The organism is Brevibacterium litoralis, assembly GCF_040212315.1.
Lineage (GTDB): Bacteria > Actinomycetota > Actinomycetes > Actinomycetales > Brevibacteriaceae > Brevibacterium > Brevibacterium litoralis.
Genome location: NZ_JBDIUY010000015.1, coordinates 1 through 95,978 on the forward strand (window position 1 = coordinate 1; position 95,978 = coordinate 95,978).

At 70.5% G+C, this 95,978-nt stretch carries 89 protein-coding genes; 72 read left to right on the plus strand and 17 right to left on the minus strand.

Annotated features, from left to right (window positions below):
* Nucleotides 1-170 precede the first annotated feature (170 nt).
* The 13 genes from rpsP (at nucleotide 171) to AAD496_RS05265 (ending at nucleotide 10,315) form a co-directional block, all read left to right on the plus strand.
* A complete protein-coding gene (gene rpsP, locus AAD496_RS05205) occupies nucleotides 171-590 on the plus strand; it encodes a 30S ribosomal protein S16 (RefSeq protein WP_349827596.1) in 420 nt (139 codons plus the stop codon).
* Nucleotides 591-592: 2 nt separating this feature from the next.
* A complete protein-coding gene (locus AAD496_RS05210; protein ID WP_349827597.1) occupies nucleotides 593-823 on the plus strand; it encodes an RNA-binding protein in 231 nt (76 codons plus the stop codon).
* Between the two features lie 451 nt (nucleotides 824-1,274).
* A complete protein-coding gene (gene rimM / locus AAD496_RS05215; protein ID WP_349827598.1) occupies nucleotides 1,275-1,784 on the plus strand; it encodes a ribosome maturation factor RimM in 510 nt (169 codons plus the stop codon).
* Complete coding sequence (gene trmD / locus AAD496_RS05220) at nucleotides 1,784-2,602, plus strand: tRNA (guanosine(37)-N1)-methyltransferase TrmD (RefSeq protein ID WP_349827599.1); 819 nt, start codon at nucleotides 1,784-1,786, stop codon at nucleotides 2,600-2,602. The genes rimM and trmD overlap by 1 nt, the downstream gene beginning before the upstream one ends.
* A gap of 285 nt (nucleotides 2,603-2,887) precedes the next feature.
* A complete protein-coding gene (rplS, locus tag AAD496_RS05225; protein ID WP_349827600.1) occupies nucleotides 2,888-3,229 on the plus strand; it encodes a 50S ribosomal protein L19 in 342 nt (113 codons plus the stop codon).
* Nucleotides 3,230-3,258: 29 nt separating this feature from the next.
* Nucleotides 3,259-3,873: a signal peptidase I gene (lepB, locus tag AAD496_RS05230; protein ID WP_349827601.1), complete on the plus strand. Its 615-nt coding sequence runs from the start codon at nucleotides 3,259-3,261 to the stop codon at nucleotides 3,871-3,873.
* 11 nt (nucleotides 3,874-3,884) lie between these two features.
* The gene (gene lepB, locus AAD496_RS05235; protein ID WP_349827602.1) at nucleotides 3,885-4,613 is read left to right on the plus strand and encodes a signal peptidase I; all 729 of its coding nucleotides are present in this window, start codon (nucleotides 3,885-3,887) and stop codon (nucleotides 4,611-4,613) included.
* Nucleotides 4,610-5,359, plus strand: a complete 750-nt coding sequence (gene rnhB, locus AAD496_RS05240; protein ID WP_349827603.1) for a ribonuclease HII — start codon at nucleotides 4,610-4,612, stop codon at nucleotides 5,357-5,359. Before lepB (AAD496_RS05235) ends, rnhB begins: the two co-directional genes overlap by 4 nt.
* A gap of 79 nt (nucleotides 5,360-5,438) precedes the next feature.
* Nucleotides 5,439-5,756, plus strand: a complete 318-nt coding sequence (locus AAD496_RS05245; RefSeq protein ID WP_349827604.1) for a DUF2469 domain-containing protein — start codon at nucleotides 5,439-5,441, stop codon at nucleotides 5,754-5,756.
* 213 nt (nucleotides 5,757-5,969) lie between these two features.
* Nucleotides 5,970-6,341 carry a YraN family protein gene (locus AAD496_RS05250; RefSeq protein ID WP_349827605.1) on the plus strand — a complete coding sequence of 124 codons (372 nt, stop codon included), beginning with the start codon at nucleotides 5,970-5,972 and terminating at the stop codon, nucleotides 6,339-6,341.
* A 23-nt stretch (nucleotides 6,342-6,364) separates the two neighbouring features.
* Nucleotides 6,365-7,927: a YifB family Mg chelatase-like AAA ATPase gene (locus AAD496_RS05255; protein ID WP_349827606.1), complete on the plus strand. Its 1,563-nt coding sequence runs from the start codon at nucleotides 6,365-6,367 to the stop codon at nucleotides 7,925-7,927.
* Nucleotides 7,924-9,159, plus strand: a complete 1,236-nt coding sequence (locus AAD496_RS05260) for a DNA-processing protein DprA (protein ID WP_349827607.1) — start codon at nucleotides 7,924-7,926, stop codon at nucleotides 9,157-9,159. The genes AAD496_RS05255 and AAD496_RS05260 overlap by 4 nt, the downstream gene beginning before the upstream one ends.
* Before the next feature lie 13 nt (nucleotides 9,160-9,172).
* A complete protein-coding gene (locus AAD496_RS05265) occupies nucleotides 9,173-10,315 on the plus strand; it encodes a tyrosine recombinase XerC (protein ID WP_349827608.1) in 1,143 nt (380 codons plus the stop codon).
* 86 nt (nucleotides 10,316-10,401) lie between these two features.
* Here the strand turns inward: AAD496_RS05265 and AAD496_RS05270 are convergent, their stop codons facing one another.
* The 3 genes from AAD496_RS05270 to AAD496_RS05280 form a co-directional block, all read right to left on the minus strand.
* A complete protein-coding gene (locus AAD496_RS05270) occupies nucleotides 10,402-10,674 on the minus strand; it encodes a hypothetical protein (protein ID WP_349827609.1) in 273 nt (90 codons plus the stop codon).
* Nucleotides 10,658-11,053, minus strand: a complete 396-nt coding sequence (locus AAD496_RS05275; protein ID WP_349827610.1) for a hypothetical protein — start codon at nucleotides 11,051-11,053, stop codon at nucleotides 10,658-10,660. The genes AAD496_RS05270 and AAD496_RS05275 overlap by 17 nt, the downstream gene beginning before the upstream one ends.
* Before the next feature lie 218 nt (nucleotides 11,054-11,271).
* On the minus strand, nucleotides 11,272-12,201 hold the full coding sequence (locus tag AAD496_RS05280; RefSeq protein ID WP_349827678.1) for a D-alanyl-D-alanine carboxypeptidase family protein: 930 nt from the start codon (nucleotides 12,199-12,201) through the stop codon (nucleotides 11,272-11,274).
* Between the two features lie 577 nt (nucleotides 12,202-12,778).
* Between AAD496_RS05280 and rpsB the strand changes: the two genes are divergently transcribed.
* The 9 genes from rpsB (at nucleotide 12,779) to AAD496_RS05325 (ending at nucleotide 21,833) form a co-directional block, all read left to right on the plus strand.
* The gene (rpsB, locus tag AAD496_RS05285) at nucleotides 12,779-13,648 is read left to right on the plus strand and encodes a 30S ribosomal protein S2 (protein ID WP_349827611.1); all 870 of its coding nucleotides are present in this window, start codon (nucleotides 12,779-12,781) and stop codon (nucleotides 13,646-13,648) included.
* 42 nt (nucleotides 13,649-13,690) lie between these two features.
* Entirely contained in the window at nucleotides 13,691-14,518 is an 828-nt protein-coding gene (tsf, locus tag AAD496_RS05290) for a translation elongation factor Ts (protein WP_349827612.1), read from the plus strand.
* A 211-nt stretch (nucleotides 14,519-14,729) separates the two neighbouring features.
* Nucleotides 14,730-15,485, plus strand: coding sequence for a UMP kinase (gene pyrH / locus AAD496_RS05295; RefSeq protein WP_349827613.1), 756 nt, complete (start codon nucleotides 14,730-14,732; stop codon nucleotides 15,483-15,485).
* A 153-nt stretch (nucleotides 15,486-15,638) separates the two neighbouring features.
* Nucleotides 15,639-16,196, plus strand: coding sequence for a ribosome recycling factor (gene frr / locus AAD496_RS05300; RefSeq protein WP_349827614.1), 558 nt, complete (start codon nucleotides 15,639-15,641; stop codon nucleotides 16,194-16,196).
* A gap of 4 nt (nucleotides 16,197-16,200) precedes the next feature.
* Nucleotides 16,201-17,475 carry a phosphatidate cytidylyltransferase gene (locus tag AAD496_RS05305; RefSeq protein WP_349827615.1) on the plus strand — a complete coding sequence of 425 codons (1,275 nt, stop codon included), beginning with the start codon at nucleotides 16,201-16,203 and terminating at the stop codon, nucleotides 17,473-17,475.
* Between the two features lie 113 nt (nucleotides 17,476-17,588).
* Nucleotides 17,589-19,037 carry an FAD-binding oxidoreductase gene (locus AAD496_RS05310; protein WP_349827616.1) on the plus strand — a complete coding sequence of 483 codons (1,449 nt, stop codon included), beginning with the start codon at nucleotides 17,589-17,591 and terminating at the stop codon, nucleotides 19,035-19,037.
* Between the two features lie 40 nt (nucleotides 19,038-19,077).
* On the plus strand, nucleotides 19,078-20,430 hold the full coding sequence (gene rlmN, locus AAD496_RS05315) for a 23S rRNA (adenine(2503)-C(2))-methyltransferase RlmN (protein ID WP_349827617.1): 1,353 nt from the start codon (nucleotides 19,078-19,080) through the stop codon (nucleotides 20,428-20,430).
* Between the two features lie 142 nt (nucleotides 20,431-20,572).
* Entirely contained in the window at nucleotides 20,573-21,130 is a 558-nt protein-coding gene (locus tag AAD496_RS05320) for a DivIVA domain-containing protein (RefSeq protein ID WP_349827618.1), read from the plus strand.
* Nucleotides 21,131-21,143: 13 nt separating this feature from the next.
* Nucleotides 21,144-21,833 (plus strand): hypothetical protein, encoded by a 690-nt coding sequence (locus AAD496_RS05325; protein ID WP_349827619.1) that lies wholly within the window; start codon nucleotides 21,144-21,146, stop codon nucleotides 21,831-21,833.
* Between the two features lie 85 nt (nucleotides 21,834-21,918).
* Here AAD496_RS05325 and AAD496_RS05330 read toward each other — a convergent pair whose 3' ends face one another.
* Nucleotides 21,919-23,115, minus strand: a complete 1,197-nt coding sequence (locus AAD496_RS05330; RefSeq protein ID WP_349827620.1) for an acyl-CoA dehydrogenase family protein — start codon at nucleotides 23,113-23,115, stop codon at nucleotides 21,919-21,921.
* A gap of 175 nt (nucleotides 23,116-23,290) precedes the next feature.
* On the opposite strand from AAD496_RS05330, the gene dxr reads away from it, so the two are divergent.
* From dxr to AAD496_RS05360, 6 genes are all read left to right on the plus strand, one after another.
* The gene (gene dxr / locus AAD496_RS05335; protein WP_349827621.1) at nucleotides 23,291-24,520 is read left to right on the plus strand and encodes a 1-deoxy-D-xylulose-5-phosphate reductoisomerase; all 1,230 of its coding nucleotides are present in this window, start codon (nucleotides 23,291-23,293) and stop codon (nucleotides 24,518-24,520) included.
* A complete protein-coding gene (locus AAD496_RS05340; protein ID WP_349827622.1) occupies nucleotides 24,517-25,851 on the plus strand; it encodes a M50 family metallopeptidase in 1,335 nt (444 codons plus the stop codon). The genes dxr and AAD496_RS05340 overlap by 4 nt, the downstream gene beginning before the upstream one ends.
* A gap of 233 nt (nucleotides 25,852-26,084) precedes the next feature.
* The gene (locus AAD496_RS05345; protein WP_349827623.1) at nucleotides 26,085-27,068 is read left to right on the plus strand and encodes a TAXI family TRAP transporter solute-binding subunit; all 984 of its coding nucleotides are present in this window, start codon (nucleotides 26,085-26,087) and stop codon (nucleotides 27,066-27,068) included.
* Between the two features lie 159 nt (nucleotides 27,069-27,227).
* Nucleotides 27,228-29,354, plus strand: coding sequence for a TRAP transporter permease (locus AAD496_RS05350; RefSeq protein WP_349827624.1), 2,127 nt, complete (start codon nucleotides 27,228-27,230; stop codon nucleotides 29,352-29,354).
* 222 nt (nucleotides 29,355-29,576) lie between these two features.
* Nucleotides 29,577-30,725: a flavodoxin-dependent (E)-4-hydroxy-3-methylbut-2-enyl-diphosphate synthase gene (gene ispG / locus AAD496_RS05355; protein WP_349827679.1), complete on the plus strand. Its 1,149-nt coding sequence runs from the start codon at nucleotides 29,577-29,579 to the stop codon at nucleotides 30,723-30,725.
* A 43-nt stretch (nucleotides 30,726-30,768) separates the two neighbouring features.
* On the plus strand, nucleotides 30,769-31,644 hold the full coding sequence (locus tag AAD496_RS05360) for a GNAT family N-acetyltransferase (protein ID WP_349827625.1): 876 nt from the start codon (nucleotides 30,769-30,771) through the stop codon (nucleotides 31,642-31,644).
* Here the strand turns inward: AAD496_RS05360 and AAD496_RS05365 are convergent.
* The gene (locus AAD496_RS05365; RefSeq protein WP_349827626.1) at nucleotides 31,641-32,036 is read right to left on the minus strand and encodes an RNA-binding S4 domain-containing protein; all 396 of its coding nucleotides are present in this window, start codon (nucleotides 32,034-32,036) and stop codon (nucleotides 31,641-31,643) included. The genes AAD496_RS05360 and AAD496_RS05365 overlap by 4 nt on opposite strands.
* 207 nt (nucleotides 32,037-32,243) lie before the next feature.
* Here AAD496_RS05365 and AAD496_RS05370 point away from each other — a divergent pair, with 207 nt between their 5' ends.
* On the plus strand, nucleotides 32,244-34,061 hold the full coding sequence (locus tag AAD496_RS05370) for a proline--tRNA ligase (protein ID WP_349827627.1): 1,818 nt from the start codon (nucleotides 32,244-32,246) through the stop codon (nucleotides 34,059-34,061).
* A gap of 93 nt (nucleotides 34,062-34,154) precedes the next feature.
* Here the strand turns inward: AAD496_RS05370 and AAD496_RS05375 are convergent, their stop codons facing one another.
* Both AAD496_RS05375 and AAD496_RS05380 read right to left on the minus strand, forming a co-directional pair.
* On the minus strand, nucleotides 34,155-35,198 hold the full coding sequence (locus AAD496_RS05375) for an aminoglycoside phosphotransferase family protein (protein ID WP_349827628.1): 1,044 nt from the start codon (nucleotides 35,196-35,198) through the stop codon (nucleotides 34,155-34,157).
* Nucleotides 35,198-36,292, minus strand: coding sequence for a hypothetical protein (locus tag AAD496_RS05380; protein ID WP_349827629.1), 1,095 nt, complete (start codon nucleotides 36,290-36,292; stop codon nucleotides 35,198-35,200). The genes AAD496_RS05375 and AAD496_RS05380 overlap by 1 nt, the downstream gene beginning before the upstream one ends.
* Nucleotides 36,293-36,503: 211 nt before the next feature.
* Here AAD496_RS05380 and rimP point away from each other — a divergent pair, with 211 nt between their 5' ends.
* The 14 genes from rimP to AAD496_RS05450 all read left to right on the plus strand — a co-directional run bounded on the left by rimP (nucleotide 36,504) and on the right by AAD496_RS05450 (nucleotide 52,218).
* The gene (gene rimP / locus AAD496_RS05385) at nucleotides 36,504-36,986 is read left to right on the plus strand and encodes a ribosome maturation factor RimP (protein WP_349827630.1); all 483 of its coding nucleotides are present in this window, start codon (nucleotides 36,504-36,506) and stop codon (nucleotides 36,984-36,986) included.
* A 121-nt stretch (nucleotides 36,987-37,107) separates the two neighbouring features.
* Complete coding sequence (gene nusA / locus AAD496_RS05390; protein ID WP_349827631.1) at nucleotides 37,108-38,067, plus strand: transcription termination factor NusA; 960 nt, start codon at nucleotides 37,108-37,110, stop codon at nucleotides 38,065-38,067.
* Nucleotides 38,068-38,248: 181 nt separating this feature from the next.
* A complete protein-coding gene (locus tag AAD496_RS05395; protein ID WP_349827680.1) occupies nucleotides 38,249-38,527 on the plus strand; it encodes a YlxR family protein in 279 nt (92 codons plus the stop codon).
* 130 nt (nucleotides 38,528-38,657) lie between these two features.
* Nucleotides 38,658-41,633 (plus strand): translation initiation factor IF-2, encoded by a 2,976-nt coding sequence (gene infB, locus AAD496_RS05400; RefSeq protein ID WP_349827632.1) that lies wholly within the window; start codon nucleotides 38,658-38,660, stop codon nucleotides 41,631-41,633.
* A 155-nt stretch (nucleotides 41,634-41,788) separates the two neighbouring features.
* Nucleotides 41,789-42,235: a 30S ribosome-binding factor RbfA gene (gene rbfA, locus AAD496_RS05405; protein ID WP_349827633.1), complete on the plus strand. Its 447-nt coding sequence runs from the start codon at nucleotides 41,789-41,791 to the stop codon at nucleotides 42,233-42,235.
* Nucleotides 42,236-42,476: 241 nt separating this feature from the next.
* Nucleotides 42,477-43,538, plus strand: a complete 1,062-nt coding sequence (locus AAD496_RS05410; RefSeq protein ID WP_349827634.1) for a VldE C-terminal domain-containing protein — start codon at nucleotides 42,477-42,479, stop codon at nucleotides 43,536-43,538.
* Nucleotides 43,539-43,737: 199 nt separating this feature from the next.
* The gene (truB, locus tag AAD496_RS05415) at nucleotides 43,738-44,763 is read left to right on the plus strand and encodes a tRNA pseudouridine(55) synthase TruB (RefSeq protein ID WP_349827635.1); all 1,026 of its coding nucleotides are present in this window, start codon (nucleotides 43,738-43,740) and stop codon (nucleotides 44,761-44,763) included.
* 113 nt (nucleotides 44,764-44,876) lie between these two features.
* A complete protein-coding gene (locus AAD496_RS05420; RefSeq protein ID WP_349827636.1) occupies nucleotides 44,877-45,815 on the plus strand; it encodes a bifunctional riboflavin kinase/FAD synthetase in 939 nt (312 codons plus the stop codon).
* Nucleotides 45,816-45,938: 123 nt separating this feature from the next.
* Nucleotides 45,939-46,208, plus strand: a complete 270-nt coding sequence (gene rpsO / locus AAD496_RS05425) for a 30S ribosomal protein S15 (RefSeq protein WP_349827637.1) — start codon at nucleotides 45,939-45,941, stop codon at nucleotides 46,206-46,208.
* A 248-nt stretch (nucleotides 46,209-46,456) separates the two neighbouring features.
* Entirely contained in the window at nucleotides 46,457-48,667 is a 2,211-nt protein-coding gene (locus tag AAD496_RS05430) for a polyribonucleotide nucleotidyltransferase (RefSeq protein WP_349827638.1), read from the plus strand.
* 85 nt (nucleotides 48,668-48,752) lie between these two features.
* The gene (locus tag AAD496_RS05435) at nucleotides 48,753-50,045 is read left to right on the plus strand and encodes a M16 family metallopeptidase (RefSeq protein ID WP_349827639.1); all 1,293 of its coding nucleotides are present in this window, start codon (nucleotides 48,753-48,755) and stop codon (nucleotides 50,043-50,045) included.
* Between the two features lie 135 nt (nucleotides 50,046-50,180).
* On the plus strand, nucleotides 50,181-50,801 hold the full coding sequence (locus AAD496_RS05440) for a superoxide dismutase (protein WP_349827640.1): 621 nt from the start codon (nucleotides 50,181-50,183) through the stop codon (nucleotides 50,799-50,801).
* 227 nt (nucleotides 50,802-51,028) lie between these two features.
* A complete protein-coding gene (gene dapB / locus AAD496_RS05445; protein ID WP_349827641.1) occupies nucleotides 51,029-51,775 on the plus strand; it encodes a 4-hydroxy-tetrahydrodipicolinate reductase in 747 nt (248 codons plus the stop codon).
* Entirely contained in the window at nucleotides 51,772-52,218 is a 447-nt protein-coding gene (locus AAD496_RS05450; protein WP_349827642.1) for a tetratricopeptide repeat protein, read from the plus strand. The genes dapB and AAD496_RS05450 overlap by 4 nt, the downstream gene beginning before the upstream one ends.
* 84 nt (nucleotides 52,219-52,302) lie before the next feature.
* Here the strand turns inward: AAD496_RS05450 and AAD496_RS05455 are convergent, their stop codons facing one another.
* The 3 genes from AAD496_RS05455 to AAD496_RS05465 form a co-directional block, all read right to left on the minus strand.
* Nucleotides 52,303-53,622, minus strand: coding sequence for a type 2 periplasmic-binding domain-containing protein (locus tag AAD496_RS05455; RefSeq protein WP_349827643.1), 1,320 nt, complete (start codon nucleotides 53,620-53,622; stop codon nucleotides 52,303-52,305).
* Between the two features lie 79 nt (nucleotides 53,623-53,701).
* On the minus strand, nucleotides 53,702-55,324 hold the full coding sequence (locus AAD496_RS05460; protein ID WP_349827644.1) for an AMP-binding protein: 1,623 nt from the start codon (nucleotides 55,322-55,324) through the stop codon (nucleotides 53,702-53,704).
* A complete protein-coding gene (locus AAD496_RS05465; RefSeq protein WP_349827645.1) occupies nucleotides 55,321-56,901 on the minus strand; it encodes an AMP-binding protein in 1,581 nt (526 codons plus the stop codon). Before AAD496_RS05465 ends, AAD496_RS05460 begins: the two co-directional genes overlap by 4 nt.
* A gap of 145 nt (nucleotides 56,902-57,046) precedes the next feature.
* Between AAD496_RS05465 and AAD496_RS05470 the strand changes: the two genes are divergently transcribed.
* A complete protein-coding gene (locus AAD496_RS05470; protein WP_349827646.1) occupies nucleotides 57,047-57,739 on the plus strand; it encodes an SRPBCC domain-containing protein in 693 nt (230 codons plus the stop codon).
* 71 nt (nucleotides 57,740-57,810) lie between these two features.
* On the opposite strand, the gene AAD496_RS05475 is transcribed toward AAD496_RS05470, so the two are convergent.
* Together AAD496_RS05475 and AAD496_RS05480 are read right to left on the minus strand one after the other, a co-directional pair.
* On the minus strand, nucleotides 57,811-58,485 hold the full coding sequence (locus tag AAD496_RS05475) for an ATP-binding protein (protein WP_349827647.1): 675 nt from the start codon (nucleotides 58,483-58,485) through the stop codon (nucleotides 57,811-57,813).
* Entirely contained in the window at nucleotides 58,482-59,768 is a 1,287-nt protein-coding gene (locus AAD496_RS05480; protein WP_349827648.1) for a heparan-alpha-glucosaminide N-acetyltransferase domain-containing protein, read from the minus strand. Before AAD496_RS05480 ends, AAD496_RS05475 begins: the two co-directional genes overlap by 4 nt.
* Nucleotides 59,769-59,808: 40 nt before the next feature.
* Between AAD496_RS05480 and dapA the strand changes: the two genes are divergently transcribed.
* The gene (gene dapA / locus AAD496_RS05485) at nucleotides 59,809-60,780 is read left to right on the plus strand and encodes a 4-hydroxy-tetrahydrodipicolinate synthase (protein ID WP_349827649.1); all 972 of its coding nucleotides are present in this window, start codon (nucleotides 59,809-59,811) and stop codon (nucleotides 60,778-60,780) included.
* On the plus strand, nucleotides 60,777-62,465 hold the full coding sequence (locus AAD496_RS05490) for a ribonuclease J (protein WP_349827650.1): 1,689 nt from the start codon (nucleotides 60,777-60,779) through the stop codon (nucleotides 62,463-62,465). The genes dapA and AAD496_RS05490 overlap by 4 nt, the downstream gene beginning before the upstream one ends.
* A 144-nt stretch (nucleotides 62,466-62,609) precedes the next feature.
* On the opposite strand, the gene AAD496_RS05495 is transcribed toward AAD496_RS05490, so the two are convergent.
* From AAD496_RS05495 to AAD496_RS05505, 3 genes are all read right to left on the minus strand, one after another.
* A complete protein-coding gene (locus AAD496_RS05495; protein WP_349827651.1) occupies nucleotides 62,610-63,401 on the minus strand; it encodes a DsbA family protein in 792 nt (263 codons plus the stop codon).
* A gap of 104 nt (nucleotides 63,402-63,505) precedes the next feature.
* Entirely contained in the window at nucleotides 63,506-64,423 is a 918-nt protein-coding gene (locus AAD496_RS05500; protein WP_349827652.1) for a hypothetical protein, read from the minus strand.
* The gene (locus AAD496_RS05505; RefSeq protein WP_349827653.1) at nucleotides 64,420-65,364 is read right to left on the minus strand and encodes a hypothetical protein; all 945 of its coding nucleotides are present in this window, start codon (nucleotides 65,362-65,364) and stop codon (nucleotides 64,420-64,422) included. Before AAD496_RS05505 ends, AAD496_RS05500 begins: the two co-directional genes overlap by 4 nt.
* A 277-nt stretch (nucleotides 65,365-65,641) precedes the next feature.
* On the opposite strand from AAD496_RS05505, the gene AAD496_RS05510 reads away from it, so the two are divergent.
* The 16 genes from AAD496_RS05510 (at nucleotide 65,642) to dapF (ending at nucleotide 83,405) form a co-directional block, all read left to right on the plus strand.
* Entirely contained in the window at nucleotides 65,642-66,439 is a 798-nt protein-coding gene (locus AAD496_RS05510) for a DeoR/GlpR family DNA-binding transcription regulator (protein ID WP_349827654.1), read from the plus strand.
* On the plus strand, nucleotides 66,436-67,494 hold the full coding sequence (locus AAD496_RS05515; protein ID WP_349827655.1) for a 1-phosphofructokinase family hexose kinase: 1,059 nt from the start codon (nucleotides 66,436-66,438) through the stop codon (nucleotides 67,492-67,494). The genes AAD496_RS05510 and AAD496_RS05515 overlap by 4 nt, the downstream gene beginning before the upstream one ends.
* Nucleotides 67,494-69,587, plus strand: a complete 2,094-nt coding sequence (locus AAD496_RS05520; protein ID WP_349827656.1) for a PTS fructose transporter subunit IIABC — start codon at nucleotides 67,494-67,496, stop codon at nucleotides 69,585-69,587. Before AAD496_RS05515 ends, AAD496_RS05520 begins: the two co-directional genes overlap by 1 nt.
* A gap of 136 nt (nucleotides 69,588-69,723) precedes the next feature.
* Nucleotides 69,724-71,412, plus strand: coding sequence for a phosphoenolpyruvate--protein phosphotransferase (gene ptsP, locus AAD496_RS05525; protein WP_349827657.1), 1,689 nt, complete (start codon nucleotides 69,724-69,726; stop codon nucleotides 71,410-71,412).
* A gap of 68 nt (nucleotides 71,413-71,480) precedes the next feature.
* On the plus strand, nucleotides 71,481-71,756 hold the full coding sequence (locus AAD496_RS05530; protein ID WP_349827658.1) for an HPr family phosphocarrier protein: 276 nt from the start codon (nucleotides 71,481-71,483) through the stop codon (nucleotides 71,754-71,756).
* A 393-nt stretch (nucleotides 71,757-72,149) separates the two neighbouring features.
* The gene (locus tag AAD496_RS05535; protein WP_349827681.1) at nucleotides 72,150-75,080 is read left to right on the plus strand and encodes an FtsK/SpoIIIE family DNA translocase; all 2,931 of its coding nucleotides are present in this window, start codon (nucleotides 72,150-72,152) and stop codon (nucleotides 75,078-75,080) included.
* 58 nt (nucleotides 75,081-75,138) lie between these two features.
* Nucleotides 75,139-75,822: a CDP-diacylglycerol--glycerol-3-phosphate 3-phosphatidyltransferase gene (gene pgsA / locus AAD496_RS05540; protein WP_433913725.1), complete on the plus strand. Its 684-nt coding sequence runs from the start codon at nucleotides 75,139-75,141 to the stop codon at nucleotides 75,820-75,822.
* 2 nt (nucleotides 75,823-75,824) lie between these two features.
* The gene (locus tag AAD496_RS05545) at nucleotides 75,825-76,340 is read left to right on the plus strand and encodes a CinA family protein (protein WP_349827659.1); all 516 of its coding nucleotides are present in this window, start codon (nucleotides 75,825-75,827) and stop codon (nucleotides 76,338-76,340) included.
* 172 nt (nucleotides 76,341-76,512) lie between these two features.
* Nucleotides 76,513-76,827: a helix-turn-helix domain-containing protein gene (locus AAD496_RS05550; RefSeq protein WP_349827660.1), complete on the plus strand. Its 315-nt coding sequence runs from the start codon at nucleotides 76,513-76,515 to the stop codon at nucleotides 76,825-76,827.
* Between the two features lie 22 nt (nucleotides 76,828-76,849).
* Nucleotides 76,850-77,077, plus strand: coding sequence for a DUF3046 domain-containing protein (locus AAD496_RS05555; RefSeq protein ID WP_349827661.1), 228 nt, complete (start codon nucleotides 76,850-76,852; stop codon nucleotides 77,075-77,077).
* 306 nt (nucleotides 77,078-77,383) lie between these two features.
* Nucleotides 77,384-78,487: a recombinase RecA gene (recA, locus tag AAD496_RS05560; RefSeq protein ID WP_349827662.1), complete on the plus strand. Its 1,104-nt coding sequence runs from the start codon at nucleotides 77,384-77,386 to the stop codon at nucleotides 78,485-78,487.
* A gap of 4 nt (nucleotides 78,488-78,491) precedes the next feature.
* Nucleotides 78,492-79,106, plus strand: coding sequence for a regulatory protein RecX (locus AAD496_RS05565; RefSeq protein WP_349827663.1), 615 nt, complete (start codon nucleotides 78,492-78,494; stop codon nucleotides 79,104-79,106).
* A 30-nt stretch (nucleotides 79,107-79,136) separates the two neighbouring features.
* Nucleotides 79,137-80,645 (plus strand): tRNA (N6-isopentenyl adenosine(37)-C2)-methylthiotransferase MiaB, encoded by a 1,509-nt coding sequence (gene miaB / locus AAD496_RS05570; RefSeq protein WP_349827683.1) that lies wholly within the window; start codon nucleotides 79,137-79,139, stop codon nucleotides 80,643-80,645.
* The gene (locus AAD496_RS05575) at nucleotides 80,642-81,409 is read left to right on the plus strand and encodes a hypothetical protein (RefSeq protein ID WP_349827664.1); all 768 of its coding nucleotides are present in this window, start codon (nucleotides 80,642-80,644) and stop codon (nucleotides 81,407-81,409) included. The genes miaB and AAD496_RS05575 overlap by 4 nt, the downstream gene beginning before the upstream one ends.
* On the plus strand, nucleotides 81,406-82,398 hold the full coding sequence (gene miaA / locus AAD496_RS05580) for a tRNA (adenosine(37)-N6)-dimethylallyltransferase MiaA (RefSeq protein ID WP_349827665.1): 993 nt from the start codon (nucleotides 81,406-81,408) through the stop codon (nucleotides 82,396-82,398). The genes AAD496_RS05575 and miaA overlap by 4 nt, the downstream gene beginning before the upstream one ends.
* Before the next feature lie 41 nt (nucleotides 82,399-82,439).
* Complete coding sequence (gene dapF, locus AAD496_RS05585; protein WP_349827666.1) at nucleotides 82,440-83,405, plus strand: diaminopimelate epimerase; 966 nt, start codon at nucleotides 82,440-82,442, stop codon at nucleotides 83,403-83,405.
* A gap of 6 nt (nucleotides 83,406-83,411) precedes the next feature.
* Here the strand turns inward: dapF and AAD496_RS05590 are convergent, their stop codons facing one another.
* The gene (locus tag AAD496_RS05590) at nucleotides 83,412-84,041 is read right to left on the minus strand and encodes a class I SAM-dependent methyltransferase (protein WP_433913726.1); all 630 of its coding nucleotides are present in this window, start codon (nucleotides 84,039-84,041) and stop codon (nucleotides 83,412-83,414) included.
* A 29-nt stretch (nucleotides 84,042-84,070) separates the two neighbouring features.
* Here AAD496_RS05590 and hflX point away from each other — a divergent pair, with 29 nt between their 5' ends.
* Nucleotides 84,071-85,666, plus strand: a complete 1,596-nt coding sequence (gene hflX, locus AAD496_RS05595; protein WP_433913727.1) for a GTPase HflX — start codon at nucleotides 84,071-84,073, stop codon at nucleotides 85,664-85,666.
* Entirely contained in the window at nucleotides 85,663-87,663 is a 2,001-nt protein-coding gene (locus tag AAD496_RS05600; protein WP_349827668.1) for an ATP-dependent DNA helicase, read from the plus strand. The genes hflX and AAD496_RS05600 overlap by 4 nt, the downstream gene beginning before the upstream one ends.
* Before the next feature lie 130 nt (nucleotides 87,664-87,793).
* Here AAD496_RS05600 and lexA read toward each other — a convergent pair whose 3' ends face one another.
* Nucleotides 87,794-88,606, minus strand: a complete 813-nt coding sequence (gene lexA / locus AAD496_RS05605) for a transcriptional repressor LexA (protein WP_349827669.1) — start codon at nucleotides 88,604-88,606, stop codon at nucleotides 87,794-87,796.
* Between the two features lie 275 nt (nucleotides 88,607-88,881).
* On the opposite strand from lexA, the gene AAD496_RS05610 reads away from it, so the two are divergent.
* The 8 genes from AAD496_RS05610 to AAD496_RS05645 all read left to right on the plus strand — a co-directional run bounded on the left by AAD496_RS05610 (nucleotide 88,882) and on the right by AAD496_RS05645 (nucleotide 95,574).
* A complete protein-coding gene (locus AAD496_RS05610) occupies nucleotides 88,882-89,274 on the plus strand; it encodes a LysM peptidoglycan-binding domain-containing protein (RefSeq protein WP_349827670.1) in 393 nt (130 codons plus the stop codon).
* 87 nt (nucleotides 89,275-89,361) lie between these two features.
* On the plus strand, nucleotides 89,362-90,543 hold the full coding sequence (locus AAD496_RS05615) for a histidinol-phosphate transaminase (RefSeq protein ID WP_349827671.1): 1,182 nt from the start codon (nucleotides 89,362-89,364) through the stop codon (nucleotides 90,541-90,543).
* Nucleotides 90,540-91,172: an imidazoleglycerol-phosphate dehydratase HisB gene (gene hisB, locus AAD496_RS05620; RefSeq protein WP_349827672.1), complete on the plus strand. Its 633-nt coding sequence runs from the start codon at nucleotides 90,540-90,542 to the stop codon at nucleotides 91,170-91,172. Before AAD496_RS05615 ends, hisB begins: the two co-directional genes overlap by 4 nt.
* Nucleotides 91,169-91,783: a hypothetical protein gene (locus AAD496_RS05625; protein WP_349827673.1), complete on the plus strand. Its 615-nt coding sequence runs from the start codon at nucleotides 91,169-91,171 to the stop codon at nucleotides 91,781-91,783. The genes hisB and AAD496_RS05625 overlap by 4 nt, the downstream gene beginning before the upstream one ends.
* Nucleotides 91,780-92,445 (plus strand): imidazole glycerol phosphate synthase subunit HisH, encoded by a 666-nt coding sequence (gene hisH / locus AAD496_RS05630; RefSeq protein ID WP_349827674.1) that lies wholly within the window; start codon nucleotides 91,780-91,782, stop codon nucleotides 92,443-92,445. Before AAD496_RS05625 ends, hisH begins: the two co-directional genes overlap by 4 nt.
* A 67-nt stretch (nucleotides 92,446-92,512) precedes the next feature.
* Nucleotides 92,513-93,268: a bifunctional 1-(5-phosphoribosyl)-5-((5-phosphoribosylamino)methylideneamino)imidazole-4-carboxamide isomerase/phosphoribosylanthranilate isomerase PriA gene (priA, locus tag AAD496_RS05635; protein ID WP_349827675.1), complete on the plus strand. Its 756-nt coding sequence runs from the start codon at nucleotides 92,513-92,515 to the stop codon at nucleotides 93,266-93,268.
* On the plus strand, nucleotides 93,268-94,107 hold the full coding sequence (locus tag AAD496_RS05640) for an SseB family protein (RefSeq protein ID WP_349827676.1): 840 nt from the start codon (nucleotides 93,268-93,270) through the stop codon (nucleotides 94,105-94,107). Before priA ends, AAD496_RS05640 begins: the two co-directional genes overlap by 1 nt.
* Nucleotides 94,108-94,194: 87 nt before the next feature.
* Nucleotides 94,195-95,574, plus strand: coding sequence for a M20 family metallopeptidase (locus tag AAD496_RS05645; RefSeq protein WP_349827677.1), 1,380 nt, complete (start codon nucleotides 94,195-94,197; stop codon nucleotides 95,572-95,574).
* The last annotated feature ends 404 nt before the right edge of the window (nucleotides 95,575-95,978 follow it).

A 95,978-nucleotide genomic window follows, 5' to 3' on the forward strand; every position in this document is an offset into this window, starting at 1 on the left:
GCGGTCCGGTTTCCGGACCGCGCGCGCTTCTGGCAGAATGAACGTTTGTACTCGACCGGCTCCGGGCCCCTCTCTCCCGGAATCGGCCCAGTCACGGGATCCCTGAGGGTCCAACCCCACGAACCCACCAGCGGTTCCCGGAACCATGAAACGAAGGAGACACCACTACCGTGGCAGTCAAGATCCGCCTCACCCGCATCGGCAAGATCCGCCAGCCCTTCTACCGCGTCGTCGTCGCGGATTCCCGCACCCGTCGGGACGGCAAGGCGATCGAGCAGATCGGCAAGTACCACCCCACCGAGGAGCCCTCGCTCATCGAGATCGACTCCGAGCGTGCGCAGTACTGGCTCGGCGTCGGCGCCCAGCCCTCCGAGCAGGTGAAGGCCCTCCTCAAGCTCACCGGTGACTGGCAGAAGTTCACCGGCGAGGGCGAGGCCGTCAACACGGTCAAGGGCCAGCAGCCCAAGCCCGAGTTCGAGGCCCCGGCCGCCGGCTCGGTCATCAAGGAGGCCATCACGCCCAAGGGTGGCGACGAGGCCCCGGCCGCCGAGGAAGCTCCCGCTGCCGAGGCCCCGGCCGAGGAAGCCTGACGATGCTCACGCAGGTCCTCGAACACCTGGTGCGGGGCATCGTCGACAATCCCGACGACGTCTCCGTCCGGTCCCGTGGTGGCAACCGCGGTACCACCCTGGAAGTCCGGGTCAACCCGGAAGACCTGGGGCGGGTCATCGGACGCTCGGGTCGGACGGCCAAGGCACTGCGCACCGTCATCGGTGCGATCGCCGGTCGTGACCGCGTCCGCGTGGACCTCGTGGAGGGCTGATGCGTGAGCCGCCCGAGCCCCGGCACGCCGCCGCTGCTCAGGGCTGATTCGTAAGCCGCCCGAGCCCCGGCACCCCGCCGCTGCTCAGGGCTGAGCTTCACGCCGCCCGAGCCGTACGACAGCATTCCGGTTCCACCACCGTGGGCCCCGACTCCGTCAAGGAGTCGGGGCCCACGGTGCATTCAGGGCAGCCCGGTGCGGCGAGCCCGGACGTGACGGTGTGACTGCGAGGAAGATGTCGTTCGACGGGACTTCTGTCTCGTAGTCCTGCACGACTGCGAGACTCATGCCCCGTCGAACGACGAGAAGCTCGTCATCGTGCGGCCGGACCGCCCGGCGCCGGCGGATGAGCACGAGGTCACGTGTGTGCGGGGGCTCCGGGGCGCCTCGGGGGCGTGGTGGGCCCGTAGAATCTAGAAGATCGACGACCTGAGGACGACGAGGAGAACACGTGGCGATTGTCGTGGCACGGCTGGGGAAGCCGCACGGGATCCGCGGTGAGGTCACCGTGGAGGTCCGCACGGACGAACCGGAGGAACGTTTCGTCCCGGGAGCCGTGTTCGCCACGGACCCCGACATCGGTGAGCTCACGCTCGCCCGCGCCCGCGTGCACAAGGACCGGTACCTGCTCACCTTCGAGGAGGTGCCCGACCGGAACCGGGCCGAGGAGATCCGCAACACCCTCCTCACCGTGGACGAGGTCGCCGAGGACGAGGACGACGCGTGGTACATCGAGGACCTGGTGGACGCCCGCGTCTTCGTCGGTGACGACGAGGTCGGCACCGTCACGGACGTCTCGATCGGCGCCGCCCAGGACCTGCTCACCGTGACTCTCACCGACGGCCGCGAGGTCCTCGTCCCCTTCGTCGAGGAGATCGTGCCGGAAGTCGACGTCGAAGCCGGCCGGATCGTGCTCGATCCGCCCCCGGGCCTCCTCGACCTCACGGAGGGCGAGGCCTGATGCGCATCGACGTCTTCTCGATCTTCCCGGAATACCTGGCCCCGCTGCGTCTGTCGCTCATCGGCAAGGCGATCGACGCGGGTCTGCTGTCCGTGGACGTCCACGACCTGCGGGACTGGACCCACGACCGCCACCGCACCGTCGACGACACCCCCTACGGTGGCGGCGCCGGCATGGTGATGAAACCCGAGCCGTGGGGAGAGGCGCTCGACGCGGTCTTCGCAGGCACCATCACGTCCGCTCCCGAGGCGCCCTCCACCCCGGAGACCCCCGCGGATCCCCGCCCGGTCCTCCTCGTCCCGAGTCCCGCCGGGGTGCCCTTCACCCAGGCCATGGCGCACGAACTGGCCGGTGCGGAGCACCTGGTCGTCGCCTGCGGTCGGTACGAGGGGATCGACCAGCGCGTCGTCGACTGGGCCGGTGACCACGCCGACGTGCGAATGGTGTCGATCGGTGACTACGTGCTCAACGGTGGTGAGGTCGCCGCGATGGTGATGATCGAGGCGATCGCGCGCCTCATCCCGGGCATGGTGGGCAACCCCGAGTCCCTGGAGGAGGAGAGCCACGAGAACGGCCTCCTCGAATACCCGGTCTACACGAAGCCGCAGACCTGGCGCGGGAACGAGGTCCCCGAGATCCTCCTGTCCGGCAACCACGGGGCGATCGCCCGGTGGCGCCGGGACCGGCGGCTGGAGCGCACGGCGAAGGTCCGCCCCGACCTGCTCAGCGCACTGCAGGTCGAGGACCTCGACAAGAAGGACCTCGCCTTCCTCGAAGGACTCGGCGCGATCGAACGCGGGCGCGCTCCCCGGCACTGAATTCGACGCCGCCCGCGCCCCGGTACCCCACGTGACATTGCCCACGCCGGGCCCGGGGAACCGGGGTGCGGGGCGCGCCCGACACCGGGGTGCGTGTAAGGTGGTGCCTTGCGTTCGTCGATCGGATCCTGCCCCGGGGGGAGGCCGGTCACGGTCGGGGCCCGGCCCCGACAGCGGACGATTTCCATCCGACCGGTGCCGGCGGGACACACCGTCCCGTGCCGGGTGACCGGCCTGAATGTGTGTCACGCACGACCCGGGTGCGTGGTGACACGGAGAATCACGATGCACAATCTTGATCAGCTCGACAAGAAGTCGCTGCGCGACGACGTCCCGGAGTTCCGCGCGGGTGACACCCTCGACGTCCACGTCAACGTGGTCGAGGGCAACCGTTCGCGTGTCCAGGTCTTCCGCGGTGTCGTCATCCGCCGCCAGGGCGAGAGCGTCCGCGAGACCTTCACGGTCCGCAAGGTGAGCTTCGGCGTGGGTGTGGAGCGTACCTTCCCGGTGCACTCCCCGGTCATCGACAAGATCGAGGTCCTGTCCCGCGGTGACGTCCGCCGTGCGAAGCTGTACTACCTGCGCGACCTGCGCGGCAAGGCGGCTCGCATCAAGGAGAAGCGCTGAGCGCCCACTCCCGCACCGACGACGAAGGCGTGGCCCCCCGCGGGCCGCGCCTTCGGCGCGTCCGGGGTCTGCTCCGACCCCTGGGCGTCGTCCTCGTGGCCGCCCTCGTCCTGGCCGCGGTGGTCCGCGGTCTCGGGATCCAGAACTACCGCATCCCGTCGGAGTCGATGCTGCCGACCCTGGAGGTCGACGACGTCGTGACCATCTGGCGGCCCGACGCCCTGTCCGGGTCGATCGACCGCGGTGACGTCGTCGTCATCGACGGCCGCGGCTCCTTCGTCGCGACCCTGCCACCGGACGACATGGCCGTCCTCCTCTCCTGGTTCGGGTTCGGCCCCAAGGACGTCTTCTACGTCAAACGGGTGATCGCTCTCGGCGGCGACCGCCTCACCTGCTGCGACGAGTCCGGGCGGTTGCTGCTCAACGGCGAACCCCTCGACGAGCCCTACCTGCCCGCGGGCGTCCCCGCGTCCGAGGCGCCCTTCGACATCGAGATCCCCGCCGACCGCCTGTGGTTGATGGGGGACAACCGGACGGCCTCCGCCGACTCGCGGTCACTCCTCGGGAAGCCCGGTGGCGGGATGATCCCGACCGCTCGGGTCCTCGGCACCGTCATCGGGCACGGTTCCTCGGTGGACGCGTAGACTGCCCTCTCGTGACGGATGGGACTGACGTGGCGGACGGCGGATCCGCAGGACGCGGACGGGGTGCTCGGGGCACCCGGCGGGCCGGTGGAGGATTCCTCGGGTTCATCAAGGAGATGGCGATCATCCTCGTCGTCGCACTGCTGCTCTCGGTGGTGCTGCGGACCTTCGTCATGCAGTCCTTCTACATCCCCTCCCCGTCGATGGCCTCGACCCTGGAGGTCGACGACCGGATCATGGTGAACAAGCTGCCCTTCGGCGAGGTCCAGCGCGGGGACGTCGTCGTCTTCGACGATCCGGGCGGCTGGCTGGCCGATTCGACGCTCGCGGAGTACGAACCGAACCCGGTCCTCGAATTCCTGGGTCTCGTGCCCTCGGACGCCGGGTCCCAGCTCATCAAACGTGTGATCGGTACCGGCGGTGACACCGTCGAGTGCTGCGACGACCAGGGGCGCCTGCTCGTCAACGGCGAGCCCCTGGACGAGACCTACCTCGACCCCGGCGTCGCACCCTCGCTCGTCGAGTTCCGGGTGACCGTCCCGGAGGGCCACTACTGGGTCATGGGCGACAACCGGGCGAACTCCGGGGACTCGCGGTACGCCGTGAACTCCGCGGGCGGTCCGTTCGTCCCGGCGGAGTCCGTCGTCGGCCGCGTGTTCCTGCTCAACTGGCCGCTCGACCGGTTCACCTGGGTGTCCGTCCCGAAGGACGTGTACGCCGCCGTCCCGGAGCCCGCATGAGCCCGGCGGCGACGGAGGCCCGGACCGCTCGTACCACCGGCGGTCGAACCGGTAGCGGCCGAAGTCGCAGCGGTCGCACGCGGGCGGGCCTCACCGACCTCACTCTCGAACGGTCCCTGTTCGAGGCCGGCCATCGGTCCGTCATCGGCATGGACGAGGTGGGCCGCGGGTGCATCGCCGGTCCCGTCGGCGTCGGTGCGGTGCGCTTCGACCTGGAACGGCTGCTCGCAGGCCCGATCCCGGCCGGGATCGACGACTCGAAGAAGATCGCCGCGTCCCGGCGGGGGGCGCTCGCGGACACGGTCCGGGACTGGCAGCCGGACTCGACGGTCGCCTACGCGGACCCCGCCGAGATCGACGCCCTCGGGATGACCATGGCCCTGTGCCTCGCCGGTCGCCGGGCCCTCGCGGCCCTTCCGACCGCGGACCTCGTCCTCCTCGACGGATCCTTCGACTGGCTGTCGGCCCCGCTCACCCTCGACGCCCACCCGGTCTTCGGACCCGCCGCCGAGGTGCCCGTCCCCACGGTCCGCACGGTCGTCAAGGGCGACGGGACCCACGTGACGATCGCGGCCGCGAGTCTCGTCTCGAAGGTGGACCGGGACGCGCTCATGTCGTCACTGGCTGTGGATGTCCCCGGCTACGGGTGGGACTCGAACGCGGGATATCCGTCCCCGGCGCACAAGCAGGCGGTCCGGGACCTCGGTGTGACCGTGCACCATCGCCGTTCCTTCCGCCTGTCGTGACACGACGTGCGCCCGGTGTGACACCCCTGACGTCGGCCGTGACACCGGACCAAGGACGCCACGGGGATACGATGACGCCATGAGTGCCGAGGACCTGGAGAACTACGAGGCGGACCTCGAGCTGCAGCTGTACCGGGAGTACCGGGACGTGGTCGGTCTCTTCACCTACGTGGTCGAGACCGAACGACGCTTCTACCTGGCGAACTCCGTGGATCTGAAGGCGCACACCGACGGCGGGGACGTGTACTTCGAGCTCACCCTCCGCGACGCCTGGGTGTGGGACACCTACCGCAGCGCACGGTTCGTCACGCACGTGCACGTCCTGACCTTCAAGGACGTGAACATCGAGGAGATCGCCAAGAGCGACCTCGAACCACCTTCGAGCATCCACCGCTGAGCCCCGGGACCCGCCACTGAGGACCCGTCGTCCGCAGTGGTGCCCGCCGGGGCCCCGGACGACCCGCGGTCACAGTCCCCGGCCCATCCGGGGTCACAGTGTCCTGATCGGCGGTCCGACCGCCGGCGTCACGCCCTGTGGACGCCCGGCCCGCCGTCCACAGGCGGGATCGACCCCTTCCCGGCAGAGTGTCCGGAGCGGTCGACTGGGTGCATGACCCAGACACGCATGGGCCTCGGCAGACGGGGCGAGCAGGACGTCCACGACTGGCTCGTGGAACGGGGGTGGCCCGTCCTCACCCGGAACTGGCGGTGTCGTGAGGGCGAGATCGACCTCGTGGCCGTCGACGGTGACACGCTCGTCGTCGTCGAGGTGAAGACGCGGTGGTCCACCCGGGCCGGACACCCCCTGGAGGCGGTGACGCAGCGGAAACTCGACCGTCTGTACCGGCTCGCCACCCTGTTCCTCGCCCGTGAGCGTGAACGGATGGGTCTGCCGTACTTCTCCCGGATCCGGGTCGATGTCATCGGGGTCCTCATGGGTTCCGGGCAGCCGGAGTTCTTCCCCGTCAGGGGTGCGCGATGACCATGCGGGTGAAACTCGGCCGGATGACGGCGATCGCACTGGAGGGGACCGTGGGGACCCCGGTGACGGTCCAGGCGAGCATCAACGACGGACTGCCCGGCATCGACCTCGTCGGACTGCCGGACACCGCGGTGAACGAGTCCCGGAAACGGATCCGGGCGGCGGTCCAGAACCACCGGATCTTCGAGACGGCCCAGAAGGTGACGGTCAACCTGTCCCCGGGCAACGTCCCGAAGACGGGGACGGCCTTCGACCTCGGGATCGCGCTGGCGATCCTGGAGGCCGACGGGCGGATCCCCGCGCACGCGGGCCACGGGATCGTGATGTGTGGCGAGGTGGGTCTCGACGGACGTCTCCACCCGGTCCGCGGCGTCCTGCCGATGGTGCAGGCGGGCGTCCACCACGGGTTCCACCGGTTCGTCGTCCCCCACGCCAACGGCGACGAGGCGCGCCTGGTGCCCGGGGTCGAGGTCGCCGCGGTCGTGAGCCTCAGCGAGGCGATGGACGTCCTCGGTGCGGACGTCCGCGTGCCCGAGGAGGACCCCGTCCCCGCCACCGCAGGCTCGGCGCCCGCGGGCGCTCCCGAGACCCACGACCTCGCGGAGATCAAGGGACAGGGCGAGGCGCGGTTGGGCCTGGAGGTCGCGGCAGCCGGTGGGCACCACATGCTCATGGTCGGGACCCCGGGCGCCGGCAAGACGTTGTTGGCCCAGTGCCTGCCCGGGATCCTCCCGCCGCTCGACGACGAGGCCGCCCTCGACGTCGCGACCCTGCGGTCGCTCGACGGGACGATGGACGCGCGGACCGGTCTCGACCGGTGCCCGCCCTTCCAGTCGCCGCACCACCGGGCGTCCTCCTCGGCGATGCTCGGTGGCCGCCGCCCGGGCACGATCGGCGTGTTCAGTCGGTCCCACCACGGGGTCCTCTTCATGGACGAGGCGCCTGAGTTCTCCCGGGACGTCCTGGAGGCCATGCGCCAGCCCCTGGAGAGCGGTGAGGTGCACGTCCACCGGGCATGGGGGAGCACGGTGCTCCCGGCACGCTTCCAACTCGTGCTGGCGGCCAATCCGTGCCCGTGCGGGGCCAACACGACCCGCAATGCCCTGTCCTGCACGTGTTCCCCGTTGGAGAAGAAGCGCTACCGGAACCGGCTCTCGGGTCCGGTGCTCGACCGGGTGGACATCCGGTTGGAGGTGGACCCGGTGACCGCGGCGGACCTGCACTCCACCGCACCCGTGGAGGACTCGCGGACCGTGGCGGCCCGGGTCGCCACGGCCCGGTCGGCACAACTCACGCGGTGGCGGGAGAGTGCCGTGGCCCGGGACGCCGCGCGCGAACGCGGACGCTCACGTCCGTGGCGGACGAACGCCGAGGTGCCCGGATCCGTGATCCGTGCGCACTTCCGCTTCACGCCGCGGGAGACCGATCTGCTCGAACGACAACTGGAGACCGGGGCCCTCACCATGCGCGGCTTCGACCGGGTCCTGCGCCTGGCGACGACGCTCGCGGACATGCGGGGTGCCGAGAGACCCGCGGCCGACGACCTGTACACGGCGGTGCTCATGCGGACCAGGGAGGCGCGATGACGGAGACGATGCAGACGAGGTCGGAGGACATACCCGACCGTACGCACGCGGTGGCGTACGCGGATCTCGTCCGGACGGCCGAACCCGGGGACCACGTCCTCATGGCGGCGATCGTCCACCACGGTGTCGAACGGACCCGCGCGCTCCTCGATGTCCCGGAGGGCCCGGCGGTCGTCGCCCTCCACGATGCCTGCGAGGCCGTGGGCCTGGAGAAGACCACGGCGGTGCTCTCGACGGCGCTCACCCGGTGGCGTGGTCGTGTCGCGGAACTCGACGGGGAGCGTGACCTGCGGGTGATGGACCGGATCGGCGCACACCTCGTCGTGCCCGGGAGTCCGGGTTGGCCCGGTGGACTCGACGAGCTCGGACTCGACCGGCCGGTGGCCCTGTGGAGTCGGGGCACACCCGATCCCGCGCGGTTGCTCGACGGGTCCGTAGCAGTGGTCGGGGCACGCGCCTCGACGCCCTACGGGGACCACGTCGCCGCGGACCTGTCGCACGGACTCGTCCGGGCGGGGAGGACGGTGGCTTCGGGAGGCGCCTACGGCATCGATGCCGCCGCCCACCGCGCGGCCGCATCGGCGGCTTCCGGGGTGGGTGCCGACGGAGCGGCCGGGCCCGGCACCGTGGCCTTCATGGCCGGGGGAGTGGACCGCTACTACCCGCGGGAGAACGCCGAGTTGCTCGACCACGTGGCCCGGAACTGGGCGGTCGTCTCCGAGGCTCCGCCCGGAGGGTCCGCACACCGTCACCGCTTCCTCATGCGCAACCGGCTCATCGCGGCGGTGGCGAGCGCGACCGTCGTCGTCCAGGCCGGGTGGCGTTCGGGTGCGCTCAACACCGCCAATCGCGCGGCGGAGCTCATGCGGCCGGTGGCCGCCGTCCCCGGCGCGGTGACCAGCGCGGAGTCGGCCGGGTGCCACCGGTTGATCCGGGAGGGCGTGGCGGTGCTCGTCACGGGGCCCGAGGACGTCCTCGAGCTCGTCGGTCCCCTCGACGCGGCTCGGGCCGAACCCGGTGAAACACAGGCGGAACTCCGGCTCACGGACGACATGTCGGCACAGGAACTGCGGGTGTACGAGTCCCTGCCGCGTCGGCGGGGGACCGATGTCGACGGGCTGGCCCGTCGGGCGGGCCTCGACGTCCCGGCGACCATGTCCGCCCTGGCCGGTCTCCACCTGCGCGGCCACGCCGAGAAGGTTCCCTCGGGCTGGGTGAAGACCATCGGCTGAGTAGGCTGGTGGCATGGCAGAGCACCCACCCCTTCCGCCGGATCGGCAGGAGGCACTCGACGCCTTCGCCGAGGACCTGCAGGTGGGGCGCAACGCCTCGGAACACACCGTGCGGGCCTACTGCGCGGACGTCCGGCACTTCTTCGGACACCTCGACGGGGAGGCCGTGAACCGGACCGCGCTCGCCGACATCACCCAGGCACATCTGCGCTCCTGGCTCGTCCGACAGGCGCGTGACGGTGCATCGTCACGCACGCGGGCTCGACGGGTCGCGGCTGCACGCGCCTTCTTCCGGTTCTGTCGTCGCGAGGGGCTCATCGAGGTCGATCCCGCCCTCCGCCTCAGGACCCCACGGCACTCCTCACGACTGCCCGCCGTCGTCCAACAGGGGCAGATGGACGCGGTCCTCCGTACCGCCGACAGGCAGGGACCCGCCGACAGGAAGGGATCCGCGAACGGGTCCCGCGACGGAACACTCGGCCCGAGTGACGGCGCGGGGCCGGACGACACGGCGGGTCCCGACGGACGGGAGGGCGCCTCGACGGCGATGTCCGAGGCCGGCGCCGGTGTGGGTTCCGGTCCGCGCGAGAACGGGCCGGGCGGCACCGGGAGTGGTGCGGCACCGGCGGACCCACGGGAGACGGCGGTACATCTGCGGGACCTCGCCATGGTCGAGGTGCTCTACGCCACCGGGATCCGGGTGTCCGAGCTCGTCGGCCTCGACCTCGGGGACGTCGACCGGTCGGTCGGGATGCTCACGGTGCTGGGCAAGGGTGGGAAGGAACGGCGGGTGCCCTACGGAAAGCCCGCGGGATCCGCGATAGAGGCCTGGCTCTCCCACGGACGGGTCGTGCTCGGGAGCGACACGGCGAAGGCGGGGCGGGCCCTGTTCCTCGGTGTCCGCGGCGGCCGGATCGACGCCCGCCAGGTGCGGACGGTCGTCAACCGTGCGACGGCCGCGATCCCCGGTTCCCCCGTCCTGTCGCCGCACGGCCTACGACACTCGGCGGCCACACACATGGTCGAGAACGGGGCCGACCTGCGCCAGGTGCAGGAGCTGCTCGGCCACGCGACACTCAGCTCGACGCAGATCTACACCCACGTGTCGATGAAGCGGCTCCAGGACACCTACGCCCGGGCCCACCCGCGCGCCTGACACCTGCTGGAGACCCGGAGGCCCGGGAGATCACCTGCCGGCAGACCGGCGAGAATCCGCGAACCCGCACGTTTCACAGCATCTGATCAGGCGATGCCGGCGGCGAACTCACGTTCCTCGACCTGGGCGATTGTGAGGACGAGAGTATCCAACTTCTCAGCGAGTGCGGATGCGAAAGCGTCGAGGTCGATGTCGATCCAGGTCTCGAACATGAGAATGAACCGGAAACCGGGGTGGACTGTCCTGCCGATGAACACCTCGTGTTCGTCTGCGAACTCCAGAGCGATCGCTCGGACCTCGCCGATGGTGGGACCCTCGGCGATCACGACGCCGTGGTACTCCTCAAGAACGCCACTCAATGTACTCACCTCCACCCTTCAGTACCAGAATAACGCGCGTCAGGCGGCGGCCGTTCGCGCTCAATGCCAATCCGAGCCCTCGCCGCAGAGTGATGGGGTCGTCGACACCGGTGAGCACGACGACGAACGACGACTGAGTGGATCCTTTGAGAATCTGCTCGGACAGTGTCACGACGTTCGAACTGTTGCACGTCTTGAGTTCCACGGTTTCGGTGCCGTGAGCGAAGACCCCGTCGGGGGTCCGTCTCTTCGCGTACTTCCGGACCGCTCGCACGGAGATTCCGATCCGCCGGAGCCACGTGGCGACCTCGGTCTCGGCGGCGTCGAAATACTCGTGCGGGTCGTCCTCAGAAGCGACACGTTCGGGTTCCTGGAGCACGGACTCGACACTCGGAGGCGGTGGCCGGTCGGGGTCTCGTCCGACCAGACCCGGGAATACGAAGACGTGACGGGCTGGCCGCCCCTCCCAGGGTGCCGAAGGATCACCGACCCGGGTCGAAGGCTCTCGTCCCCGGTGGTCGCTCCCTCCTCCGACTCCATCCGCGCCTCCGGCTCCCGCCTCGTCCTCGGTACCGGGGCCGGGGGTACCGGCACCGGTCACCCGACGAATTCCCAGTGCCAGGCCTCGGGGAGGGAGCCGCCCTGGCCGGCCCAGGACGGGTGCACCCAACCGAAGGACCCGGCGTGCGTGCGCATCCATTCGTGTTGCGCGGTGCCGAACCGGTTGATGCCGCTGCCGAGGTCGAGGGCCAGACCCCAGCCGTGGTTCGAGGTCCCCGGTGTCGCGGCGAAGCGACCCTTGCGTTGTTTGAGGATCACCTGGGTCGCGTAGTCGCGGTAGGCGTCCGTCACGGAGATCGAGTACCCGAACCTCTCCCGGAAGGCGGCGTCGAGCGACTCGAAGGCCCGTGCGGCGTCGCACCGCAGGTAGTGGCCCGGCGCCGAGGCGAGCCGACACAGGGCGTCCTGCGGGATCCGGCCGTTCTCGTGTCCGCCCCAGGCGCCGCTTCCCTGCACACCGTCGGAGTTCCCGGAGGTCGCGGAACGGTTCTCGCTCGGCGCGCGGTCGTCCGGCAGCAGGATACTCGTCTCGACCGCGAACAGGGGAGCGGGGTTTTCGTAGACCCGGCCGACCGTGACGGCGGACCGCACACCCACGTGCAGGCAGCCGACACAGTGGGTACCGGCACCTACGACGCCGATCGGGATCGCTGGCCAGACGAGATCACCGATCTCGACGGCGGGGACGACGGGTTCGTACGACACGATCCGGGCGCCCACCCGGATGCTCACGACCCCGCGCCCGGCGACGAACCCCGCATAGGTCACGGTGCCGAAGGCCGGAGCGCGGACGGGCTCCCCCGGGAGCGCCTCGACGTCGATGCCCCGATGCCCCGCGGCGTACTCGTGCTCCGGCTGTTCGTAGGCCTTGACGATCTCCAGGCCGGGGACGGGGGAGACCCAGGTCGGACCGTTCGCGCGGACGGGTCCGGCCGGGACGACCACCGTGACGACGGCGAGGAGCATGGCGAGCACACCCGCGATCCATGCATGTGTGCGCCGGCGCGGAGCACGGAGTGGAGAAGCACGGTGCGACGGGACACGGCGTACCGGAGCGGAGGACGCAGAAGAGGTACGCGAAGAGACGGCGGAAGTGGGCTGCGGGGCAGGGCTGTCGGTGTCCATGGATCCACGGTCGACCGCTGGCGTCCGGACGGACAGACCCGGATCGGACCTGTGGACGGCCGCCCCGTCGTCCACAGGTCGTGACACCACCGGTGTGAGGAGATCCACAGGCCGCAGGACGCAGGATGGGCCGTCCACCATTTGGCCGCGTGCACAGGGGGAACGTAGAATCGCACGCAGCAGGAGTGTGTCCACTCCTGACTACGCGTGTCCGATCGCCCCGGTCTCCCACCGGTGCGGATCCCACCATCCGAGCACACGACCGTCGCGTCCACAGGGCGCGACACGCAGGGTCGGTGACGGACGGGAACCCGTCGGGAGGTCGGACGGACACCAGGAATCAACCGAATCGCAGGGACCATCAGGGCCCCTGCACGACCGCGCCCCTTCGTGGGCGCACCGGAAGGAGGGCGTCGGCATGGCCGTCGTCACCATTCGCCAGCTGCTCGACAACGGTGTCCACTTCGGTCACCAGACCCGTCGGTGGAACCCGAAGATGAAGCGCTTCATCTTCACCGAGCGCAACGGCATCTACATCATCGACCTGCAGAAGACGCTGGGTTACATCGACTCGGCCTTCGAGTTCGTCAAGGAGACGGTCGCCCACGGTGGCTCCATCCTCTTCGTCGGCACGAAGAAGCAGGCCCAGGAGTCCATCGAGGAGCAGGCCAAGCGCGTGGGCCAGCCCTTCGTGAACCAGCGCTGGCTGGGCGGTATGCTCACGAACTTCCAGACGATCTCCGGTCGTCTGCGTCGTCTCAAGGAGCTCGAGGAGATCGACTTCGACGACGTCGCCGGTTCGGGCCGCACGAAGAAGGAACTCCTCATCCTCCGCCGTGAGAAGGACAAGCTGGAGCGCACCCTCGGTGGTATCCGCGACCTGCAGCGGACCCCGTCCGCCGTGTGGATCGTCGACACCAAGAAGGAGCACCTGGCCGTCGACGAGGCGAAGAAGCTGGGCATCCCGGTCATCGCCATCCTCGACACCAACTGCGACCCGGACGACGTCGACTTCCCGATCCCGGGCAACGACGACTCGATCCGCTCCGTCAACCTCCTGACCCGCGTCGTCGCCGACGCCGTCGCCGAGGGCCTCATCGCCCGCCACGGTGGCGACGAGTCCGGCGAGAAGAACGTCTCCGCCGTGGAGCCCATGCCGGAGTGGGAGCGCGAGCTCCTCGAGGGCAAGGACGAGGCTCCGGCCGCCGAGGCCACCGAGGCACCCGCAGAGGCCCCGGCCGCTGCCGAGGCGCCCGCAGCCGAGGCCACCGAGTCCACCGAAGCCTGATCGCCCCGCGCGATCGACATCTCATCCTCACAAGGAGAACGCATGGCAAACTTCACCGCCGCTGACATCAAGGCACTCCGGGAGAAGACCGGCGCCGGCATGATGGACGTCAAGAAGGCCCTCGACGAGGCCGACGGCGACCAGGCCAAGGCGATCGAGATCCTGCGCATCAAGGGTCTCAAGGGCGCCACCAAGCGTGAGGGCCGCTCGACCGAGGACGGCCTCGTCGCCGCCCACGTGGAGAATGGCGTCGGCACGCTCATCGAGTTCAACTCGGAGACGGACTTCGTCGCCAAGTCGGACAAGTTCGTGGAGCTCGCACAGCAGGTCCTCGACCTCGCAGTGCAGGAAGGCGCCGCCGACGCAGAGTCCTTCCTCGCCACCGAGGTCGACGGCAAGCCCGTGTCCCAGCTCGTGACCGAGGGTGGTGCCTCCCTCGGTGAGAAGGTGGCACTGCGCCGCGTCGGCCGCATCGAGGGCCAGCACGTCGAGTCCTACATGCACCGCACGAACAAGGACCTGCCCCCGCAGGTCGGCGTGCTGCTCGCCTACGAGGGCGACGACCAGGCCGTGGCGCACGACGTCGCGGTCCACATCGCCGCGATGGCACCGCAGTACTTCTCCCGCGAGGAGGTGCCGGCCGACATCGTCGAGAAGGAGCGCCAGATCGCTCTGGAGACCGCGCAGAACGAGGGCAAGCCCGAGCGTGCGATCCCGAACATCGTCGAGGGCCGCGTGAACGCGTACTTCAAGGACAACTGCCTGCTGGACCAGGGCTTCGCCAAGGAGCCCAAGACCCCGGTCTCGAAGGTCCTGGAGAACGCCGGCCTCACGGCCACCGGCTTCCTGCGCTTCCGCGTGGGCGCCTGATCCACCACCACCCGAGGTGACCCGTCCGCGGGTCCCCGTGGGGTGCGTGTCCCGCCCGGGCGGGCACGGTGTGACGACACCGCGTGTCGAAGCACACCGTGCCCGCCCGGGCGCATTCATGCCCGCGGGCGGGGACCTACGGATAGACTGGAGCGTGGTCCACCACCGGGACGACTGCGCCCGGAACCCGCGGAAACGAGGAATAGAATCGATGTCACTGACGCCCGTCCACGAGTCCAGCCGGTCCTCCAACCCCCTGCGGAACGAGCGGAGGCGCGTCCTCCTCAAGCTCTCCGGTGAGGTGTTCGGCGGCGGGAACGTGGGCGTCGACCCCGACGTCGTCGCCACGGTCGCCCGTGAGATCGCCCCGACCATCGGTGACGTCGAGGTGAGCATCGTCGTCGGCGGTGGCAACTTCTTCCGCGGCGCCGCCCTCTCCGAGCGCGGCATGGACCGCACCCGCGCCGACTACATGGGCATGCTCGGTACCGTCATGAACTGCCTGGCCCTCCAGGACTTCCTCGAGCAGGCGGGTGTCGACACCCGCGTGCAGTCGGCGATCCCGATGACTCAGGTCGCCGAGACCTACATCCCGCGCCGCGCCATCCGCCACATGGAGAAGGACCGCGTCGTCATCTTCGGCGCCGGTGCCGGCCTGCCCTACTTCTCGACGGACACGGTCGCCGCCCAGCGCGCCCTGGAGATCCAGGCCGACGAGGTCCTCATCGCCAAGAACGGCGTGGACGGCGTCTACACCGCGGACCCCAAGCAGGACCCCGCGGCGGAGAAGATCCACGACATCACCTACCTCGACGCCCTCCAGCGCGGCCTGCGCGTCGTCGACTCCACGGCCTTCTCCCTGTGCATGGACAACGCGCTGCCCATGCGCGTCTTCGGCATGCAGGGCGAGGGCAACCTGGGCAAGGCGATCCGCGGCGAGGACATCGGCACCTCCGTCACCGCCTGAGGCGCGCCACACCCTCCCACCACCGGTACCACCTGCGGGGTCGTTCCCTCGTAGAATGGCACCGGACCGCCGTGTGCGCCCACGCACCACGGGTACCCGCCCGCACGGAGCGCACACGCGAAGACCGACGAACCGACCGAACGGATGACGACAGTGATCAAGGAAACCCTCTCCGAGGCCACCACCAAGATGGACAAGGCGATCGAGGCGACGAAGGACCACTTCGCCGACGTCCGCACCGGTCGTGCGAACCCCAGCCTCTTCGCCAACATCCCGGTGGAGTACTACGGCACGCCCACCCCGCTGCAGCAGCTGGCCTCCTTCCAGGTGCCGGAGGCGCGCACGATCCTCATCACGCCCTTCGACCGCACCGCGCTGTCGGAGATCGAGAACGCCCTGCGCAACTCGGACATCGGCGCCAACCCGGCCAACGACGGCAACATCATCCGGATCGTCCTGCCGGAGCTCACCGAGGAGCGCCGCAAGGAGTACGTGAAGGTCGTGAAGACCGACGCCGAGGAGGGCAAGGTCTCCGTCCGCAACATCCGCCGCAAGGCCAAGGAGACCCTGGAGAAGATCCAGAAGGACGGCGAGGCCGGCGAGGACGAGGTCCACGCCGCTCTCACCGAGCTCGAGTCGATCACGAAGAAGAAGGTCGAGGAGATCGACACCCTCCTCGCCGCGAAGGAGAAGGAACTCCTCGAGGTCTGAGGCCGTGGGCAGTTCGAAGGAGGACTCCTCGTCCGTCCCCTCCCGGCGTGATCTGCGCCGGATCGAGGACGAGGCGCTCCGTACCGGTGACACCGCCGCACTCGCGGAGGTCTCGCCGCGTCGTGCCGCGCGCCTGGCCCGCGAACGCGCCGCCGAGGAGGAACGGATCTCCCGTCCCCTGCCGATCGTCACCGAGGACCTCGTCGAACCCGCCGCCGAGGCGCCCTCCACCGACCCCGTGCCCTCCGTCACGGGGTCCGGGGAGTCGGCGGGCGCCTCGGGAGCGGAGGAGTCCGCGGGTGCGGACGACCGGCCGGAGGTGTCCCCGGCCAAGGACGTGTCCGGTGCGGTGGCGACGAAGGCCCTCATGGCCACCGGCCCCGCGATGGCCCTCGGCCACGGGCTCGTCACGCCACTGCCCCCGGTGTCCGGGGACGGCAAGGACTACGGCAAGGCCGGGCGCAACCTGCCGGCGGCGATCGGGATCGGAGTCCTGCTGGGTGGGGCGGTGCTCGCCTCCCTGCTCGTGCGTCCGGACCTGCACCTGTTCCTCGTCGTCGTGGTGGGCGGTGTGCTCGCGGCCATGTGGGAACTGTCGAACGCGCTCTCGCGGTCCGGTTCCAAGGTCTCGCGCATCCCCGTGATGACGGCCGCCGCGTGCATGATCCTCGCCACCTTCTACGGGGGGAGGGAGGCACTGTGGGTCGCGTTCACCATCGGGACCGGGGCGGTGCTCGTCTTCAGCCTGCTGGAGCAACGGGCGAACGCGTTCAAGGACGTCTGTCTGAGCCTGTTCGCCCTCACCTACGTGGGCCTCATGGCCTCGTTCCTCGTCTACATGCTGCGCATGGACGGCGGGAACATGCTCATCATCATGTTCCTCGCCCTCGTCGTGGCCTCCGACGTCGGCGGGTACGTGTTCGGGGTCCTGTGGGGCAAGCACCCGATCGCCCCGCGGATCTCGCCCAAGAAGTCCTGGGAGGGCTTCGCGGGCTCCGCCACCTTCGCGGTCGTCGTCGCCGGTTGTCTGGCGTACTGGGGCTTCGACGCCCCACTGTGGACCGCGGCGGTGCTGGGTCTGCTCGTCCCGGCCTTCGCCACCCTCGGTGACTTCTCGGAGTCGATGATCAAGCGCGACCTCGGGCTCAAGGACATGGGCACGCTGCTGCCCGGGCACGGCGGCGTCATGGACCGGCTCGACTCGATCCTGCCGACCGCACCCGTCGTCCTCATCCTGTTCTCGTTCCTGCCGGGGTACATGGAACCGCTCGCTTTCTGAAGGCCCGGCCTCCGGAGAGCCCCCGATGTCCCGGGAGGTCCCGGTGAGCCGGGCCCGGTCGTCAGGGCCCCGATTCCGGACAGCCCGGGGAGTGGTCTGGTAGACAGTCCTACGTGACTTACTCCCCGCAGCAGACGAACCCGCAGCAGACATCCCCGCACCCGACCTCTTCTCGCGAGACGTCCCCTCTCGTGACATCCCTGTGCGCAGTCCTCCCCGCCGCACACGTCCTCACCGATGCGGACGTCATGGAGCGGTACCTCCACGACGACGCCGAGTGGGCGCCGGTGGGCGCGGCCCTGGCCGTGGTCCGTCCTCGCTCCACGGACGAGGTCGCCGCCGTCGTCCGGTGGTGTGTCGAACACCACGTCGCCGTCGTCCCCCGGGGCTCCGGGACCGGGTTGTCCGGCGGGGCCAACGCGTCGGACGGCTGCGTGGTCGTCTCCCTCGACGCGATGGACGCGGTCCTCGACGTCGACGTGCAGGAACGCACGGCCCGCGTCCAGCCCGGTGTCGTCAACGACCACCTGCGGGCCCGGGTGGCCGAGGACGGCCTGTGGTACCCGCCGGACCCCGCCTCGGCGCCGTGGTCGTCGATCGGTGGGAACGTCGCGACGAACGCCGGTGGCCTGTGCTGCGTGAAGTACGGCGTCACCGGTGAGTACGTGCTCGGCCTGGAGGTCGTCACCGGCACCGGCGCCGTCGTGCGGATCGGCAAACGCACCGCCAAGGACGTGGCCGGGTACGACCTGCGCGGCCTGTTCGTCGGCTCCGAGGGCACGCTCGGGATCATCACGGAGATCACCGTGAAACTGCTGCCGCTGCCCGGGGAGTCCCGCGCGGTCGTCGGGTACTTCGACTCCCTCGTCGCCGCGGGCGAGGGAGTGGCGAACGTGTCGCGGGCCGGGATCGTGCCCGCCGCGCTCGAACTCGTCGATTCCTACTGCCTGCGCGCCGTCGACGAGTGGAAGAACATGGGCCTGTCCGCCGACGCCGAGGTGCTCCTGCTCGCCTCCTCGGACGTGCCCGGCGCCGCGGGTGAGGCCGAGTGCGCCGCGATCGTCGCCGCCTTCGAGGCCGCGGGTGCGACCTTCGCCGCGGTGAGCGAGTCGGCCGAGGAAGCCGAGGCCTTCTTCGCCGCCCGCCGCCTGGCCTACCCCGCGCTCGAACGCCTGGGGCCCGTCCTCACCGAGGACGTCTGCGTGGCGCGCACGAAGGTGCCCGAGGTGCTCGCCCGGATCCAGCGGATCGGCGAGGAGAACGACATCGTGCTGGCCCAGATCGCCCATGCCGGCGACGGCAACCTGCACCCGCTCATCGTCACCCCCGTCGGCGACGAGGCGGCGAAGGAGCGGGCGCAGGCCGCCTTCGAACAGATCATCACCGCTGCGTTGGAGGCCGGTGGCACCGTGAGCGGCGAACACGGGATCGGTCTGCTGAAGAAGCCCGGCGTCCACCGGCAGCTCGACCCGGAGGTGCTCGCCATGCACACCGGGATCAAGCGCGCGCTGGATCCGCACGGGATCATGAACCCCGGGAAGGTGTTCGATCCCACGGACTGACCCGGTCGTGCGGCGGGCTCCTGTGGGACAATGGAGGGTCATGGCAGAGAAGGTTTCCCGGAGCGCCCCGCGCGTGCCCGTCGCCCGTAAGCAGGTCCGTCCCGTCGTCGAGCACGAGGACGGCACCACGTCGCGCACCCCCACGCGCGACGGGCGTCCTCTGCTCAACTTCAAGTCCCCGCGGGTGCAGCAGCCGGCACAGCACCTGGCGGACATGACGATGGACGAGCGCGTGGCCGCCGTGAAGGAGATGGGTCTGCCCGCCTTCCGCGCCAAGCAGCTCTCGACGCACTACTTCGTCCACAACGTCACCGACACGGACGCGATGACGGACATCCCCAAGGACAAGCGCGGGGAGATCGCCGAGCGGTTCTTCCCCGAACTGCTCACGGAGGTCCGCCGGATCCGGACCGAGAACGGTGACACGATCAAGTTCCTGTGGCGGCTGTTCGACGGGGCCCTCGTCGAGTCCGTCCTCATGCGATACCACAACCGCATCACGCTGTGCATCTCCAGCCAGTGCGGCTGCGGCATGAACTGCCCCTTCTGCGCCACCGGCCAGCAGGGACTCACCCGCAACATGTCGACGGCGGAGATCGTCGAACAGGTGGTCCGGGCCAACCAGGTGATCGCCTCCGGTGACCTCGCGGAGGACGCCGGTGAGGACCTCGACATGCTCGGCAACGTCGCCGCGGAGGTCGGCTCCGAGGCGGAGGACGAGGACGGCACGTCCGGCACCGGTGGGCGGGGCGCCTCGGGAGCGGGGGAGGACCAGGCGGTCCTCACCGGTCAGCGGGCCCGCGTGACGAACATCGTGTTCATGGGCATGGGTGAGCCACTGGCCAACTACAAGCGTGTGATGGGCGCCGTCCGCCGCTTCACCGACCCGGCCCCGGCGGGTCTGGGCATGGGCGCCCGGCGGATCACGATCTCGACGGTCGGTCTGGTGCCCGGCATCGACAAGCTCGCACAGGAGGACATCCCCGTCACCTTCGCGCTCAGCCTCCACGCGCCGGACGACGACCTGCGCAACGAGATGATCCCGGTGAACACCCGGTGGAACGCGGACCAGGCGATCGACGCGGCCTACAACTACTACAAGGTCACGGGGCGGCGCGTGTCCATCGAGTACGCGCTCATCAAGGACATGAACGACCACGCCTGGCGGGCGGACCTGCTGGCCAAGAAGCTCAACGGGCGGGGCCGCGGCTGGGTCCACGTGAACCCCATCCCGCTCAACCCGACGCCGGGGTCCGTGTGGACGGCCTCCGAGCCGGAGGTCGCGCAGGAGTTCGTGCGGCGGCTGGTCGACGCCGGCGTGCCGACGACGATCCGCGACACCCGCGGCAAGGAGATCGACGGCGCCTGCGGTCAGCTCGCCGCGGCGGAGTGACGCGCGGACCACGGGGAGTGTGCGTGAAACACACCGCTCACGTGGCGTAATCTCGTACAGGAACCGGTCTGCGCCCGCCCGCGTGGGGCCGGGAACAGGTCATGATCGGGCAGTAGCTCGCAGGACGAAGGAGAGGGCACCGGTGGAGACCAACTTCCCCACGATGTCGGGATGGAAGAACGGCTACGACCCCGCACAGGTCGACAGCTTCTTCAAGCGCGCACGTGAGTCCTTCGAGCGCGAGACCCCGCAGCCGGGTGACCTCGACGCCCGGGCCGTGCGCACCGTCGGTTTCGACCTCGTCCGCAAGGGCTACCACGTGGGTGTCGTCGACGCCGCGCTCGACCGTCTGGAGGACGCCTTCGCCAAGCGCGCCCGTGACCGCCTGGTCGAGACGAGCGGCCAGGAGGCCTGGGTCCAGGAGCTCACCCGCGCCGCCGGTTCCCTGCGCGGTCGCCTGGTCCGCGAGGCCGGGGAACGCTTCAAGCACCCCGAGGCCGGGATCATCGGCTACGACATCGCCGAGGTCGACGAACTGTGCGACCGCATCAACGCCTACTTCACCTCCGGCCACGCCATGAGCGTCGACGAGGTCCGCCGCGTCCTCTTCCGTACCCGCAAGGGTCAGAAGGCCTACGACGAGGACCAGGTCGATGCCTTCCTCGACCGGGTCGTCGAGGTCATGGCCTCCGTCGACTGAGGTCCCCGGACCGATGCCTGCCACCATGAACCCGGTCTTCGACCTCCTCGACATGGCGGTCGTCGCCGGCCGCGCCGAGGAGACCTTCCTCCACGTCCCGGACCCCGCCGACCCCGACACCGCGCTGTCCGTGAGCCACGAGGACGCCCTCGACCGTGTCGCCAAGATCGCCGGCGTCCTCCGCCTGCTGGAGATCGGCCGCGGTACGCCCGTCCTCCTCTCCGACTCCGTGTCGGCCCCCACCGCCCGGCTGCTGCGCCTGGCCGCCTTCCGCATCGGTGCGACGCTCATGGAGGCCCCCGACAGCTGCAAGGTGCCACTGCCCGCCGAGGGCGTGCGGTTCCGGCGGGCCACCGCCTCCGAGGCGCCCTCCACCCCGTTGCCCACGGCACCTTCCGGGGCGGCCGGTGGGGGAGCGGGGAACGCCCCCGGACAGGGCGCCTCGGGAGCGTCCGGCACCGCCGGGGAGGCCGCCGCCGCGGCCTTCCGGAAGGTCGCCCGCCGGATCCCCTCCTACGTCGAGGACGTGATCGTCGAGTACGTCGACATCGAGGGAGGGCTGTCGACGGCCGCGCTCGACGCACTGGTCCGGGACGCCCGGATCGAGCCGGGCGCGATCGTCGAGGTGGCACCGGAGACCCCGCTGTGGGACCGCGGCGACGGCTGTGTGCTGACGGCCGCGGAGGTCGCCGCGCAGGTCTGATACTCCACCCGAGACACGTCGAGGGCGGGTACCCGATCGGGTACCCGCCCTCGACGTGTGTGCGGACCCGCGGGCCCGCTCGGCCTCAGTTGGCGAAGGCGTTGATGCCGGTCATCGCACGGCCCAGCGTGAGCTGGTGGACCTCGTGGGTGCCCTCGTAGGTGAGGACGGTCTCGAGGTTGACGGCGTGACGCAGCGGCGAGTACTCGCTCGTGATGCCGGAGCCGCCGAACAGGGCGCGGAGGTCGCGGCAGATGTTCATGGCGGTGTCGACCGTCACCATCTTGCCCAGCGAGATCTGCTCGGGCATGACCCCCTTCTCGTCCTTCATCCTGCCGATGTGCGCGGCGGTGAGGGTGATCTGGGCGTACTGACCGAAGGCCTTGGCGAGCTTCTGCTGGGAGATCTGGAAGCTCGAGAGCGGACGGTCGAACTGGATGCGGGTGCCGGTGTACTCCAGCGCCGACTCCAGAGCGTCGCGGGCGGCACCCGTGACACCGAAGACGATGCCGAAACGGGCCTCCGAGAGGCAGGACAGCGGTCCGCGCAGGCCCTTGGCCTCCGGGAGCATGGCCGACTCGGGGAGTCGCACGTTGTCGAGCACGATCTCACCGGTGATCGAGGCACGCAGGGAGATCTTGCGCTGGATCTTCGGGGTCTCGACGCCGGGGGTGTCGGTGGGGACGACGAAGCCGCGGATCACGGGCTTGCCCTTGGCGTCGAGCTCCTCGGTCTTCGCCCACACGACGGCGACGTCGGCGACCGGCGAGTTGGTGATCCACATCTTCGAGCCGTTGAGGATCCAGTCGGAGCCGTCCTTGCGGGCGACGGTGCGCATGCCGGAGGGGTCGGAGCCGACATCGGGCTCGGTGAGGCCGAAGCAGCCGATGGCCTTGCCCTGTGCCATGCGGGGCAGCCATTCGTTCTTCTGGTCCTCGGAGCCCCAGCGGTGGATGGCGAACATGGCCAGCGAGCCCTGGACGGACACGAGGGAGCGCAGGCCGGAGTCGATCGCCTCCAGCTCGCGGCAGGCGAGGCCGTACTGGGTGGCGGTCGCGCCGCCGCAGCCGTAGCCCTCCAGGTGCATGCCGAGCACGCCCAGCTCGCCGAGGCCCTCGGCCAGCTCGCGTGCAGGGATGTCGCCCTCGATGTACCAGTCACCGATCTTCTCGCGGACGTTCTCGTCCAGCCACTTGCGGACGATGCCGGCCCATTCGAGGTCGTCGGACTCGAACACGGAGTCGATCCCGAGGATCTGGTCGGGAGTGAGCACAGAACTCATCGTAGAAACTGCTTTCGTCGTCGATTCGTCTTCGCCGGTGCACATCACCCGTGGCCTACGGACCGCGGCCGACGCGAGGTCGACCGAACGGGTTCCGGCACCGGTGCGCGGGGTCTCGAGGGGCTCCGCACGGTGTACACCGAACTGCCGGGGAACAGTGGCAGACTCGGACACCGTGAATGCACGCTCTGTCATTGTAATGGGGGCCACAGGCTCCGTCGGTACCCAGACGCTCGATCTGGTCCTCGCGAACCCCGGGATGTTCGACGTCCTGGGCCTCACCGCGGGCGCCAATGTGAGACTTCTCACCGAACAATCGATCAGGACGGGGGCCCGGGTCATCGGGCTGTCGACCCCACCGGACGGTGGCGAGGTTGAGGTGCGCCGACTGCTCGCCGACCACGCGCGGGAACTCGGCCTGCCCGACCGGGTCGAACGGATCGAGCTCGGCCCACGGGCGGGCGAGCGGGTGGCCGCGGCCGGTGCCGAGGTCGTCCTCAATGCGGTCACCGGGGCGGTGGGTCTCACCGACACACTCGCCGCTCTGGAGGCCGGTTCCGACGTGGCGCTGGCGAACAAGGAGTCCCTCATCGTCGGCGGACCGGTCGTGCTGGAGACCGCCGTGCGGAACGACGCCCGGCTCGTCCCGGTCGACAGTGAGCACTCGGCGATCGCCCAGGCCCTGCGGGCCGGGCACGAGCGGGAGGTCTCCCGCCTCGTCGTCACCGCCTCCGGTGGTCCCTTCCGCGGGATGGGCCGGGAAGAACTGGCGGCGGTGACCCCGGCGCAGGCCCTCGTCCACCCGACCTGGGACATGGGTCTCGTCATCACGACGAACTCGGCGACGCTCGTGAACAAGGGGCTCGAAGTCATCGAGGCGCACCTGCTCTTCGACGTCGACTACGACCGGATCGACGTCGTCGTCCACCCGCAGAGCCAGATCCACTCGATGGTCGAGTTCCACGACGGGTCGACGATCGCCCAGGTCTCTCCGCCGGACATGCGCCTGCCGATCGCCTACGCGCTGGGCACCGACCACGCCGGGGCCACGGAGCGGATCGCCGGTGCGGCGGCCGCGAACGACTGGACCGCGCGCTCGACGTGGACCTTCGAACCCGTCGACGGGCAGGCCTTCCCGGCCCTCGGCCTCGCCTATGCGGCGGGCCGGGCCGGCGGGACGGCACCGGCGGTCTACAACGCCGCGAACGAGGTGCTCGTCGAGGCCTTCCATGCCGGCCACATCCGTTTCACCGACATCGCGGAGGGCATCGACGCGGCCCTGCAGGAACACACGGTCGTCACCACCGGCCTGGACCTCGACGCGGTCCTCGCCGCCGACGCGGCCGCACGGTCCGCGACCCGCGCCCGGATCGCCGGCGATCGGACCGCGGGGGAGAGGGGATGACGACCGCGCTCTACCTGCTCGGGGTCCTCCTCTTCCTCGTCGGCATCGGGGTCTCGATCGCGCTCCACGAGCTCGGGCACCTGGTCCCGGCCAAGCGGTTCGGGGTGAAGGTCACCCAGTACATGGTGGGATTCGGGCCGACCCTGTTCTCGCGGCGCAAGGGGGACACCGAGTACGGTGTCAAACTCCTGCCCCTCGGTGGGTACATCGCGATGCCCGGTATGTACCCGCCCGAGGAGGTCACCGGTGCGCGCAGCCGTGGTCGGGGCTTCTTCTCCCGGGCGATGGCCGATGCCCGGGAGTACTCGAACGAACAGATCGCACCCGGTGAGGAGCACCGGACCTTCTACGCACTCAGCGTGCCCAAGCGCCTGGTCGTCATGTTCGGCGGCCCGCTCGTCAATCTCGTCCTCGGCATCGGGATCATGGCCGTCGTCCTCATGGGGATCGGGGTGCTCACCCCGACACCGACCGTCCAGACGGTCGTCGAGTGCGCGGTCCCCGCCTCCGAGGCGGACCGCGACTGCACCGCCGACGACCCCCGCACCCCGGCCTGGGAGGTCGGGATCGAACCGGGTGACCGGATCACCGCGATCGACGGAGTGCCGATCCCCGACTGGGACACCCTGGGGAGCACCGTCGAGGAGGCGGCCGGGACGACGGTGCCCGTCGTCGTCGACCGCGGCGGGGAGGAACTCACCTTCGACGTCCCCGTCATGGAGACCGAACGGGTGGTGACCGACGAGGACGGATTCGTCGTCTACACCGACGAGGAGCGGACCGAGCCCGCCACCGAGATCACCGGTTTCCTGGGGATCCAGGCGGCCCAGGAGTACCGGGGGATCCCGGCCCGGGAGTTCCCCGGCGAGATGTGGGGGATGATCACCCAGACCTTCCACGCCCTGCTCACCCTGCCCCAGAAACTCGTCGACGTCGGCCGGGTGGCCTTCACCGACGAGGAACGGGACCCGGAGGGCGCGATCGGTGTCGTGGGTGTCGGGCGGATCGCCGGTGAGGTGGTGAGCACCGACCAGCTCGACCTCGTCGAGAAGGCGAGCACGGGGCTGAGTCTCCTCGGGGGCCTCAACCTCTTCCTCTTCGCCTTCAACATGGTGCCGCTCCTGCCGCTCGACGGCGGGCACATCGCGGTCGGGCTCTACGAGGGCGCCCGGCGACGGATCAACCTGTGGCGGGGGTCCGGCACCACCGGGCCCTTCGACACCGCCCGCCTGCTGCCTCTCACCTACGTGATGGTCGGCCTCATGCTGTGCATGACGGCCCTGCTCGTGTGGGTCGACCTGTTCGAACCGGTCCGGCTCTTCGCCGAATGAGGTCACGAACCGGCGACGAACGGGCGCTTTCCGTGCGCAAAAGGCCTCATGAGGGTACTCTCGGACCCACGCAGGGGACTCGGATCACTCACACGTCCGTGTGATATGAGCCACTGGAAGTGACCATCCCCATCGAATCTGCCAGTATTGCCCGGTTGTTCCGCCCGGACCACCAGCGCGGCCGTCACGGTGCGCACGGTTGCGGGCACGGCCCCATCACAGGAGACCTCATCATGAAAATCGGTCGTATCGGACGCGTCGGCGCCCTCGTCGCCGCTGCTGCTCTCGCCCTCACCGCCTGCTCCGACGGCGGATCCGGCGACGCCGGTTCCGGCGGCGGCTCGGGTGACTTCACCTTCGCCTCGGGTGGCACCGGCGGTGTCTACTACCCGCTCGCCAACGAGTACGCGAACATCTTCAACGACAACATCGAGGGCGTGACGGTCAACGCCGTCGAATCCGACGGTTCCGTCGACAACCTGGGCCGCATCGCCCGCGGTGACGCCCAGATCGCGTTGACCCAGAACAATACGGCCGTCGAGGCCGTCACCGGCACCGGCCAGTTCGCCGACCTCGACGCCGACATGAGCGAGATCGGCTGGATCGGCAAGCTCTACCCGGAGGCCGCGCAGGTCATCACCATGGCCGACAGCGGTATCGAGTCCATCGAGGACCTCGCCGGCAAGCGTGTGGCGATCGGTGCCCCGGGCTCCGGTGCCCGCGCCGTCGCCGAGGCGATCCTGGACGAGTACGGCATCACCGACTTCGAGGCCTACGAGGAGGGCTTCGCCGACGCGCGCACCCTCATGCAGGACGGCAACCTCGACGCCTCCATCGAGATCCTCGGTGTCCCGGCCGCCGCCCTCTCGGAGCTCGCCGCCACCTCGGACGTCCAGGTGCTCCCGCTGTCCCAGGAGGCCGCGGACGCGATCGCCGAGACCACGGCATTCGAGCCCTACACGATCCCGGCCGGCACCTACGACTTCGTCGAGGAGGACACCCTCACGGTGTCCGTCTTCGCCTCGGTCGTCGCCTCGAACTCCGCCGTGTCGGAGGACCAGGGTTACGAGATCACGAAGGCCATCTTCGAGCGCTCCGGTGAGATCTCGCTGGCACAGGGCGATCTCATCAACCTCGAGGAAGCCCTCATGGGCCAGGGTGAGGTCCCGCTGCACCCGGGCGCCCAGAAGTACTTCGAGGAGCAGGGACTCCTCTGATCCGCACCGGTCGGGCCTGAACGGCCCGACCGGAATCCTCCCCTCGAGGACACGTTCTCCACGGGGAAACCCACCCGTGATCGTTCCCTGTGCCGACCGCCCCGCCGCATCTGCGCGCGGGCCGGTCGGCACAGTGGTGCACCAGGAGAAGGACACAGGATGAAACCCACGCACGACAGTGCCGCGGACAAGGCTCACGGCAGCGGCTCGGCACGCGACGGAGCCCGGGACGAGGGCACGCAGAAGGTCGACCACTCCCACGACGGTGACGTTCTCGGCGTCGACGTGCTCGACACCTCCGAGGCCGAACACGAGGCGGAGCAGGTCCTCCGCGAACACGATGCCGCGGCGCGCTTCCGGCTCGACTCGGAGCTCGGTCCCTGGCGGATCGCCGTCTTCGTGCTCGCCCTCGGACTCACCGCCTTCCAGATCTGGACGGCACTCGCGGGCTCCCGGCCGACGCTCATCCAGGGCGCCATCCACGTCGGTGGTGCCATGGGTCTCGTCTTCATGCTCTACCCGGTGAACAAGAAGTTCAGCCTGCGGAAGACGACGACGAAGACCATGTACTACGCGGGCCTCGGGATCGACACGATCCTGTCGTTCGCGGCCATGGGCTGCTCGGCGTACATCGTGCTCAACTACTCCTCGCTCCAGGGTCTCGACGTCCAGCTCTTCGGCTACAGCGACCTCGACACGGTCGTCGCCCTCGTCGCGATCCTCCTCCTGCTCGAGGGCACCCGACGGTGCGTCGGTCTGCCGATCGTCATCATCGCGATCATCGCGATGCTCTACTGGTGGCTCGGCGGATACTCGCCGTTCCTCCGGCACGCGGGCTCGACCTGGGAGAACGTCGTCCAGCAGTCCTTCTACACCTCGCGGGCGATCTTCGGCACCCCCATCCAGGTGTCCTCGACCTTCGTCTTCCTGTTCCTCGTCTTCGGTGTCATCCTCGTGAAGACGGACATCGGCGGGTACTTCAACTCCTTGGCCTTCCGTCTCACCGGTAAGTACACCGGTGGCCCGGCCAAGGCCGCGGTCGTCGCCTCGGCGCTGCAGGGCACCGTCACGGGCTCCTCGGTCGCGAACACCGTGGCGTCCGGTTCCTTCACCATCCCGATGATGAAGAAGGTGGGCTTCCGCCCGCACTTCGCCGCCGCCACGGAGGCGACCGCCTCGACCGGTGGACAGATCATGCCGCCCATCATGGGTGCGGCCGTCTTCATCATGGCCGAGTACACCGCGGTCCCGTACTCGACGATCATCCTCGTCGCGGTCGTCCCGGCCTTCCTCTACTTCGCCGGCGTCATGGTCGCGGTGCACTACGAGGCCAAGCGGTTCGGCATCAAGGGCATCCCGCTCGCGCAGCTTCCCACCTGGAAGTACCTGGCCCTGCGCTTCTACATGCTCGTCCCGCTCGCGACCATCATCTGGCTGCTCATGTCCGGCCGCACCCCGGCCAACGCCGCTCTCTGGGGCATCGTCGTCGCGGTGATCCTCAGCTTCTTCGCCAAGAACACCCGCCTGGGCCTGCGCGGCTGGATCGACGTCCTCGAGTCCGGTGCCCGCGTGGCCCTGCCCGTCATCGCCGCCTGTGCGACCGCGGGTATCGTCGCCGGTGTCGTCACCTCGACGGGCCTCGGCGGTCGCCTCTCCGGCGGCATCGTCGACATCGCGCAGGGCAACTTCTACCTCGTCCTGCTGTTCACGATGATCGCCTGCATCGTCCTCGGCATGGGTCTGCCGACGACGGCCAACTACGTCGTCACCGCCTCGGTCGCCGCACCCATCCTCATCACCGACTTCGGTGTGCCGGTCCTCGCGGCCCACATGTTCGTGTTCTACTTCGGCCTGCTCGCCGACATCACCCCGCCGGTCTGCCTGGCGGCCTACGCGGCCAGCGGCATCGCGAAGTCGAACCCCATGCGCTCCGGCGTCACCGCCGTCCGGATCGCCATCGCGGGCTTCCTCGTGCCGTTCGTCTTCGTCATCGACCCGGACCTGCTGTTCCAGGCCGACGGCGGCGTCCTCGGCTTCGCGCAGATCTTCGTCACGGTGCTCGTCGGCATGACCATCCTCGCCGCCGGAGCCGCCGGGTTCTTCGTCGCCCGCAACCGGAAGTGGGAGTCCGCGGTCCTCGTGATCGCCGGCGTCATGCTCGTCTTCCCGCACATCCTCGTCTCCATCGGCGGCCTCGTGCTCGCCGCTATCGTCATCGCCCTGCAGGTGGTGCGGCGGCGGGCCGGGGACACCGGGGTCGAACACGCGGAGCTCCCCGCGGACTGACACATCGAGTGTTCGAAACGCCATCGAGTGTTCGCGGATCACAGGTCCGGCGGGCCGGAATCGGGGATCTGCGAACACTCGATCCGGCTTCGAACACTCGAAGTCGCGGATCAGGGGAGAGGTGGGTCATAGGGGGCTCGCAGTGATCGTCCAGTCGGGCGGGACTAGGATTGGTCACGGTCAGTGGGCACGCGTGCCCGCCTGCTCGTCGAAGGGAAACTCGTGACCTCGGTCAACCTCGGAATGCCCGCCGCCCCGCCGCCCGTGCTCGCCCCGCGGCGCACGACCCGTCAGATCAAGGTCGGGTCCGTGGGCGTCGGCTCGGAGTCGCCCATCAGCGTCCAGTCGATGACGACGACGAAGACGACGGACATCAACGCCACGCTCCAGCAGATCGCGGAGCTCACAGCGGCCGGCTGTGACATCGTGCGGGTGGCCTGCCCGAGCGCCGACGACGCGGAGGCGCTGCCCGCCATCGCGCAGAAGAGCCAGATCCCGGTGATCGCCGACATCCACTTCCAGCCCAAGTACGTCTACAAGGCGATCGAGGCCGGCTGTGCCGCCGTCCGCGTGAACCCGGGCAACATCCGCAAGTTCGACGACCAGGTCGGACAGATCGCCAAGGAGGCCGAGGCCGCGGGTGTGTCCCTGCGGATCGGTGTGAACGCCGGGTCCCTCGACAAGCGGATCATGGAGAAGTACGGCAAGGCGACACCGGAGGCGCTCGTGGAGTCCGCCGTCTGGGAGGCCTCGCTGTTCGAGGAGCACGACTTCCACGACTTCAAGATCTCGGTGAAGCACAACGACCCGGTCGTCATGGTCCGGGCCTATGAACTGCTGGCCGAACGCGGCGACTGGCCGCTGCACCTGGGCGTCACCGAGGCGGGCCCCGCCTTCCAGGGCACCATCAAGTCCGCGACCGCCTTCGGGGCGCTGCTGTCCCAGGGCATCGGTGACACGATCCGGGTCTCCCTGTCCGCCCCACCGGTCGAGGAGATCAAGGTCGGCACCCAGATCCTGGAGTCGCTCAACCTCAAGCCGCGCCGCCTGGAGATCGTCTCCTGCCCGTCCTGCGGTCGTGCCCAGGTCGACGTGTACACGCTCGCCGACAAGGTGACCGCCGGCCTCGAGGGCCTGGAGGTCCCGCTGCGCGTGGCCGTCATGGGATGCGTCGTCAACGGTCCCGGCGAGGCCCGCGAGGCCGACCTCGGTGTCGCCTCGGGCAACGGCAAGGGCCAGATCTTCATCAAGGGTGAGGTCGTGCGGACCGTTCCCGAGAGCCAGATCGTCGAGACCCTCATCGACGAGGCCATGAAGCTCGCCGAGGAGATGGACGCGCCCTCCGGCCCCGCCGAGGTCGTCGTCTCCTGACGCCCCGGCGGTGCCCGCCACCGCCGGTCGCCCACCGACCCCGATGACTCTCCACCCCCTCCAGGCCGAGCACACCGACTGGCTGCGTTCCCGCATCGACCGGGACCCCGCGCGCCACGCCTTCCTGCACAGCCTGCTGCGGATCACGGGCACGGCCCGGGTGTCGTCCTCGGTGGGCACACTCTACGGGTACTTCGAGTCCGGGCGTCCCGTCGCCGCCTACTGGCTGGGGTCGTCGATCATGGCGGTCGACCCGACGCCGGCCTCGAACGAGGCGGCCGCCCGCTGGCTCAACACCCGTGGGCGGTTCTCCTGCTCCCTCATCGGTGACGCCCCGGCGATCCTCGACCTGCACGCCCGGCTGCGGTGGGGCGCCCCGCGCGGGGTCCGCGCCTCGCAGCCGCTGCTCGTCGCCGACCGCGCGCCCGCCGTCGCACCCGATCCGCGGGTGCGCCTCGGCACACCCGCGGACCTCCCGGCGGCCTTCGCGGCCTCCGTCGAGATGTTCACCGAGGAGGTCGGGTTCTCACCCGTCGAACGCGGCGCCTCCGGCTACCGCTCCCGCGTGCAGTCGCTCCTGCAGACCGACAGCACCCTGCTCTTCACCTCGACGACGGGTCCCTTCGGGGACACCATCCGTCCCTGGCCCGCTCCCGAGGCGCCCTCCCAGGTGGTCTTCAAGGCCGACCTCGGCATCCGCTCCGAGGCCGCCGTCCAGATCCAGGGCGTGTGGGTGCACCCGGACTTCCGGGGCCGGGGCATCAGTGCTCCGGCGATGGTCGCGGTCACGGACTGGGTGAAGGAGAACGTGAGTCCGGTCGTCTCGCTCTACGTCAACGACTACAACGACCGGGCCCGCCGCACCTACGACCGCGCCGGGTACTCCCAGATCGGCACCTTCGCCACAGTCATGTATTAGTGCGAGTCGCGTCCGCGGAGGCGGTCGAGCGCACGGCGGTCCTTCTTGGTCGGACGGCCCATCCCCTTCTCGCGCCGGGGGACCGGGGCCCGCAGGACGGGGTCCGGCTCCGGGGTGCGGTCCTCGTAGCACTGCACGGCGAGCGGGGCGCCTCCGCGGCTGGGCAGGAACCCACGGACGACGAGGATCCTCTCCAGGTGTCCCGGCCGGCGCACCCGCACCGTCTGCCCGATCGACACCTTCGTCGCCGCCTTGACGGGGGAGTCGTCGACCCGCACGTGGCCGCCCCGGACCGCGGCGGTCGCCGCCGAACGGGTGCGGAACAGGCGGACGCACCACAGCCAGGTGTCGATCCGTTGGGTCTGCGAGGTGTCGGTACTCACTTCCGGCATGCCCCGGATCTTACGTGGCACCCGACCCGGCGTGGAGAGGGCCCCGGCAGGCGCCTCGTGCCGCGGAATGACGGGGGAGAAGGCGGTCAGCGGAGGGGTCCGCCAGGTGATACAGTTCCCCGGTAATTCCACGCCAGGAAATCATCGGTGAATACGCGACGCCCGCCCACGGGCGCGCGGGAGATTCCCCCGTCAGGAGGCCAGTCCATGCCCATGCGGATGTCGACGCTGTTCGTGCGCACTCTCAAGGAGGACCCGGCCGACGCCGAGGTGGACAGCCACAAGCTGCTCCACCGTGCCGGGTACATCCGCCGGTCCGCCCCGGGCATCTACACGTGGCTGCCGTTGGGGCTCAAGGTCCTGCGCAACATCGAGGCGATCGTCCGTGAGGAGATGGAGGCCGCCGGCTCGCAGGAGGTCCACTTCCCCTCGCTGCTGCCCGCGGAGCCCTACCAGGAGACCCACCGCTGGCAGGACTACGGCGACGACATGTTCCGCCTCCTCGACCGCAAGGGCAACGACTACGTCCTGGCCCCCACGCACGAGGAGGTCTTCACCCTCCTCGTCAAGGACCTGTACAACTCGTACAAGGACCTGCCGCTCAACATCTTCCAGGTGCAGACCAAGTACCGGGACGAGGCCCGCCCCCGCGCCGGCATCCTGCGCGGCCGCGAGTTCGTCATGAAGGACGCCTACTCCTTCGACATCGACGAGGAGGGACTGGCCGCCTCCTACGAGAACATGCGGCAGGCCTACGTCACGATCTTCGATCGCCTGGGCATCGAGTACGTGACGGTGCAGGCGACCGCCGGCGCCATGGGCGGCTCCCACTCGGAGGAGTTCCTGCACCCCAGCGAGATCGGCGAGGACACCTTCGTCCGTTCGCCCGGCGGCTACACCGCGAACGTCGAGGCCGTCACCACCCCCGTCCCGGACCCCGTGCCCTTCGAGGGCCAGCCCGAGGCGCAGGTGCGCGTCACCCCCGACACGCCGACGATCGACACCCTCGTCGACGCCGCCAACGAGATGTACCCCCGCGAGGACCGTCCCTGGACGGCCGCGGACACGCTCAAGAACATCCTCGTCGCCGTCACCCACCCCGAGGGCGAGCGGGAGCTCGTGCTCATCGGCATCCCGGGTGACCGCGAGATCGCGCTCGGTCGCGCCGTCGGGTCCGGCTCCCTCGGTGTCGGTGAACTCGCCGTCGAACTCGCCACCGACGAGGACATCCGCCAGAACCCGCACCTCGTCAAGGGGTACATGGGTCCCGGTCTGTCCGTCGACGAGCAGATCTTCGGCCTCGACTCCGTCACCGGCATCCGGTACCTGGTCGACCCCCGCGTCGGTGAGGGCACCCGCTGGATCACCGGCGCGAACTCCGTCGGCCTCCACGTCTTCGACCTCGTCAAGGGCCGCGACTTCACGGCCGACGGCTACGTCGAGGCCTCCGCGATCCGCGAGGGCGACGCCGCTCCGGACGGCTCCGGCCCGCTCGAGCTCGCCCGCGGCGTCGAGATCGGCCAGATCTTCCAGCTCGGTCAGCGCTACGCCGAGGCGCTCGGCCTCCGCGTCCTCGACCCCAACGGCAAGCAGCGCGTCGTGACGATGGGCTCCTACGGCATCGGCGTGAGCCGGATCATGGGCTGCATCGCCGAGGCGAACCACGACGACCGTGGTCTCGTCTGGCCTCAGCACCTGGCTCCGGCCGACGTCCATCTCGTCGCCACCGGCAAGGGCGAGGAGATCCTCGCGAAGGCGGAGGAGTTCGCCACCGAGTTGGAGTCCCATGGCCTCACCGTCCTCCTCGACGACCGCAAGAAGGCGAGCCCCGGTGTGAAGTTCGGGGACGCTGAGCTGCTGGGCATCCCGACGGTCCTCGTCGTCGGGCGCGGCCTGGCCGAGGGAACCGTCGAGCTGCGCGACCGCGCCACCGGCGAGAGCACCGACCTGCCCGTCGACGAGGCGGTCGAGCGCACCCTGGCCGCCGTCGACGCGAAGTACGCGGAGGCGAAGGCTTCCCGCTGATCCTGTAATTCGAGTGTGCGCAGATCGGCGTTTCGGACCCCGTCCGGCGCCATTCTGCGCACACTCGTTTTCGTAGCCTGGGCGGCGTTCAGCTCAGCCCAGCGGTTTGAGGCGGTGGGCGTCGGTGCCGTGGGTGTCACTGCCGGTGAGCGCCCGGACGACCCAGAGGGACCGGGCGGCGTCCCCGGTGGACCGCTCGGCGCCGGTGGAGTCACCTGCGGCGCGTGCGGAGCCCGCCGCCCGCAGGTACCAGAACATGTTCTCGACCTCGCGGACGACCGCGGCGCCCATCCCGTACTGGGGGTCGATCTCGGCGTGGCGGCACAGGTCGGTCGCGAAGGCCCGCAGCCAGGCCGCCTGGGCCGCCGGACCCCGGACGGGGATCTCCGCGAGTCGGTTCCACAGGACCGGGGCGACTGTGTAGGCGGGAGGACCCGTGAGCGGCTGGGGGTCGATCGCCTTCCAGGTCGCCAGACCGTCCGGTCCCGGATTGCCGGCGAGGATGTTGTAGTAGTGCAGGTCCGCGTGCAGCAGCGTGCGCTCGGGGGAGGCGGCCAACTGCTCGCCCCAGGCGCGGGCGATGTCGAGGATCCGCGCGTCCGAGTGACGGAACTCGGTGAAGTCCCGGAGGAGGGCCGCCCGTTCCGGCAGGCGTTCTACGAACCGGGCCGCGATGTCCTGCACCCGGACGAACCCGTCACCCCCGGTCACCCGCAGCGAACGGGAGAGCTGTCCCCAGATGGCGGGCACCTCGGCGAGCGGACGGGTGGAGAGGTCGACCCCGCTGCGCAGCCTCTCCTGGAGGGTGGCGCGGAAGGAGGAGTCCTCCTCGACGACGCGGACGGCACCGTGCCCGTCCCAGGCCCGCAGTGCACGGAGCACCTGGTGGTGGACCTGCGGGTTGTCCCGGTTGGGTGAGGCGAACCGGAGGATCGCGCGGTAACCCTCCCGGGTGAGCACCGGGACGACGAGCGACTCCATCCCCGCCCAGGGGGAGCCGGGCACCGGGTCCGGTCGGAGGTCCCAGCGGTCGACGAGCTCGGCGTACATGAAGTCGAGCGCACCCTCCCAGGCGCGGGCTCGGTCCTCGCCGTTGACCTCGGCCACGGAGTTGAACAGGACGCGGGGGATCTCCATCAGCCCTCACCCCCGGGGCCGGTGGAAGAACTGCCGGAGGACGGGGTCGGGGCCCCCGACGACGGCGAGGCGCCGGCCGTGGGAGTCGTGGCCGTGTCGTGCACCTCGGAACGCAGCAGGCGGTCGCCGCCGAAGACCCGGTGAGTGAGGGTCGAGGTCCAGAGGAAACCGAGCGCGTGGGCACTGACCGGGCCGCCGAGCAGCGGGAGGGCACTCGCCCACAGGTCCGCCTCGACGCGGCGGGCCGCCTCGGCGGGTGCCGAGGCCGCGTCCTCCGGGACCTGCCAGACGGGTCGATCGGCCGGGACCGTCCCGCCGAGATCGGTGAGCAGAGCGGCGGCGTCCTCGGCGGCCCGTGAGAGTTCGGACACGCGCTCCCGGGCCCGGGTGCCCCGGGGAGTGTCGACCTCGGTACGGACGGCCAGGGCCTCGTAGGCGTAGGAGGCGCGGAAGCAGGCCTCGACGTGGGTGGACAGGGCCGTCAGCGGGTCGGGCGCCTCGGCCGCGGTGGGCGCCGGGGAGTCGGACGTGGTCGGCGCTCCTGAGGTGCCTGCCGGCACCGTCGACAGGCGCGCGACGAGCTCGCCGGTCCCCGCCGCCTCCGCCCGGGTGAGGACGAGGAGGGAGGCGAGCAGGACGTCGCCGAGGACGGGGCCCAGGAACGCGTCGGTGTCGTCCCAGGCGTCGAGGAGCACGGTCGCCAGTTCGGCGAGGCCGTCGAGGAGACCGAACGGTTCGACGGGGACGGCGTCGACGACGGGTTCCTCGGCACGGGGATCGACCGGGGGTTCCCAGACGGGGCCGATCGCGGCGCGCAGGGTGTCGAGCACGGCGTCCGGGTCGTCGAGGACGGACCCGTCCCTGCCCGTGGTGGCGGGAGCACCACCGGGGCCGTCGACCGTGGGATACGTCCGAGCGAGGACGACGGCCGCGGCATTGCGCAGGCGGTCGGCCGGGCGGAGTTCCGGCACAGTGGGCGGCGTGTCGATCCGCACGTCTCGGAGGGAACAACCCCCGAGCAGGACGAGCGCCAGGGACGCAGCGGTACCGAGCACCGTGCGCCGTGAGGCCTGGTGACGACGTCCGGAGAGCATGTCGTCATCCTACTGTTATGCTCCCGCGATGCAGGTTGCAGGGTTGGCACCGGGCCGGTCCCCTGGGAGGAGGGGATCTCTCCGCGATCGAGATGTCAGAGTTGGCACCGAGCCGGTCCCGGGGAACCTCTCACCGACCGAGATTCCAGAGCTGACACCGCCCTCTAGGCTGGGGGAGTACACGTGAACGAGCCGGGAGGACACCGACACCATGGCGCAGGAAGCCGCACCGATCCACGCACTGATCACCGGACCGCTGGAGGAGATCGGCCTGCTGGTCGAGGACGTGAAGCCGGTGGCCGCGGGGACGCGGCGGACCCTGACCATCACGGTCGACCTGGCCGACGACACCTCCACCGAGCCGGTCTCGCTCGACCTCATCGGCGAGGCCACCCGGGTCGTGTCCGAGGTCCTCGACCCGGAACCCCTGTTCGGCGACAAGCCCTACGACCTGGAGGTCACGAGTCCCGGAGCCGAACGTCCGCTCACGCAGCCGCGCCACTTCCGGCGGGTGGTCGGGCGGACCGTCGAGATCCGCCGGGCGGGCATGAAGGCCAAGGACGGCAAGGTCCGTGGCGAACTCACGGCGGTGTCGGACACCGGCATCACCGTCCGCTCCGCGAAGCCGGAGGCCACGGTGGACCTCGCCTTCGATGCGATCGATCACGCGGAGGTCGTCGTCTCCTTCCGTTGACCCCGCGCGCCGGTACAGTGGAACGGACCCCCGGGTGTACGGACCGTCCTCGTCCACCCACCCGGCGGGCCGACCACCGACAACTCAATCGCCACACCGGCCAGATGGGACGGCTCTTCCGATGGACATCGACCTCAAGGCACTGCGGATGATCGAGACCGAGCGGGACATCCCGTTCGACACCCTCGTGTCCCTCATCGAACAGGCACTGCTCTCCGCGTACCACCGGACCGACGGGGCCTGGCAGGACGCCCGGGCGGAGGTCGACACGAAGACCGGCAGGGTCCGGATCCTCGCCGTCGAGTTCGACAACGACGACAACCCCATCGGCGAGTTCGAGGACACCCCGGACGGGTTCGGTCGAATCGCGGCGATGACCGCGCGCAACGTCATCCACCAGCGCCTGCGCGACGTCGAGGATGACGCCGTGCTCGGCACCTTCAAGGACCGCGAGGGCGAGATCCTCTCCGGCACCGTCCAGCAGGGACGGGACGACCGCAACGTGCAGGTGGACGTCGGCGAGGTCGAGGCCAACCTTCCCGAGCACGAGCAGGTCCCCGGCGAGACCTACCCCCACGGACGCCGCATGCGCGTCTACGTCACGGAGGTGTCGCGGGGCATGAAGGGCCCGTCCGTGACGGTCTCCCGCTCCCACCCCAACCTCGTCCGCAGTCTTTTCGCCCTCGAGGCGCCCGAGGTGGCCGACGGCACCGTCGAGATCGTGTCGCTCGCCCGCGAGGCCGGCCACCGCACGAAGATGGCCGTCGCCGCGACCGTGTCCGGCGTCAACGCGAAGGGCGCCTGCATCGGCGAACTCGGGTCGCGCGTGCGCGCCGTGATGAACGAGCTCGGCGAGGAGAAGATCGACATCGTCGACCACCACGAGGACCCCGCCCGCTTCATCGCCAACGCGCTGTCGCCGGCGAAGGTCCTCAAGGTCGAGATCCTCGACGCCGCCGAGCAGTCGGCCCGGGCCACGGTGCCCGCCGACCAGCTCTCGCTGGCGATCGGCAAGGAGGGCCAGAACGCCCGCCTGGCCGCCAAGCTCACCGGGTGGAAGATCGACATCGTCGCCGGCTGATCCTTTCGCCGAGTTCACCGCCGCGACGGGCCTCACCTGCGGTCGAGGCGCCTGCGGACGTGTCCCTGGCCACGTCCGGGTGGTGCCCGGTGGGCAGGGGTGGTGCTGTAGACTGGAGGGCGTGTCTTCTGCGAACGGGGTGTCCGACGACAGGTCGGTGACACCCGGGTCGACCGGTCCCGTGCGGACCTGTGTCGGTTGTCGGAGGACCGGTGTGCGCTCGGAACTGATTCGCGTCGTCGTGACGCGACCGGGGCCGGACGCAGCGGACGGGGAGACCCGCCGCATCGTCGTGGACGGACGCCGTGCACTCCCCGGACGGGGAGCATGGGTCCATCCCACCGAGCGGTGTTGGAACATCGCTCGCAAGAAGAATGCCTTCACGAGGGCTCTGAGGGCACCGGGACTTCCGGTGCCCGAGGCACCCTCGAACATCCGTTCATCAGCGGAAAGCGGGTAGATCGACATGGAAACCGACCAGTGAGCGTCCTGAGATGACGCCCACCAGCATCGGTCGTGAGCAGTGAGATGAACGCTGTTCACCCATAGTGGGTCCCTTCCTGTCCGGAGGGGGCCCGGACAGGAGAGAAGTGGCAAAGCCCCGTGTCCATGAGCTCGCCAAGGAGCTCGGCACAACAAGCAAGGACGTCCTGGCGAAACTGCAGAGCATGGGCGAATTCGTCCGCTCGGCGTCGTCGACCGTCGAAGCACCCGTGGTGCGGAAGCTGAAGGAGTCCTACGGATCGACCGGATCCGGCGACTCCGCGGCCAAGTCCGCCCCCAAGCCCGGTGCGAAGCCGGGCCCCAAGCCCGGTGCACCGGGTCCGAAGCCCGGCCCCAAGGCCCCGGCCTCCCGGACCCCGAAGGCCGCTCCCGAGGCGCCCGCCCCGGCCGCCGAGAAGCGTCCGGCACCCGGTGCCAAGCCCTCCGGTGCCAAGCCCGGTGGCGCGCCGAAGCCCGGCGCCGCAAAGCCGGCCGCGGCTCCGACCCCGGGCCCGGCCGCCACGCCGGCACCCGCCGCACCCAAGCCCGGTGCCCCGGCCCCGAAGCCCGGTGCCGCGCCCAAGCCGGGTGCTCCCGGCAAGGGTCGTGGTGGCAGCGGTCGTCCCGGCAACAACCCCTTCGCGACCTCGCAGGGGATGCCCAAGCCCTCCGGTAAGTCCGGCAAGGGTCGTGGTGGCAGCGGTCGTCCCGGCAACAACCCCTTCGCGACCTCGCAGGGGATGCCCAAGCCCTCCGGTAAGTCCGGCAAGGGTCGTGGTGGCAGCGGTCGTCCCGGCAACAACCCCTTCGCGACCTCGCAGGGCATGCCGAAGCCGGGTCAGAAGCCCGGTGGCGGCCCCAAGCCCGGTGGTCCGAAGCCCGGTGGCGAGGCCGGCCCGCGTCCCGGTGGGCCCAAGCCCGGCGCACCGCGCCCGGGTGGCGCACCCAAGCCCGGTGCGGGTTCGGGCGGTCCGCGTCCCGGCGCACCGCGTCCCAACCCGGCGATGCTCAAGAACTCGGCGCTCAACAAGCCGGCACCCGGCCGCTCCGGCGGTCGTCCCGGTGGCGGTGGACGTCCCGGTGGCGGACCCGGTGGCCCTGCCGGTGCTGCCGGTCGTCCCGCCGGTGGCGGTCGCGGTTCCGGCCGCGGGCGCGGCGGTACGCAGGGTGCCTTCGGACGCGGCGGTCCCAAGAAGAAGGGACGCAAGTCGAAGAGGGCCAAGCGCCAGGAGCTCGAGCAGATGCAGGCGCCGTCGGTCGGCGGCGTCAAGGTCCCCCGTGGTGACGGGTCGACCCCGCTGCGTCTGCGCCGCGGTGCCTCCCTGGCCGACTTCGCCGAGAAGATCAACACGGATCCGACGAACCTCGTGACGGTGCTGTTCCACCTCGGTGAGATGGCCACGATCACGCAGTCCCTCGACGAGGACACCTTCGCGGTGCTCGGCGAGGAGCTCGGCTACAAGATCGAGATCGTCTCGCCGGAGGACGAGGACCGCGAGATCCTCGAGTCCTTCGACATCGACCTCGAGGCCGACGAGGACGCCGAGGACCTGGAGCCCCGCTCCCCGGTCGTCACCGTCATGGGTCACGTCGACCACGGCAAGACCAAGCTGCTCGACGCCATCCGATCGGAGAACGTCGTGGCCAAGGAGGCCGGCGGCATCACCCAGCACATCGGTGCCTACCAGGTGTCGGTGGCGCACGAGGGCGAGGAACGGAACATCACCTTCCTCGACACCCCGGGTCACGAGGCGTTCACCGCCATGCGTGCCCGCGGTGCCGACGCGACCGACGTGGCGATCCTCGTGGTCGCCGCCGACGACGGTGTCATGCCCCAGACGATCGAGGCCCTCAACCACGCGCAGGCCGCCGGTGTGCCCGTGGTCGTGGCGGTCAACAAGGTCGACAAGGAGGGTGCGAACCCCCAGAAGGTGATGCAGCAGCTCACCGAGTACAACCTCGTGGCCGAGGCGTACGGCGGCGAGACCATGTTCGTCGAGATCTCCGCGCTCAAGCGCATGGGTATCGAGGACCTGCTCGAGGCCGTCCTGCTCACCACGGACGCGGCCCTCGACCTCAAGGCCAACCCGAACAAGGCGGCCGTCGGTATCGCCATCGAGGCGAAGCTCGACAAGGGTCGCGGTGCCACCGCGACGGTCCTCGTCGAGTCCGGCACGCTGCGCAAGGGTGATGCGATCGTGTGCGGTTCCGCGCACGGCCGTGTCCGGGCGATGTTCGACGAGTACGGCAACACGCTGGACGAGGCGGGCCCGTCCCGTCCGGTCCTCGTGCTCGGCCTCTCGAGCGTGCCGCGGGCCGGTGACTCCTTCCTCGTGACCGACGACGAGCGCACCGCCCGTCAGATCGCGGAGAAGCGTGACGCCAACGAGCGTGCGGCCCTCCAGGCCCGGACCCGCAAGCGGATCAGCCTCGAGGACTTCACGAAGGCCCTCGAGGAGGGCAAGGTCGACATGCTCAACCTGGTCCTCAAGGGCGACGTGTCCGGTGCGGTCGAGGCCCTCGAGGACTCGCTGCTCAAGATCGACGTCGGCGACGAGGTCGACCTGCGCATCATCCACCGCGGCGTCGGTGCGATCACGCAGAACGACATCAACCTGGCGACGGTCGACAACGCGATCGTCATCGGCTTCAACGTCCGTCCGGAGGCCAACGCCCGCGACCTCGCCGACCGCGAGGGTGTGGACGTCCGGTACTACTCGGTCATCTACGACGCGATCGACGACATCGAGAACGCTCTCAAGGGCATGCTCAAGCCGGAGTTCGAGGAGGTCCACACGGGCTCTGCGGAGATCCGCGAGGTCTTCCGCTCCTCCAAGTTCGGCAACATCGCCGGTTCGATCGTCCGCGACGGCCTCATCAAGAGGAACTCCAAGGCGCGGATCACCCGCGAGGGCGTCGTCATCGGCGACAACCTCACGGTGGAATCGCTCAAGCGGTTCAAGGACGATGCGACCGAGGTCCGCGAGGGCTTCGAGTGCGGTATCGGCCTGGGCTCGTACAACGACATCCGCGAGGGCGACATGATCGAGACCTTCGAGATGCAGGAGAAGCCGCGCGACTGATGCGCGGACTCCACCGGCACGGGCCCGGGTCACGACGAGGCACGTCCTCGCTCGCGACCCGGGCCCGTGCCCGTTCCACCGACGAGAATCACATAAGCTGACCACACACCTCCCGCCCACCGGCGGGGCGTGCGTGGAGGAGACAGGAGAGGCACATGGCTGATCCCACACGCGCCCGCAAGATCGCGGACCGCATCCAGGTCATCGTCGCCCGCACCTTGGAGCGGCGCGTCAAGGACCCCCGACTGGGGTTCATCACCGTCACCGAGGTCCGGGTGACCGGCGACCTGCAGAACGCGACGGTGTTCTACACCGTCTTCGGCGACGAGGAGCAGCACGCGGCGACCGCCGCGGCCCTGCAGTCCTCGGCCGGGCTCATCCGCTCGGAGGTCGGCAAGGGTCTGCAGATCCGCCTGACACCCACGCTCGAGTTCGTCGCCGACTCCGTGCCGCAGGCGGCCGCGGAGCTCGACGCCAAGCTCGCCGAGGCGGCCCGTCGCGACGCCGAGGTGGCAGCCCTGGCCGAGGGCGCGGCCCCGGCCGGCGAGGCCGACCCGTACCGCAAGCCCCGAGACCACCAGGACGACACCTCCGGGTCCTGATATCGACCCCGCATGAGGAAGATCACCCCGGGTGACCCCCGGTGGGACGGCACGCCCGTCTCACCGGGGGTTTTCCGTGTGACGGCGCACCGACGCGGTGGCGGCGGCCATATGACGACACCGTGATCTTTCCGTGACCGTTTTGTCATATTGGGCTGGACCCGTATGCTCGTAGCGGTAACAGAACGATCACGGCGGGTGGATGCCGGTATCGGACGTCGACGACAAGGAACGAACGACTGTGGGAAAGCATTCGGATCACCGGGCTTCGTGGAAGGCCGGTGCCGCAGGTGTGCTGCGTGGCCTCGCGGGCTCCGCGGACCGCGCCGACCGGTCAGGCCGCACCGAGGCACACCGGGACACCACGTCCGCCTCTGCGCGCAGTGCCGTCGTCGACGGACTGACCCGGCGCGAGCGGATCGAGCAGGAGGAGCTGCGGGCCCGCGCCCGTGACGAGCTCGCCGCCCGCCGCGCCAGGCGCGCCGCGAAGGCCGCCGCGGTCGGCTACTCCGCCGCCGGCGACAGCGAGCAGGTGACCACCGCGACCGGTGTGCTCCGGACCGTCCGCCGTCGCCCCATGGTCGCCGCCATCGCCCTCCCGGCGGCCGCGACCGCCGCGATCGTCGCCGGTGCCGTCGGGCTGTCCCCGTCGACCGGGACCGTGACGGCCCAACCGGTGCCCGAGGGTCCGCAGGCCACGGCGACCGCCTCGGCCGTCGAGGAGACCGCCGCTCCCGAGATCGCCACGCTCGTCGCCGACTCCGCTCCCGTTACCGAGGACGAGAAGGACAGCGAGAAGGGCTCGGTCGAGACCTCCGTCGAGATCGACGAGGAGGCCCTCGCCGCTGCGGAGGAGGCCGCCGAGGCCGAGGAACGCGAGCAGATGACCGAGGACCGTGAGGCCATCGGCGCGACCTCCGACCGGTCCGCGGCCCGCGAGTCCGGCGGTGTCTCGAACGCCCCCTGCTCCGTCTCGTCCTCCATCGAGTCGAGCATCTCGACGAACGCACAGAAGGTCTACCGCGCGGTCTGCGCCGAGTTCCCCGAGGTCTCCTCCTACGGCGGCGTGCGCAACGACCCGGGGTCCGACCACCACACGGGTCACGCGGTCGACATCATGATCACCGGCTCCACCGGTGACGCGATCGCCGAGTTCGTGCTCGACAACGCCTCCGAGCTCGGCATCAAGTACGTGATCTGGGAGCAGGCCATCGCCTACCCGGGCGGCGGATGGTCCGGCATGTCCGACCGCGGTGGCGCCACGGCAAACCACTACGACCACGTCCACGTCTCGGTGCACTGACCGGCGGCACGGGAGCACCGCCACAGCTGCGTTGTCGTCGCTCGAAGTACCAAACCCACGTACGTCTTCGCTCCTCCGCCTTGCTGTGACGGCACTCCCGCACCGCCGGTGTCCTCGACTGCGGTACCGTTCTCCGGTGCCGCAGTCGGTGCGTTCAGGCACCGATCCACCCCGTGACGAGGACGGACGTATCGCCCGCATGACTCCCAGGACCGACACCACGACCGCGCGCCCCGACCCCCAGGGCCTTCTCCTCGTCGACAAGCCCGCGGGCATGAGCTCGCACGGCGTCGTCTCCCGGGTCCGCAAGTGGTGCGGGACGAAGAAGGTCGGCCACGCGGGCACCCTCGACCCGATGGCCACCGGCGTCCTCGTCCTCGGGATCGGACGTGGGACCAAGCTGCTGACCCACCTCGTCGGCCTCGACAAGACCTACACGGCGACCATCCGGTTGGGGTCCTCGACGCCGACGGACGACGCCGACTCCGCGCCGGACACCTTCGCGGACCCCGCGGCACTCGCCGCCGTCACGCGTGCCGACGTCGACCGGCAGGTCGCGGCACTCACCGGTGACATCGCGCAGGTGCCCAGCGCGGTCTCCGCGATCAAGGTCGACGGCAAGCGCTCCTACGCCCGGGTCCGGGCCGGCGAGGACGTCGAGCTGAAGGCGCGCCCCGTCACCGTCCGCGAGTTCCGCGTCGACGGCCTCCGCACCGACCTCGCGGCCGGTCACATCGACCTCGACGTCGAGGTGTCCTGCACGTCGGGCACGTACATCAGGGCACTCGCCCGTGACCTCGGCCGGGCGCTCGACGTCCACGGGCACCTCACCGCTCTGCGCCGCACCCGCGTCGGTCCCTACGCGGTCGCGGACACCCTCGCCCTTCCGCCCTGGCCGGAGAAGAACACCGACGGTGTCCCGGCCCGCGGCACCTCGGGAGCGGAAGCCCCCGCCGAGGCGCCCGCCCCGGACCTGCTGCCTCTTGCCGCCGCGGCCCGCGCCGTCATGCCCGCGGTGGCACTCGACGAGGGCGAGGCGCTGGCGATCGGGCAGGGGAAGACGGTGCGTCCGGCAGCCGAAGTGCCGGCCGGATACCGCGGGCCGAAGTCCGACCGGGACCTGTGGGCGGGCGTGCACACCCGTGCGGACGGCACCGAGGAGCTCGTCGCGGTGCTCGAACGCCGCGGTGGCGGATGCAAGTCCGCGACATGGATCGGCGCCTGATCCCCGGTGGGGGATCGATCGGCCCACGCCCAGCCCGGCATCGGTGAGGTGTACTCTTGACGATCGTGCGAGCAGCGGACGACAGGCCCCGGGACGGGGCGGGAAGGACGAGCGTGGACGTTTTCCGGGACGTCGGGGCCATCCCCGCTGACCTCGGCCCGACCGCGGTGACACTCGGCAACTTCGACGGCGTGCACCTGGGGCACCGGGCCGTGCTCGGCACGCTCGCCCGCGCCGCGCGCGCCCGGGGACTGCGCTCCCTGGCCATCACCTTCGACCCGCACCCCCTGCAGGTCCACCGTCCGGGTGACGCCCCGGCGACGATCTCCGGGCCGGTGGTGAAGACCTCGCGGATGGCGGCGACCGGGATCGACGCGGTGCTCGTCCAGCACTACACGCTCGACTTCGCGGCCCAGACGCCGCGGGAGTTCGTCGTCGACTTCCTCATCGGTCGGTTGGGCGCCCGCTACGTGGCGGTCGGGGCGGACGTCCGGTTCGGAACCGACAACTCCGGTGACCTGCACACGCTCCAGGAGCTCGCCGCCGAGCACGATCTCGAGGTCGACGTCATCGACGAGGTGGGGGAGGGGCACCGCTGGTCCTCCACCGAGATCCGGGGTCTCGTCGCCGCGGGTGAGGTGGCCCGGGCCGCGCAGCTGCTGGGTGAACCGCACACGCTCGTCGGTGAGGTCGTCCACGGTGACGCCCGCGGCCGCGAGATGGGTTTCCCCACCGCCAACCTGTCGCCGGCCGGCGAGGGCATGGTCCCCGCCGACGGGGTGTACGCCGGGTGGGTGTCCTTCACCGGGACCGCCGGGCGGTTCCCGGCGGCCGTGTCCGTGGGGACGAACCCCACCTTCGACGGGCACGAGCGCCGTGTCGAGGCGCACGCGATCGGTGTCGACTTCGCCGGGTTCGACGTCTACGGGTCGACGATGACGCTGCAGTTCGTCGCGCGGATCCGGGGGCAGGTGACCTTCACCGGGATGGAGGCCCTCGTCGAACGCATGCATCAGGACGTGACCGAGGTCATGGAGGTCCTCGAGGCCTGAGCCCACGGGGGTGCTCGACACCCGTGTTAGGCTGGACTCTGCCGTTTTTGCGATCGGCCGCGGTCCCACAGTGCTCCGACACGAGGTCGGGGCGCCGCGCAACGGAACCTCAAGGAGATGCACATGGCCCTCGATCCCAAGGTCAAGCAGGAAATCATCAAGGAATACGCCACGCACGAGGGCGACACCGGGTCTCCGGAGGTCCAGGTCGCCGTGCTGACCAAGCGTATCGCCGACCTCACCGAGCACTTCAAGGAGCACAAGCACGACCACCACTCGCGTCGTGGCCTGCTCCTCCTCGTCGGCCAGCGTCGCCGCATGCTCGGCTACCTCCAGAAGGTCGACATCGAGCGCTACCGCGCGCTCATCAAGCGCCTCGGCCTGCGCCGCTGAGCCCACTCGCCCGGGCCTCCGCCCGCGGCAGCGCACATCCGGACCCCGCACCGTACGGTGCGGGGTCCGTCGCGTTCTCCGCGCGGGTTTTCGCCCCGGTGGGGCCACGGGCGTAGAATCGGCACCGTCCCGTACCCCGGTCGCTCGGTGATCGGTAGTGGCCTCCACAGGCGAGCTGCGCATGTGTGGGCTTCGATCGATGACCAGGACCCGGGTACACGCACAACCACATCGAACGGAGTACCTTCTTGGGTCTCAACCCTCAGTCGGCCGTCGCGCACATCGACAACGGCCGCTTCGGATCCCACACCGTCCGCTTCGAGACGGGCCGTCTGGCCCAACAGGCCGCCGGTTCCGCCGTCGCCTACCTCGACGACGACACCATGCTCATGTCCGCCACCGCGGTGGGCAAGCACCCGAAGGAGCACTTCGACTTCTTCCCACTCACGGTGGACGTCGAGGAGCGCATGTACGCCGCGGGTCGTATCCCCGGCTCCTTCTTCCGACGTGAGGGTCGGCCGTCCACGGACGCCATCCTCACCTGCCGTCTCATCGACCGCCCGCTGCGCCCCACCTTCGTCAAGGGGCTGCGCAACGAGGTGCAGATCGTCGTGACGGTCATGTCCATCCACCCGGACCACCTGTACGACACGCTGGCCATCAACGCCGCCTCGCTGTCCACGCAGCTGTCCGGTCTGCCCTTCTCCGGCCCCATCGGTGGTGTGCGTGTCGCACTCATCGACGGCCAGTGGGTCGCCTTCCCCAACGCCTCGCAGCTGGAGGACGCCGTGTTCGACATGGCCGTCGCCGGTCGTGTGGTCGAGGACGACGTCGCGATCATGATGGTCGAGGCCGAGGCCGCGGAGAAGTCCTGGGAGCTCATCGAGGGCGGTGCGACCAAGCCCACGGAGGAGGTCGTCGCCGAGGGCCTCGAGGCCGCCAAGCCCTTCATCAAGGAACTCGTCCGCGCGCAGGAGGAGCTCGCCGCACAGGCCGCCAAGCCGGTGCAGGAGTTCCCGATCTTCAAGGACTTCGAGGACGACGTCTACGCCGACGTCGAGAAACTGGCCCTGGACAAGCAGACCGCCAACTTCGCGATCGCCGACAAGCAGGAGCGTGAGGCCGCCGGTGACGCCCTCCTCGAAGAGCTCTTCGGCGAGCTCGGCGAGAAGTACGCCGGCCGCGAGAAGGAGATCGCCGCCGCCCTCAACGCGCTCACCAAGCAGGTGGTCCGCAAGCGGATTCTCACCGAGCAGGTGCGCATCGACGGCCGTGGCCTGAAAGACATCCGTCCGCTCTCCGCGGAGACCGGTGTGCTGCCCCGCGTGCACGGTTCGGCCCTCTTCGAGCGCGGCGAGACCCAGATCCTCGGTGTCTCGACGCTCAACATGCTCAAGATGGAGCAGCAGATCGACTCGCTGTCGCCGACCACGCGCAAGCGGTACATGCACCACTACAACTTCCCGCCGTACTCCACCGGTGAGACCGGCCGCGTGGGCTCGCCCAAGCGCCGCGAGATCGGCCACGGTGCACTCGCCGAGCGCGCCCTGATGCCGGTGCTGCCCAGCCGCGAGGAGTTCCCCTACGCAATCCGTCAGGTCTCCGAGGCCCTCGGGTCCAACGGTTCGACCTCGATGGGCTCGGTCTGCGCCTCGACGCTCGCCATGCTCCACGCCGGTGTGCCGCTGCGCGCCCCGGTCGCCGGGATCGCCATGGGCCTCGTGTCCGACGTCGTGGAGACCCCCGAGGGCCCGCAGACCGGTTACGCCGCGCTCACCGACATCCTCGGTGCGGAGGACGCCTTCGGCGACATGGACTTCAAGGTCGCCGGTACCTCCGAGTTCGTCACGGCCATCCAGCTCGACACCAAGCTCGACGGCATCCCGGCCTCCGTGCTCGCCGCCGCGCTCAAGCAGGCCCGTGAGGCCCGCCTGGCGATCCTCGACCTCATCAACGAGACCATCGAGGGCCCGGGCGAGATGGCCCCGACGGCTCCGCGCATCCTGTCGGTCAACATCCCGGTCGACAAGATCGGTGAGGTCATCGGCCCCAAGGGCAAGATGATCAACCAGATCCAGGACGACACGGGTGCGGACATCTCGATCGAGGACGACGGCACGGTGCTCATCGGCGCCACCGACGGCCCCGCCGCCGAGGCCGCCCGCGCCGCGATCAACGCGATCGCCAACCCGCAGGTGCCCGAGGTCGGAGAGCGGTACCTCGGTACCGTCGTCAAGTGCATGCCGTTCGGTGCCTTCGTCTCGCTCACCCCGGGCAAGGACGGCCTCATCCGCATTGCCTCGCTGCGCAAGCTCAACGGTGGCAAGCGGGTCGAGGACACCGAGGACGTCGTCTCGGTCGGCCAGAAGATCCAGGTCGAGATCGTCGAGGTCGACAACCGCGGCAAGATCAACCTGGAGCCCGTCGTCGACGAGGAGGAGACGGCCGAGGAGGCCTGATCCACTCTCCAGCCCCACCCCGAGAGCCCGCCGGAGTCCCCTCCGGCGGGCTCTCGTCCGATCGAGAAGGATGCGAACACACCACGTGATCACCGAGACCCTGCCGGGGGAGCACGGCGCCGTGAAGCGCACCGTCCTGCCCAACGGCGTCCGCGTCGTCAGCGAGACGATGCCCTGGCTCCAGTCCGAGACCGTAGGGATCTGGGTCGACTCCGGCTCCCGCGACGAGACCCCGCTCACGGCCGGTTCCACCCACTTCCTCGAACACATGCTGTTCAAGGGCACCCGGTCCCACGATGCCCGGCAGATCGCCGAGGCCTTCGACCGCACCGGTGGGGAGTCGAACGCGGCGACCTCGAAGGAGTACACCTGCTACTACTCCCGCACCCCGGTGAGCGACCTGCCGCAGGTCGTCGACCTGCTGTGGGAGATGGTCCTCGACTCGCAGCTCGATCCCGCGGAGTTCGAACGTGAGCGCGGCGTCATCATCGAGGAGATCGCGATGGACGCCGACGACCCCACGGACGTCCTCTTCGAGACCTTCGACTCCGTCGTCTACGCCGACCACCCGCTGGGCCGGCCCATCGGCGCGACGAAGGACCAGATCGCGCGATTGGAGCACTCCGTGCTCCTCGACCACTACGCGCACGCCTACGTGGGCCCGCGCCTGACCTTCGCCGCTGCCGGCGGTGCCGCGCACGAGGCGCTCGTCGAGCAGGTGCTCGCCGCGACCTCGGCCCTGCCCCCGGTGGAGACGGACGCACGTACGACCGGTGCGGATCTCGGCCGGACCGCCCCGGTGTTCCACGGCGGGGTGCACCACGTGCACCGTGCGACCGAACAGCAGGGGATCGTCATCGGCATGCCCGGGCTGCCCGACGGGGACGAGGACCGGTACACCTTCTCCGTCCTCTACTCGCTGCTCGGCGGAGGCATGTCGTCCCGGCTGTTCCAGACGGTGCGGGAGGAGCACGGTCTGGCGTACAACGTCCACGCGATCGGCAGTCGCTACCAGGACGTCGGACAGTTCGGGGTCTACGCCGGGTGTTCGCCGGACAAGGCCCAGGCCGTCATCGACCTGTGTGTGGCCGAACTGGAGCGCCTGGCGACCGAACGGCCCGGGGAGAACGAGGTCGCCGACGTGATCTCCCAGGCCGCCGGTTCCACCCTGTTGGGTCTGGAGAGCAGCGCGGCACGGATGAACCGCCTGGCGCGCTGGGAGATGTCCGGACGTGAGTACGAGACCCCGGAACAGGCACTGGCCCGGGTGCGCGAGGTGACCGCACAGGACGTCTCCGACCTCGCCGCCCGCCTGTGCTCGGGCACCCGGGCCCTCGTGACGCTCGGTCCCGCGGAGGGCCTGCACCTGCCGGGCTGAGTTGAACGCCGCCCGAGCCCCGGCACTGTGTGAACTCTCAGGTGAGACGGTCGGGGCGAACGGTGGCGGACGTGATCCGGCGGGTATAGGGTCGTTGTCGGACCCTTACGGAAACCCCTCAGGAGGAGGACATCCATGGTCGAGAAGTACACACTCCCTGACCTTCCCTACGACTACTCCGCGCTCGAGCCGCACATCTCCGCGCGTATCATGGAGCTCCACCACGACAAGCACCACGCCACGTACGTGGGCGGCGCCAACACGGCGCTGGAGAAGATGGCCGAGGCCCGCGAGGCCGGCGACTTCTCCACCATCGGCAAGCTGTCGAAGGACCTGTCCTTCAACCTCGGTGGTCACATCAACCACTCCGTCTTCTGGACGAACATGTCCCCGGACGGTGGCGACAAGCCGACCGGTGAGCTCGCGGCCGCGATCGACGACCAGTTCGGTGGCTTCGACGGCTTCCGTGGTCAGTTCACGGGTGTCGCGACCTCGATCCAGGGCTCCGGCTGGGCCATCCTCGGCTGGGACACCCTGGGTCAGCGCCTCACCATCGAGCAGCTGTTCGACCAGCAGGGCAACGTGCAGACCGCCTACGTCCCGCTGCTCCAGCTCGACATGTGGGAGCACGCCTTCTACCTCGACTACCAGAACGTGAAGCCGGACTACGTCAAGGCCTGGTGGAACGTCGTCAACTGGGAGAACGTCCAGGAGCGCTTCGACCGCGCCCGCACCCAGACCCCGGGCCTCATCTGATCGGATCCGATCGGACCCCCCGGTCTCCCGGACCCCCGTACACCCCGTGTGCGGGGGTCCGGTGCATTCAGATGCCGGAAAGCCGGAGAGTCGGGAACTCAGATGCTGGAAGATGCGCGATTTCGCGGCCCGGAAGCGCAGGTCTCACAGCATCTGATCGCCGGGGCCGGTGGCGACTAGACTTGACGCGGCAGTTGAACCGAACACGGGAACGAGGGACGTCCTCCATGGGAATCACAGTGGCGGTGATCGGCGCGGCCGGTCGGATGGGATCGCACGCGGTGGCCGCGATCGAGGCGGCCGCAGGGCTCGACCTCGTCGCGCAACTGGGACGCGGCGACGACCTGCAGCAGGTGATCGACTCCGGTGCCCAGGTGGCCGTGGAACTCACCGTCCCGGACTCCACGGAGGACAACGTCCGGTTCCTCGTGCAGCACGGTGTGCGCACGGTCGTCGGGACGACCGGCTGGGACGCCGAGCGCCTGGCCCGCCTCCAGGAACTCGTCGAGAACACCGAGGACGCGGCCGTCCTCATCGCCCCGAACTTCTCGATCGGTGCCGTGCTCGCCATGTACTTCGCGGAGGCCGCCGCCAAGTACTTCGACTCCGCCGAGGTCGTCGAGACCCACCACACGCGCAAGCTCGACGCCCCCTCGGGTACCGCGGTGCACACCGCGCAGAAGATCGCCGCCGCGCGGGCCGCCGCCGGTCTGCCGGCCGTCCCGGACAACACACAGTCCGATCCAGGTGGCGCCCGCGGTGCCGTCGTCGACGGGATCCACGTCCACGCGGTGCGGCAGCAGGGCATGAACGCCCACGAGGAGATCCTGTTCGGCTCCGACGGCGAGGCGCTGTCGATCCGGACCGACTCCTGGTCGACGGACGCCTTCATGCCCGGCATCGTCACCGCCGTGAAGGAGATCGTCGGCCGGACCGGCCTCGACGTCGGCCTCGAGAACTACCTCGACCTGTGACCCGCACGAAGATCGGCGCGCTCGTCATCTCCGCGCTGCTGGTGTTGTACTTCGTCTTCACCGTGCAGCGCGGGTGGATCATGATCACCGACCCGAGCCCCGTGGCGAAGGCGATGGGAGTGTCCTTGTTCGTGCTCCCGCTCATCGGGGCCTGGGCGCTGTTCCAGGAGCTCGTGTTCGGTTCCCGGATGGAACGCCTGGGCCGGATCCTCGGCGAGGAGGGCGGACTGCCCCCGGACGACCTGCCCCGGACACCCGGGGGTCGAATCGTCCGGGAGGCCGCGGACGCCGCCTTCGCGCAGTACCAGGAGGAGACGGAGGCCGCGCCGGAGGACTGGCGCAGCTGGTTCCGCCTCTCCTGTGCCTACGACGCGGCCGGTGACCGCAAGCGCGCCCGGCGCACCATGCGCCACGCGATCAAGCTGGAGCGCACCGGCCACTGAGCCGCCTGACGTCGAGAGAGCACATATCGGTGGATTCCGGACTCGGATCCACCGATGTGCGCCCTTTCGGTTCGAGAAGCCGCGTCACTCCGGCCGGCGGGGGAGGTGGATCTCCTCGAACACGGCGGCGGTGAAGTCGTCGATCTCGATCTTCTCGTCCGCGTTCACCTCGGCGAGCTCCCGGTAGTCGTCGATCTCCGGGTACCCGAGGTCGACCGCGATCCCGTAGTACTTCTCGTAGGCCGTCTCGAAGCGGGCGACGAGATCCTCCCCGTCCACGAGTTCGGAGTCGACGACCTTCTGCCGGAGTTCCTCGACGGCCCCGTCGAGTGCGGCCTCGGCATCGGCGTCCAGACGGAGCACGTCACCCCCGGTCTCGTCGATGATGTCCATCGCCTGTCCGTTGAAGGCGATCGCCCCTTCGATCGTGTTCGCCATGGAGAAGGGACGCAGGTCGAACAACAGTTGCTGCGCGGCCAGGGGCAGGTCCTGGACCTTCTGGCTGAGCACCTGGGCGGTGGGATTGCGCACCCAGGAGCTCTCCGACGGGAAGATCGCATAGGGCGCCACCGTGAGGAACCCGTTGTCCGCACCGATCCGCAGCCCGCCGAAGGTGCAGTCGATGGTGTTCCGCTGGAGCGCCTCGTAGGCCTCGACGAACTGCATGGAGACCGGGGTCCCGCCCAGGGACTCGGCGATCGTGAGATCGGCACTCGACCCCACCCGCAGCTGTCGGGCACCGAAGTCCGCGAGCGAGGCGCCGTCCTCCGTGCACATGAGGGCGTTCGCGAACTCGAAGTTCACCGGGGTCTGCACGTAGGCGCCCTTGTCCTCGTACTCCGCGAGGATCTCCGGGGTGTCCCAGGCGACCTCCTGCATCGCGGCGTTGAACACCATCTCCTCGAGGTACGGACCCGTCGGCTTGGTGGGGGAGAGGTTGATGAGCTCGTTGACGACCGGGTACTTGGACGGGTCGTAGATGGGGATCTCGACGCCGATGTCGATCCGCCCGTCCGCCGCTGCCTCCGTCACCTGGTCGAAGGGGGAGATGGCCTGACCCCAGACCATCTCGAGCTCGATCTTGCCGCCGGACCACTCCTTGATCCGCTCGGCGTACGCGAGCTCGGATTCCCCGGTGAACCCGTTGGGGCCCTGCCCACCGGCCTGGTAGGTGAGCGTCACGGGCTCCATGTCGGCGAGTGCGGCCGTGTACTCCTCGGCTCCGGCGCCCCATTCGACGCCCTCGCCCTCGGCCGCTCCGGAACCGGAGTCCCCGGCCCCGCCGGCCCCGCCGGCACAGGCGGCCAGACCGAGGGCGAGCGCCAGGGCACCCGTCGTGAGCGCGCCACGGCGCAGCCCGGTGGTGCCCCGGTGGGGATAGGGATGGTGGTGCATGGTGTCCATCGTCACTCCTTCGTGGTGATGGTGCGGCGGTGGTGCCGCGGTGGTGGCGGCCTGCCACGTGGGCGGGCCGAGGTCCCGGTCAGGGCGCCTCGACCGCGGTGAGGGCGTCGTCCTTGACGTCCTCGCGCAGCGCGACCTTGTGGATCTTGCCCATGGACGTCCGGGGGATCTCCGTGAGGACCCGGATCTCCTTCGGGTGCTTGTAACTCGCGAGCCGATCGCCCAGGAACTCCCGGACCCCGGCGAGGTCCGGCGGGGCGGCGGCGTCGACGGGGACCACACAGGCGACGGGCACCTCGCCCCAGCGCGGGTCGGGGCGGCCGACGACCGTGACCTCCCCGACCTGCGGGTGCCAGGCGAGTGCGTTCTCGATCTCGGCACAGTAGATGTTCTCGCCGCCGGAGATGATCATGTCCTTGAGACGGTCGACGACGTACACGTACCCGTCCTCGTCCTGTCGCACGAGGTCGCCGGAGTGGAACCAGCCGCCGTCGAAGGCCCGGGCCGTCGCCTCCTCGTCGTCCCAGTAGCGGCTCATCACGCAGTTGCCGCGGTAGACGATCTCGCCCACCTGTCCGCGTTCGACGTCGACCATGTCGGGGCCGACGACGCGGATCCACGTGTCCTCGACGGGCAGCCCCACCGAGCTGGGCCGTTCGAGGGAGTCCTCGTAGGACAGGGTCACGGCGGTCCCGGCCGTCTCCGTCTGCCCGAACACCGCGCGGATCTGCGCGTCGGGCATGAGCTCCTTCATCTGCTGGAGCAGGGTCGGGCTCGCCGGCGCCCCACCCCAGTTGGGGTGCTGGATCGTGAGGCCCGCACGCCCGGCCTCGCCCTGGGCTGCGATCGCGTCGCACACGAGTTGCCACTGCTGCGGGACGAGGAAGGCGGCCGTCACCTGCTCGGACTTCATGAGCTGCAGTGTGGCCGCCGGGTCGAAGCCGGCGCTCGGGACGACGAGCGCGGTCGCCCCGCCCATGACCGTCGTGAGGAAGGACATGAAGGCGCCCACGTGGAACATCGGGGAGGCGAGCATCGCGGTCGAGGGTCCCTCGCCGAGTGTCCACCGCGCGGCGTTCCGGTTGCCCGAGGAGTAGACCGTCCCGTAGGAGAGCACGGCGCCCTTCGGGTGCCCCGTCGTGCCCGAGGTGTGGAGGATGCAGAAGTCGTCCGCGCTCGTCGGGACGAACACCTCCTCCGGGGCCAGGGGCGCTCCCGCCGCCAGGTCCCCGGTGTCGACGGGGGACTCGTCGACGTCGTGGAGGGTGGAGGCGCCCTGCCCGAGGGCTTTCCGCGTGACCTCCCGGGTGGGTTCCTCGCAGAAGACGAGGACGGGGCGGGTGCGGTCGACGATGTAGGCGACCTCGCCGGAGGTGAGCCGGAAGTTCACGGGAACGGTGATCGCCCCGAGGGCGCTCGCGGCGAGCGTGAGGACGATGTAGTCGGCGCGGTTGGTGAGGACGAGGGCGATCCGGTCACCGGCACCGACCCCGCGAGCGCGCATCCAGGCGGCGCAGTCGAGGACCTGGTGGGCGAGTGCCGACCAGGAGGTCGTCCCGCCGCGGTAGCGGATCGCCGCGTCCTCCGGGATCTGGTGGGCGTGGCGGAGCATCCGGGCGACGGGCGACGGGGAGGTCGCGAGCGCCATGAGTTGCAGGTCGGGGTTCGGTGAGGTGTCCGTGAGCGACGGTCGAGGACTCATGCGAGTGCCTCCCGGAGGCTCGGCTTGTGGATCTTGCCGACGCCGGTGCGTGGCAGTGCGGGGAGGACGAGGACGTCCTTGGGGTGTTTGTAGGAGGCCAGGCGGTCGCCCAGGAACTCCCGGAGGTCGGCGAGGTCCGGTGGGGAGTCGGGATCGACGGGGACGATGCAGGCGACGGGTACCTCGCCCCAGGTGGGGTCGGCCCGCCCGATGACCCCGACCTCCTCGACGGCCGGGTGCCAGGCGAGCGCGTTCTCGATCTCGGCGCAGTAGATGTTCTCGCCGCCGGAGATGATCATGTCCTTGAGCCGGTCGACGACGTAGAGGAAGCCGTCCTCGTCGCGGCGGACCAGGTCACCGGAGTGGAACCAGCCGCCGGCGAAGGCCTCGGCGGTCGCCGCCTCGTCCTCCCAGAAGCGGCTCATGACGCCGGGGCCGCGGTAGACGATCTCGCCCACCTGTCCGTCGGGGACGTCCTCCATGTCGGGCCCGACGATCCGGACCTCCATGTCGTCGGCGGGCTTGCCGACGGAGCCGGGCTTGCGCATGGTGTCCGCGAACTCGATGCCGACGCCGTAGCCGGAGGTCTCGGTCTGGCCGAAGGCGGCCTTCACCTCGGTGTCGGGCATGGCGGTCCGCATGTGTTCGAGGATCTTGGCCGTCGTCGGGGCACCGCCCCAGTTGGCGTGTTCGAGGACGAGCCCGGTGGCGCCGCTGCGGTCGATCTCGGTGCACAACAATTCCCACTGCTGGGGGACCATGAAGGCCGCGGTCACGGCGTGGTGCTTCATCGTCTCCAGGGTGGCGGCCGGGTCGAACCCGGAGCTCGGGACGACGAGCGCGGTGCCGCCGCCGGCCAGTGCGCCCTGCGAGGCGAGGAAGGTGCCGATGTGGAACAGCGGCGGGGCGAGCATGACGACGCCCTCGCCGCTGCGGATGCCCCACTTCCTCGCGACCGCACCGGAACAGGCGTGGATGTTGAAGTGCGAGAGCACCGCGCCCTTGGGGTTCCCCGTGGTGCCGGAGGTGTGCATGATCGCGCAGTCCTCCTCGGCCCGGGGCACGTGGATCCCGCCCATCGGCAGTGGCGGGTGGGTGTACCCGCCGGGGGAGAGGAGGTCGGTGCCGTCGGCGTCGAGGACGTCGAGGGGGTGTTCGTCGGAGTTCGCGCGGGTGCACGCGGCGAGCGCGGCGGTCGCGAGCTCGCGGGTGGGGGCCTCCACGAGCAGGACGGTGGGGCGGGTGTTGTCGAGGATGTAGGCGACCTCGCCGGGCGTGAGCCGGAAGTTCACCGGCACGACGAGGGCTCCGAGCGTCCAGGTCGCGAGCGTGGTGAGGAGGAACTCCGGGCGGTTGGTGCTCAAGATCGCGACCCGGTCGCCGGGGCCCGCGCCGCGGGCACGGAGGTCGGCGGCGAGGTGGAGGACGAGGTCGAGGGTCTCGGCCCAGGAGAAGGTGCGCCCGCCCAGGACGATCGCGGGCGAGGTGGGGATCTCGTGGGCGTGGCGCACGATCCGGGCCATCTGGCCGGGCGCGCGCGAGAGGTCGAGGAGGTGCAGGTCCGCGGGTGTCGTCATTGACTGCTCCGGGTGAGGGGTGAACGGGTGTTCGGTCAGTTTTAGGGGTTGGACCTCAACGTAGAGCACCCGACCGCTCCTGGCAACGGTCCGAGCCGCCAGGTTCCCTCTTCCCTCCGGGGCGGCGGCAACCTACCGTGTGGGCATGGAACGCTTCGTGGAGGAATCCGGAACACGCGCCGTCGTGCGCACGACCTGGCGCCTCGCAGCGCCGCGGGCCCGGGTCTGGGCGGCACTCACCGATCCGCAACAGCTGGCGGACTGGTTCGACACCGTGGACACGGTGCCGGCCGCCGTCGGTGACCGCTACCGGCTCGCCGACAGCGCGACGGAAGGCGGGATCCGCACCTGCGAACAGGGCCACCACCTGGGCTTCAGCTGGGAATACGGCGAGGACGTGAGCGAGGTCGAACTCCACCTGGAGGAGGACACCCCTCCCGAGGCGCCCTCCACCGCGGGTGCGGACGGGTCCTCGGCGGCCGGGACCGGTGGCGAGGGCGCCGGAGAGCAGGGCGCCTCGGGCGCGGAGGTACCGGGCTGTCGCCTGTCGCTCACCCACGTGATGGACGCGAACGAGCACTGGGTGCGGTACGGGCCGGGTGCCACGGGGCTCGGCTGGGACGGGGCGCTGCTCGCCCTGTCGATGTACCTGCGCGGCGAGGACGGCTGCGACCCGGCCTCGATGACGGCCTTCTTCGCGAGCCCCATGGGGCACCTGTGGATCGAGGAGGCCGCCTCCGGGTGGGAGGCCGCCCACGTGGCCGCCGGCGCCGAGGACTCCGCGGCCCGGGCCTGCGCCCACCGCACGATGACGGCCTACACGGGATCCGCCGCCTGAGCGGACTCAGCGGTGGGGTGCCGGGGTTGGGGCGGCGTCGGACGCAGCGGACCCCGTGGCGACGAGCGCAATCAGGCGCGGGAGCCCGCCTTCGCGTGCATGGTCAGCAGATCGCGGATCGCGCGGACCGGGAGCGGCCGGCAGCCGGAGGCGACGAGGTGGGCGACGATGCCCGGCTCGCGGCGGGCGAGCATGAGTCCGCGCTGCACGAGGAAGGCCGGTGACTTGCGGTTCTCCCGCAGGTCGCGGAGGAACCGAAAGGCCATCGTGATCCAGCGGGAGCGGTGGACGCACAGGGCGTCGGCGAGGATCCCGGCAGCGCGCGCGGGTGCGACCATCTCCCCGACGAACACGCCCTCGGCGACGAAGGCCGAGGCGCCCCCGAGCTCGACGGTGCGGGTGCCGGTGACCGAGGACGTCGCGATGTCGTAGACGGGCACGTCGACCCGGCCGGTGCGGGCGAGCGTGGTCGCGGCGGCGAGTGCGGCGTCGAGGTGCCAGGAGTCGGGGTGGTCCCAGTCGACCTCCCCGGAGGGCAGGTGGGGGAGTGTCGGGTCGTCGTGTTCCCGGTAGAAGTCGTCGAGGTGCAGCACCGGCAGACCGGCGGTCTCGGTGAGGCGGGACTTCCCGGACCCGCTGGCCCCGCCGAGGAGGATCATCCGCGCCGGTGGTGCGGATCCCTGTGGTGCGGATCCGTCCGGTGCGGGATCGTGCGGGAGGAGCTCGTCGTGGTGCCGGGAGGTCATCTCTCCATTCTGGCACCGAGCGCGCGGTGGACGCCCTTCGTCGCGAGTGTCACCGGCCACTCCAGGGGGCCGCGGGCGCCGACGAACAGCTTCCACCCGATCGCGAAGACCACGGCGAGCACGACGTGGAGGACGAACTCCCCGAAGTCCCCGGCCGGGGTCTGCGGCAGCGTCACCTTCGTGATCTCGACGGCGACCACGTGCCCGCAGTAGATGCTCAGGGGCATGGAGCCCGGGGCCGAGAGCGGGGCGAGTGCCCAGGTCCGGTCCTTGAGTGCGGCGTCCGCGGCGATGCACAGGCCGAGCACGGCGATCGCGAGGCCGGTGGTCGAGAGGAGGTCGAGCGGGGTGCCGGAGTGGGGACCGGCGATCGCCAGCCACCACCACGAGTCCGTGGGTGTCGTCCCGTAACTGCCGGTCACGAGCGCGGCCTCCAGGGAGCCCTGGGCGTAGGGCGGGTACCGGTTCGTGAGGACCTCGAGGACGGCCAGTCCCTTCCACGTGAGCAGCAGCGTCGAGGCGGCGTGGCAGAAGGCGGCCAGGGCGCCTCCGCCGCAGACGAGGAGCAGACCGGTGACCGGGGTCCAGGTCCGCCCTGCGGCCAGACGGGCCAGGAGCATGCCGACGAGCAGGTATCCGAACCACACGATCACCGGGTAGTAGCCGGTGAGGAGGATCGCCTCGGCGAAGGTCCCGGGCGTCGCGAGCATCGAGAACCCGGGGACGGTGTACTCGGGGGTGGCGTCCGTGGCGGCGCGGATAGCGTGGGAGAGGAAGGGGGTGCCCACCAGCCAGGCCGGTGCGAGCAGACCGAGCAGCCAGGTGGGACACCGGAGGAAGGCCGCGGCGAGGACGAACATCACCCCGTAGTTCACGAGGATCACCGCGATACTGGCGGTGAAGAGCTCCAGCGCCAGCCCCACGAGGGCGATGACGATCCCGCGGGCCACGAGGCCGGCGGCGGCCCGGGCCCAGCCGCGACCGTCGGGGGCGTCGAGGACCCGGCGGGTGGCGAGCACGACGGAGACCCCGGCGAGGATCGCGAACAGGGCGCTCGCCCGCCCGGCGAACACCGTCGCCCAGGTCGGCAGACCGTCGGGTCCGAGGAACGCGACGACGTGGGTGGCCATCATCCCGAACAGCGCGAGACCGCGGGCCGCGTCGATCCCGCTCGACCGGCCGGCCGGGGCGAAGGTCTCGCGCAGACGCCGGAGGTCGCCGGTGTGACCGGCACCACCGGGGGAGAGTGGCGCGGGGGAGGAGGGTGTGACGCGGGAGACCATGCGTCAAGTCTTCCATGCCATGGGCGGTAGAGTTGTGTGCATGGCGACGACGAACACCGACCCCGCTGCCGTGTCCCTCCCCACCGGAAGGACGCCCGGCGCGGGCAGCGACACCCGGAAGGCCGCCGTCGAGGCATTCGGGACCGTCGGGACCGCCATGATCACCCCCTTCACGACCGACGGTCGGGTCGACCTCGACACCGCCGCCTCGCTCGCCGACCACCTGGTCTCCCAGGGACACGACATGCTCGTGGTCTCCGGGACGACCGGCGAGTCGCCGACGACGAACGACGTCGAGAAGCAGGACCTCCTCACCGCCGTCCTCGGTGCCGTCGGTGACCGGGCGCGCGTCATCGCCGGGATCGGGACGAACGACACCGCGCACACCGAGCACCTGGCGCAGGACGCCGCCTCGGCCGGCGCCCACGGTCTCCTCCTCGTCACGCCCTACTACTCGAAGCCGCCGCAGGCCGCGATCCGTGCCCACATGGAACAGGCGGCCTCGGCCACCGACCTGCCGGTGATGCTCTACGACATCCCAGGTCGGTCCGGTGTGCCGATCGAGCCGGAGACGCTGCTCGCCCTCGGTGCGCACCCCAACATCCTCGCCGTCAAGGACGCGAAGGGCGATCTCGCCTCGTCGATGTCCGTGATGGCTCACGACACCCTCGCCTACTACTCCGGCGAGGACGCCCTCAATCTTCCGCTGCTGGCCGCCGGTGCCGTCGGCGTCGTGTCCGTCGCCGGACACGTGCTCGGCGCCGAATGGGCCCGGATGGTGACCGCGGTCGCCGCCGGTGACCTCGCCTGTGCCCGCAGCATCGCGTACGACGCCTCCGATGTCGTCGACGCCGTCATGAACCACATGCCGGGAGCGATCTCGGCGAAGGCCGCGCTGGAACTCCAGGGCGTGGTCCCCAACCGCGTGACGCGGATGCCCCTCCTTCCGGCCACGGAGGACCAGGTGGCGTTCCTACGCGAACGACTGACAAGGAGCGGTTACCTCAAGTGACCTCATTTCTCACGGATCCGGGCAAACCCACGAAGGTGGACCCGGACGCACTGCGCATCGTGCCCCTGGGCGGACTGGGTGAAGTCGGCCGCAACATGACCGTGTTCGAACACCGCGGCAAGCTCCTCATCGTCGACTGCGGTGTCCTGTTCCCCGAGGAGCAGCAGCCCGGCATCGACCTCATCCTCCCCGACTTCACCAGCTACCTCGACGGTCGCTGGGACGACATCGTCGGCATCGTGCTCACGCACGGCCACGAGGACCACATCGGTGGCGTGCCCTACCTCCTGCGTCGCCGCGGGGACATCCCGGTCCTCGGTTCCACGCTCACGCTCGCGCTCATCGAGGCGAAGCTCAAGGAGCACCGCATCAAGGGCTACACGCTCGGGGTCAAGGAGGGTGACACCGAACAGCTCGGTCCCTTCGACCTGGAGTTCGTGGCCGTCAACCACTCGATCCCCGACGCGCTCGCCGTCTTCATCCGCACCGGTGCCGGCAACGTCCTGCACACCGGTGACTTCAAGATGGACCAGCTGCCGCTCGACCACCGGATCACCGACCTGCGCCACTTCGCCCGGCTGGGCGAGGAGGGTGTGGACCTGTTCCTCACGGACTCGACGAACGCCGAGGTCCCCGGCTTCACCGCCATGGAAAAGGACATCGGGGGCGTTCTCGAGGGCCTGTTCGGGCGGGCGGACCGACGGATCATCGTCGCCTCGTTCTCCTCGCACGTCCACCGCGTCCAGCAGGTGCTCGACGCCGCCAGCGCCCACGGCCGCAAGGTCGCGCTCGTCGGTCGCTCGATGCTGCGGAACATGAAGATCGCCGAGGACCTGGGCTTCCTCCACGTCCCGGCCGGGGTCCTCATCGACCTCAAGGACGTCGAGAAGCTGCCCGACGACCAGGTCGTCCTCATGTGCACCGGGTCCCAGGGTGAGCCGATGGCGGCCCTGTCCCGGATGGCCAACGGGGAACACCGGATCCAGGTGGGCCAGGACGACACCGTCATCCTCGCCTCCTCGCTCATCCCCGGCAACGAGAACTCCGTCTTCCGGGTCATCAACGGCCTCATGAAGCTCGGGGCGAACGTCATCAGCAAGGCAGACGCGAAGATCCACGTCTCCGGTCACGCCTCGGCCGGTGAGCTGCTCTACTGCTACAACATCGTCAAGCCGCGTGGCGTCATGCCGGTCCACGGCGAGTGGCGCCACCTGCTGGCCAACGGCAAGCTGGCGGCCCAGACGGGGGTTCCCGAGGACCACATCGTCTACGCGGAGAACGGCTACGTCGTCGACCTCGTCGAGGGCCACCCGCGGATCGCCGGCGCCGTCGAGGTCGGCAGCGTCTACGTCGACGGCAAGTCCGTCGGTGAGGTCACCGAGGACGACCTGCGCGATCGCCTGGTGCTCGCCGGTGAGGGCTTCGTGTCCGTCTTCATGACGGTCGACACGAAGGCGAAGAAGATCCTCGCCGGCCCCGTGATCCAGACCCGGGGTGTCGCCGAGACGAACAAGGTCTTCGACCCCATCCGCCCCAAGATCACCGACGCCGTGCAGGAACTCCTGGACGACGGCGTGGACAGCGACCACAAGCTCCAGCAGGCCATCCGCCGCACGCTGGGCCGCTGGATCAGCTCGAAGCTGCGCCGCAAGCCGATGATCGTCCCCATGGTCGTCAAGGTCTGAACCGGAGGGTCAACCGCCCCGATATCGTTCACGGCCCCCGATATGTCACGACATATCGGGGGCCGTCGCGTATATCGGGGCGGTGGGGTGCCGGGGATGGGGCGGCGTCTGGCACTGTCGGGGCGGTGGGGTTCCGGGGCGGAATCAGAGCAGCGCGTGCGGCTCGGCGTCGAAGGCGGTCGCGTCGCCGATCGAGGTGACCTCCGCTCCACCCACCTTCACGGTCGGCACCTGCTCGATGCCGGAGTGGAAGGCCGCCTGCGCGGGCTCCGCGACATAGTCGGCGAAGACCTTCTGGGCGAGTGCCTGCTCCACCGTGAGGTCCGGGAAGGAGCTCAGGGCTGCCGTGGTGTCCACGCCGGCCTCCGTGGCGATCTCCAGCATCCGCGCGTCACTCATCCCGGTGCCGGACTCCGGCTGGGCGCCCATGAGTCCCTGGAGTGTCGGCCACCACGCCGCGCCCTGTCCGGAGTCGGCGATCGCCGCGAGCAGGACGGCGCCCCGGGTCGAATAGGCGTCCCCGGCCGAGTGGTCGTCGAGGAAGGCCATGGGGTACAGACCCAGGGCGGCGTCGCCGGAGTCGAGCAGGCCCTCGAAGGTCGACCCGTGCAGGTCGGCGAACATCGCACAGTAAGGGCAGTGGAGGTCGAACCACTCGCTCACGACCGGGGTGTCGCCGAGAGCCGCGGTGTCCGTCACGAGGCCCACCCCGTCCGTGCCGCGCACGAGAGTCACGGCGCCGTCCACGTACCCGGACGGGATCACCGCACCGGAGTCGGTCCGGGAGACCTCGCTCGCCGCCGCGGTGACGGCGTCCCCACCCGCTCCCGAGGCGCCCGCCGGGTCGGAGGCCCCGGCCCCGGCACAGCCGGTGAGGGCCAGCCCGAGCGCGAGCAGGCCGGAGGTGAGGAACATGAGTGGGCGCGAAGGTGTCATGCCCCCGACGGTAGGCCTGTCACCCCGGTACCGAACGCGCGTCCGACCCTGCGGGATACAGCGGTCCGGCGGGGAAGAACACGGAACAAAACGCGCGTGCCCGCTCAGGCCTCGGGGAGGGTGACCCCGGACTTGGCGACCTGGGCGCGGGAGACGTCCCACACGTCGTTCGTGCCGTCCTGGAAGCGTTCGGGGCTCAGCTCGTCCTCGAAGGAGTTCCGCATGGCCTGGACGGTGAAGAGCATGTCACCGGCCGCGACCAGGCACATCGAGTTCACCTGCGGGGTGTCGTCGGGCCGCTTCTGGAAGGCGGAGAAGCACACGGCCGCGGGGTCCTCGCGGGTCCCGTCACCCACGTGCTCCTGGAAGGCGGTGTACTGCTCGGTGGGGCGCTCGAACAGGCCGGCGCCGGTGAGTTCCTGCTTCTCGACGGAGTTGCAGGCGGCGACGATCGCGTGGAAGTCGTCCCAGATGGCCTTCGGGGACAGCTCGCCGCTCGTCTCCGGAGCACGCATGGCCACGAGGGAGTAGCCGGCAGCGGAGTCCCCGTCGAGGGCGATGTACCGGCGGTTGGCGCCGGCGTCGTAGACGTCCATGGACCGGGCGGCCTGGGCGGCCGTCGTGCACTCGACGAGGGTCGTGTCCGACTCCGGCGTCCACGTGCGGGCACCCTCCTCCTGCTCACCCGGGCCCGCCTCGGCCGCGCCGTAGGCGACCTCCTCGGGATCTCCGTAGCCCTCGAGCGGGAACTCCTCGGGAGTCAGCAGGATCTCGTCGAGCACCACCTGCGAGGCGGCAGCGACGTCCTCGCTGCCCTCCTCGGGGGCCAGCGCGTCGGCGGGGTTGTCCGTCTCCTCGGCGGCCGGGGCCTCCTCGGCGGCGGCCTCGTCCTCGGCCGGTGCGGTCTCCTCCGCGGGGGAGGCACAGCCGGTGAGCACGAGGGTGAGCGCGGCGGCCCCGGCGGACAGGGTGGTGGCCAGTGCCCGGCGGGTGCGGCGGGGTGCGGTCGTGAGCGTCGTCATGGGAGCTCGAATCCTGCTTTCTGGGCTTGCGTGGTGAAGACGTCGACGATGTCCGTGTCCAGTCCGTCCCGCAGCTCCTGCGGCGGGACGGACTCGTCGTCCATCGTCGTGAACTGGAGGACCGTGACGATGAGTGTGCCGGAGGTGCCGACACAGCCACCGTTGTGACCCGGGATCTGGGTGCTCGAAGAGGTCGAGTAGTCGAAGAGTTCGGTGGCCGCGTGGCAGACGAAGGCGGTGGCCTCTCCGGCCTCGACCGCGGCCCGGTCGGGGCGTTCGTCGTGCAGGACCGTGAACTCCTCGGTGGGGGTGGCACTCCCTCGGGCGGCGGAGTCGGGCAGGTCCTTCAGGGGGACGTCCCCGCAGGCCAGCAGTCGGTCGCGGAACCGGGTGTACTGGTCGTGGGCCGCCGAGCCCGGGTTGGTGAGGCCCTCGGTCTCCAGGAGGACCGTCGCCATCCCGGTCGTGTGGCCGCCGAGGGACTGGGCCACCCAGCTCACCCCGGCCGAGGCGCTCGATCCGCCGGGGAACCGCTTGTCGGTCACGTACTGTTCGCAGGCACCGAGGGAGTCGGTGGGGTCCGGATCGATCTCGACGGGTCCGTCGAGCGCAGGCATGGCCGCCCGGGTGCCCTCCTCGTATCCGGCGGGTATCTCCGGCGGCGTGACCATCACCGTATCGAGGAGTTCCTCGGACCGGGCCGGGATCTCCTCCGATCCCACGGACCCGGACTGCGGGCCGGACTCCGTGGCCACCCCGCCGGGTGTCGCACCTCCTTCGGGTGCACCCTCGTGTCCGGTCGCGGGACCGTCGGCCGGGGCGCCGGTGGGGGAGGAGGTGGGGACCGCACATCCGACGAGCCCCGCGCACAGGGCGAGGGCCGCGACGGCCGGGGGCAGCAGCCGGCGTCGGAGGTGGGACGTGTGGTCGAGGCGGTTCACGGGGTCAAGCGTACTGGGGCCGGTTCCCGGCAGTGGGGGTCCGCACGTCACGGTCCTGTCACGCGGGAGCCCGGGGCGCGGGCGGCGGGCGCGGACGGCCATCACGGATCGCGTGCACGAGGGATCGGGCCCGACTCGTACGGAATGTGTGGACATGGATTGACGTTACGCACACGGCACCACATAATCGAAACCAAAACCACAGGGGTACGAGGAAGTTCCCACACCATACGGACCTTCCCCGCAGCAGACCCCCACAGCAGAACGGGAGGTCGAGGTGTTCGCAGAGGAGCGCCGTCGGCTGATCGCGGACCACATCCAGCGATCGGGCAGGGTCACCGTGCGTGACCTCGCCGTGGAGTTCGACGTCACGACCGAGACGGTCCGCCGCGACCTCGCGGCCCTGGAGGACCTGGGGCTGTGCCGGCGCGTGCACGGCGGGGCGGTCCCGGCCGACCAGCCGAGCATCCACGAGAGCGGTGTCGACGAACGCAGTGTCGAACGTCTGGACGAGAAGCGACGGATCGCCGTCGCCGCGGCCCGGGAGGTCCCGCGGGTTGCCTCGCTCGTCCTCGACGGCGGCTCGACGACCGAGGCGCTCGCGCACGCGTTGGCCGACGCCAACCGCACCGGCGGAGCCGGTCGTCGCCTCACCGTCGCGACGAACTCGATCGGTGTCGTCCTCGCCATGCACGACGCGCCGGGCATCGAGGTCCAGGTCCTGCCCGGACTCGTCCGCGCACTCACCCGCACCGCCGTCGGGGCCGTCACGGTCGACGCGATCTCGCGCCTGAGGGCCGATCTCACCTTCCTCGGGGCCAACGGGGTCGACGCGCAGCACGGTCTGTCGACGCCGGACCAGTCGGAGGCCTCGACGAAGGCCGCTCTCGTCCGCGCGGGCCGCCGCACCGTCGTCCTCGCCGACGGCTCCAAGCTCGGCAAGGACAGCTTCGTCCGGTTCGCCGCCCTCGACGAGATCGACCTGCTCATCACCAACGAACCGGGCCCGCGCGCCGTCGACCCGGAACTCGCCCGGGCCCTCGACGAGGCCGATGTGGAAGTGGTACTCGCATGATCCTCACCCTCACGGTCAACCCCAGCCTCGACCGGACCGTGTCCCTCGACTCCGCCCTCGTCCGCGGCGGGGTGCAGCGCGCCCACCACACGACCACCCAGCCCGGTGGCAAGGGCGTGAACGTCTCCCGTGCCCTGGCCGCCTCGCAGGCGGAGACGACCGCCGTCCTGCCCGGCACCCCGACGGACCCCGTCGTCCGGGCGCTCACCGACCTGGGCATCCCCACGACGGTCCTCGACACGGGCGAGCCCATTCGCTCGAACGTCACGGTGACGGAGCCGGACGGCACGACGACGAAGATCAACGAACCCGGAGCCGTGCTCGACGCCGACCGCCTCCGCCGCCTGCGGGACCTTGTCGTCGCCGAGGTGCGCCGGACCGCCGCCCACACCGTCGTCCTCGCCGGTTCCCTGCCGCCCGGCGCGCCCGAGGACCTCTACGGGCTGCTCACCACCGACCTCCGTGACCTCCCCGCGCCCCCGACGGTCGTCGTCGACACCTCGGGTCCGCCGCTGGCCGCCGCCCTCGCCGCCTCTCCGGACCTCGTGAAACCCAACGAGGACGAACTGGCCGAACTGCTGGGCCTGGACGGCCTCCCCCCGGACCCCCTCACCGTCGCCCGGGCGGCCGCCCGCCTCGTAGACCCGGCGGACACCTCCGTCGGTCGGGTGGGTGCGGTGCTCGCCACCCTCGGTGGCGCCGGTGCCGTGTACGTCGACGCCCCCGCGGGCACACCGCGGGCCTTCCACGCCGTCCACGCACCCGTCGCCGTCCGCAGCACCGTCGGGGCCGGGGACTCCAGCCTCGCCGGGCTGCTGCTGGCCCGCCTCGACGCGGCCGAGGCGTTCTCCCAGGTGGCCCGGGCCGTCGCCCACGGCACCGCGGCCGCCGCACTTCCGGGCACCGGGGTCCCGGCGCTCGCCGACACCACGCCCGAACTCGTCACCGTCACCGAACTCCATCTCGGCGACACCTCCACCCCCGACACATCCGGCCCCGGGTCCGCCGCGACCACCGGAACCGTCTCCCAGACCCCCGCACCGAAGGAGATGTGATGTCCTCGCTCATCGCACCCCAGCTCGTCGCCCTCGACGCCGACCTCGGACCCGACGCCGAGTCCGTCATCCGCGCACTCGCCGCCCGCATCGCCGCGGACGGCCGTGCCACTGACGCGGACGCACTCGCCGCCGGTGCTCTCGCCCGCGAGGCGAAGACCCCCACCGGCATCCCCGGCGGCATCGGCATCCCGCACACCCGCCACGAGTCCGTCACCGCGGCGTCGCTCGCGATGGCACGCCTGTCGAACCCCGTCGACTTCGGCGCCAAGGACGGCCCGGCCGACCTCGTCTTCCTCATCGCCGCTCCCGCCGGGGCCGACAAGGAACACCTGGCGCTGCTGTCCAAGCTCGCCCGGAACCTCATGAAGAAGCCCTTCCTCGCCAGGCTCCGGGAGGCGGCCGACCCGCAGACGGTCGTCGCCGAGGTGGAGCAGGCCCTCGGTCTCGCGCCGGCTCCCGAGGCCTCCGCCGCGGAGGCACAGGTGGACCCCGCGGTGGAGGCCGGAGAGCAGGGCGCCTCGGCAGCGCCGTCTCCCGCCACCCTCCCCAGCTCCGAGACCCCCGCCCGCCGGCGGGTCGTCGCCGTCACGGCCTGCGCCACGGGCATCGCCCACACGTACATGGCCGCCGACGCCCTGGAACAGGCGGCCGCGGACATGGGCATCGACTTCCGGGTGGAGCCGCAGGGGTCCTCGGGGACCACACCGATCGATCCGGAGTTCCTCGCCTCGGCCGATGCGGTCGTGTTCGCCGTCGACGTCGACGTGCGTGACAAGGCCCGGTTCGCGGGCAAGCCCTACGTCCAGGTGCCCGTGAAGAAGGGCATCGACGAACCGGGCGCACTGCTCACCCGGGCACTCGCCCAGGCCGACGACCCGCAGGGCGACCGCCTGGTCGTCTCCGGCGGGGAGTCCTCGGAGGCGTCCGGGGCACAGGGGAAGGAGTCCTTCGGTGCCGAGCTCAAGCGGGTGCTGCTCACCGGTGTGAGCTACATGATCCCCTTCGTCGCCGGTGGTGGTCTGCTCATGGCTCTCGGCTTCCTGCTGGGCGGCTACGACATCACCGACTTCGCCGACACGATCACCCTCGAGCACTCCCTGTGGAACCTGCCGACGGAGTACGGCGATCTCGCCTGGGGGCCGGTCGGGGCCTACCTGGGAGCGGTCTTCTTCAAGATCGGTAACCTGTCGATGGGCTTCCTCGTCGCGGCCCTGGCCGGGTACATCGCCTTCGGACTCGCGGACCGTCCCGGGATCGCCCCGGGCTTCACCGTCGGTGCGGTCGCCGGGTTCATGGGTGCCGGGTTCATCGGCGGCATCATCGGCGGTCTGCTCGCCGGATACACCGCCCGTCTCATCGGGAATCTGCCGGCACCCCGCTGGCTGCGCGGCCTCATGCCCGTCGTCATCATCCCGCTCGGCGCCTCGATCATCGCCTCCGGTCTCATGTTCGTCGTCCTCGGCAACCCGATCGCGGCCCTCATGAACGGCCTCACGGCGATGCTCGGGTCGATGTCCGGTTCCGCCGCCGTGGCCCTCGGTGCCGTGCTCGGTCTCATGATGGCCGCCGACCTGGGCGGTCCCGTCAACAAGGTCGCCTACTCCTTCGCGGTCGCCGGTCTGGGCGCGGGCTCCGTCGTCGACAACCCGGCGCCTCTCATGATCATGGCGACCGTCATGGCCGCCGGCATGGTGCCGCCGCTCGCGATGGCGCTCGCCACGACGATCCGCGGCCGGATCTTCACCGCCGGCGAGCGGGAGAACGGCAAGGCCGCCTGGCTCCTCGGTGCGGCCTTCATCTCCGAGGGAGCCATTCCCTTCGCCGCCGCGGACCCGCTGCGCGTCATCCCCGCGAGCATCCTCGGCGCGACGACCACCGGTGCCCTCACCATGCTGTTCGGCGTGACGAGCCAGGCTCCGCACGGTGGTGTGTTCGTGTTCTTCGCGATCCAGCCCTTCCTGCTCTTCGTCCTGGCCATCGCGATCGGCACCGTCGTCTCCGCCCTCGCGGTCATCCTCTTCAAGGGGATCCGCAAGGCTCCGACGGAACAGGCCCCCGCGGCCGCCGTCCCGGCCGCGGCCACCGCCTGACGACCGAGGCCCCTGAGGACGACCTCGCCGCGGGTCCTTCGTCAGGGATAACCTTCAATCGGGATCCGCCCCCGCCACACCCGGCGCACCGTCCGCACCACCCGAACGACCGTGTTCACCCAGGAGGAGAACCGTCATGACCACCGACGCACCGACCGTGTACAGCGGGATCGGCGTGGTCCCCGGCCGCATCGTCGCCCCCGTCAAGCGCATGCCGGCACCACTCACCGAACCCGCGGCCGGTCCCGCCCCCGCCGAGGAGGACCGGGCGGCGGAGGCTGCCCGGATCAAGGCCGCCGGGAAGAAGGTCTCGGCCGAGCTCGCCGACCGCGCGGCCACCGTCACCGGTGACGCCCAGGCCGTCCTCAAGGCCACGAGCCTCATGGCCAAGGACTCGATGCTCGCGAAGACCGCGGCGAAGAAGCTCGCCGAGGTCGACGCCGTGCGGGCCGTGTGGGACGCGGCGGCTGACATCGCCGCCCAGTTCGAGGCTCTCGGCGGATACATGGCCGAACGGGCCACGGACGTGTTCGACGTGCGCGGCCGGATCATCGCGGAACTGCGAGGCGAACCCGCGCCCGGGATCCCCTTCTCGCGCACGCCCTTCGTCCTCGTCGCCGCGGACCTGGCGCCGGCCGACACCGCCACTCTCGACCCGACCACCGTCGTCGCACTCGTGTGCTCCGAGGGCGGGCCGCAGAGTCATACGGCCATCCTGGCCCGGTCCCTGGGTCTGCCGGCCGTCGTCAACGCCCACGGCGTCCTCGATCTGGCCGACGACACCGCAGTCTACGTCGACGGGGCCGCCGGCACGGTCACCACCGACCCGGGCGACGAGGAGCGGAAGCTCGCCGGACAGTGGGCCGAGCGGGCCGCCGCCTTGCGCTCCTACAAGGGTCCGACCCTGCTGGCGGACGGCCACCGCGTACCGCTGCGGGCCAATGTGGGCACCGGTGAGGACTCGCGCCGCGCCGCGGCCGCAGGGGCCGAGGGAGTGGGCCTGCTGCGCACCGAGTTCTGCTTCCTCGACCGCGACACCGAGCCGAGCAAGGAGGTGCAGGTCGCCGCCTACGGGGAGGTGTTCGCCGCCTTCCCCGGCCGCAAGGTCGTGGTCCGGACCATCGACGCCGGGGCGGACAAGCCCCTGCCGTTCCTCACGAACAGCGAGGAGCCCAATCCGGCACTCGGTGTGCGCGGGTACCGCACCGGCCGCAGCCACCCCGGAGTGCTCGAACGTCAGATCGAGGCGATCGCGGAGGCCGCGGCCGCGCACACCGCGGAGATCCAGGTGATGGCGCCGATGATCGCGACCGTCGACGAGGCCCGGGACTTCGCCGAGCTCGTCCACTCCCACGGTCTCGACACGGCCGGGGTCATGATCGAGGTGCCCTCGGCGGCCCTCATGTCCCAGGAGCTCCTGGGAGAGGTCGAGTTCGCCTCGATCGGCACGAACGACCTCACGCAGTACACGATGGCGGCGGACCGCCTGCTCGGGGACCTCGGGGAACTGAGCGATCCGTGGCAGCCCGCCGTCCTCAAGCTCATCCGTGAGGCCGCCGTCGGCGGGGCACTCAACGGTGCCTCCGTCGGCGTGTGCGGCGAGGCCGCGGCGGACCCGGCCCTCGCCGTCGTCCTCGTGGGCCTCGGCGTCACGAGTCTGTCGATGTCCCCGCGCGCCCTGCCGGCGGTCTCCGCCGTCCTGCGCACCGTCGACATGCGGATGGCCAAGAAGTGTGCGGGCCGGGCCGTTCAGGCCCCCACCGCCGCCGAGGCGCGTCGCAGCGTCCGTCGCCTCCTGCCCGTGCTCGACGAGCTGGGCATCTGAGTCCACCGGCCGATCCGGCCCGGACACATCCACCACACATTCCACGAGTAGAAGGAACAGGTATTCCCATGGCACAGGTCACCGCAGTCGTCGCGAGCAAGGTCGGACTCCACGCCCGGCCGGCGGCGATCATCAGCGAGGCGGCAGGCGAGCTGGACACCGAGGTCACCATCGGTCTGCCCGGGGACCCGGCCGACGAGGCGATGGACGTGAGCAGCGTGCTCTCGCTCATGGCACTCGGCGCCGAGCACGGCCAGGAGGTCGTCCTCTTCGCCGAGGGCGAGGGCGCCGAGGCCGCCCTCGAACAGATCAAGAAGCTCATCGAGACCGACCACGACGCCTGACTGAGCGACGCGACAACGTCGCCGGAGCGGGTTGTCGTCGCTCGAAGCCCAAACCCGGGGCGTCTTCGCTCCTCCGCCTTGCTCCGACGGCGTTCTCGCGCCGCTCAGCAAGCCCGGGGAGACACGCCCGAGGCCCGGATCCGCGCGGATCCGGGCCTCGTCGCGTCTAGGCTGGGCAGCATGGCGACCAGTACGACTTCCCCCGCTACCGGCGCCGGGAAGAAGCGACGGTCCTCCTCCGGGGGGAACCGGGCGAAGACGACGACCGGCCGTGGATCCACCGGATCGACGGGCCGGACGAGGACGAGCTCCCGCGCGGGCTCGAAGCGATCGACCGCCGAGGACCCGGGGCGCCGCAACGTCCTGGTCGGCGCGTGGATGGGAGTGGCCCACATGGCAGGCGACCGCGCACGCAAGGTGATGCTCGAACCGGAGGACCGGGAACCGACCGGTACCGCGACGGAACGCCGCGACGGGACGGGCTTCGTCCTCGTCGGTCTCGCGATCGTCGTCGCCGCCTTCGAATGGTGGAACGTCCCCGGCCCCGTCGGACACCTGGTCCGCAACGTGTTCGAGGGATCCCTCGGACGGGTGGCCCTCGCACTCCCACTCGTGTTCCTCGCCTATGCCGCGCGCCTGTTCGTGAGCGGCAACACGGTCCGGGCGAACAACCGGATCCTCGCCGGGGTCCTCGCCCTGCTCGTCGCCTCCGCCGGCCTCGCCCACATCTCCGTGGGGACCCCCGGGTTCGTCTACGGCCGCGACGCCATGATGAATGGCGGGGGAGCGGTCGGATACCTCGTGAGCTCCGCCCTCGTCACCGCCACCACCGTCTACGTGGCGGTTCCGCTGCTCGTCCTCCTCGGCCTCTTCAGCCTGCTCGTCATCACCGCGACGCCGGTCAACCGGATCCCGCAGCGGGTGTACGGGCTCTACCGCCTGCTCACCGGGCAGGTCGCACGGACCGCCGGTGAGGCCACGGGCGAGGACGGTGAGGAACCGACCGACCTCGTCTCCGAGAACCGGCGGACCTCCGATCTGCGACCCGTGGGATCGCGCAAGCGGGGAGCGAAGAAGAAGGACGCCACGAAGACCGGTCCCGGCTACGAGGACGAGACCGAGACCGCCTACGACAAGGCCTACATCCACGAGAAAGACCTCACCGGGCAGGTGCCCACGCCCGACGGGACCGGGCCCGGGGAGTTCTACGACGTCGACGCGGTCGGTGATCCGGCGGCGGGTGCCGGCGGACAGGGCGCCTCGGCGGCGGGTTCCGCTGCGGCGGACGACGGCCTGCGCCCGGGACAGCGGCGGCCGACGAAGGCGGAGAAGGAGGCCGCGGACCTCCGGAAGAGCCTGGGCATGGACGCCGCCGGGACGGACGCCGTGCGTGCCGACGACCACGTGGGCGAGGACGCGAACACCGCCGTCATCGACCGCACCACCTCCGGTGCCGGGACGGCGCCGGCCGGCACCCCGGACGCCGTGGTGCCGACGACGAACACGCCGGCCCCGGCCCCGACGGGCGAGCTGCCGCAGCGTGTCGAGCAGCTCACGCTCGCCGGGGACGTCACCTACACACTGCCGTCCTCCGAGATCCTCTCGGCGGGGCCCCCGGCCAAGGAGCGTTCCGAGGCCAACGACCGGGTCGTCGAGTCCCTGCGCGACGTGTTCGAACAGTTCAACATCGACGCGGAGGTCACCGGGTTCTCCCGCGGCCCGACCGTCACCCGCTACGAGGTCGAACTCGGCGGCGGCACGAAGGTCGAGAAGGTCACGAACCTCTCGAAGAACATCGCCTACGCGGTCGCGAGCGCGGACGTGCGGATCCTCTCGCCGATCCCCGGCAAGAAGGCGATCGGCATCGAGATCCCGAACTCCGACCGCGAGACGGTGGCCCTCGGTGACGTCCTGCGGTCCCAGGCGGCGCGGAAGACCGATCATCCGATGGTCGTGGGCATCGGCAAGGACGTCGAGGGCGGGTACGTCGTCGCGGACCTCTCGAAGATGCCCCACCTCCTCGTCGCCGGTGCGACCGGTGCCGGTAAGTCGAGCTTCGTGAACTCGATGATCACGTCGATCATGATGCGCTCGACGCCGGACGACGTGCGGATGATCCTCGTCGACCCCAAGCGCGTGGAGCTCACGATCTACGAGGGCATCCCACACCTCATCACGCCGATCATCACGAACCCGAAGAAGGCCGCCGAGGCGCTCGAGTGGGTGGTCCGGGAGATGGACGCCCGCTACGACGACCTGGCGAACTACGGGTTCAAGCACGTGAAGGAGTTCAACAAGGCCGTCCGGGACGGCCGGATCCAGGCGGACCCGGGCTCCGAGCGCGAACTCCATCCCTACCCGTACCTGCTCGTCGTCGTCGACGAGCTCGCCGACCTCATGATGGTCGCCCCGCGGGACGTCGAGGCCTCGATCCAGCGCATCACCCAGCTGGCGCGCGCCGCGGGTATCCACCTCGTGCTCGCCACGCAGCGGCCCTCGGTCGACGTCGTCACCGGTCTCATCAAGGCGAACGTGCCCTCGAGGCTGGCCTTCGCGACCTCCTCGCTCGCCGACTCCCGTGTCGTGCTCGACCAGCCCGGTGCCGAGAAGCTCATCGGGCAGGGTGACGCCCTGTTCCTGCCGATGGGTGCGGCCAAGCCCATGCGTGTGCAGGGAGCCTGGGTCGACGAGCCGGAGATCGAGCAGATCGTCGGGCACGTCAAGGGGCAGCTCACCCCGGTCTACCGCGAGGACGTCGCCGTCGAGGCGCCGGCCAAGCAGATCGACGAGGAGATCGGCGACGACCTGGACCTGCTCCTCCAGGCCGCGGAGCTCGTCGTCACCACCCAGTTCGGGTCGACCTCGATGCTCCAGCGCAAGCTGCGCGTGGGCTTCGCGAAGGCCGGGCGCCTCATGGACCTCATGGAGTCCCGCGGCGTCGTCGGCCCCTCCGAGGGTTCGAAGGCCCGCGACGTGCTCGTCCGCCCGGAGGACCTGGCCGAGACGCTCGCCTACATCAAGGGCGAACAGCCGCCGGGCGGGGGAGAGACCGGTGGTGCCCCGGCTCCCACGGGTGGGCCGGGGACCGGCGGGACCGACGGTGGCCAAGCCGCTGCCGTCCCGGTCGAGGACCCCGCCCCGGCGGCGGACCCCGGACCTCCGCCGCAGGAGTCCGCACCCGCGGCCGCGTCGGGTGCGTACACCGGCGGCGCGGGCGGCTTCACCCCCGGCTCCGAGCTGCGCGCCGGGGACATCGACCCGGACACCGGGCTGGAGGTCGTCGAGGCCTCCGAGGACGACGCCTGGGGCCTCACGGGTCGGTGAGCGGACCCGCCCGTCACATATGGTGTGGGCGGGTTCGGTGGGTCGGTAGGCTGGGGGTGTGAACGACTCACCTGGCACCTCCCCGGACCCCGCGACCCCGACGCCTCACCCCGGATCGGTGGAGTCGAGACCGAGCAACTGGAACGTGCCGAACGCGCTCACCGTGTTCCGCATCCTCCTCGTGCCGGTCTTCCTCTGGCTGCTCCTGGCCCGCGGGACGGAGGACGTGGGCTTCCACGTCTGGGCGCTCGTCGTGTTCCTCGCCGCGATGGCCACCGACAAGCTCGACGGCGACATCGCCCGGAAGTACGGGCTCGTCACCGACTTCGGCAAGATCGCCGACCCGATCGCCGACAAGGGCCTCATGGCCGCCGCCCTCCTGGGCCTCGCGGTCCTCGGGATCCTGCCGTGGTGGGTGCCGGTCGTCATCCTCGTCCGCGAGCTCGGCATCACCGTCATGCGGTTCGTCATCATCCGCTACGTCGTCCTCCCGGCCTCCAAGGGCGGCAAGCTCAAGACCGTCCTCCAGACGGTGGCCCTCGGCCTCTTCCTCCTGTGGATCCCGCTCGGCGCGGTCATCGACGGGGCGGCCTTCCTCACCTACGCCGTCATCGCCTGGGTGGCGATGGCCGCGGCGATCCTCGTGACCGTCCTCACCGGCCTCGACTACGTCGTGCAGGCCGCCCGTCGGGTGGCCGCCGCGAAGTCCACCGGCACGGACCCCGACGCCGAGGTGCCCTGACCATGGCCTCCACCGTCCACCAGGAGACACCGGGGCTCGCCGCCCGGGTGATCGAGAGGCTCGGCACGGCCGGTCTCACCCTCGCCACCTGCGAGTCCCTCACCGCCGGCGCCGTGGCCGCACGTCTGGCGGACGTGCCGGGCGCCTCGGCGGTGCTCCGGGGTGGACTCGTCACCTACGCGACCGCGCTGAAGTCCTCACTCGCCGGGGTCGACGCCGGACTCCTGGAACGGGAGGGTGCGGTGCACCCGGAGGTGGCAGCGCAGATGGCCCGGGGAGCGGCCCGGGCGTGCGGATCCGACCTGGGAGTGTCCTGTACGGGTGTGGCCGGTCCCGACCCCCAGGACGGGAAGCCCGTGGGGACCGTCCACGTGGCGCTCGCGGACCGTCGGGGGAGCGGCACGGTGATCGCGCGTGACCTGCACCTGGGCGGGGACCGGGCGGCGATCCGGGCGGCCACCGTCGACGCCGTGCTCCGCCTCGTCCTCGACCACGCGGACGCCCCCGGGAACCCATGACCTCGGGAGATCCTGATACCGCTGCGCGCCGGACTTCGGTAGGCTCGTGTGCAACCGAAATCCCGTGGACGTCACCCGGTGTGGCCCACACGGGAATGAAATCGGTCCGGGGCGACGTTGAACGCCTCGTATGCACACTCGAACACATTCGTCGCCAGAGGAGAAGAAGGCAATGACACTGCTCCGTACAGAGATCGGCGACACCCTCCGCGCCGCCCGCCGCCGGCAGAACCGCACCCTCCGTGACGTCTCCGTGGGTGCGAGCGTCTCGCTCGGCTACCTCAGTGAGATCGAACGCGGTCAGAAGGAGGCGTCCTCGGAACTGCTCTCCAGCATCTGTGACGCCCTCGACATGCCCGTGTCCACCCTCCTCCGCGAGGTGAGCGACCGCATGGCCCTGAGCGAGGGCATCGCGATCCCGGACACCGTCCCGACCGAGATGTCGGCCTCCGTGCTCGAGCGCGAGCTCGCCTGCAGCAAGCCCTGAGCCTCCGGAACCGCCCGAGATCATGCGCCACACGCTGTACTGGGACCTCATGAACAACGAGTTCGGGTCGGTGCGGGCCTCCTCGCTCCACACGGACCTGGCGCTCAGTTCGCTCGGGTCGATCACGCCGGCCCAGGCCTTCGAGGCGGGTCACGGGGCCAAGGTCGTGTGGGAGGCGGTCTGCGAGGCCGCGGACGTCCCGCCCGAACGCCGTCTGGGCCCGAACGCACCCCTGAGCCGTCCGTTCTGAACCCCGTCACCCCACCCCCGTCCCCCGGACGGGGGTGGGGTGTGTCCGGGGAACCCTTCCCACCCGTCCCGGACACGAGGTGGACGACACACCGCGGTTATCGAACACCTGTTCCCATGTCCGTGTACACTCGGGTCCCGAGACCACCGGACCTGTGACCGGAGGAGGGTCCCACGACCCACCACCGTCCACAGGTGCGGATGCCCCACAGAAGTGTGTCCGAGGGGTTCCGTAGCCTGTCCGGTGACAGATCGAATCCGCACGTGGACCCCACCGGTCGCACGTGGACCACATCGGAGGAATCCCATGGCAGTGAAGAAGAGCGCGACACCGGTCACCCGTGCGGAGGGCGACGGCAGGGCCAAGGCTCTCGAGACCACGCTCGGCCAGATCGACCGCAACTACGGCAAGGGCGCGGTCATGCGCCTGGGCGAGGAGACCCGCGCCCCCATCGAGGCGATCCCCACCGGGTCGATCGCCCTCGACGCCGCCCTCGGTATCGGTGGCCTGCCGCGCGGCCGTGTGGTCGAGGTCTACGGACCGGAGTCCTCGGGTAAGACGACCGTGGCGCTCCACGCCGTGGCCAACGCCCAGCGGGCCGGTGGCATCGCCGCCTTCATCGACGCCGAGCACGCACTCGACCCCGAGTACGCCAAGAAGCTGGGTGTCGACACCGATCAGCTGCTCGTCTCCCAGCCGGACACCGGGGAGCAGGCGCTCGAGATCGCGGACATGCTCATCCGCTCCGGTGCCCTCGACATCATCGTCATCGACTCCGTCGCGGCTCTCGTGCCCAAGGCCGAGATCGAGGGTGAGATGGGCGACTCCCACGTCGGCCTCCAGGCCCGCCTCATGTCGCAGGCCCTGCGCAAGATCACCGGCGCGCTGGCGAACTCGAACACGACGGCCATCTTCATCAACCAGCTGCGTGAGAAGGTCGGCGTGTTCTTCGGATCCCCGGAGACCACCTCCGGCGGTAAGGCGCTGAAGTTCTACGCCTCCGTGCGCCTGGACGTCCGCCGGATCGAGGGCCTCAAGGACGGCGGCGACTACGTGGGTAACCGCACCCGTGTGAAGGTCGTGAAGAACAAGGTTGCACCGCCCTTCAAACAGGCGGAGTTCGACATCCTCTACGGCGTCGGCATCAGCCGCGAGGGCAGCCTCATCGACATGGGTGTCGACAACGGGATCATCCGCAAGTCCGGCTCCTGGTTCACCTACGAGGGCGACCAGTTGGGTCAGGGCAAGGAGAACGTGCGGCGGTTCCTGCACGACAACCCGGGCCTGGCCGAGGAGATCGAGCTGAAGATCAAGGTGGCACTGGGCATCATCAAGGAGGAGGGCGCGGACGCTCCGGCCGAGGACACCGCGGCGGAGCCCGCACCCGCCGCTGCCGAGGTCGACTTCTGAGTCGATGACCCAGGAACACGGCGCGGGCGCGCAGGATCCCGCCACGGTCCTCGGCGCCCTGCAGGCCGAGGTCGACCGCATCACCGACCCCGCCCGCACCCCGGCCTCCTGGAGCGCCGGGGCGGGCGGGGGACCGGGTGTGGGACCGGACGATCCCGAGTACGCGCGGGCGAAGACCCGGGCACTCAACATGCTCGGAGCCCGCGATCACTCGGCCGCAGAACTGCGGAAGAAACTGCTGGGCAAGGAACACCCGGCGGAGGTCGTCGACGTCCTCATCGAGCGGCTCGTCGCCTCGAACCTCATCGACGACGCCGCGTACGCCCGCGCCTTCGTCCGGGACCACCGGGAACGCCGGCGCCTGTCGGTGGCGGCTCTCAAGCGGGAACTCACCCGCAAGGGGATCGCGGAGCACCACGCGGCGGCCGCCGTCGCGGACCTCGACGACGAGTCCGACCTCGCCCTCGAGGTCGCCCGGAAGAAGGCCCGGACCACCCGCACCCTGGCGTACGACACCCGCCTGCGCCGGGTGCTCGGCATGCTCGGGCGGCGCGGGTTCGCCGGATCGACCGCCATGGACGCCGCCCGGACCGCCCTCGACGAGTACCCTGCGGAGTAGTCCTCGTACACTGGTAGCGCCATGACCGACATGCTTTCGCACACCACCGGTAACTCTGTTCCCACTGCGCCCGATCCCTCCTCGCCTCGGACCTACGAGGTGAAGACCTACGGGTGTCAGATGAACGTCCACGACTCCGAGCGTCTCTCGGGCCTCCTCGACACGGCCGGGTACGTGCCCGCCGAGGACGGCACGCAGGCCGACCTCGTCGTGTTCAACACCTGCGCGGTGCGGGAGAACGCGGACAACAAGCTCTACGGCAATCTGGGCCACCTGGCGAGGGTGAAGAAGTCCCACCCCGGGCTGCAGATCGCCGTCGGTGGGTGCATGGCGCAGAAGGACCGGGACACGATCGTCGAGCGGGCCCCCTGGGTCGACGTGGTGTTCGGCACCCACAACATGGGTTCGCTGCCGACCCTGCTCGAGCGGGCCCGGCACAACGAGGAGGCCCAGGTCGAGATCCTCGAGAGCCTCGAGGTCTTCCCGTCCACCCTGCCGACCAAACGGGAGTCGACGCACTCCGGCTGGGTGTCGATTTCCGTCGGCTGCAACAACACGTGCACGTTCTGCATCGTCCCGTCGCTGCGGGGCAAGGAGAAGGACCGCCGCCCCGGAGAGATCCTCGCGGAGGTCAAGGCCCTGGCCGACCAGGGCGTCACCGAGGTGACCCTGCTCGGACAGAACGTGAACTCCTACGGGGCGGAGTTCCGCGACCGCGGGGCGTTCGCCAAGCTGCTGCGCGCCGTCGGCGAGATCGAGGGCATCGAGCGCATCCGGTTCACCAGCCCGCATCCGGCCATGTTCACCGATGACGTCATCGACGCGATGGCCGAGACCCCCACCGTCATGCCGCAGCTGCACATGCCCCTGCAGTCCGGTTCCGACCGGATCCTCAAGGCGATGCGGCGGTCCTACCGGAGCACCCGGTTCCTCGACATCCTCGATCGCGTGCGGGAGCGGATCCCGCACGCGGCGATCACGACCGACATCATCGTCGGTTTCCCCGGCGAGACCGAGGAGGACTTCCGGGCGACCATGGAGGTCGTCGAGCAGGCGCGGTTCTCCCAGGCCTTCACGTTCCAGTACTCCATCCGCCCCGGCACCCCGGCGGCGACCATGGAGGACCAGATTCCCAAGGAGACCGTCCAGGAACGGTTCGAACGGCTGGTCGCACTCCAGGACCGGATCGCCGCAGAGGAGAACCAGGCCCTCGTCGGCACGGAGGTCCGGGTCCTCGTGAACACCGCGGCGGACGCGGAACACGGTCGGATGAGCGGCCGGGCCGAGGACAACCGCCTCGTCCACGTCGCGCTCGATCCGGCGGCGGATCCCGTCCGACCCGGTGACGTCGTGACGACCACCATCACCGACGCCAAGCCCTACTTCCTCCTCGCGGACTCCGGCTACACCGTCCGTCGCACACGCTCCGGGGACGCCTGGGATCTCGCCCAGGCGGAGAGCTGTGGCACGGGGACGGCCTCCGCGGGTCCGGCCGGCCCCACCGTCCTCGGCATGCCCACCCTCCGCGTGGGCGCATGACCCCGGACGGCCATGGACCCCGGGCCGTGCTCATGCCGGCCACCCCGCTCGTCCTCTCCGGGATCGACCACGGGGAACCCGCGGCGTTGACGCGCCTGCGGGAACGTCTGCACGGCACTCTGCGCGCCGAGTACGACCGGACGGGCCGACCCCTGGTCCTCCACGTAACCGGCCCGGTCCCGGAGGTCGTGGGCCTCGGGGGACTGGGCATCGACAGGGGCCTGCGGGTCGCTGTGTCCGGAACCGTGCCCGCGGATGTCGTCGCCCTCGACAGTCAGGACTACCGGACCGCGCTGGAGGAGATCCGCGCGGAGTCGCTCGACATCCCGACCGTGGTCGCCCTGATGGCCACCCACGAGGCCGGGGTCCCCGTGCACCTCGCGGCGTCGACCGATCGCACACCTCCGTTATCCGGCACGGTTCCGTCGTCCGGCACGGCCCTCGTCCCGCTCGACCTCTCCGCCGTCGCCCACCCCGACGGGCCCCTGGCCCCGGTCGAGGGCGCTGCGGAGACGAACACGGCTCTCGTGAACGCACTGCTCGGCGGGGCCCGGGAGGACCGGGCTCTCGTCGAGCGGATCCTGGAGATCGGTGTCCCCGGTGCCGCACTCGGACACCTCACAGCACTCCTCGACTCTCCCGACTGGCGCCTGTCCGCGGGAGGGGAGGGCGCCTCGGCGGCGTGGCGGACGGAGCTCGTCGACCGCACGGACGTCCACCACGTCGACTACCTGCTCGCCGTGCTCACCCGGGTGGGCCGATGAGTGGGCTTCCGACCGTCACTCCGGTGATCAACGTCGTCGGGGCGACCGCGACGGGCAAATCGGACCTCGCGGTGGCGCTCGCGCAGGAGCTCGACGGCGAGATCATCAACGCCGACGCCATGCAGTTCTACCGGGGGATGGACATCGGGACGGCGAAGCTGCCGGTCGCGGAGCGCGGTGGGATCCCGCACCACCTGCTCGACGTGTTGGAGGTGTCCGAGGACGCCTCGGTCGCGGTGTACCAGGGATGGGCCCGGGCGCTCGTGGCGCGGATCCGGGAACGGGGACACGTACCGATCATCGTCGGCGGGTCCGGCCTCTACGTGCGGGCGGCCACCGACCACATGGGGTTCCCCGGGACCGACCCGGCGGTCCGTGCGCGCTTGGAGGCCGAGGCGGATGAGCAGGGCAGCCGGATGCTCCACGCGCGTCTGCGACAGGTCGATCCGGCGGCGGCGGCGAAGATCGAACCGGGGGACTCCCGACGGGTGGTCCGTGCCCTGGAGGTCGTCGAACTCACGGGCGAACCCTTCTCGGCGCACCTGCCGCGCTACGAGTACTGGACGCCGACCGTGCAGATCGGACTCGCCCAGGACAGGCCCACGCTCCACGCCCGGATCGCCGAGCGGGTCGGACGGATGTGGGAGGCCGGCTGGGTCGACGAGGTGAGGGCCCTCCTCGGGCGCGGCCTCCTGGAGGGCACGACCGCCCGGAAGGCGATCGGGTACGCGGAGATCCTCGACCACCTGGACGGGCGTATGACCCCGGAGGACGCGATCGACCGGAGCATCGTGCGCACCCGGCAGTTCGCCAAGCGGCAGGAGACCTGGTTCCGGCGGGACGACAGGATCCACTGGTTGCCGGCCGGACGGGTGGACGCGCCGGGCAATACGCTGCTGGCGGACGCCACGGGAATCTTCCGGACGGCGGATGCATTCACCCAGGACGGGACGCACGACGACGACCACCGGAACCGCACCGACCACTGATACAGCACCGACCACCGGCAGACGGCCGGGGAGGAGACACCATGACCGCAGAGGCAGGCACGCCCGCGACCCCGGACCTCGTGGCGGGCACCGTGGTGACGAAGGCCCACGGCACGCAGAACGACTTCGTGCTCGTGGCCGACGACGCCGGGGACATGCGGATCGGGCCTGCGGCGGTGCGCCGTCTCACCGACCGCCGGGCCGGGATCGGTGCCGACGGACTCATCCGGGTCGTGCGTTCTGCGGTCGCCGGGATCCCCGAGGCGACGGTCGCCGCCGCGGACGGGGCCGAGTGGTTCATGGACTACCGGAACGCCGACGGGTCGATCGCGGAGATGTGCGGCAACGGGGTGCGGGCCTTCGCCCATTACCTCGTGCGGACCGGCCGGGTGACCGACATCGCGACCCCGATCCGGGTCGGCACCCGGGGTGGCACGAAGACGGTGACACTCGTGGCCGACCCCTTCGGGTCCCCCGCACCCTGGTACCGCGTCGACATGGGCCGCTGGGGGTTCCCACTGCCGCACCCGGAAGGGTTCGACTCCACCGTCGAGACCCGTGGAATCCCCGTCGCCCGGCCGGCCCTGAGCGTCGACATGGGCAATCCCCACACCGTCGTCGCGCTGGCCGGTGAGGACGAACTGGGCGCGGCCGAACTCACCACGGTCCCACGGGTCGATCCGGTGCCCGGGAACGGCACGAACGTCGAGTACATCGTCGTCGGGGCCGACACCGCCGCGAGCCGAGCCGGGATCGACGCCGGTGCCGGACACGTGCGCATGCGGGTCCACGAACGCGGCGTCGGGGAGACCTTCGCCTGCGGCACCGGGGCGTGCGCGACCGCGATCGCGGCCCAGCACTGGGCCGGACCCACCGGGCCCGACACCTGGTACGTGGAACAGCCCGGCGGCACCGTGCGGATCGAGATCGACGGCGACCGGGTGGCCCTCGCCGGCCCCGCGGTCCTCGTCGGCGAGATCACGCTCGATGAGGACCTCACGGCCTGAGGTGCTTCAGGCTTCCTTGCGGACCACGAGGATCCGGAACCCCTTGGAGCTCGCTTCCTTGCGGCAGGTGTAGCCCTCACCGAGCATGTCGGCCGTCCAGGTCAGCAGGGAATCGGCGCCGAGCTTCTTGGCGACGACCATCCACGCCTCGCCGCCGGGGCGCAGTCGCGGCAACCAGGTGCGCAGGAGATCGTGGAGGACGTCCTTGCCCACGCGGATCGGCGGGTTCGACCAGATCGCGTCGAAGCGCTGGTCGGTGGGGATCTCCTCGGCGTACACCGGGCGGACCAGGTCACCGACCCCGAGCGCCTCGGCATTGGTGTGGGTGAGCCCGAGTGCGCGTTCGTTCACGTCGAGGGCCCACACCCGGGTGTCGGTCCCGGCCTCGCGGGCCGTGAGCGCCGCGTGGAGGGAGATCGGACCCCAGCCGCAGCCCAGATCGAGCAGGTCCCCGGCGGGCGGGGCGGGCACGGCGTCGAGGAGCACCTTCGTGCCGATGTCGAGACGGGTGGGGGAGAAGGTCCCGGCGTTCGTCGTGACGTCCACCTGGCGACCGGCCAGGTGGATGCCGATGGTCCGCGGCTTGTCCGCCGCCTGCGTCGTCCGGGAGAAGTAGTGGTCCGTCACGGTCCCCATCCTATGGGGCACCCGGACTTCGTGAGAGAATGGAGCACCCTCGTGAACGACAGGAAGAAGCGTACGTGACCGAAGCGAGCGAAGACCGCTCCCGCGCCATGATCGACCGTGTGCTCTCGCGCAGCGGTACGGCCCTCACCGACGACCGTCTGGTCCACCAGGACGACTCCCAGATCGACCTCCTCGAACGCCAGGCGCTGCGCCGCGTCGGCGGACTCTCCACGGAGCTCGAGGACATCACGGAGGTCGAGTACCGCTCCCTCCGGCTGGAGAAGGTCGTCCTCATCGGTGTCTACTCCACCGACGCGGCGGAGGCGGAGACCTCGCTGCGGGAACTCGCCGCCCTCGCGGAGACCTCCGGCGCGGAGGTGCTCGACGGCCTCTTCCAGCGCCGCGACCACCCCGATCCGAGCACCTACCTGGGCTCGGGCAAGGCCCGGGAACTCGCCGACGTCGTCGCCGCCGTCGGTGCGGACACCGTCGTCGCGGACACGGAGCTCGTCCCCTCCCAGCGCCGTGCCCTGGAGGACGTCGTCAAGGTCAAGGTCATCGACCGGGTGGCCCTCATCCTCGACATCTTCGCCCAGCACGCCAAGAGCCGGGAGGGCAAGGCCCAGGTCGAGCTCGCCCAGATGGAGTACCTGCTCCCGCGCCTGCGTGGCTGGGGCGAGAGCATGTCCCGGCAGGCCGGTGGCCGGGTGGCCGCCGGTGCGGGCATCGGCTCGCGTGGTCCCGGTGAGACGAAGATGGAGCTCGACCGGCGCCGGATCCGTGAACGGATGGCCAAGCTGCGCCGCGAGATCAAGCAGATGAAGCCGGCGCGGGCGACCAAGCGGGCCAACCGGACGCGCAACCGGGTGCCCTCTGTGGCGATCGTCGGGTACACGAACGCCGGCAAGTCGTCCCTGCTCAACCGGCTCACCGACGCCGGTGTCATGGTGCAGAACGCCCTCTTCGCGACCCTCGACCCGACGGTCCGCCAGGCGGTCACGGCCGACGGGAGGGACTTCACGTTCACCGACACCGTCGGATTCGTCCGCAACCTGCCCCATCAGCTCGTCGAGGCCTTCCGGTCGACGCTGGAGGAGGCCGCCGAGTCCGACGTCATCCTCCACGTCGTCGACGCCGCCCACCCCGATCCTCTCGGTCAGGTCCGGGCGGTCCGCGAGGTGCTCGCCGACGTCGACACCTCCGACATCCCGGAGCTCGTCGTCCTCAACAAGGCGGACATCGCCGAGCCGGTGGCGCTCGCGCGGCTGCTGCGGGAACTGCCGGACTCCGTGGCCGTGTCCGCGGCGACCGGCGACGGGATGGACGACCTGCGCCGCACCCTCGACGCCCTGCTCCCGGTCCCGGAACACGAGATCACCGCGCTCGTGCCCTACGACCGCGGATCACTCGTCTCCCGGATCCACGACGAGGGCACCGTCCTCCACGAGGAGTACCTCGACTCCGGGACCGCTCTCCAGGCCCGCGTCGACGGTGACCTGCTCGACGCGCTGCGTGACTTCCTGCGTCCGGACATGGTCGTCGGGGACGCGGTCGTGGACGGGGCCGGTCCGGCCGCGGACCCCGCGACGGGCACCGGAGGACGGGGCACCTCGGCGACGGGGACGGGGGAGTGAGCCCGACCGAGCAGCTGCTCGCCGGGGCCGTCGCCGCGCTCGGCGGCAGTCCGCGCGAGGGACAGCAGCGGATGGCCGAGGCGGTCACGAGCGCCCTCGACTCCCGCACGCATCTGCTCGTGCAGGCGGGGACGGGCACCGGTAAGTCGCTCGCGTACCTGGTCCCCGCGGTCGAGCACTCGGTGCGGACGGGGAACCGGGTCGTCGTGTCGACGGCGACACTCGCGCTCCAGGCGCAGATCGTCGACCGTGATCTGCCCAGGCTCGTCAAGGCCGTCGGGGCGGAGCTACCGCGCAAGCCGAAGGCGGCGGTCCTCAAGGGCCGGCGCAACTACCTGTGCAAGTACAAGATGGACGGCGGGTACCCGGACGAGGGTGCCGGGATGCTCTTCGACCTCGGCGCGGACACGGCCGGGGACCGGGTGGGTGGCGGTGGTGCCGGCCGCGGTCCGGACTCCCCGGCGGCGATGACCCGTCTGGAGGAGGAGATCCGCCGCATCCGGTCCTGGGACGCGTCGACCGAGACCGGCGACCGTGACGACCTCACCCCCGGCGTGAGCGACCGCGCGTGGTCGCAGGTGTCGGTCAACGCCTTCGACTGCCTGGGCCAGAAGTGCCCGCTCGTCGAGGAGTGCTGGTCGGAACTCGCCCGGGCACGGGCCGCCGAGGCGGACGTCGTCGTCACCAACCACGCACTGTTGGCCATCGACGCCTTCGGGGAGAACTCCGTCCTGCCCGAGCACTCGGCCGTCGTCGTCGACGAGGCACACGAACTGCGCGACCGCGTGACGAATGCGCTGTCCGGGGCGATCACGGTGGCGATGCTCGAGGCGGCGGCCTCCTCGGCCCGTAAGCACACGACGGTGCAGGACACCGTCGTCGGGATGTTGGACACCGCGGCCTCCGCCCTCGGCAAGGCCCTGGCGAACGCCGAGGACGGCCTCATCACCCACTGGCCGGACGACCTGGCCGACGCCGTCGTCGCGATCCGCGACGCGGCGAAGCAGATCTTCGCCGACTCCGGGGCCGACCAGGACTCGAAGGCCCCGGACGCCGGCCGTCAGATGGCCCGCGCCCGCCTGCAGGAGATCCTCGACCTGGCTGACCGGATCACCGAACGCGCCGGCAACGACGTCTCTTGGGTGTCCCGGTCGAACTTCCGGGACCGGGAGACCGTGTCCCTCGTCGTCGCGCCCCTGTCGGTGGCGGGCACCATGCGCAGCGGGATCTTCGAGGAGGCGACCGTCGTCGCGACCTCCGCGACGCTGGCCCTCGGCGGGTCCTTCGAACCCGTGGCGGCCTCCATGGGCCTCGCCGGTCCCGAGGCGCCCCGCTACGACTCCATCGACGTCGGGTCGCCCTTCGCCTACGAGAAGCAGGGGATCCTCTACGTCGCCTCCCACCTGCGTCGGCCCGGCCGCAGCGGACTGGGCGACGACGCGCTCGACGAGTTGCAGGAACTGCTGGAGGCCTCCGCCGGTGGTGCACTGGGGCTGTTCTCCTCCCGGGCCGGCGCCCAGCGCGCCGCCGAGGAGATGCGGGAACGTACCGATCTGCCCATCCTCCTCCAGGGTGAGGACACCCTCGGGTCGCTCGTGAGCCAGTTCGCCGCCGACGACCGCACCTGCTTGTTCGGGACGATGTCCCTGTGGCAGGGCGTGGACGTGCCCGGCCGGACGTCCCGCCTCGTCGTCATCGACCGGATCCCGTTCCCACGCCCCGACGACCCGCTCGTGACCGCGCGGACCCATCAGGCGCACAAGAACGGGGCCAACGGCTTCATCAGCGTGAGTGCGACGCATGCCGCTCTGCGTCTCGCGCAGGGCGCAGGCCGCCTGATTCGCAGTGTCGACGACCGCGGTGTCGTCGCGGTGCTCGACTCCCGGATGCGGACCGCCGGCTATGCGGGCTTCCTGCTGCGTTCGCTCCCGCCCATGTGGCTCACGGAGAACGGTGGTGCGGTCCGCCAGGCCCTCGGACGGCTGGCCGAGGGCTGAGGGACGGTCGAAGGGTCGGTCCCGTCGGCCCGGGCCTGCGCACGGGCGGGAGACGGGCGTGGAAAGACGCACGAGGCGCGGTCCCGGAGGGGACCGCGCCTCGTGCGTGGACGGCAGGGGTGGGAGGAGCTCAGACCGAGCGGATGACCGCCGTGACGATGCCCATGATCTGGGCGTGGTCGCCGTCGATGGGCTCGTAGTCCGCGTTCTGGGGCAGCAGCCACTGCTTGCCGCCGGTGCGCTTGAGGGTCTTCACCGTCGCCTCGTGGTCGAGGAGCGCGGCGACGATCTGACCGTTGTCCGCGTCCTGCTGCTTGCGGACGACCACCCAGTCGCCGTCGCAGATGGCCGCGTCGATCATCGAGTCGCCGACGACCTTGAGGGTGAAGAGGTCACCCTGGCCGACGATCTGCCGGGGGAGGGTGAAGACGTCCTCCGTGTTCTGCTCCGCGGTGATCGGACCACCGGCGGCGATCCGCCCGACGAGCGGGACCTGGGCGTTGTCGGACTCCGCCACGGGGGAGTGGGCCGGGAGGTGGCTCACGGTCGCCTCGGTCGCCGGTGGCTGCTCCTCGGCCGGGTTCACGATCTCGATGGCCCGGGGGCGTTTGGGGTCGCGGCGGACGTAGCCCAGACGCTCGAGCTGCGAGAGCTGGTGGGCGACCGAGGACAGGGAGGCCAGCCCGGCGGCCTTGCCGATCTCCCGCATGCTCGGCGGGTACCCGTTCTCGTAGACGGCCTGCTCGATCGTCTCGAGGACGAGGCGCTGCCGCGGGGTCAGGCGGGTGTCCCCGGCGGCCGCGGAGCCCTCCGGGAACTCGAGGATCTGACCGTGCTCGTCGCGGAACCGTCGGACCTCGTTCTCCACGCTGTCGTTGCGGGGGCGCCCGCGCGGGCGCGGGCTCTCCTGCGGGTCGGGGGACTCCGTCTTCTTCGTGCTCATGTCTCCACCTGCCGGTAGTCGGTGTAGTGCCCGAATGGTGCTGAAAGTGACCGGTCGCAAGAAGTGTGTCCGAGGCTCCTGGAAGGGTGTGCCACGTCCGGACGATCAGCTCGTTCGAATCCATCTTCGCACATCTGTTCGAGGTGGGTGGACATCTGTTCTAATGTCCGGTTCAATAGAACACGTGTTCGGAACTGACGTTCGAACACGGCAGGCACCGCCGGCGACGGGGCATCCCGTCGGTCGCGCGGCCCACGACACGCAGGAGTACGAACATGAGCTCTCTCACCGCTTCCCCGCTGGCTTCGTTCGCCACCTCGCACGGTCTGCGCACCCATCCCGCACGGGAACGCGCGGCCGTCCGCTGGACCCCACGGGGCCGGCGGTTCCTCCGTCTGGCCCGCACCCTGCTCCTCGCGGCGGTGTTCGTCGGCGTTGTCCTCGCTGCGGTCCTCGGGCTGCGCCCGGACGCCGCGGCCTCCGGTTCCGCGGAGGTCGGGGCCTTCGACACCGTGGTCGTCGAACAGGGTGACTCCCTGTGGACGGTCGCCCGGGAGGCCGCGGGTGACCGTGACGTCCGGGACGTCGTCCTCGCCATCGTCGAACTCAACGGACTGTCCTCGCAGATCGTCCACCCGGGCCAGGAGCTCGCGGTCCCATCCCACTGATCGGTCGGACCCCGCCGATCGGGTCGACCGGTTCGGTGAGGGGTCCCGGTGCCGCCGCGTGCGGACCTCCCCGGTAGAATCCCGGTCGTGACGAACCTCGAGGACCTCCCCCTCCGCGCGGACCTGCGCGGCCAGACCCCGTACGGCGCTCCCCAGCTCGACATCCCCGTCCGGCTCAACGTGAATGAGAACGCCTTCGACGTCCCGGCGGACGTCGTACAGGCCATGGACCATGCGCTGCAGGCGGAGCTCCCACACCTCAATCGGTACCCGGACCGCGAGTTCACCGCCCTGCGGGCGCGGCTGGCCCGCTACCTCGACGGTGTCCTCACCCGTCAGGGTGGCCGTGACGCCGCGAGCGGGCAGCCGGTCGCACACGCACCGGTCGACCCGGCGGGTATCTGGGCGGCGAACGGGTCGAACGAGGTCCTCTCCCACATCGTGCAGGCCTTCGGGGGCCCCGGACGCCGCGCACTCGGGTTCGTTCCCAGTTACTCGATGCACTCCCTCATCACCACCTCGACGGGGGCGGAGTGGATCACCGCCGAGCGTGCCGCGGACTTCACCCTCACGGCGGACGCGGCCGTCGCCGCGGTGCGCGCGCACCGACCCGAGGTCGTGTTCCTCTGCACGCCGAACAACCCGACGGGTACCGGCCTGGACCTCGACGTCGTCCGGGCGGTGCTCGCCGAGACCGAGGGGATCGTCGTCGTCGACGAGGCCTATGCGGAGTTCGCCCGGCCCGGGTACGTCTCCGCGCTGACCCTGCTGCCGGACAATCCACGTCTGGTCGTCTCCCGGACGATGTCGAAGGCCTTCGCCTTCGCCGGTGTGCGACTGGGCTACGCGGTGGCCGATCCGGCCCTCATCGACGCACTGCGGCTCGTCCGGCTGCCCTATCACCTCTCGGCACTCACCCAGGCCGCCGCGGGTGCTGCGCTGGACCACGCGGACTCTCTGCTCGCGAACGTCGAGGAACTCATCCGCCAACGCGACCGGATGTCAGCGGGTCTCGCGGACCTCGGTCTCGACGTCGTCCCGAGTGACTCGAACTTCCTGCTCTTCGGTGGCCTCACCGACCCGAGCGCGTTCTGGCAGGGTCTGCTCGACCGCGGCGTCCTCGTCCGGGACATCGGGATCCCCGGCCACCTGCGCGTCAACGCCGGGACGGCCGACGAGACCACGGCGTTCCTCGACGCCTGCGCCGCGCTCCTCGCGGCAGACCCCACCCACCTCACCACCTCCGAGACCGCCGAGGAGTCCGCATGACCTCCACTCCGACCGTGACCCCCTTCGAGGGCCCGCGCACGGCGCACGCCTCCCGGAGAACCTCCGAATCGTCGATCGAGGTCGCCCTCGACCTCGACGGGACCGGGAAGTCGGAGGTCGACACGGGTGTGGGCTTCTACGACCACATGCTCACCGCGTTCTCCAAGCATTCCCTCGTCGACCTGCGTGTGAAGGCGACGGGGGATCTGCACATCGACGTCCACCACACCGTCGAGGACACCGCCATCGTCATCGGGCAGTGCCTGCGGGAGGCGCTCGGGGACAAGGCCGGGATCCGCCGCTACGGCAATGCGAGCGTGCCGCTCGACGAAGCCCTGGCCTCCTGTGTCGTCGACGTCTCCGGGAGGCCCTACTTCGTCCACACCGGGGAGCCCACGGGCTTCGAGTTCCACCTCATCGGTGGGCACTTCACGGGGTCGATGGTGAGTCACTCGCTGGAGTCACTGACCTTCCACGCCGGGTTCACCGTGCACCTCACCTGCGTGGCCGGTCGCGACCCGCACCACATCGCCGAGGCGGAGTTCAAGGCCTTCGCGCGCGCCGTGCGGCAGGCCGTCGAACCCGACCCGCGCATCACCGACATTCCGAGCACCAAGGGAGCCCTGTGAGCCGCACCGTCATCGTCACCCCGTTCGGGGTCCCGCAGCAGCTGGCCGCCGCCTGCGTCCTGTCGGACATCCCGGGTGTCGTCGTCCCCCTCGGACAGTTCTCGGCCGTCGTCCAGGAGGGCACCGACATCGCCGCGGGCAATGCCGCGGCCGCCGCGATCTCGACGATCGCCGGCAAGCACGAGGTCCTGCTCATGGTCCGCAGCGAGGAGCGGATCGACGCCGCCCACTACCGGCACGGTGAGCGCGAGGCCGACGTCCCCGCGGGCCTCGCGCTCAGCAACCTCCCCGACGAGCTCGAACCGCTGCTGCTGGAGTCCCTCGAACCGACCGATGTCGAGGGCCACATCGACACCTCCACGATGTCGAAGATCCAGGCGTCCTCGCTCACCATGACCCCGCAACGCGCGGCGATCGCGCGGACCGCACTCATGTGGGCCGTGGCCCTGTTGCTCGCGCTCGTCGCCCTCGTCGGTGGTGGGATCGCACTCGGCAACGGCGCGGTGCTCGTGGGCGGGCTCGTGCTCCTCATGGCCCTCGTGGTCGGTGGATTCGCCGGCTACCGGTTGTGGTCCCTGCTCGTCCGCGCCCGGACGGCGGTGGCGGCATGACCACCGTTCCCGCCACGCACACGGTACGGACCGATGCGGCACAGACCGCCCCGGCACAGAAGGACGTCGTCGTCCTCGACTACGGCTCCGGCAACGTGCGCTCCGCCGTCCGCGCCGTCGAACGCACCGGCGTCCGGGTCGAACTCACCTCGGACCTCGACCGGGCCGCGGACGCCGACGGCCTGGTCGTCCCCGGGGTCGGTGCCTTCGCCGCCGTCATGGAGGGCCTGGAGTCCGTCGGCGCCCCGGAGGTCATCCGCGCCCGGCACGCCGCCGACCGCCCGCTCCTGGGCATCTGCGTGAGCATCCAGGTGTTCTTCGAGTCCGGTACCGAGCACGGGATCACGAGCACCGGCCTGGGTATCTGGCCCGGTGCCGTGTCCCGCCTGCAGGCTCCGGTCGTCCCGCACATGGGGTGGTCGGAGGTCCGGCCACCCGCGGGCTCCCGGATGTTCGCCGGTGTCGAGGACGAACGGTTCTACTTCGTCCACTCCTATGCCGCACACGAGGCGCCCACCGGCACGCTCACCACCTTCGCCGATCACGGGGAGCCCTTCGTCGCCGCCGTCGAGGACGGCACGACCTGGGCCACCCAGTTCCACCCGGAGAAGTCCGGGGACGCCGGCTACGGCCTGCTGCGCAACTGGGTCTCGATCCTCTGAGACCTCCGGCCACACTGCTCCACCCGCACACCCCCACACCATCCACCGACGGGAAGAAGACGTACCCATGACCGAGTCCACCACGACGCTGCCGCCTCTCACCCTGCTCCCGGCCGTCGACGTCGCCGACGGCAAGGCCGTCCGCCTGGTCCAGGGCGCCGCCGGATCGGAGACCGACTACGGCTCCCCGGTCGAGGCCGCCCAGAACTTCGAGGCCGCCGGTGCCGAGTGGATCCATCTCGTCGATCTCGACGCCGCCTTCGGACGGGGCTCCAACCACGACCTCCTTGCGCAGGTCACCAAGGCGGTCAACCTCAAGATCGAGATCTCCGGTGGCATCCGCGACACCGAGTCCCTGGAGCGTGCCCTCGACACGGGTGCCGAGCGGGTGAACATCGGCACCGCTGCCCTGGAGAACCCGGAGTGGACCGCCGAGGTCATCCGTCTCTACGGCGACAAGATCGCCATCGGCCTCGACGTCCGGGGCACCACGCTCGCCGCCCGCGGCTGGACCCGCGACGGCGGTGACCTCTACGAGGTCCTCGCCCAGTTGGAGCAGGCGGGCTGCTCCCGGTACGTCGTCACCGACGTCAACAAGGACGGCACCCTCCAGGGCCCGAACACCGAACTGCTGACCTCCGTCGCCCAGCGCACGAACAAGCCGGTCGTCGCCTCCGGTGGCGTCTCCTCCCTCGACGACCTGCGGGCACTGCGGGAACTCGTGCCGGCCGGTGTCGACTCCGCGATCGTCGGCAAGGCGCTCTACGCCGGCAAGTTCACCCTCCAGGAGGCCCTCGAGGTCGCCGGCGGAACCGGCCACTGATGCCCGAGCTCCCCGCTCACCTGCAGGGTGCCTTCGGCGGGTCCTCCGCGGCCGAGGCGCCCGGGAGCCCTGCCGACACCGCCGGGTCCGCGAACACCGCGGACTCGGCGGGGACCGCCTGGGCCGGACGCGACCTGCACCCCAACCCCTTCTCCGGGGACACGGGGGAGGCCGTGCCGGTCCTCGCCGCCGCGCTGGAGGTCGTCGGCGCGAACCCGCTCGACCCCCAGGCACACCGCGGGGTCCTCGAAGCCCTGGCCGGCGCCCGTCTCTACGCGCCGGTCCTGCCGACCGCCGTCGAACACACGACCGACGAGGCGGGGCTCGTGCACGACAACAGGTCGGACATGGCCATGGTCCGCCTGGCCGCCGAGGACGGGCGTGAGTGCACTCCGGGTTTCAGCGACATCCCGACGCTCACCGCCTGGGGCACCGAGGCCCGGCCCGTCCCGATCGAGGCCGAACGCCTGTGCGTGGCGGCCATCGAGGAGGGCGCCCAGCTCGTCGTCCTCGACCCCGGCTCCGACCATCCGTTCCTGGTCCGTCGCACCGCACTGTGGGCCTTCGTCCAGGGGCACGAGTGGACGCCCGCCTGGGCCGACGCCACCGTCGCCGAGGCCTGCGGGGCCGTCGCCCGCCGGTTCGACTGGATCGATGCGGTGGGTCTGGCGCCGGGCAGCCGTGAGGTCCACGTCCGGGGCCCGGAGATCACCCTCGTGCTCACGGTGGCCGATCGACCGGACCCGGACCGGCTCGCCGCCTTCCAGCAGGCACTCGCCGCCGACCCGGTAGTCGTCGAGAAGGTGGACTCGACCCGGATCATGCTCCAGGAGGGCTGAGTCGAACGCCGCCCGCACCCCGGCACCCCACCGCTGCCCTGACCTGACCGGCCGGACCGACGGGCCCAGCCGGTAGGCTCGGAGGTCATGACCGATCATCCCCACCACGATCTCCGTGACCTGTCCGTCCCCACCGTCCCGGACGACCACTACGTCGGGACCCTCGCCCACGACACACAGGTGCGCGCACGCACCTTCCCGCGCGTGACCTCGGACTTCGCGGGCGCCTCGGCGGCGCTCCTCGACCGGGTTCGCGCGGCCCTCGACACGGTCGGCGACGACCTCGTGGCCCTGCTCCACCGGATCCACACACTCGCCGAGCCCGCCTTCGAGGAAGTCGGCAGTGCCGCTGCGATCGCGGATCTGCTCACCGGGCACGGCATCGACGTCGAACGGGGCGTCGGGGGAGTGGCGACCGCCCTGCGTGCGGCGGCCGGTCCCACCACCCGCGCCGACGGAACGCCTGCCCGGTCGATCGGGATCCTCGCCGAGTACGACGCACTGCCGGGCATCGGCCACGCCTGCGGGCACAACGTGATCGCGACGGCCGGAGTGGGGGCGTTCCTCGCCCTGGCACTCGCCGAGAAGGCGGCTCCGGGCACCCTCCCCGGTCGGGTCGTCCTCTACGGGACCCCGGCGGAGGAAGGGCACGGCGGCAAGGAACACATGGCGCGCGGTGGTGCCTTCACCGACATCGACGCGGCGATCATGGTCCACGGGTACGGATACGACGCCGCCGACCAGGTGTGGCTGGGCCGACGGTTGCTCGACGTCACCTTCACGGGGGTCGCGGCGCACGCCTCGGCACAGCCCTTCATGGGGCGAAACGCGCTCGACGCGGTGAATCTCATGTACCAGGGGCTCGGGGTGCTGCGGCAGCAGATGCCGCCGATCGACCGGATCCACGCGGTCGTCACCGAGGGCGGCACCCGCCCGTCGATCATCACCGAGCGTGCCGCGATGCGCCTCTACGTCCGCTCGAAGTTCCCGGAGACGCTGGGGGACCTGTCCTCCCGTGTCGAGGACGCCGCCCGCGGCGCCGCCCTCATGACCGGGACCGGCGTCGAACTCACCTGGGACCCGCACCCGGCGACCCTGCCCATCCGGACGAACACCGCACTCACCGGCCGGTGGGTCGCACACGAACGTGACCGGGGACGGGATCCGCTGGCGCCGGGGGTCCTCGACGAGTCGATCGCCGCGTCCACGGACTTCGGGAACCTCAGTTACCGCATGCCCGGCATCCACCCGCTCGTCAAGGTGTCCGGGACCGAGGTCGCGCTCCACACCCGCGAGTTCGCCGAGGCCTCGGCCACCCCTGCGGCCGAATCGGCCGGCCTCGACGGGGCCTTCGGTCTCGCCGGCACCGCGCTGGACTACCTGGCCGACGACGATCTGGCCGCGTCAGTCCACGCCGAGTTCGAGGCGGCCGGCGGCGCCACCGACGTCCCCACGTACTTCGACTGACCCGCGGTCCGGCAGCAGCGCCACAGCTGCGTTGTCGATCGCTCGACGTAGGAACCCCATGTACGCCTTCGCTCCTCCGCCTTGCTGTGACGGCACTGCCGAACCGCGGGCATGGACCGCCCCGGCTGTGCTCGACGCCGCCCCGGAACCCCACCGCCCCGATATCGTTCACGGCCCCCGTTGTGTCGCGACATAACGGGGGCCGTGAACGATATCGGGGCGGTGGGGTTCCGGGGCGGCGTCGAGCACAGCCGGGGCGGTCCATGCCCGCGGTTCGGCAGTGCCGTCACAGCAAGGCGGAGGAGCGAAGGCGTACATGGGGTTCCTACGTCGAGCGATCGACAACGCAGCTGTGGCGCTGCTGCCGGACCGCGGGTCAGTCGAAGTACGTGGGGACGTCGGTG

Bases quoted from the DNA above. Each gene is read 5' to 3' on its own strand.
- AAD496_RS05210 (WP_349827597.1), top strand. From the start codon at position 593: ATGCTCACGCAGGTCCTCGAACACCTGGTGCGGGGCATCGTCGACAAT.
- trmD (WP_349827599.1), top strand. From the start codon at position 1,784: ATGCGCATCGACGTCTTCTCGATCTTCCCGGAATACCTGGCCCCGCTG.
- rplS (WP_349827600.1), top strand. From the start codon at position 2,888: ATGCACAATCTTGATCAGCTCGACAAGAAGTCGCTGCGCGACGACGTC.
- rnhB (WP_349827603.1), top strand. From the start codon at position 4,610: ATGAGCCCGGCGGCGACGGAGGCCCGGACCGCTCGTACCACCGGCGGT.
- AAD496_RS05245 (WP_349827604.1), top strand. From the start codon at position 5,439: ATGAGTGCCGAGGACCTGGAGAACTACGAGGCGGACCTCGAGCTGCAG.
- AAD496_RS05250 (WP_349827605.1), top strand. From the start codon at position 5,970: ATGACCCAGACACGCATGGGCCTCGGCAGACGGGGCGAGCAGGACGTC.
- AAD496_RS05255 (WP_349827606.1), top strand. From the start codon at position 6,365: ATGACGGCGATCGCACTGGAGGGGACCGTGGGGACCCCGGTGACGGTC.
- AAD496_RS05260 (WP_349827607.1), top strand. From the start codon at position 7,924: ATGACGGAGACGATGCAGACGAGGTCGGAGGACATACCCGACCGTACG.
- AAD496_RS05265 (WP_349827608.1), top strand. From the start codon at position 9,173: ATGGCAGAGCACCCACCCCTTCCGCCGGATCGGCAGGAGGCACTCGAC.
- AAD496_RS05280 (WP_349827678.1), bottom strand. From the start codon at position 12,201: ATGCTCCTCGCCGTCGTCACGGTGGTCGTCCCGGCCGGACCCGTCCGC.
- rpsB (WP_349827611.1), top strand. From the start codon at position 12,779: ATGGCCGTCGTCACCATTCGCCAGCTGCTCGACAACGGTGTCCACTTC.
- tsf (WP_349827612.1), top strand. From the start codon at position 13,691: ATGGCAAACTTCACCGCCGCTGACATCAAGGCACTCCGGGAGAAGACC.
- pyrH (WP_349827613.1), top strand. From the start codon at position 14,730: ATGTCACTGACGCCCGTCCACGAGTCCAGCCGGTCCTCCAACCCCCTG.
- rlmN (WP_349827617.1), top strand. From the start codon at position 19,078: ATGGCAGAGAAGGTTTCCCGGAGCGCCCCGCGCGTGCCCGTCGCCCGT.
- AAD496_RS05325 (WP_349827619.1), top strand. From the start codon at position 21,144: ATGCCTGCCACCATGAACCCGGTCTTCGACCTCCTCGACATGGCGGTC.
- AAD496_RS05330 (WP_349827620.1), bottom strand. From the start codon at position 23,115: ATGAGTTCTGTGCTCACTCCCGACCAGATCCTCGGGATCGACTCCGTG.
- AAD496_RS05340 (WP_349827622.1), top strand. From the start codon at position 24,517: ATGACGACCGCGCTCTACCTGCTCGGGGTCCTCCTCTTCCTCGTCGGC.
- AAD496_RS05345 (WP_349827623.1), top strand. From the start codon at position 26,085: ATGAAAATCGGTCGTATCGGACGCGTCGGCGCCCTCGTCGCCGCTGCT.
- AAD496_RS05350 (WP_349827624.1), top strand. From the start codon at position 27,228: ATGAAACCCACGCACGACAGTGCCGCGGACAAGGCTCACGGCAGCGGC.
- AAD496_RS05360 (WP_349827625.1), top strand. From the start codon at position 30,769: ATGACTCTCCACCCCCTCCAGGCCGAGCACACCGACTGGCTGCGTTCC.
- AAD496_RS05365 (WP_349827626.1), bottom strand. From the start codon at position 32,036: ATGCCGGAAGTGAGTACCGACACCTCGCAGACCCAACGGATCGACACC.
- AAD496_RS05370 (WP_349827627.1), top strand. From the start codon at position 32,244: ATGCCCATGCGGATGTCGACGCTGTTCGTGCGCACTCTCAAGGAGGAC.
- AAD496_RS05375 (WP_349827628.1), bottom strand. From the start codon at position 35,198: ATGGAGATCCCCCGCGTCCTGTTCAACTCCGTGGCCGAGGTCAACGGC.
- AAD496_RS05380 (WP_349827629.1), bottom strand. From the start codon at position 36,292: ATGCTCTCCGGACGTCGTCACCAGGCCTCACGGCGCACGGTGCTCGGT.
- rimP (WP_349827630.1), top strand. From the start codon at position 36,504: ATGGCGCAGGAAGCCGCACCGATCCACGCACTGATCACCGGACCGCTG.
- nusA (WP_349827631.1), top strand. From the start codon at position 37,108: ATGGACATCGACCTCAAGGCACTGCGGATGATCGAGACCGAGCGGGAC.
- rbfA (WP_349827633.1), top strand. From the start codon at position 41,789: ATGGCTGATCCCACACGCGCCCGCAAGATCGCGGACCGCATCCAGGTC.
- truB (WP_349827635.1), top strand. From the start codon at position 43,738: ATGACTCCCAGGACCGACACCACGACCGCGCGCCCCGACCCCCAGGGC.
- rpsO (WP_349827637.1), top strand. From the start codon at position 45,939: ATGGCCCTCGATCCCAAGGTCAAGCAGGAAATCATCAAGGAATACGCC.
- AAD496_RS05440 (WP_349827640.1), top strand. From the start codon at position 50,181: ATGGTCGAGAAGTACACACTCCCTGACCTTCCCTACGACTACTCCGCG.
- dapB (WP_349827641.1), top strand. From the start codon at position 51,029: ATGGGAATCACAGTGGCGGTGATCGGCGCGGCCGGTCGGATGGGATCG.
- AAD496_RS05455 (WP_349827643.1), bottom strand. From the start codon at position 53,622: ATGGACACCATGCACCACCATCCCTATCCCCACCGGGGCACCACCGGG.
- AAD496_RS05460 (WP_349827644.1), bottom strand. From the start codon at position 55,324: ATGAGTCCTCGACCGTCGCTCACGGACACCTCACCGAACCCCGACCTG.
- AAD496_RS05465 (WP_349827645.1), bottom strand. From the start codon at position 56,901: ATGACGACACCCGCGGACCTGCACCTCCTCGACCTCTCGCGCGCGCCC.
- AAD496_RS05470 (WP_349827646.1), top strand. From the start codon at position 57,047: ATGGAACGCTTCGTGGAGGAATCCGGAACACGCGCCGTCGTGCGCACG.
- AAD496_RS05475 (WP_349827647.1), bottom strand. From the start codon at position 58,485: ATGACCTCCCGGCACCACGACGAGCTCCTCCCGCACGATCCCGCACCG.
- AAD496_RS05480 (WP_349827648.1), bottom strand. From the start codon at position 59,768: ATGGTCTCCCGCGTCACACCCTCCTCCCCCGCGCCACTCTCCCCCGGT.
- dapA (WP_349827649.1), top strand. From the start codon at position 59,809: ATGGCGACGACGAACACCGACCCCGCTGCCGTGTCCCTCCCCACCGGA.
- AAD496_RS05495 (WP_349827651.1), bottom strand. From the start codon at position 63,401: ATGACACCTTCGCGCCCACTCATGTTCCTCACCTCCGGCCTGCTCGCG.
- AAD496_RS05500 (WP_349827652.1), bottom strand. From the start codon at position 64,423: ATGACGACGCTCACGACCGCACCCCGCCGCACCCGCCGGGCACTGGCC.
- AAD496_RS05515 (WP_349827655.1), top strand. From the start codon at position 66,436: ATGATCCTCACCCTCACGGTCAACCCCAGCCTCGACCGGACCGTGTCC.
- AAD496_RS05520 (WP_349827656.1), top strand. From the start codon at position 67,494: ATGTCCTCGCTCATCGCACCCCAGCTCGTCGCCCTCGACGCCGACCTC.
- ptsP (WP_349827657.1), top strand. From the start codon at position 69,724: ATGACCACCGACGCACCGACCGTGTACAGCGGGATCGGCGTGGTCCCC.
- AAD496_RS05530 (WP_349827658.1), top strand. From the start codon at position 71,481: ATGGCACAGGTCACCGCAGTCGTCGCGAGCAAGGTCGGACTCCACGCC.
- AAD496_RS05535 (WP_349827681.1), top strand. From the start codon at position 72,150: ATGGCAGGCGACCGCGCACGCAAGGTGATGCTCGAACCGGAGGACCGG.
- AAD496_RS05545 (WP_349827659.1), top strand. From the start codon at position 75,825: ATGGCCTCCACCGTCCACCAGGAGACACCGGGGCTCGCCGCCCGGGTG.
- AAD496_RS05550 (WP_349827660.1), top strand. From the start codon at position 76,513: ATGACACTGCTCCGTACAGAGATCGGCGACACCCTCCGCGCCGCCCGC.
- AAD496_RS05555 (WP_349827661.1), top strand. From the start codon at position 76,850: ATGCGCCACACGCTGTACTGGGACCTCATGAACAACGAGTTCGGGTCG.
- recA (WP_349827662.1), top strand. From the start codon at position 77,384: ATGGCAGTGAAGAAGAGCGCGACACCGGTCACCCGTGCGGAGGGCGAC.
- AAD496_RS05565 (WP_349827663.1), top strand. From the start codon at position 78,492: ATGACCCAGGAACACGGCGCGGGCGCGCAGGATCCCGCCACGGTCCTC.
- miaB (WP_349827683.1), top strand. From the start codon at position 79,137: ATGCTTTCGCACACCACCGGTAACTCTGTTCCCACTGCGCCCGATCCC.
- AAD496_RS05575 (WP_349827664.1), top strand. From the start codon at position 80,642: ATGACCCCGGACGGCCATGGACCCCGGGCCGTGCTCATGCCGGCCACC.
- miaA (WP_349827665.1), top strand. From the start codon at position 81,406: ATGAGTGGGCTTCCGACCGTCACTCCGGTGATCAACGTCGTCGGGGCG.
- dapF (WP_349827666.1), top strand. From the start codon at position 82,440: ATGACCGCAGAGGCAGGCACGCCCGCGACCCCGGACCTCGTGGCGGGC.
- AAD496_RS05590 (WP_433913726.1), bottom strand. From the start codon at position 84,041: ATGGGGACCGTGACGGACCACTACTTCTCCCGGACGACGCAGGCGGCG.
- hflX (WP_433913727.1), top strand. From the start codon at position 84,071: ATGGAGCACCCTCGTGAACGACAGGAAGAAGCGTACGTGACCGAAGCG.
- lexA (WP_349827669.1), bottom strand. From the start codon at position 88,606: ATGAGCACGAAGAAGACGGAGTCCCCCGACCCGCAGGAGAGCCCGCGC.
- AAD496_RS05610 (WP_349827670.1), top strand. From the start codon at position 88,882: ATGAGCTCTCTCACCGCTTCCCCGCTGGCTTCGTTCGCCACCTCGCAC.
- hisB (WP_349827672.1), top strand. From the start codon at position 90,540: ATGACCTCCACTCCGACCGTGACCCCCTTCGAGGGCCCGCGCACGGCG.
- hisH (WP_349827674.1), top strand. From the start codon at position 91,780: ATGACCACCGTTCCCGCCACGCACACGGTACGGACCGATGCGGCACAG.
- priA (WP_349827675.1), top strand. From the start codon at position 92,513: ATGACCGAGTCCACCACGACGCTGCCGCCTCTCACCCTGCTCCCGGCC.
- AAD496_RS05640 (WP_349827676.1), top strand. From the start codon at position 93,268: ATGCCCGAGCTCCCCGCTCACCTGCAGGGTGCCTTCGGCGGGTCCTCC.
- AAD496_RS05645 (WP_349827677.1), top strand. From the start codon at position 94,195: ATGACCGATCATCCCCACCACGATCTCCGTGACCTGTCCGTCCCCACC.